Genomic DNA, 111,855 nt, shown 5'->3' on the forward strand with positions numbered 1-111,855 from the left:
CGTCGTCCTCCTCGACCTGGCCATGCCCGACGGACCGGACGGCGCCGAGACCGCCCGGCTGCTGCGCCAGGAGCACCCCGGCCTCGGGATCCTCATCCTGACGACGATCGCTGACGAGGAGCAGGTGGCCAGGGTCTGGCGGGCCGGCGCGGACGGCTACCTGCTGAAGACCGCCTCGGGCGCGGAGATGCGCGAGGCCGTGCACAGTGCGGCCGGACACCGCGCCGTCCTCAGCCCCGACGTGATCTCCACCGTCATGAGCCGGTTCGCCACCCACCACCATCCGGCTCCGACGCCCGAGGTCCTGGCGAGCGTCCGCAGCCTCTCCCAGGGCGAACTGCGCTGCGTGGTCGCGCTGGCCGACGGACTCGGCAACCGGGAGATCGCCGAGCGGCTCGGTCTCGCGGAGGGCACGGTCAAGACCCATCTCTCCCGCGCCCTCCACAAGTGCGGCCTGGACAACCGCACGCAGCTCGCCCTCCTCGCCAACGACCAGCGCGAGCTCCTGACGGGCCTCCTGGCCTGACGGGCTTCCCGGAGGGGGGTGACGGGTTTCCCGCGGGCTGACGGGCTTTCCCCGTCCTGCCGCTAAAGGAGTCGACAGCGCGCCCCGGTGCCCGGCAAAGTGGCCGCTCGTGACGAGCAGTGAGCTGTGGACCCGTGCGACCGCCGACCGCTACGACGCCGAGGAGACCGGGATGTCCTCGGCCGCCGTCCTCGGACCGACCCTCGACTTCCTCGCCGAGCTCGCCGGAGACGGCCGGGCCCTGGAGTTCGCCATCGGGACCGGACGCGTGGGCGTCCCGCTCCGGGAACGCGGCGTGCCGGTCGTGGGCATCGAACTGTCCGCGCACATGGCGGCGGTGCTGCGGAACAAGATCGACGAGGAGACCCTCCCGGTGGTCATCGGGGACATGGCCACCACCGTCGTTCCCGGCGAGTTCGCCCTCGTCTATCTCGTCTACAACACCATCACGAACCTGCTCACCCAGGACGAGCAGGTCGAGTGCTTCCGCAACGCCGCACGCCATCTGGCGCCCGGCGGCCGGTTCGTCATCGAGCTGGGCGTGCCGCCGCTGCGGTTCCTGCCGCCCGGCCAGGTCGCGGTGCCGTTCGACGTCTCCGAGCAGCACCTCGGCTTCGACACCTTCGACCTCGTCGAGCAGGTCCTCGTCTCGCACCACCTCACCCGCCACGGCGACGACGGCCGCTACCGCCGCGACAGCTCCCGGCACCGCTACGCCTGGCCGGCCGAGCTCGACCTGATGGCACGGATCGCCGGGCTCGAGCGGGAGCGCCGCGTCGGGGGCTGGGACGGGGCGCCGTTCACCGGGGACTCCGCGAAGCACGTCTCCGTGTGGCGCAAGCCGGCCTGAGGCCGGCCGCCCGGTGACCGCCGGGCGGCCGCCGCGGGGATCCCCTCCCTTTCGGGAGGGGATCGCCGGTCACTTCAGGTAGGGGCCGGCGGCGCCCACCTTGCCGGGGGCCGCGTTGCCGCCGCCCAGGTCGAGGACGTAGACCCGCAGGTTGCCCTTTCCGGGGGCCGGGACGGACAGGGTGCCGCCGGTGACGGTCTTCACGTCGCCGGTGACCGCGTCCTTGTACGTGCCGTTGGGTATGCCCGTGTACGTGGCGGCCCCGGTGACGGCCACCAGGGCGAAGCTGTCCACGCCGGCGGCGGTGTCGGTGTAGCGGCGCTTGAAGGCCATGCCGCCCGAGACGCCCTCGGTGGAGTACTGGCCCATCTGGAGCGCGGGCACGGCGCGGCGGATCTCGTTCAGCCGTTGGAGGTGCTTGACGAGCGGGGATTCCAGGGTGGCCGCCACGGGGCCGGAGGCGGAGGCCACCTTCGAGAAGCCGGAGGCGGTGACCGTTCCCGCGATCTTGTCCCCGTAGTAGGCGCGGCCGGTGCCGGCGAGCGGGCAGGTCGGGCCGCAGTCGATCTGCTTGCCGGCCTGGAACTCGGTCTCGGAGCCGTAGTACAGGGTCGGGATGCCGCGGAAGGTCCACATCAGGGCCATGTTCTCGGCCCAGGCGTCGGTGCCGCCGGCGTAGCGGGTGGAGGACTTTCCGGGGCCGAAGTCGTGGCTGTCGACGTAGACGACGTTGTAGGTGGCGTCGTTGTAGCTGTCGTCGGAGTCCTTGCCGTTCTGGAAGGCGTTGTTCGCGTCCCCGAAGTTCATGTGCATGCGCATGTCGATGACGTTCATGCCGGAAAACTTGCTGTGGTCGGGGGCGTGGTAGAGGTTTCCGTTGAGGAAGGCGTTGCCGCTGGTCGGCTGTTTGGCCGGGTCGTTGTCGGTCGTGTACTGCTGGACGGCAGCGGTGGCGTCGTCCGCGCTGTACGTCGCGGACTCCTTCCAGGTGTAGTACTGGGCGGACTGGTTGGCCGAGCCGCGGTTCCACTTGTCGTTGACGAAGGAGCCGACCTCGCCGAACACGTAGAAGTCCTGGGCCTTCTGGGCGCCGAACTGCTGGGCCACGCGCTGCTGGATGGCGGGCAGGAAGCGCCGGTTCCAGGTGACGCGGGGGATGTGCACGGCCGTGTCCACGCGGAAGCCGTCGACGCCCATGTCGATGTACTTGTTGTAGGCGCCGATGAGGTAGTTCTGCACGGTCGCGTTCTCGGTGTTGAAGTCCGCCAGGTCCTCGTGGATCCAGCAGGAACGGGCGTCCTCACCCTCCCAGTTGCCGATCCAGCACTGGTGGAACAGGGCCTTGGGGAACATCCCCGAGGTCGGGTTCGGCCACTGGCAGTTGTAGATCGTGTATCCCTCGGCGCTCTTGTACTGCGTGGCCGTGCCCCAGTTGACGCAGGTGTTCCCGGTCGGCTCGGCCGTGGACCACAGGTCGCCGTTGTAGTAGGACTTTCCGCTCTTGGGGTCCACGGTGAGACCGTCGTACTCGAAGCCGGCCTGCTTCTCGTCGTAGTACCAGGACCACTGCGCGTCGCGCACGCCGTAGACGGTCGGGGTGAACAGGCCCTTGGCACCCCAGCGGGAACTGTGGTTGTAGACCACGTCCTGGTAGATCTTGACGCCCTTGGCGTGGGCGGCGTTGATGAGGTCCTGATAGGAGGCGCCAGCCGATTCCAGGCGGGGGTCGACCTTGTAGAAGTCGTAGCCGTGATAGCCGTGGTAGTCGTAGTCGGAGCGGTTCAGGACGACCGGGGTGATCCAGATCGCGGAGAAGCCGAGGGCTTTGACGTAGTCCAGTTTCTCGACCAGCCCCTTGAAGTCCCCCCGGAACATGGGGTCGTCGTTGGCCGCGTTCCCGGACTTCACGTGCTGGCTGCCGCCCCGGTTGTTGGCACTGTCGCCGTCGTTGAAGCGGGCGGTGAGCACGAAGTAGATCGGGTCCTTGCGCGGGTCTCCGCCCAGCGGGGCCGATCCGGCCGGGGCCGGCGGCCGGGTACCCGTGGTGGCGACCGCCGCGGCGGAGGAGGCGGAGAGGTTCCCCGCGGCGTCCACCGCCCGGACGGTGTAGGTGTAGGCGGTGCGCTCCTCCAGAGCCGATTCGGTCAGGACCGTGGAGGTGACGGAGGTGACGGAGGTCCCCTTGGTGCCCCCGGAGCGGGTGACCTGGTAGCCGGTCACTCCCCGGTCGTCCGTGGCGGCGTCCCAGGTCACGACGGTGGACACGTCGGTGGCGGCGGCCCGCAGGCCGGTGGGCACCGTGGGCGCGGTGGTGTCGGGGACCACGGCGGCGCACGGGTCGGCGGCGTTCGCGGTGACCTTGGCGTCCTTCACCGTGGACAGGCCCGTGCCGAGGGCGTAGTTCCTGCCGCTGTTGTTGTCCCAGGTGCCGTTGCCGTTGTTGAAGGTGGCGGCGAGTCCGGCGGCCGAGCCGAGCGGGACCGTCTTCTTCACCCAGCCCGTGCACGCCGGGTCCATGCCGGTGCCGGGGACCGTGGTCCAGGAGCCGCCGGTCGGGGCCCAGTGCAGGTTGACGGTCGACCAGCCGACCGTGGTCGTCGCGTAGTAGACGGTGGCGCTCGCGCCGGTTCCCGTTCCGGTGCCGGGGTCCGCCGCGCAGGGGTCGCTGTGGGCCACGACCCCGTCCTTGACGGTGATGACCCCGGTGCCGAGGGCGTAGTTCTTGCCCCCGTTGTTGTCCCAGGTCCCCTGGCCGTTGTTGAAGGTCGCCTGGAGGCCGGCCGCCGCGCCGAGGCTGACGGTCTTCTTCACCCAGTCGGTACAGGCGGCTTCCATCCCGGTGCCGGGCACGGTCGTCCAACTGCCGCCGTCGGGTGCCCAATGCAGGTTGTAGGCAGCCCAGTTGCGGGTCTTGGTGTAGTAGAAGACCGTCGCCGTGTTGTCGCCCGAGGCCGTCACGGCGGCAGGGGCCGCTTCGGCGAGGGAGGCTCCGGCGGCCGGCAGCGCGGCCGCCAGACATCCCGCGGCGGCCAGGGCCAGGGCCGTGGACCGTCTTCCGGGAAGTGATCGCGTACGTGATCTCAAGGTCTGCTCCTCGACGCGGGGCCCAACAGCCCTGCAGCTCCGCGGCATTGAAAACTTGCCGCAAGGTTTTGCGGGGAGGTTATCCATGTGTCACCAGCGCGTGAACCCCCCGCGAAGGAGAAATCTCGCCACGGGACCCACCGCTTCGACCCTCATGAACCCTTTGTGGGGACAAGCACCGCAATCACTTGCAGCAATTTTCCGCCGCCCCGGCGCGGAGCACGAAGGGATGGGAGAGGACGGTGACGGCCACGGAGCACGCCGCCACGGCCGTGATGGCCGTGGCGGAGCCGACGTACTGGGCGAGGCCGCCGGAGATCGCGGCCCCGAGGCCCTGCCACGTCATCCGGCCGGCCGACTCCACCCCCTGGACCTGGCCACGGACCGGTTCGGGCGTCAGCTCCAACAGCCGCTCCTGCAACGGCAGCGTGGCCGCGAACCCCACGCCGGCGATGAACACCGCGGCCGCCGCCAGCGGCACGGGCGGGTGGACTGCGAACAGCATGAAGGGGACGGCGAGCAGCAGTCGCAGGGCGAAGGCAGAGCGTTCCCGCTGCCGGGCGGTGAGCAGGCGCCCGACGATCAGGTCACCGAGGAGCATGCCGGCCGAGCCGGCGGCCAGGAAGAAGCCGGCGTGCCGGGGCGCGTAGGAGATGAACAGGGCTTCGCAGCCGACGACCAGTCCGTTGGGGACCCACAGGTTCAGGAGCAGCGCACGCCGGCCCGGGTGGGAGAAGAGCACGGTGTTCGTGGCCCAGGTCCGGCGCAGTCCGGGGCGGCGGGTCAGCCGGACCGAGTGCTCGCGGACGGTCGCCGCCACGATGACCAGTCCGGCTCCGGTGAGGGCCGTCGCGGTGGCGAAGACCTCGTACGGGGTCAGGTGGCGCAGGAGTACCGCGCCGAGGGCGAAGCCGAGGACGGCCGTGCCGCCCGCGGTGATGTTCATCAGCGAACGCGCCAGTGCGTACGCGGAGTTCGGCACCACCTCGGCGAGCAGCCCCATCCGGGTGCCGGTTCCCAGGGACTGGAAGAAGCCCGGCACGAGGAGCAGGCCGAACCGGGCGGCGAGCGGCAGCCCCGGAACCGCCTGCGCGGCCACGCCCGCGAGCGCGAGGCACTGGAGCACGACGAGGGTGCGGCGCGGACGGTTCCCGTCCGCGACCGACATCAGCGTCAGCGCACCGAGCACCGTCGCGAACGTGGCCCCGTACATGCTCACGGCGGTCAGGAACGGGGACCCGGTCTGCCGGCCGACCAGCGTCCCGAGCGCGAATCCCGACAGGGTGCTCGCGGCGGCCGTCAGCGCGAAGCCGGCGTACAGGCCGGCGAACTCGCGGTTGCGGAGCAGGTCACGGTAGCCGGAGGGGCGGGAGGCACGGGGGTTGGAGGTGCCGGAGGGGATGAAGGTGTCGGAAGGCATGAAAAAAGCCTCCGCCCGCTCCCGGTTGGGGCGGCGAAGGCCAGCGGATGCATTCTAACGGCTCCGGGCCGCCGAACACGTCGGACGGCTCCGGAGCCCGGCGCGCGGCGGAGCGAGGGGGCGGCCCCGCAGGGGCCCGCCCTCCCCGTTCGCCGGCACCGGCCCCTACCGGCCGCCGCGAAGGGTTTCGATCTCGCGGCGGTCGCGCTTGGTCGGGCGGCCCGTGCCGCGGTCGCGGATGCCTACGACCGCCGCCTCCACCGGGGTCGGCGGCGGCGGGCTGTTGTCGGTCAGGCATTCCGCGGCGGCCGGAGCGCCGACCCGCTTGGACACCGGGCGGCGGACCACCACGATGCGCTCGCGCCCCGCATGGAACAGGCGCACCTCGTCCCCGGCCCGCACCGCCTGCGCCGGCTTCGCGCGCTCCCCGTTGACCCGCACGTGTCCCGCCCGGCACGCCGTGGCGGCGATCGCCCGCGTCTTCGTCAGCCGGACCGACCAGATCCACACGTCGACCCGCGCCGACCCCGAGCCCACCGTTTCCACTTCAGCCATGCCCCGACTCTAGCGAGCCGGACCGAACCGACCGAGCCGTGGAAGCGGAATCGTTTTTGGCGGTTTCGACAAGTGCACTGGTATCTGCCATGGATATCATCCCAATGGAATTGCAAATGCCGCACACGTGCCCCTACCTTGAGGCACATGCAGTCCTACACCATCGGTCAGGCGGCCCGTCTCCTGGGCGTCAGCCCGGATACCGCGCGCCGCTGGGCCGACGCCGGCCGCGTCGCGACCCACCGCGACGAGGGCGGTCGCCGGCTGATCGACGGCCGCGCCCTGGCCGCCTTCTCCATCGAGGTGGCGCAGGGGGCACACACCGAGGACGGCGAGACCTACACCTCGGCGCGCAACGCATTCCCGGGCATCGTCACCGCCGTCAAACTCGGCGACGTGGCCGCCCAGGTCGAGATCCAGGCCGGTCCCCACCGCCTGGTCTCCCTCCTCACCCGGGAGGCCGTCGACGAGCTCGGGCTGCAGGTCGGCATGCGGGCCACCGCCCGCGTGAAGTCGACCAGCGTGCACATCGACCGCGCCTGACCCCGCCCGGCGACGCCCTGCACCGCCAGTCCAGCACCGCTCAGCATCGCCCAGTACCGCTCAGTAACGCCCAGTACAAGGCGTACCCACCCGCTCCGCCCGTCACCGGCGCGGGTCACCACCGCGCGCATCCGGCACCAGGCCGGCCGCCGACCCGACCGAGGAGCACCAGCTCATGTCCCCGATCCTGCCCCTGAACCGCCGCACCGCCGCGCTCGCCCTCTCCGCCGCCCTGCTCGTCCCGGCGCTCGCCGCCTGCGGCAGCAGCGACGACAAGAAGGACTCGGCCACCTCCCCGAGCGCCTCCGCGTCCGCCGAGCCCAAGGCCGCGAACCTGACGGTCCTGGCCGCCTCTTCCCTCACCGACGTCTTCAAGACCGCCGGTGCGGCGTACGAGAAGGCGCACCCGGGCACCAAGGTGACCTTCTCCTTCGCCGGTTCGCAGGAGCTCGCCGCCCAGGTCAAGCAGGGCGCCCCGGCCGACGCGCTGGTCACCGCCGACACCAAGACCATGACGGGTCTGCTGGCCGAGACCAACGACCCGGCGATCATCGCCAAGAACCGTCTGGTCATCGCCACCGGCAAGGGCAACCCGTTCAAGGTCGCCGCCCTGAAGGACCTCGCCGACACCAAGATCAAGGTCGTACTGGCCGCGCCCGAGGTTCCGGTCGGCCGCTACAGCAAGCAGATCCTCGACGCGCAGAAGATCGAGGTGAAGCCGGTCTCCCAGGAGCCCAACGTCCGCGCCGTGCTGAGCAAGGTCGAGCTGGGCGAGGCCGACGCCGGTCTCGTCTACAAGACCGACACCCTCAAGTCGGGTGACAAGGTCGCCGTCGTGGACATCCCGGACGCCGAGAACGCCGTGGCCTCCTACCCGGCCGCCTCGCTCAAGGGCTCCAAGAACGCCGAGGCCGCGGCCGCGTTCGTGGCGTGGCTGACCAGCCCGGAGGCCCAGAAGATCCTCCAGGACGCGGGCTTCCAGAAGCCGTAACGGCCTGGCGGGTCCGATGACGGAGGGGGACCGCCCGGTCCGGGGGGACGGGCGGTCCCTCTCCGTTTGCCGCCCCCGCACTACGCTGCACACGCCGCCCGGGCGTCCCGACGTCCCCGGCGGCTTCCCGACGTCCCCGGCCAGGAACCCACATGAGCAGACTCCGTACCCGCCGCGCCCGGCCCCCCGTGGCCCTGGCGCTCCCCGCGCTGCTCGCCGTGGCGTTCCTGCTGATGCCGCTCCTGGGCATCCTCACCCGCACCCACTGGAGCGATCTCGGCGCGCACCTCACCAGCCCCGGTGTGGTCGAAGCGCTGCGGCTCTCGCTGGTCGTGTCCCTGTGGTCGCTCGGCTTCTCCCTCCTGCTCGGGGTGCCGCTCGCCTGGATGCTGGCCCGCGTCGAGTTCAAGGGCAAGGCGCTGGTGCGCTCGCTGGTCCTGCTGCCCATGGTGCTGCCGCCCACGGTCGGCGGTGTGGCCCTGCTGCTCGGTTTCGGCCGGCGCGGGCTGCTCGGCCCCTGGCTGGAGGGCACCTTCGGCGTCACGCTGCCCTTCCACACCTCCGGTGCGGTCGTCGCGGCCACCTTCGTCGCGATGCCCTTCCTCGTGATCAGCCTGGAGGGCGCCCTCGCCGGGCTCAAGCCGAGCTACGAGGAGACCGCGGCCTCCCTGGGTTCCACGCCGCTGCGCGTGTTCTTCACCGTGACGCTGCCGATGGTGGCCCCGGGCCTGATCGCCGGGGCCGCGCTGACCTGGGCGCGGGCGCTCGGCGAGTTCGGCGCCACGATCACCTTCGCGGGCAACCTCCCGGGCACCACCCAGACCCTGCCGCTCCAGGTCTACCTGCTGCTCCAGGACCAGCCCGAGGCCGCCACCTCGGTGTCCCTGCTGCTGCTCGTGATCGCCATGGCCGTACTCATCGCCCTGCGCGGGCGGTGGACGGGCACCCCCGTCGCCCGCAAGGACCCCGGTGCGCCGGTGGTCGCCGAGGAGGCCGCCGGTACGGAGCCCCTGGGCCCCGTACCGCCCGGGGCCGCGGCCGACGGCGGGCACTGGCCGCTGCACGCCACCGTGACCGGCTTCAACGAGCTCACCCTCGACGCCGAACCCGGCACCACCATCGCCGTCGTCGGCGAGAACGGCGCGGGCAAGACCACCCTGCTGCGCGCCCTGCTCGGCCTGACCCCCCGCGCCCACGCCGAGCTCCGGCTCGGCGACGCCGAGGTGACCGACCTGCCCCCGCACCGGCGCCAGGTCGCCTGGGTCCCCCAGGACGGGGCGCTGTTCCCGCACCTGAGCGCGCTCGCCAACACCTCCTACGGGCTGCGCGCCCGCCGGGTGCCCCGGGCCGCGGCCCGGGCCGAGGCGCAGGCCTGGCTGGACCGGCTCGGCGTCGGGCACCTCGCCCACCGCAAGCCCGCCCAGTTGTCCGGCGGGCAGGCCCAGCGGGTGGCGCTGGCCCGCGCGCTGGCCGCCCGGCCCCGGCTGCTGCTGCTCGACGAGCCGCTCGCCGCCCTGGACCAGACGACCCGCGCCCACGTCCGGCACACCCTGCGCACCCACCTGGCCGGCTTCGGCGGGGTCTGCCTCATCGTCACGCACGACCCCGTCGAGGCGGTCTCCCTGGCCGACCGGGTCCTCGTACTCTCCGACGGGCGGACCCTGCAGGACGCTCCGCCCTCCGAGGTGACCCGGCACCCGCGCTCCCCGTGGGTGGCCCGGATGCTGGGGCGCAACGCCTGGCCCGGCACGGCCTCGGCCGACGGGCTGGAACTCGCGGCCGGGGGCCGCCTGGTGGTGGCCGAGGCGCTGCCCGCGGGGGCGCGGGCCCTGGCCATCATCGGTCCCGAGGCGGTGTCGGTGCACCGGGACCGCCCGGGCGGCAGCCCTCGTAACGTATGGCCCGGCACCGTACGGGAGATCACCTCGGTCGGCAGCCGCCTGCGCGTGCTCGTCGGCTCGGAGCAGGCGCCCGACCTGGTCGCGGAGATCACCCCCGAGGCCGCCGCCGAACTGGGACTCGTCGACGGCGTCTCGGTGTGGACCAGCGTGAAGGCGACCGAGGTCACCCTCGTACAGCTCTAGGGCAGCACCCGGCCCAGGCCCTCTCAGGCGCCCACGTAGGTGGCGAGGTGTTCGCCGGTGAGGGTGGTGCGGCCTTCGACCAGGGCGGTGGGGGTGCCCTCGAAGACGATCCGGCCGCCGTCGTGGCCGGCTCCGGGGCCGAGGTCGATGATCCAGTCGGCGTGCGCCATGACCGCCTGGTGGTGTTCGACCACGATCACCGACTTGCCCGAGTCGACGAGCCGGTCGAGGAGGCCGAGGAGCTGCTCCACGTCGGCGAGGTGCAGGCCCGCGGTCGGCTCGTCGAGTACGTAGACCCCGCCCTTGTCCGCCATGTGTGTGGCCAGCTTGAGCCGCTGGCGCTCGCCCCCGGAGAGCGTGGTGAGCGGCTGTCCGAGGCTGAGGTAGCCCAGACCGACGTCCGCCATCCGCTCCAGGATGCGGTGCGCGGCCGGGGTGCGCGCCTCGCCGGCGCCGAAGAACTCGGCGGCTTCGGTGACGGGCATCGCGAGGACCTCGCTGATGTCGCGGCCGCCGAGGTGGTGTTCCAGGACCGAGGCGTGGAAGCGCTTGCCCTCGCACTCCTCGCAGACGGTGGAGACGCCGGCCATCATCGCCAGGTCGGTGTAGACGACGCCCGCGCCGTTGCAGCCGGGGCAGGCGCCCTCGGAGTTGGCGCTGAACAGGGCCGGCTTGACGCCGTTGGCCTTGGCGAAGGCCTTGCGGATCGGGTCGAGCAGGCCGGTGTACGTCGCCGGGTTGCTCCGCCGGGAACCGCGGATCGCCCCCTGGTCCACCGAGATGACGCCCTCGGTCGCCGGGATCGAGCCGTGGACGAGCGAGCTCTTGCCGGAGCCGGCGACGCCTGTGACCACGACGAGCACCCCGAGCGGTACGTCGACGTCGACGCCCTGCAGGTTGTGCGTCTTCGCTCCGCGGATCTCCAGCTTTCCGTTCGGCTCGCGGACCGTCTTCTTGAGGCTCGCGCGGTCGCCAAAGTGCCGGCCCGTGATGGTGTCGCCCGCCCGCAGCCCCTCGACGGTGCCCTCGAAGCAGATGGTGCCGCCGCCCTGGCCCGCGCCGGGGCCGAGGTCGACGACGTGGTCGGCGATGGCGATCGTCTCCGGCTTGTGCTCCACGACGAGCACCGTGTTGCCCTTGTCCCTCAGCCGCAGCAGGAGAGCGTTCATCTGCTGGATGTCGTGGGGGTGCAGGCCCACGGTGGGCTCGTCGAAGACGTAGGTGACGTCGGTGAGCGAGGAGCCGAGGTGGCGGATCATCTTGACGCGCTGGGACTCCCCGCCCGACAGCGTGCCCGAGGGCCGGTCCAGGGAGAGGTAGCCCAGGCCGATCTCGACGAACGAGTCGAGGGTCTGGCGCAGGGAGGCCAGGAGCGGGGCCACCGAGGGCTCGTCGAGGTCGCGGACCCACTTCGCCAGGTCGCTGATCTGCATCGCGCAGGCGTCGGCGATGCTGATCTTCTTGATCTTCGAGGACCGGGCGCCCTCGTTGAGCCGGGTGCCCGCGCAGTCGGGGCAGACGCTGAAGGTCACCGCGCGCTTCACGAACGCCCGGATGTGCGGCTGCAGCGCCTCGACGTCCTTCGACAGCATCGACTTCTGGAGCTTGGGGATGATGCCCTCGTAGGTGAGGTTGATCCCCTCGACCTTGATCTTGGTCGGCTCCTTGTGGAGCAGGTCGCTCAGCTCGCGCTTGGTGTACTTGCGGATCGGCTTGTCCATGTCGAAGAAGCCGGAGCCGCTGAAGATGCGGCCGTACCAGCCCTCCATCGTGTAGCCGGGGATGGTGAGGGCGCCCTCGCTCAGCGACTTGGTGTCGTCGTACAGCGCGGTGAGGTCGATGTCGTTGACCGAGCCCCGGCCTTCGCAGCGCGGGCACATGCCGCCGGTGATGCTGAAGCTGCGCTTCTCCTTCACGGTCTCGCCGCCGCGTTCGATGGTGACCGCGCCGGCCCCGCTGATCGAGGCCACGTTGAAGGAGAAGGCCTTGGCCGAGCCGATGTGCGGTGTGCCGAGACGGCTGAAGAGGATGCGCAGCATCGCGTTCGCGTCGGTGGCGGTGCCCACCGTCGAGCGGGGGTCGGCTCCCATCCGCTGCTGGTCGACGGTGATGACGGTGGTCAGTCCGTCGAGGACGTCCGCCTCGGGCCGGGCCTGGGTGGGCATGAAGCCCTGGACGAAGGTGCTGTAGGTCTCGTTGATCAGCCGCTGCGACTCGGCGGCGATCGTGTCGAACACCAGGGAGCTCTTGCCCGAGCCGGACACGCCGGTGAAGACCGTGAGCCGCCGCTTGGGGATCTCGACGCTGACGTCCTTGAGGTTGTTCACCCGCGCACCGTGTACGCGGATCAGGTCGTGGACGTCGGCGGCGTGCGGCTCGGGTGACTGCGCGCCCGTCCTCGTGACCTTGCTCATCGTGTCTCCATACTGTTGGGCCGGCGCCGTTCCGTCGGGCCGGCGCCGCCTGCGCGGTCGCGGCAACGCTCCCCTGTCTACCCGATCGGCGGTGTCGTCCGGGGGCGGCGCCAGGTATCGGGGGCGGTGGATCTCAGCGCTTGCGCGGCTGGTGGAACCGGAGCATGTTGCCGGCCGGGTCGCGGAAGGCGCAGTCGCGGACGCCGTACGGCTGGTCGATCGGCTCCTGGAGCACCTCGCCTCCGGCGGCCCGGATGCGTTCGAAGGTGGCGTCGCAGTCGTCGGTGCTGAAGATGACGCCGCGCAGCAGGCCCTTGGCCAGCAGTTCCGTCATGGCCTCGCGGTCGGCGGACGAGGCGTTCGGGTTCGCGACGGGCGGTTCGAGGACGATGTCCACGTCGGGCTGCGCGGGGGACCCGAGGGTCACCCAGCGCATGCCCTCGTAGCCGACGTCGCCCCGGACCTCGAGACCGAGGACGTCCCGGTAGAAGGGGATCGCCGTGTCGTGGTCGTCGACGGCGATGAAGCACTGCGAGAGGTTGATGTCCATGGGTTTCACGCTACGGGCGGGTGGGCGGCCGGGGCTTCTCCGTTCCTGACCGGTTGGCGGCTTCGCGGGTTCGCGGCTTTGCGGGTTCATGGGTTCGTGGGTTCACCTGCCCGCGGGCGGCAGTACGGAGAGCCAGTCCCCTGCGGCGAAGGCGTCGGCGCCGATCACGGTGCGGCCGGTGTGCGGGGCCGCCACGGTGAGCACGCCCTCGGTGCGGCCGGCCGCGAAGCGGGGGGCGCCGACGGTGAGGACCACGGCCCGCTTGCCGGTGGCCCGGCGGAACTCGGCCAGGAGGCGCAGGCGCAGGGCGGCCTCCTTGCGGTCGACGGCCTGCGGTGCGTACGGCTCTACGACGGCCAGCGCACCCGTGCCCGGCTCCCGGGCGGCCGTCGCGAGGGCCGCACGCAGGGCCGTGGTCCGCTCCAGCCCGCCGCCGGCCAGGGTGGGGCGCGTGGAGCCGAGCGGCAGGAACCGTACGCCCCGGTGCACGAAGGCCGGGCGGCCGGCGCCGGTCAGGGCGAAGTCGACGGCCGCGGTCCGGGCGGAGGCCGCGGCCGGCCGGGCACCGGCGGGGGCGACCGCGAACCGCCAGGGCCGGGCGTCCACCCGGGCCGCCGTGGCCACGATCGGATCGGGGCCGTCGGCCGCACGGACCACTCCGGTCGGCGGCGTCCGTGCCGCCAGGGTGTCCAGCAGCAGCCGCGGGGCGGCGGGCGTGGCCGGAGCCTTGGCCGGGGCTCCGGTACGGGCCTTGCCGCGGGCGGCCGCGGGGGCGGCTGCGGTGGCCGCGAGCCGGGTCACGGAGAACGGGCGCTCCGCCATCGCCGGGAGCGGCAGGTCGATCTGCCGCCAGCCGGTCCAGTCCACGGCGGGCCCGCGCAGGGTGACGGCGGCCCCCTCGCCGTCGGCGAGTTCCACCGCGGGCCGGGCCCCGGAACCGTCGCCGTGCACCCAGAGGGACAGCGAGCGTGCCAGTTCGGGGACCCGGAGGGGGTGGGGCGGGGTCGCGGCGGCGGTCCCCCCGGCGGGCGGTGCGAGGGCGAGTCCCCGGCCGGGCCGGCCCTCCCCGGGCGCGGCGCCGGAACCGGTCCAGCGGGCGGCGTCCTCCAGGTCCGCGAGGCGCACGTCCGACAGGCCCACCCCGAGGGCCAGCCGGGCCTGCATCCCGCGCACCGTGGCGCGCAACTCGCCCGTCGCCTTCGGGACCCGGGCGGTCACCGTGAAACCGCCGTGCCCGTCGTCGGCCACCTGCCACCGGGACCGGTCGAAGTCGAGCTCCGCGTCCCGGGGTTCGACCACCGCGGCGGCGCCCTGCGCGTCGTACCCGGTCAGGACGAAGCGCGCGGTCTCCCCTTCCTCCGCGAACCCGATCCGCTCCGGCACGGCCCGGACCCGCGTCGGCTCCCCGAGCACGTCGAGGCGGAGCGCCCCGCTCGCCGCGCCGAGGCCGGCCCGCACCTCGACCGGGCCGGGGCCCGACGCACGCAGGGCGCCGCCCGCATCGATCCGGCCCCGGCCCGCCGGGAGGGACCATCCCGGAGACGCCGACTGCGCGGCCACTGGGCCGAGTTGGGCGTCGTAGGGGGTGGCCCGGAGGGTCCGGGTCAGGCCGGGGAAGGCGCGCGCCGCGCCGCCGACGGGCTCGATCCGGTAGCCGGTGGCGCGCCCGGGGCCGGCCGGGGCGGTCAGGACCAGGCCGTTGGGGACCGGGCGGCGGCGGCCGTCGGACGGGGAGTTCTCCACGGTCAGGGCCGACTCCCCGGTCAGCGCCGCGAGCAGGGTCGAGGAGCCGCCGCCGTCCAGGTTGAGGGCCTCGTGGGCGCCGAGTCGGTGCATCAGCCGGCCGAGCGCCGTCAGGGTCAGGCCTCCGCTGTCGCGCTGGCGGCCGTCGACGGTGACCAGGCGGGCCCGGCGGCCGTCGCGGGAGAAGCCGACGGCGGTGCGCGGCGCGGCCGCGTTGTTCGGCTCGCCGTCGTGGTTCTGCGGGACCCCGGCCACCACGAGCGCCTCCCGGCCGCCGACCGCGCTGGCCGGGAGCGGCCCGCCCCCGACCGGCACGGGCCGGGCCGCCACGGTGACGGCGTCCCCGCGGCGCAGGGCGGCGAGTTCCGGCGCCGCCGTGCCGGCCGCGACGAGCAGGGTGGTTCCGGGTGCGGGGCGCTCCCGGCGCGCGGGACGGCGTACCGCCGCGCGCACGGCCGCGACCCGGCCGTCCCGCAGCTCCACCGCCGGTCCGGACGCGGGGAGTGCGTCCCCCGGCCAGTCGGCGGTGTAGGCGGCGAAACCCTCGGCGGGCGGCCGCGCGGTGTTGAAACCGGCGAGCGGGCGGACCGCGCCCCCGGGCAGGGTGACGCTCCCGTCGAGGACCAGGCGGAGCACCCGGCCCGGCCCGCCGACGCCGAATCCGACGGCCTGTCCTGCGCCGGGCGAAGCGGCGTGCAGCAGCCGTCCGGCGCCGATGCCGGGGCCGAGCGGGGCGCCCGTACCCCGGATGTCGAAGAAGTCGCCGTTCACCGCGGCGACCACGCGGCGGCCCGGCCCGGCGGGGTGGCGGGCGGCGGAGTCCGGGACGGTGGCGAGCCCGCGGCCGCCGAGGTACTCCACGCGCACACCCGAACCCGCGCCGCCCGTGCCTGTACCCGTACCCGCCAACTGCACGTCGAGTTCGTCGATGCGCAGCCACCGGTCGGCTTCGAGCCGGTCGTACGACTCCAGCCGCACCCCGGGGGCGATCTGCCGGGCGGTACGGGCCGTCTCGATCCCCTCGCCCTCACCGTGCCCGGAAGCCCGGGCCGGCGAGGGCGCCGGGGCCACGAGCAGCACGGCGAGCAGGGCCGGGAGCACGACGGGGAACAGCGGGCGCAGGGGGGACATCCAGGCAGGATCGGCCAGCCCCATGCATATGAGCACACGAACACAGCGCGAGTCCGGTGACGATCAGCCATTCGCCCGCACCCGGCACCGGCCTCGCCCCCGGTCCTGGCCCCGGCCCCGGCCCCGGGAAGGTCCCGGCGATCCAAGTCATCCAAAGGTGCGGTCTGAAAGCTTGGCCCCGCCACATCTTCGACCGTGACCACATGGCGGCGGGCCGGCGGGCCTTCTCCGCATGTCACCTGTTCCCGGGGGTACGACCTCATGTCTTTCAGCGCGACCGGCTCACCGCAGCCCGTCGACGAGCCGGTGCCGGACTTCGCCCCGGAGCCCCTCGCCCTGCGCCCGCCCGGGGGCCTCGCGAAGGCGACGACCGCCCTGCTCGCACTCTGCGGCCTGTACGCCCTGCTCCTGACCGGAACCGGCCTGTACCTCGGCTCCGCCCTGCGCGACGGGAGCTACCCGGATGCGGGAACCGAGGACGGCGGCACCCTGCCGGACACCCTGATGACCCTGGCGGGCCTCCTGGAGATTCCCCTGCTGATCGTCACCGCGGCCCTGTTCGTCACCTGGTTCCACCGCGTCCACCACAACGCCCTGCTCCTCGGCCGGGACGCGGTCACCAAGTCCGCGGCCTGGGCCGTCGGCGGCTGGTTCGTGCCCTTCGCCTTCCTCCGCATCCCGTACAAGACGGCCAAGGAGATCTGGGCCGCCAGCCGCCCGCACGGGCCGGACGGGCGGGACGTGCCGGACGGACATGACGGGCCGGATGCAGCCCACCCGTCCGTCTCGACGGCCCCCATCACCCGGTGGTGGCTGGTGTGGATCACCGCGCTGTTCGCCAACCGCGTCTTCGGTTTCCTCCACGGCCGCGCCGACGACGCGGCCGGGCTCGCGACGGCGGCCACGGCCGCCGCCGGGTACGGTGTGCTGCTGCTCGCGGCTTCCGTCCTCGCGATCCGCTTCGTGCGCGGGCTGACGGCGATGCAGATCGCCAAGGCCGCGCAGGGCCCGGGCCGCCCTCACCCGGCCCCGTAACCCGCCGACCCCTTACGCTGCGCCGGGCTTCCTGGACGGGAGAAGGGGATCCGTACCGTCCCCGGGAGCCGGAGGCTGGACGGCGAACTCGCACCACACGCACTTCCCGGTGCCCCGGGGCTCCACGCCCCAGGCATCCGCGAGCCGGTCCACCAGCATCAGGCCGCGCCCCGACACCGCCCAGTCGTCGGCTTCCCGGCGCCGGGGCAGCGCGCTGCTGGTGTCCTCCACCTCGATCCGGATCCGGCCCTCCGGAGTCAGCCGCATGCTGATCCTGCCGACCCCGTCCGTGTGGACCAGCGCGTTGGTCATCAGCTCGTCCGCCGCGAGCTCGATCTCGTCGGCCTGCTCCCACGCACCCCACGCCGCGGCGGCGGCCCGGATCAGGTGGCGGGCCATCGCCGGGGCGTCCGGGTCCCCGGGGGCGAGGCGGTGGCGCAGCGGGCCGCCGCCGCGCGGGAGCGGGGTGCCGCGCCGGCGCAGCAGGAGCAGGGCCATGTCGTCCCCGCCGCCCGAGTCCCCGACCAGGTCGCACAGCAGGTCGGCGAGTTCCTCCACGTCCGCCGGCCCGTCCCGGACCGCCTCCATGAGCTCGCGCACACCCGTGTCGGGGTCGCTGCCGGGCCGTTCGGTCAGGCCGTCCGTGCACAGCAGCAGGGTGTCCCCGGGGTGCAGTTCGAGGCTGGTGACGGGGTATCCCGTACCTGCGGCGCCGGAAGCACCGGGGTCGCCGTCGGACGCACCCGGACCGCATCCGGAGGTACCCGCGAGGGGCGCCCCCGGCTCGCGCACCGGCAGGCCCAGCGGAAGGCCGCCCGCCACCTGCACCCGGTGGCAGCTGCCGTCGCCGCGCCGCACCACGGGGTCGAGGTGCCCGGCACGGACCAGCCGGGCCATGCCGCTGGTGAGGTCGATGTCGGCGTACGTGCACGTGGCGAAGCGTTCCGTCTCCAGGTCCCTCAGGAAGGCCGCGGCCCGCGCCATGGCCGCGCCGGGCGTGTGGCCCTCGGCGATGTAGGCGCGCAGCGCGATGCGCAGCTGGCCCATGACGGCGGCCGCATCCGTGTCGTGGCCCTCCACGTCGCCGATCATCACGCCGACCCGGCCCTCGCCGAGCGGGACCACGTCGTACCAGTCGCCGCCGATGTCCCGCCCCATCCGGGCGGCCCGGTACCGCACCGCTATCTGCGCGCCCGCCACCTCCGGGATCCGGCGCGGCAGCATGGCCGTCTGGAGGCCCTCGGCGAGGTCGTGCTCCTGCTCGAAGAGGATGGCCCGCTGGAGGCCCTGCGCGATGCCGCTGCCGAGGGCCATCAGCACGTTGCGCTCCTCGGTGTCGAAGCCGCCCTCCCGCGTGTAGAGCAGTCCGAGCGCGCCGACGGGCCGGCCCTGGGCGATCAGCGGCAGGTAGACCCCGCTGCGGACGGCCAGCGGCTCGATGTACGGCCACAGGTCCGGGTAGCGGCGCTGGAACTCCTCGCGGGAGGCCAGGTAGACCGGGAGCAGGGTCCGTACCGCCTCGCTCAGCGGCAGGGGCGCGTCGATCCGCGTGTACTCGGTCTCCGGTACGTACGCCCCGAGCTGCCCCTCGGCGACCAGGTGGATGCGGCCGCCGTCGACCACGCCGAGCATGACGCTGACCGCGCCGAGGTGGCCGAGGGCCTCGGGGTCCTTGAGGACGTCGGTGACGTCGTTGACGGTGCGGGCGTGCGCCAGGATCGCCGTGGTCCGCTCGATGACCCCGGTCATGCGGCGCCGGCCCTCGTCGCGCTCACCGGCCGCGCCGGGCTCGCCGGGGTCGTGGACGGCATCGCGGAGGATCCCGATGATCCTGTACGGGCGCCCGTACGGGTCCCGCAGGATGCGGCCCTGGACATGGATCCAGCCCGGGGCGCCTTTCCGGTCGCGACTGCGCACGTAGGCCCCGTAGTGGCTGTGGCCGGCCTTCAGCGCCTGGGCGACCCGCGCGTCGAGCCGGGCCTCTTCGCCGGGCGCGAGGCGGGCCCGCAGTCCGGCGGGGGTGCCCGTGAACTCCTCGGGGCGCAGGTCGAGGACCTCGAGGGCGGTGGTGTCCAGGAACATCTGCCCGCTGTCGAGGTCCCAGTCGAAGGTGCCCATGTGGTTGAGCGCGAGGCTCGTGTCCGTCCGGGCAGGCCATTCGACCTGGGGGGTCACTCCCCTTTCGGCCACACCTTCAGGGTCTCACTCTTCGCCAGTCCGTGCCGGTGCGCGCGACCCTGCCGGGAAAAAGGACGAAAGTCCCGGCCTGTCGTGACTTTCACCGAATAGACGACTTGTACGATTTCGCGAAGATCGATCCGTTCATGATCATCTTTGCTGGCGTCAGGAACCCCGAGGAAAGGGGTCGTTGACGCCCACGGCTGTGTGGGGTGTGGCTTGTCGCAAGCGCCGAGGACGACCGGAGAACCGGCCGGAACACCGAGGGGAGGGGCCGGAAGGGCGGGGGACGGGTCCCGGACCCACGGGCACATATCCACCCCTCTGACCGATGCCTGTCCCGGCTCTGACTCCGGTCCCGGCTCTGACTCCGGTCCCGGCTCCGGTCCGGCCTCCGGGCGCGGGAGCCTGGTGGTGCGTCCGTACCGGGATCCGCTCGTCCTCGGGCCGCTCTTCCGTGACGAGGGACCGAGCGGCTCCCGCGGCCCGAACACCGCGGGCCCCGACGGCCCGGCCGCCCCGGGCGAACCCCGTCGGTCCGGCTCCGCGCCGACGGACCCGGACACCCTTCGGCAGACCCCCGCCCGAGCGGCGATACCCCGGCCCGCCCCACCGTCCGCGACGGCTCCGGACCGCCGCCGGACCCTGCCCGCCGCGCTCGACCCCGAGCTCACCGAACACCCCGCGCGGGCCTGTTCCGGCTGGTGGGCCCTGTTCGCCGCCGCGCTCGCCGCGGGCGGCGCCGCCGTCCTCGCACGGTTCGAGGAGCTCCGCCCCTCCTCCTCCCCCGCCGAGGCCTGGCCCCTGGCCGTCGTCGGGTGCTGCGCACTCCTCGCACTCGCCGTGCTCTGCGGACTGCGGCGCGGCCGCACCGGCCAGGCCTGGTCGCTGACCCTGTTCGGCCGCTACCGCGGCACGATCCGGCGTACCGGCCTCCTCTGGTCCAACCCGTTGCCCCGCCACACCCGCGTCGACGTCCGGCTGCGCCACTGGCGCAGCGAGCCGCTGTGCGTCGTCGACTCCGAGGGCACCGCGCTGCGGTCCGTCGTCCTCGTCGTATGGCGGGTCGCGGACACCGCCCGCGCGTTGCTGGCGGTCGACGACCACACCACCTACCTGCGCGGACAGGTGGAGTCCACGACCGCCCGGGTGCTCTCCCGGATGCCCGCCGACTCCTTCGGACCGGAGCCGGACGGACGGGAAACCCTGCGGGACACCGAGGCCGTCGGCGACGAGCTGACCCGGCTGCTCGCCGCCGAGTGCAAGGCCGTCGGCGTCGAGGTCTTCTCCGCACGGCCGCTGCACGTCGAGTACGCCCCCGAGGTCGCCGCCGCGATGCAGCGCCGCCGGGTCGCCTCGATCGACGCCCGGCACCGGGACTCCGTCCTCACCTCCGTGCTCGACGCCGTCGACGACACCGTTCAGCGGATGTCGGACCGCGGGCTCGTGAGCCTGGACGACTACGAACGCAAGGCCCTGGTCAAGGACTTGACCGTGGCCTTCTACACGGCGCGCGGCCCTGCCGCCGACGCGCGTTGACCACACCCCCGATGGAAAAGGAATCATGCATGCGCACGCCCGAGTTCACCGAAGAGATACCCGACAGTTGTGACTGCAACGGCTGCGCGCGCGGCACGACGGCCGCGACGACCCGCCGTCGCTGCACCGTGCGCGGCGCCGTGGTCGCGGCCGTCGGCGCCACGCTGCTCGTGGGCACCGGGGTGGGCACCGCGTCCGCCGAGCCGGCGCCGGCGCACGCCGGCTGGGACGGTTCGAAGTACTGGTACAAGGACGCGACCGGCTGGTGGCGCTGGACCCAGCACAAGGACAAGTACCAGCGCTTCGCCGGCGGCTCAGGCTCCGGCTCGTCCGGTTCCTCGGGCTCCTCCGGAACGCCCATCCGCCAGGGCACGGAGGGCGCCGTCTCCTTCGCCAACAGCCACCTCGGCGACCCGTACGTCTGGGGTGGCAACGGCCCCCGCGGCTGGGACTGCTCGGGCCTGGTCCAGGCCGCGTACCGCTCCGCGGGCATCACCCTCCCCCGCGTGGCCTCCGACCAGTACCGGGCCACCACCCCGATCTCCCGCTCCGAGCTGCGCCGCGGAGACCTGGTCTTCTGGACCTCGAACGGCGGCGCCTCGGGCATCCACCACGTCGCCGTCTACCTCGGCGACGGCAAGTACGTCGAGGCACCCCGCCCGGGCAAGCAGGTCCGCGTCTCCAGCTTCGGCGCGTACAACCCGAACATGTACGGCCGCGTCCGCTAGCAGCGTCCGCAGGGCCTGGGACACGGCGTGCACCAGACCTCCCCGGGGGCCATCGGCCCTCGGGGAGGTCTTCGTGCCGGGCGGGACTACTGGTTGCCGTTACCGGCCGGGCCTCCGTCCGAACCCTGGTCGGTGTCGTCTCCGGGCCCCACGGGCGGGGGCTGGACCAGTGAGGTGGCCGGAGCGGGCGGCGGGGGCGGCGGCGGGGGCGCCTGGGTCGGCGGCGGCGGGGGCGGGGGTGCCTGGGTCGGCGGCGGGGGCGGCGGCGGGAGTTCGGGCTCCTGCGAGATCAGCGGCGGGGGCGTCGCCTTCGGCGGCTCGATCCGCGTCGAGGCCGCGGGGGGCTCCGGCGCCACCACGCTCTTCGAAGGCGTCGGCACCACCGCGCTCTTCGAGGGCGCCGGGGTCGGCGACGGCGCCGTCCGGCTCGCGGACGGAGAGGTGGAGGCCGACTTGGACGGCGAGACGGAGGGCGAGACGGACGGCGACTCGGAGGGGGACTCCGAAGGCGATTCCGACCCCGTCACCGACGCCGACACGGACTCCGAAGGCGACTCGGAGGGTGACGGCGACGGCGATTCCGAAGGCGACTCGGACGCAGACTCCGAAGGCGAGACCGACGGGGACTCCGACGGGGACTCGGACGGGGACTGCGACGGAGACTCGGACGGCGACACCGTCGGGGACGGGGAGGTGACCGTCGGGGACGGCGACGTGAACGTCGGGGACGGGGAAGTGACCGTCGGGGACGGCGACGTGAAGGTCGGGGACGGCGACGTGAAGGTCGGGGACGGCGACGTGAACGTCGGCGACGGCGGCGGGGTGGTGAAGATCGGCGTCGGGATCACCGGCGGCGGGATCGGCCGGTCGTGTCGGCCCTGGTGGTGGCCCCGGTCACGCTCGTACCAGCGGCTGTCGCGGTAGTCGTAGATCACGAACTTGTTCACGATGGTCACGGACGGCGCGATGACCACGACCTGCGAGGGCTGGTACGAGGTCCAGGGCTGTCCGAACCGCTTCGGGTTGGCCTTCAGCGCCACCGGCGGACCCAGCGGGTTCCCGCAGGCGCACCGCACCCGCGGCACGCCCCGGTCGTCCACGAGCACGGCGGTCCCTGCCTGGAGCACGGACTGGTAGCTGGTGGAACGGCCGTCCACGTAGCCGTGGTTGGTGACCCGGGTGTCCACCCGGAGCTGGACCGGGGTGAGCGAGCGCAGGTACGACGGCACGGCCGTCGGCTGGATGCCGAGCGACGAGGCGAAGGCGGCGTTCTTGGAGGGCTGCGCCGACAGCACCCGGATCTGCTTCTCGACGTCACAGGCGGGCACGTTCGGCGTGCCCCCGTACAGCTCGGGCGAGGCGCCGCTGACGCTGCGGGTGGTCGTGGGCGCCGCGGACGACGTCGGTTTCGCCGGTGGCTTCGATTCGGGCTTCCCCGGCGTGGAGGGCGGCGGGGACTCGGGCGGCGCGGTGGCCTGCTTGGCGGCGGTGGACTCGGTGAAGGGGTCGGGCCCGGAGGCCGCCGCGGGCTGCAGGAAGACCTCGTTGCCCGCGGAGGTGGTGGTACCCCCGCTCCCGCTGGGCCTGGTCAGGACGACGGCCAGGGTCACGGCGGCGGCGAGGGCGACGATCGTGGTGGCGAGCCGGGGTACGGAGCGCCACCAGGGCTTGTGCGGGGGCTCGGGGGGCCCGGGGGGCACCCCGCTCCCGGATCCTCCGGGAGGGGCCGGCGGCGGAGGTGGCGGGGGCCCTTCCCGGCCCCCGGAGAGGGGACCGGACGGCGGGCCCGTGGGGCGCCCGGACGACGACGACGGCGGCTGCGAGGGCGGCTGTGACGGCTGTGTCGGCCACGGCGGCTGCTGGCCGGAGGGTTGAGTGGTCACGGGCTCTTCTTCCCAGGCGGAGGGGTTCCGGTCCCCTGTGGACGTTCCGCTGCGGACCCTTCGGTCGTTGCTCCGCGGCTGCTCGTCGCTGCTCGTAGGTGCTCCGCGGACGTTCCGTTATGGAACTTCTGCGGAGCATCAGCGGAAATCTCCGGATTTCGTGCACTCCTGGCGACCATTGTGTGCGCCGTCCGGGTGGTGGCCGCAAGCGGAGCTGCCTACGGTGACAAGGTGAGCCCTCCAACGGCACCGGCCGCGCGAGCCTGGCGCGACGCCCTCGTCGCGGTCCTCGCAGGCTTCGCGGTGATGGCCGTCGTCGCCGCCGCGGGGCTCGCGCTCGCCGGCGCCGGGGACCTGCCCGGCGGCGCGTTCCCGCACGTCGTGGCCGCCGTCGTCCTGATGGCCGCGGGCGGGTCGGTCGACGTGACGGGCGGGGCCGGCTTCCTGGCGGGGGCCGACACGAGCCTGTCCGTACTCCCCCTCTCCGTCAGTCTGGCCGGCGCACTGACCACCGGCTGGCTCTTCCTGCGCCCCCTGCACAACCGCGCCGTGGCGGGCGTGCGCGAACTCCTCGCCCGCGCCGCGCCCTTGGTGCTCCTCTGGCTGGCGGTGCTGACCGGCGTCGCCCTGCTGTCCCGCCAGAACTTCGCCGTCTCCACCGGCGATTCGGTCCTCGGCGACATCGGCGAAGTCCTCGACGCCGGCCCGAAGGTGGGCTTCGAGGCGGCGATCCCCGCCAGCATCGGCTACGGACTGCTGTGGATCCTGGGCCTGTTGCTGGTCTCCCTGCTGGTGTCCCGGCGCGCACCGCTCCCGACCGGGCTGGTCCGCTTCCACGCGGCGGTACGGCCCGCGGCCTTCGCCGTCGTCGCGCTGCTCCTCGCGTACGTCGTCGTCGGGATCGGCGTCGGCCTGGCCGTGGCGGGCACCCAGGGGCATGCGGACCGCACCCTGGCGGTGGTCCTGCTGGGCCTGCCCAACCTGGTCTGGCCCGCCCTGACGCTCGGCTTCGGCGGGGCGTGGGAGGGCAAGGCCGAGGGACCGTTCGGGCTGCCCGTACCGCAGGTCCTGGACGAGGTGCTGCGCACCACCGGCGGGGCCTCCGGGGCGGCCCCGGACCTGTCCACCATCGACGTGGCCTCGCTCGCCGAGCGGGACTCCCGGGCCTGGTGGCTCGTCGCCCTGGCCGTCGTCCTCCTGCTCGCCGCCGGCGCCCTGGCCGCCGCCCGTTCGCCCGCACACGTCCGTCCCTGGCAGCACGCCCTCCACCTGGCCGTCGCCCTGGCCCTGGCCACCCTGGTGGTCTGCCTGCTGGCCCGGATCCAGGCCCAGTTCGGCCTCACCCTGCTGGGCCTCGGCGACGTCGACGACCTCAGCGGCAACGTGGAGCTGCGCCCGCTGCTCTGGCGCACGGTCGGGCTCGCCTTCCTCGCGGGTGCCGTGGCGGGCTTCCTGGGCGCCCTGCTCCCGCGCCGCCGCCGGGGCGAACCCGGCCGCCCACCCCCGACCGCCGGTTGAGCCGTTCGGGTGAACAGGCGCAAATCGGCTCATCGGGGGATCGTTTCCGCATGACACGCTCGTCTCCGTGAACATGACCAAAGGCCTGTTCCGGCCGCTTCACGCCGCTGGCCTGATCGCCCTCTCCGCACTGGCCCTGACCCTCTCCACCGCCCTGCCCACGCAGGCGACCGGCCCCGGCCCCCGCCTCCTCTCCGGCGCCACCGGCCGCAAGGACTCCTCCGCGCAGGCGGTGTCCGTCAGCAGGGTGTTCTGCCCCCGCGGTACGGCCGTGCAGTCCGGCGGGTACTCCACCACGCACTGGGACCACGGCCGCGACGGCACCCTCCGGCACACCGTCCTGGCCTCCCACCCCGTGGTCGACGCCGACGGACGCAAGGGCTGGTACGCCTCGGCCGCCCACGCCGAGGTCACCGCCCACGTCGTGTGCGGCCCCTCCCGGGACCAGGACTAGGGCCAGGGCCAGGGCCGATCACTCACCGGCCGACCGGGGCTAGAACACCGGCAGCGCCCACCTGGGCGGCGGTGGCGGCGGCCCGTCGGAGGCTGCCCGGGCCGGCGCGCGGTCGGGCGCGCGGACGAAGGCCGCCATCCCGGCACCCGCGGCCTCCCCCGCACCCGCCTGCCGCAGCGCCCCCGTGAACTCCAGGCAGCTCCCCCACCGGTCCTCGGGCGCCTTCGCGAGGGCCCGGGCCAGTACCTCGTCCACCCCCGGCGGAAGGCCGTCCCGCCGTGAGGACACCGCCGGCGGCGGATCGTACTGGTGGGCCCAGAGCAGCGCCATGTCGTCGTCGCGCTCGAAGGGCGGGCCGCCGGCCAGGGTCTCGTAGACCACGCACCCCAGGCTGTAGACGTCGCACCGGCCGTCGACCGGTTTCCCGGCGATCTGCTCGGGCGCCACGTAGTCCAGGGTGCCGACGAACTGGCCGACCCTCGTGAACCCGGTCAGCGACAGCGATTTCTTCGTCAGCCCGAAGTCGGTCAGGTAGACGTGCTCGGGGTGTTCGCTGTCGGTGCCGCCCGCGACCAGGATGTTGCCGGGCTTCACGTCCCGGTGCACCAGGTCGTGGGCGTGCGCCGCGTCCAGGGCCGAGGCGACCTGGCCGGCGATCCGGGCCGCCGCCTCCACGGGCAGCGGGCCCGTCCGGTCCAGCATGGCCCGCAGGTCCTGGCCGGGCACGTACCGCATGGCGATGTACAGCATGCCGTCGGTCTCCCCCGCCTCGAAGACGGGCACGATGTGCGGGTGGTCGATGGCCGCCGCCACCTTCGACTCGTGCGCGAACCGCTTCCGGAAGACGTCGTTGCGCGCCAGTTCGGGCGCGAGGAGCTTCAGGGCGACCGTCCGGTCCAGCCGTACGTCGTGCGCGCGGTAGACGACCGCCATCCCCCCGCGTCCGATCTCGGCCTCCACCACGTACCCGGCGATCCGCCGCCCCCGCAGGTCGGACTCCCGCCCGCGGAACGGCTCCGCGGCCGGATCGGAGCCCATCAGCCCGCCTCCGGCCGGGGCAGGTCCACGATCCTCGTGGGCTCGTGCGGAGCGTCTCGTGCGTCCCGTACGTCCCGTGCGTCTTGTACGTCGCCACTGCCCTCGGTGTCGGCTTCCTGCGGCGGCGTCTGCGGCGCGGGCGGGGCACCTGGTCCCGCGACGACCGCGTAGGTGGCCAGGCGGCTCCCGTCCCCGTACATCCACCGTCCCGCCGTCTCGTCGTAGAGCCACACGGACTCCCCGTCGACGACGACGCCGACGCGCAGTCCCCGCAGGGACCGCCGGAAGGACTCGGGGTCGAGCCGCCCGGAGGCGAGGTCGGTGACGGCCCGCCGGTAGCGTTCCAGTTCCTCCGCGCACCGCGTGAGCAGCGGCTGCGGGTCCTCGACCCGGGTCAGCGGGCGCCCGCCGGTCGGCGGGGGCTGCGGCACCGCGAGGAGCAGGCGCCCGTCCACCCAGGCGGACCATCCGTTGGCGCACAGGATCTCCCCCCATTCCCCGCGCCGGGAGAGCAGCCGCACGGGGAGGAAGGCGTCGAGCGCCACCGTCGGGCGGGCCAGGTCCGGGGTCTCCCACGCGGGGAGTCCGTCCTGGGGAACGATGTGGGTGGGCCGGAAGTCCGCGGCTTGGCCGGGGCTGGTCATCGCGGCTACTTCCGCATGATGGCGGGCTCGTGGCGACGCAGCACCCGGCCCACGAGCACGGCGAACAGCACCGCCAGTCCGACGAGCATCGCCACCTCCGTGATCCACAGGCCGGGCTTGTGGTCGAACATCGGGTCCTGGGTGATCTTGCCGGGCACGATGGCGCCGAGGTCGATGGTGGCCGCCATCGCTCCCATGGCCCAGCGGGCCGGCACGAACCAGGCGAACTGTTCGATGACGGGGACCCCGGTGAGTTTCAGCAGGGAGCCGCAGAACACGACCTGCACGATGGTGAGCAGGACCAGCAGCGGCATGGTGACCTCTTCCTTGCTCACCAGGGCGGAGATCAGCAGGCCGAGCACCATGGCGGTGACGGACAGCAGGGCGACGACGAGGGTGATCTCGATCAGCGGGGGCAGGAAGAGGCCCTTGCCGCCGGGGGCGTTGGTCTTGACCCCGGCGAGGCCGACGAGGGTGAGGACCACCGCCTGGCCGATGGTGATGGCGCCGAGGACCACCACCTTGGACATCAGATAGGCCGACCGGGAGAGCCCCACGGCGCGTTCGCGCTGGTAGATGACGCGTTCCTTGACCAGTTCGCGCACCGCGTTGGCGGCTCCGGTCAGGACCCCGCCCACGCACAGGATGAACAGGGCGTTGAGCGCCGTCTCCGGGCTGAGTTCGCTGCCGGCCAGGGCCCGGGCCATGGCTCCCATGACGAACGGCAGGGCGACCATGATGATCAGGAAGGTGCGGTCGGCGCTGAGCACGGCGGCGTACCGGCGGATCAGCGTGGAGAGCTGCGAACCCCAGCTCTGCGCCTTGGGCGGCGGCTTGGGCGCGGTGCCCGCGGCCCTGTCGCCGGTCCCCGCGAGCGGGGCCCGGCCGGCGACGTCGACGTAGCGTCGGTACAGCGGCGAGGTGCGGTGTTCTCCTGCCCAGTCGCGTTCGCGTTCGTTCTCGAAGGCTTCGAAGGCCTCGGGCCACTGCTCGAAGCCGAAGAAGCCGAGCGCCTCGTCCGGGGGCCCGTAGTAGGCGATGCGGCCGCCGGGCGCGAGGACCAGGAGGCGGTCGCAAACGCTCAGGTTGAGCACGCTGTGGGTGACGACGATGACCGTGCGGCCGTCGTCGGCGAGGCCGCGCAGCATGTTCATCACCGAGCGGTCCATGCCCGGGTCGAGCCCGGAGGTGGGCTCGTCCAGGAAGAGCAGGGAAGGCTTCGTCAGCAGTTCCAGGGCCACGGAGACGCGTTTGCGCTGGCCGCCGGAGAGGCTGTGGATGGGCTGGTCGGCGCGTTGCTGGAGGCCGAGTTCGCCGATCACCTCGTCGACCCGGGCCTCCCGTTCGGCCTTGGCGGTGTCCTGGGGGAAGCGCAGCTCGGCGGCGTAGGCGAGGGCGCGGCGCACGGTGAGCTGGGCGTGCAGGATGTCGTCCTGCGGGACGAGGCCGATGCGGCTGCGGAGCTCGGCGTAGTCCCGGTAGAGGTCGCGGCCGTCGTAGAGGACGGTGCCGTGGTCGGCCGGGCGCAGCCCGGTGAGCGCGCCGAGCAGGGTGGACTTGCCGGCGCCGCTGGGGCCGACCACCGCGAGCAGGGTGGTGGCGCCGACGGGGAAGGAGACGCCGTCGAGGAGGGTCTTGCGGCCGTTGTCGACGGCCACGCGCAGGTCCTGGACGTCGAGGGAGACCTCGCCGGTGTCCACGTACTCCTGGAGCTGGTCGCCGACCAGGCAGAAGGCGGAGTGGCCGATGCCGACGATGTCGCCCTCGCCGATGGCGGCGGCCCCGGTGAGGCGTGCGCCGTTGAGGTAGGTGCCGTTGTGGCTGCCGAGGTCCGCGATCTCGTACCCGCCGTCGGGGCGGGCGTGCAGTTCGGCGTGGTGGCGGGAGACGACGAGGTCGTCGATGACGAAGTCGTTGTCGGGGGCGCGGCCGATGCGGACGGCGGCCCGGGGGGCCAGCGCGCGGACCGAGGTCGGCCGCCGGAAGGTGCTGGTCATGTCCGGGCGGGAGACCGAGGAGGGCCGGACGGCGGCGGGTTCGGCGAAGCGGACCCGCGGTCCGTCGGCGGCGCTGCCGAAGCGCAGTTCGCTGCCGACGCCGACCGCCCACTCGCGGACGCGGTGTCCGTCGACCCACGTCCCGTTGGTGCTGTCCTCGTCCTCCAGCGTCCAGTGGTCTCCGTCCGGACGCAGGATCGCGTGGTGCCAGGAGACGCGGGCGTCGTCGAGGCAGATCTCGCAGAGGGGGTCCCGGCCGACGTGGTACGTCCGGCGGGGGCTCATCGCGGTGGAACCCCTGTCCGTTTCCAGCAGGAGCTCGGGCGCGGTCGGCACACCGGGGCGCTGGGCCATGGGGCGATTTTCCCACGATCCCGGGCGACCGGCATAACCGCAGGTCAGGAAGGCGTTATGGGTAATGACAACGGTCCCCGTTGCAGCCTTTGCCCATCCTCCCGAGGTGCGCTTCACTTCAGGCGAAGCGGAACGCGCGAGCGATTCGCCACGACCGCCACGACCCACGGGGGACACCATGAGCGCGCACGACCACGCGCCCCACGACCACGACACCGTCGGTCACGAAGGCCACGCGGGCCACGGCCACGCGGGGCACAGCCACGGGGTCGCCGCCGACGCGGACCGGCGCTGGCTCGGCATCGCCCTCGGCCTGATCACGGGCTTCATGGCCATCGAGGTGGTCATCGGCGTCCTGGCGCACTCCCTGGCCCTGATCTCCGACGCCGCGCACATGCTGACGGACGCCGTCTCGATCGTCCTCGCGCTGATCGCGATGCGGCTGGCGGCCAGGCCGGCGCGCGGTGGTTTCACGTACGGCCTCAAGCGCGCGGAGATACTCTCCGCGCAGGCCAACGGCCTCACGCTGCTGCTGCTGGCGGTCTGGCTGGCGTACGAGGCCGTACGGCGGCTGCTGGATCCGCCGCCCGTGGAGGGCGGGCTGGTGCTGGTGACGGCGCTGGCGGGCATCGTCGTCAACATCGCGGCGGCCTGGTGCATTTCGAAGGCGAACCGCACCTCCCTGGCCGTCGAGGGCGCCTACCAGCACATCCTCAACGACCTGTTCGCCTTCATCGGCACCGCCGTCGCCGGTCTCATCGTGCTCACCACCGGCTTCCGGCAGGCCGACTCGATCGCCTCGCTCGTCGTGGTCGTCCTGATGGTCAAGGCGGGCTACGGGCTGGTCCGCGAGTCCGGCCGGATCCTGCTGGAGGCCGCCCCGGCCCACGTGGACCCGGACACGGTCGGCGACCGGCTGGTCGGGCAGCCGCCGGTCACGGAGGTCCACGACCTGCACATCTGGACCATCACCTCCGGTCAGGCCGCGCTGTCCGCGCACGTGCTGGTGGCCCCGGAGGGCGACTGCCACGCCGTGCGCCGGGACCTGGAGGCCCTGCTCGCGAAGGAGTACGGGATCACGCACACCACCCTCCAGGTGGACCACGCCCAGGACGCCCTCCTCACGGTCGGCCGCCCCGGTGAGGAGCAGGCCGACACGCACTGCGCGGACGCCCACGGCCCGGTCCACCGCCAGGGCCCGCACGACCACTGAGCCCCCGGCCCGGGCCGGGGGCTCCGATTCCCGGCCCCGGGGCTGTACTGCCTGAGCCGCGCCGGGACGGGGTAGGGATGGGCCATGACCGCGAAGCGCAGCGCCGGACTGCTCCTGTTCCGCCGGCACCCCGGAGCCGGGGTGGAGATCCTGCTCGGCCACATGGGCGGCCCGCTCTGGGAGCGCCGTGACGCGGGTGCCTGGTCGATCCCGAAGGGCGAGTACGGACCCGAGGAGACCCCGCGCGACGCCGCCCGCCGGGAGTTCACCGAGGAGGTCGGCCTGCCCCCGCCGGAGGGTCCGTACCTGCCGCTGGGCGAAGTGCGGATGATCGGCGGGAAGCTCGTGACCATCTGGGCGGTGCGCGCGGAGCTGGATCCGGCCCTCGCGGTGCCCGGCACCTTCACCATGGAGTGGCCGCCGAAGTCGGGTCGGACGCAGGAGTTCCCCGAGCTGGACCGGGTTGAGTGGTTCGCTCCCGAGGTGGCCAGAACCAAGCTGGTGGTGTCTCAGATCCCGTTCCTGGAAAGGCTGTTGGACCTCCTGGCGAACGAGGGTTGACCCGACCTTTACTTGCCAACAAACCCCACCTGCGTGGACATTGCACGTATGACGAACGTCGTGCTGGTGGGAACCCTGGACACCAAGGGTGTGGAGTACGGCTGGTTGCGCGAGAGGCTGCTGCGCACCGGCGTCGAAGTGATCACGGTCGACACAGGAATCATGAACGAGCCCCGGGTGCCCGCCGACGTACCGCGTGAAGCGGTGGCGCGGGCCGCGGGAACGGAACTGTCCGAACTGCGCGCGGCCGCCGACCGGGGTGCGGCCGTGACCACGATGGCCCGGGGCGCGGAAGCGACCCTCTTACGCCTGCACGCCGAGGGCCGGCTGCACGGAGTCCTCGCGATCGGGGGCAGCGGCGGGACCTCCATCGCCACTCGGGCGATGCGCGCCCTGCCGCTCGGCGTTCCGAAGGTGATGGTCTCCTCCATGGCGTCCGGGGACGTGGCCCCGTACGTCGGATCGGCGGACATCACGATGATGTACAGCGTGGTGGACATCGCGGGGATCAACAGCATCTCGGCGCCGGTCCTGGCCAATGCCGTCGCGGCGGTGACGGGGATGGCCGAGTCCTTCGCGCGCTCGGCCACGCAGTCGCGCCGGCCGGCCCTGCTTGGCTCGGGGCCCCGGCCGCTGATCGCGGCGAGCATGGCGGGGGTGACCACGACCGGCGTGGACGCCGCCCGGGAACGGCTGACCGAGCTGGGCTACGAGGTCCTGGTCTTCCACGTCAGCGGCACCGGCGGCCGGACCCTGGAGACCCTGGCCGGCCAGGGCATCTTCGCGGGTGTCCTCGACCTCACCCTCAGCGAGCTCGCCGACGACCTGTGCGGGGGCATCCTCACCGCCGGGCCCGACCGTCTCAGCGCCGCCGGGCGGGCCGGGATCCCGCAGGTGGTGAGCCTGGGGGCGCTGGACATGGTGAAGTTCGGCCCGATGGAGAGCCTGCCCGAACGGGTCAGGTACCGCCGGGTCCGCATCCACAACCCCTCGATCACGGTGATCCGTACGACGGCGGCCGAGTGCGCCGAACTCGGCCGCCGGGTCGCTGCCAAACTCCGTGCGGCCACCGGCCCCACGGCCGTCTGCGTACCCCTGCGCGGACTGTCCACGCTCGGCGCCCCCGGCGGGCCCTACCACGACCCCGAAGCCGACGGGGCGCTGTTCTCGGCACTGCGCGACGGGCTGCGGGGCAGCGCCGCCCGGATCCACGACTACGACACGCACATCAACGATCCGGAGTTCGGACGGGCGGCGGCCGACCGGCTGCACTCCATGATCGGGGCGCGGGCCGCGGCCGCCTGACGCCCGGCCCCTGGACAGGGAACCGGCCGTGGCGGAAATGTGTCCCAGGTGATGGCCGGTCCATGGAACGACCGGCTCCGGGGCGCGGTCACGCCACGGCAAGGGGGAAGGCATGAACGGCGTGTGGTCGGTTCCCGGTTACTCGGAGGTCCGCGAGCTCGGTTCGGGTGCCAGCGGCCGCGTGGTCCTCGCGGTCCACGAGGGCACCGGCACGGCCGTCGCGGTGAAGTACCTGAACGACCGGATGCTCGAGAACCCGGTCTTCGTCCGGGAGTTCCGGGCCGAGGCCCAGCTGCTCGGCGCCCTGCGCTCCCCCTACGTGGTCGGGCTGTACGAGTACGTCGAGGCGCCCGGCGGCGCCGCGATCGTCATGGAGCTCGTCGACGGCATCCCGCTGAACGCCCTGCTGAAGCAGTGCGGACGGACCGGACCGGAAGCGGCGCTGGTGCTGCTCAAGGGCTCCCTGCTGGGGCTGGCCGACGCCCACCGGGCCGGTGTGGTCCACCGGGACTACAAGCCGGCGAACGTCCTGGTCGCGGCCAACGGGACCTCCAAGCTGGTGGACTTCGGGATCGCGACCCCCCTGGGCACGACGCCCGGGGCGGCGGGCACCCCCGCGTACATGGCCCCGGAGCAGTGGCAGGGCCGGCCGGCGTCGCCCGAGGCCGACGTGTACGCGGCGACGGCGACCTTCTTCGAGTGCCTGACCGGCCGCAAGCCCTACGACGGGCAGAACTTCGCGGAGCTCGCGGTCCAGCACATCGAGGCTCCGGTCCCGGAGACCGAGGCGCCCGAGCCGGTGCGCCCGCTGATCCGGCGGGGACTGGCGAAGGCCCCCGAGCAACGGCCCGGGGACGCCGATGCGTTCGTCGCGGAACTGGAGGCGGTGGCCCTGGCGGCGTACGGGCCCCAGTGGGAGGAACGCGGACAGCGCAAGCTGGCCGCGCTGGCGGCCCTGCTGCCGCTGCTGTTCCCCTCGGCGGGCGCCCCGGCGCAGGGCGCCACCGCTCTGGCCACCACGGTCCTGCCGCCGCCTCCCCCGGGCTGGTCCCCGGGCGGGCGCGGGCTGCTCGCGGCGGGAGCGGCGCTCGCGCTCGGGCTGGTGGCCGTGCTCGGCTACCAGGCCGTGGGCTCCGAGCCGGGCGGCGCGCTGGCGCTCAACGCCTTCGCGACGTCGAGCGCCTCGGCGCCGGGCCCGGCCACGAAGACGCCCGGCCCGAGCCCGTCCGTCCGGGCGACGGCGACCCCGACGGCCACGCCCACGCCGTCCGCATCGCCGTCGGCGACGCCGAGCTACATGATGCCCACGCCCACTCCCACGCCGACACCGAAGCCGAGCTGGACGGTGACCAGGCCGCCGACCCCGTCCGCGACCCCCACACCGACGCCCTCCCCGTCCCCGAAGGTCAAGATCTCCGCGGTGAACGTCACCTCCTTCCGGCAGACGGCCCCGGGCACCACCGAGGCGTCCTTCTCCGTCGACAGCGACGGCGCGGGCCCGTACACCCTGGTCGTCGAGTGGTTCACCGGCGACGACAAGGGCGCCCTGACCGTCCCCGACGGGAGCCAGAGCTTCGAGTTCGCGGCCGGGAGCCCCGGGACGAAGACCGTCACGCACACCTTCGGCCAGGGCGGCGGCTGCTACTGGAGCGTCCGCGCCACCACCAAGCCGGCCGCCGCCAACCAGAGTTCCGTCCAGAGCGTCTACATCCGGGGGTGCAAGCCGGCATGAGCGATCCCCACGCCCCGCAGGGCGACGACGACTACAGCGCCACCGTGCTCGGCAGCCACTGGATCACGGGACCGCCCGAGAGGACGGAGCGGACCGCGCGGCTCGGTCCCGTCGGCGGCACCGACGGGACCGGCCCGACCGCCCGGTTCGACGTACCGGTCGGGGCCGTGCCGGACCGGGTCGAGGGTTCGGTCCTGCGCTTCGGGCCCGGGGTGACGGCCGCACTGCCCGCGCCGTTCCCGCTGTTCCCCGTCGCCGCTCCCCGCCGGCGCGGCGAGTGGCGGCGCTACACCCTGGCCGCCGTGGTCCTGATCGGGGTCCTGTGCTACCTGGGCTGGCAGCGCTACGGTCCGGCCCTGGAGGTCCGGGACCTGACGGTGTCCACGGACGCGGCCGGCGCCGGGGGGCCCGGCTGCGACGGGACCGCCGACGTGGTGGCCGTCGTAGGGACCAACGGGCGGCCGGGGGTCCTGACGTACCGCTGGCTGCGCAGTGACGGCACGCGCTCGGAGCAGCTCAGCGAGCGGGTGCCGAGCGGCCGCAAGGAGGCCCGGCTGCACCTGCTGTGGACCTTCCAGGGCGCGGGCACCTATCCCGCGAAGGCCGAACTGGAGCTCGTCTCCCCCGTACGCCGGACGGCCACGGCGGAGTTCACCTACCGCTGCCGCCCGTAGATCCCCTCAGCGGCCGGCAGCCGGATCACCGCGAGCCCGCCGTCGAGGTCCACGCGGGAGCGGGGCGGGGCGCCGTCCTCCTCGTCGTCGCGCAGGACCAGCGCGCTCTGCCGCTCCTTGAGCTCGTTCTGCTTGCCGGGCGAGAAGCTCGCGTGCAGCTGCTCGAAGCCCGTCGAGGACACCTGCCCCTTGCGGCCGTTCCGGCGCCAGGGCAGCAGTCCGGCGCGGCCCGCACGCTCCAGCGCGAGGTCGAGGAAGGCGATGGCCGTGAGCAGCAGCGCCAGCCCCGGGAGGGTCATGAAGACGACGAAGGCCATGACCCGACCCTAGCCCCGGTCCTCCTTTCGGCCAACGGCCCCGTCCCGCCGAACGGTCCTTCCGGCCGGGGCGATCGGGGCCGTGCGGCCGAGGCGCCGCCACCCCCGCCCCTGGTTGACTCGAATGTGTTGGCGAGGGCATCAGGGATGCGGCCCTCACCGCACCGATGCAGCCACGTTCCAGCCGGCGATACACCCCAAAGGAACGTGGCCGTCCCGCACGGATGCCAAGTCCGCGCGGGAGGCCCGCAGCCGCTTTGGGGAGTGGCTGCGGGCCAATTCGCCTTCCCGTCCGTGGCGGGCAGGCGGCTCGTGCCGCTCCTGTGTCAGAAGCGGGCGTGCGCGGTGATGTCCGCGGCGAACTCTCCCGTCATCGCCGGGGTCACGGTCGGCCGGCACTGCGCCACCGCCGCCAGGTAGTCCTCCGTGCTCGCGCCCAGCTGGGCCGCCGCCGCGCCGCGCGCGCCCACCGCCTCCAGGTCCCGCTCGAAGGACACCTGCGCCGCGATCCGCGCCGCGTGCTCGATGTCGGCAGGGGTGAACAGCTCGCTCGCCGCCACCAGCGCCGCCACGTCCACATCGGGGCGGCCCGCCGTGTACCGGGCCCAGATCGCGGCGCGGGCGCCCTGGTCCGGGGTGCCGATCGGGATCAGGTAGTCGAAGCGGCCGGGGCGCAGGAAGGCCGGGTCGAGGGAGCGGATGGAGTTGGTCGCGCAGACCAGCAGCCGTTCGTCGCCCTCGCGGAAGCCGGGTATCAGCTTGAGCAGCTCGTTGGTCACGCCGTGGATCCCGCCGGGCTGGGCGGGCTCGGTGCGTACGGGCGCGATCTCCTCGACCTCGTCGATGAAGACGAGCACCCGTTCCAGTTCGGCGATCCGGGCGAACGCGTCGCGCAGCGCGGTCGCGAGGTTGCCCTCGTCGGCGAGGCGGGAGGGCAGCAGTTCCACGAAGGGCCAGCCGAGCCGGGAGGCGATGGCCCGGGCGAAGGTGGTCTTCCCGGTGCCGGGCGGGCCGAAGAGGGTGATGGCGCGCGGCGGCCGCACCCCGTGTGCGGCGGCCCGCTCGGGCTCGGCGAGCGGCAGCACCACGCGCCGCTCGATGAGGTCCTTCTCGGTCTCCATGCCGGCGACCTTGGCCCACAGGTCGCTCGGCAGGAAGCGGCCGCCGAGGTCGTCCAGGAGACCGGCGGCGGGACCGTGCAGCGGCTCGGTCTTCTCGAAGTAGGCGACGGCGGGCTGGCGGGTGTAGCCGGCGTTGAGCAGTCCCTCTCCGAGCAGGTCCTCCTCGGGCAGGACGTAGGCGATGCGCCCGACGTGGGCGGCGATCAGCCGTCGCTCCAGCTCCACGAGCAGTGCGCTGGCCAGGCCGCGGCCGCGCCAGCCGGCGGCGATGGCGATGCGCATGACCCAGGCGCGTTCGCCGGTGACGCTGGCGAGGGCGGCGCCGATGGGGACGCCCTGGTGGACGGCGACCACGCAGGGCTGCCGGTCGGTGAGGGCGCCGATGCATTCGGCGAGTGAGAAGACCGACTCCTGGCCGAGTTCGGCCGTGGTGTCGATCAGATGGACAACGGCCGCGAGATCGCTCTCGCGGTAGTCGTGGATCAGCCAGTTCACCGGGTACCGCCCCTCGTTCGTGCTCCTGCGTGCCTGCCGGGTGCCTGTGGCGCACCGTGCTGCCGCGAGGCTAGGGGCGAGCGGCCCGCTTGATCACGCTCCGTCGTGCACAACAGCCGGTCCGGGAACCCTCCGTATCGTCCATAGACTGGTGCCTTCCGCCCGAACAGCCGCCCGAGGATTCGCACGCTTTCATGAGTTCCCACATATCCACCGGTATCCGACGGCCGTACCTCGTGTGGCTGGTGCCGGTCCTCTGGACCCTGTCGTTCGGGTTGTGGGGGCTCTCCCGGCAGCACAGCGTGTGGCGGGACGAGGCCGCGACCTGGCAGGTGGCGGAGCGCTCCCCCGGTGAGATCTGGCACCTGCTCGGCAACGTGGACGCCGTCCACGGCCTGTACTACCTGCTGATGCACCTGCTCTTCGAGGTGTTCGGGGCGAGCACGACCACCCTGCGCCTGCCCTCGGTGCTGGGCGTTGCGGTCGCCGCCGGATGTGTGGCGCTGATCGGGCGCCGGCTGGCGGGCCCGTGGGCGGGGCTGGGCGGCGGGCTGGCCCTCGGGCTGCTGCCGGCCGTGCAGTTCCAGCTCCAGGAGGGCCGGTCGTACGCGCTGATCGCGGGCGGGGCCGGACTGTCGACCGTGCTGCTCGTCTCGCTGATCGCGGGCACCGGGACTCCCGGGCGGCGGGCCGGGCCGCGCTGGACGGCGTACGGGGCTCTCGTGCTGGTCTGCGCCCTGCTGAACTGGTTCTCCCTGCTGATCCTGCCCGCCCATGCGGTGACCCTGGGGTGGGCGCGCGCCCGGCGCGGTGTCGTGGTGCCCTGGCTGTTCGCCTCGGCGGCGGCCGTGGCGGGGGCGCTGCCGTTGATCCTGTTCAGCCGGACCCAGTCCGGGCAGGTCTCCTGGATACCGCCGCTGACCTGGCACATGCTGATCGGCCCGGGCGTCCTGCTGGCGGTGGGCGCGCTGGGTGCGTGGGCGGACCGCGCGGGCGGTCTGCGCACCGGCCTGCCGGCCCGGCTGACGGCGGCCTCGGTCGGACTGCCGCTGCTGGCGGTGCCCCTGCTGGGGCTGGCCGCCGCCTCCCTGGTCCAGCCGCTGTTCCTGGACCGGTACGTGCTGTTCTCCATGCTGGGGCTCGCCCTGCTGATCGGCGCGGCGCTGGGCGCGGCCGTACGGGCCCTCGCGCCCCGGTACCCGAGGGCGTCGGGGGCACTCGTGCCCGTGGTGGTCGCGGCCTCGGCGGTGGCCCTGCTGCCCGTGGCCCTGGCCGACAGGTCTCCGGCCAGCCGGGTGGACGACGTCCTGGCGGTGGCCGGCGAGGTGGCCGCGCTGAAGCGGGACGGCGACGCGGTGCTGTTCGTCCCGGCGGCCCGGCGGGACACGGCCCTGGTCTCGCCCGGGGCGTTCGCCGGCCTGAAGGACATCGCGCTCTCCCGGGGCCCCGCGGAGTCGGGGACCTTGAAGGGCGAGGAGGCCGACCCGGCACGGATCTCGGCGGCCCTGCGCCGGCAGCGGCGGGTCCTCCTGGTGTCGGACTCGGGGAAGGGGGCCAAGGCCCCGAGCTCCGCGGCGGACCGGGCCAAAGCGGCGGTCCTGCGGGCGGAGTTCACCGTGGTGGAGGACCGGCAGGTCCGCGGCCGCCGGGTGACGGTGTACGAGCGGCGCGGCTGAGCCGGACGGCCCGCCCGGCCCCGGCTATCCGTCCGCCGGCTTGCGGTCCACCGGGGTGGGGACCTCGACGGGGCCGCCGCCCCGGCGGCGGGGTCCGGACCACGGTGCGGGCACCGCGTCGATGCGGTAGGCGAGGGCGTAGGCCACGGCCTCGTAGTTGACGCGCCAGCCGCGGAAGTGCGGCCAGGCCTGCTCCGGGTCGCGCGCCATGACCACCCCGCGCTCGCGCATCCGTACGACGCCCTCGAGGAACTCCTCGTAGGTCAGCTCGATGGGGTCCTCGGGCAGCGGATCGGGGTCGTAGGCGATGCCCTCCTCGTGGGCGAGGTCGCGCAGGCAGTTGAAGCCCGCGCGCAGGGTCACGCGCATCTGGGTCTGCGGCGCGCCGGGGTTGAAGGCCAGGTGGAGCGCGGCGGCGTCCAGCACGGCGAGGAGGCTGACCAGCCAGTTCCGCTCCCAGCTCGGTGAGCGGAAGTGGATCAGCCCGGGGTGGTTGGTGTGGCTCTCGCTGACTTCCGCGGACCAGCGCTCCCAGTCCCGGAACAGGTCGGGCAGGGTGTCCACCAGGTCGACCTGGGCGTGGCGGGCCAGCAGCTGCGGCCCCCAGGACGGTACGCCGCCGCGGATGCGCAGCAGGCTGACCTCGGCTTCGCGGCGGGCGTAGGCGGCGTAGAGGGTCGGGAGGTAGCCGATCTGGAGGCCGATGACGATGGGGCCGGTGGCCGCGGCACAGAAGTCCACGGCGGTCAGCTGGCCGCGGTCGACGCTGGCGAAGCCGAGGGTGAGGACGGAGGAGCCGGCCTCGCGCAGGGCGACGGTGAGCGGCATGCCGGAGACGCCGTGTTCCAGGAGCCCGTAGCCGAGGAGGAACAGCAGCAGCCAGATCACCAGCAGGAACAGCATCGCGACCGGTGCGGCGGGGGCCAGGACGCGGTCCTTGAGCCGTTCGGTGGGCATCCGGTCGGCGACGAGCTGGTACGGGGCGCGGATCAGGACGCGCACGATCCGCGGCAGCTTGGAGCGCATGGCCCGCGGCGTCACCAGGGCTTGGGTGACCGACACGAAGGTGCCGAGGACCACGAGGAACCCGACGGCCGAGCTGAGTACCCGCACGCTGCGCCCTCCGCCTCGGGGGGCCTGCTTCCGCCGGCTGCCCCATGTCCCCGACTACCTCACATCCCTGCGCCCGCGGCCAACCGGCGGGGGCCATCCGGTCGGCGGGCCCGCCTCCTTGCATGCCTCCCCGCCCTTCGCTGCGCCTTCCGCCCCGGCGTCCTCGGCTCGCCGATTCACAGCGGATTCATACGGATTCCCCGGCTCCGGCCACAGGTTCGCGCGTGAGGCTCGGAACATGATCCAGTGCCTCCCCTCCCGACCGGACCGCCGCTCCCGCGCCCGTGCCCGTGGCCGGCGCGCTGCACGGATCCTGCTCGCCCTGGCCGCCATGACGGCCCTGCTCAGCGTCGACGTCCCCGACGCCTCGGCCGAACCGCCGCTCGGCGTCACGGTCACGGCCCCGGCCGACGCCACGGCAGGCCGGGTCGGTGCGCTCTTCGCGGACGGCCTCGACGGCGGCCACTTCTGCACGGCGTCCGTGGTGCGCAGCCAGGACCGGGACGTGATCGTCACCGCCGCGCACTGCCTGGGCAGCCCGGACACCACGTACTTCGCCCCGGGCTACCGCGACGGCGAGGCCCCGTACGGTCTGTGGAAGCTGACCGGCACGTACGTGGCTCCGGGCTGGACGGACGGCGAGGACCCCGACGAGGACATCGCCTTCGCGACGGTGACCCCGGCGGACGGCGGGCAGGCGGCCAGCGGGGAGGCGGCCGACCGGCGGATCGAGGACGTGGTCGGGGGCTTCCCCGTGGCCGCCCAGCAGCCCGCCGACGCCACGGTCTCCGTCGTGGGCTACCCGAGCGGCGACGAGTCCCCGCTGTACTGCGCCAACGCGACGACCCTGTTCTCCGAGACCCAGCGCCGCATCGAGTGCCCGGACCTCAGCGGCGGCACCAGCGGCAGCCCCTGGCTCGTCGGCGGCGCCCTGGCGGGCGTCCTCGGGGGTTACGAGGGCGGCGGGACCGTGCCGGAGGTCTCGTACAGTGCGGTCATGGGCGACCAGGCGGTGGAGCTCTACCGCGAGGCGTCCGACAACGGCTGAGCGAACCAGGTCGGCTCGTCCTTGAGCGCCTGGTGGATCCGGTCCACCGCGAAGGACTCCAGCGGCTCCGGCAGCGCGTCCGGTTCGAACCAGGCCACCTCCAGCGACTCGTTGTCGTTGACCCGCGCCCGCCCGCCCGTGGCCCGGCAGCGGAAGGTGATGTCCTGGAACTGGCAGACGTCCCCGTTCGGGTAGGTGATCGGCGGGAGCATCTGCACCAGCACCACCCGCTCGGGTACGCACTGCACCCCCGTCTCCTCGTACACCTCGCGCACCGCCGTGTCGGCCGGCTGCTCCCCGGGCTCCGCGATCCCGCCGACCACCGACCAGCGGCCGGTGTCGGCGCGCCGGCCCAGCAGGACCCGCCCCAGGTCGTCGACGACGACGGCGGTCACCCCGGGCAGCAGCAGCAACTGGTGCCCGGCGGTGGCGCGCAGGGTGCGGATGAAGTCAGGTGTGGTCATGCCCCGACCCTACGAGGCCCTGCGCATCCGGCGTGCGAACGACCAGCCGAGTCCGGCCGCGGCCACGGCCACGGCCAGCAGGAGGTACTCGGCGAGCGGGCCGAAGCGGGTGGCCGGGGTCTGCGTGGAGCGCAGCGGGATCTCCGCGACCAGGGCGTCGGCCGTGAACATCTTCGTCTGCTGCACGATCCTGCCGTCGGGACGGATCACGGCGCTGACCCCGCTGGTGACCGGCACCAGGACCGTCCGGCTGTGCTCCACGGCCCGCACCCGGTCCATGGCGAGCTGCTGGTAGGTCATCTCGGTGCGGCCGAAGGTGGCGTTGTTGCTGGGCACGGCGATGACCTGGGCTCCGGCCCGGACGGTGGAGCGGACCGCGTCGTCGAAGGCGGCCTCGTAGCAGGTGACCATGCCGACCCCGCTGCCCGCCATGTCGAAGACCCCGGGCTCCTTGCCGGGGCCGAAGTCGCGCCGCACCCGGTCCACGTCGGAGGAGAAGAGCCGGACGAAGGAGCGCATCGGGATGCGCTCGCCGAAGGGCTGGATCTTGCGCTTGTCGTAGGTGTCGACGGGGCCCTTGACCGGGTCCCACAGGATCATCGTGTTGCGCAGCGGGCCGGTCTCCGGTGCCAGCACGGAGCCGATGGCGACGGGCACCCCGATGGTCTTCACCGCGTTGTCGATGACGGCGTACGCGTCGGGCTCGGCGTACGGGTCGATGTCGGAGGAGTTCTCCGGCCAGACGACGAAGTCCGGTTTCGCGACCTTGCCGAGCTTGATGTCCTCGGCGAGCTGGATGGTGCGGTTGGCGTGGTTGTCCAGGACCTGGCGGCGCTGGGCGTTGAAGTCGAATCCGGCGCGCGGGACGTTGCCCTGGATGACGGCGGCCGTCACCGTGCCGTCCTCGGCGGCGTCCGAGACGAGCGGCCGGGCGGCCAGCGCCCCGGCGAGCGGGGCGGCGACGGCGGTGGCGGCGAGCAGGGCGGCGGTGGCCCGGCGGGTGTCGGCGCCGACGCGCACCACCTCGTACAGCCCGAATCCGCACAGGGCCACGGCGAAGGAGAGCAGCGGGGTGCCGCCGAGGGCGGCCAGCGGCAGGAAGACCCCGTCGGGCTGGCCGAAGGCGAGCTTGCCCCAGGAGAAACCGCCGAAGGGGGCCCGGGCGCGCAGCGCCTCGCCGGAGATCCAGACGGCGGCGCCCCACAGCGGCCAGCCGGGGAGCCGGCTGACGAGGGCGATGCCGAGGGTGGTGAGGCCGATCAGCAGGGATTCGAGGGTGACGAGCGCCAGCCACGGGACCGGGCCGACGCCCTCGCCGGTCCAGACGAGCAGCGGCAGCAGGAAGCCGAGGCCGTGGAGCACGCCGAGGCCGAAGCCGGCCCGCGCGCGGCGCCCGTACAGGCACCAGCCGAGCAGGGCGAGGGCGAAGGGGGCCAGCCACCACAGGGGGCGGGGCGGGAAGCTGAGGTAGAGGAGCAGTCCGGAGAGGACGGCGCAGGCGGGCCGTGCGAGCCGGCCGGTCCACCGCCGCACGGGCGACCCCGCCACGGGCTCCGGCACCGGCACCTGCCCTTGGTCGTTCCCGGCATCTTTCCCGGCCGCGCGGGTCGCACTGCTGCTCATCTGGCGGAGTGTACGTCCCCACGCTGTGCAGGTGGCGGAGTCAGTGGGCCAGGGCACGCAGATGGGTGCGGATCACACGGACCGCGTTCTCCGCGTCGTCGACCGTGACGGTGAACAGCTTGCCGTCGCCGAGCCGGAGCTCCAGGCCCTCGCCGCGGCGGACGATGACGGCGGTCCCGCGCTCGGGCCGCCAGCGGTAGCCCCAGCCGCCCCACTGCTGCGGGGTGATCCGGGGCACGTACTCGGCGGCCTCCACCTCCGTGAGCCGGATCCTGCGGCGCGGCAGCCCGATGTGCCCGCAGCGGACCTCGACGGCCTCGGCGTCGACGGTGACGGCGGCGTGCACGAAGGCGAGGGTGCCGAAGAGGATGAGCAGGCCCGCGGCGAGACAGCCGACCACCGCCATGAGCAGCGCGACGATACCGGCGTCCCAGGCGTAGTCGACGGCGATCTCGATCCCGAGCGCCAGGAAGGCCGCACCGGCACCGGCGAGCAGCCACTGCACACGGTTGGAGGCCCGGCCCGTCCAGAGCGGCCCCGGTGGGTGACCCGTCATGTGTAGCAGCGTACTCACGTTCCGCAGGGCTGCCACCGACCTCGTGACGCGAAGGGCGCGTGCCGGGACCGCCCGGCCGGGGCGGGCTCACCGGGGTGGGCTAACGGGGGTGGGCTAAGCGGGCAGCAGGCCGACGAGTGCGTCGCGCAGGCCCGGTCGGCGGACGGTCATGAAGCGGTGCAGGGTTCGGGAGCCGAAGGCCATCCGCTGGGCACTGCGGCGGCGCTCGCCGTCGTACGCGCGCAGGGCGGCGGGCAGGCCACCGGGGCCGTGGGCGGCGACGGCCCGGGTGAGGGCCTCCGCGTCGAGCAGCGCGGTGCAGGCGCCCTGGCCGAGGTTCGGGGTCATAGCGTGGGCCGCGTCACCGACGAGCGCGACCGGTCCGGGCCCGCCCGTGCGGGTGAAGGAGGGCAGCGCCGGGTGGAGGTGGCGCATCCGGTAGCGGATCCAGGTCTGCGGGTCGGTGTCGGCGAGCACCCGCGGGATCGGGTCGTGCCAGTCGGCGAAGGCGGCCCGCAGTTCCTCGGCCGTGGTGGCCTCGGGAACGGTGGCGTACCAGTTGGTGCGCCCGGGTTCGACCGGGGTCATCCCGAAAAAGCGCCCCCGGCCCCAGGTCTCGCCGTAGACGCCGGTCTCGAAACCGGCGGTGCCGATCCACGCCGTGGTGCCGAGCTCCCGCGGCCGGCTCCCGCCCACGAAGCGGGCGGCGCGGACGGCGCTGTTGATCCCGTCGGCGCCGACGAGGAGGTCGGCGCCGGTGAAGGGGTCGGCGCCGGTGAGGAGGTCGGCGCCCGTGGGCCGGTCCGTGCCGGTGAGGCGCCCGGCGCCCGTGAGGCGGTCCGTGCCCGTGAGGCGGTCCGTGCCCCGCGCGGCCGCGGGCCCGTAGGCCCGGCCGTACGCGATCTCCGTGCCGCCGAGCCGGATCAGCTCGGCGTGCAGCGCGTCCATCAAGTAGGGCCGTGAGATGAGGAGTTCGGGGCGACCCGCCTTGCGTTCGATCCGCTCCAGCGGGAGCGCGGCCAACACCCGGCCGTCGGGGCGCCGGATCTGCGCGGAGCGGTACGGGACCGCGCTCGCCCGGAGCGCGTCACCCAGGCCGAGCCGGTCGAGGGCCGTCTGGGCCGTGGGGTGGATGCCGAAGGCGGTTCCGTACCGGTCCGGCTCGGCCCGGCGCTCCAGGACGGCCACCTCCCACCCGGCCCGCCGCAGGCCGATGGCGGTGGCCAGACCGCCGACCCCGGCACCGACGACCACGGCGGAGCCCTTCTCCGCGACCTTGCCCCTGCCCCTGCGCTCCGCGCGCACGCCCATGGCGCACCCCCCGTTCGAACCGCTCCCACCGAACCACCACATCTGTGGTGCCCCAGTTGTGGTACCACGGTTGTGGTTAAGCTGACAAGGTGAACCAGGACCGAAGGGACCGGCTGCGCGACGCGGCCATCGCGGTGCTCTCCGAGGCGGGCGGGCGGGGCCTGACGCACCGGGCCGTCGACGCGGCGGCCGCCGTGCCGCTCGGCACCACCAAGAACTACTTCCCGACCCGCGAGGAACTGCTGCGCGCGGTCGCCGAGCGCTGCCTGGAGCAGTACCGGGAACTCGCCGCCCGACTCGCCGGGCCCGGGCCCGGTCCCCGCGACCGGGCCGGAGCGGCCGCGCTGCTCGCCGGACTGCTCCGCGATACGGCCGGAGCCGGCCGGCCGCGCGTCGTGGCGTACATGGAGCTCCAGGCGGAGGCCACCCGTCGGCCGTGGCTGGCCGCACTGCTGGACCCGATCGCGGCGGCGGACTTCGCGGCGTTCGGACAGCTGCTGGCCGCCGCCGGACTGCCGGCCGGTCCGGAGCAGGCCCGCGCGCTGACCCTCGCCCTGCACGGAGCCGTACTCCACCTCCTGACGGGAGCCCCGGCCACCCTGGCCGCGGCCGGGCTGGACGACCTGGACGCCTTCGCACGCGGTCTGCTGGACCGCGCAGGCCCGGCAGCCGAGGAGGAGGGTCGGTGACCGACCGGATCGACCGTGCCGTCGGCGCCGTGCTCGGATCCGCGGCCGGGGACGCGCTCGGCGCTCCCTACGAGTTCGGGCCGTCCGGGCAACTGGGTGCCCGCGGCGAGGAGATGCGCGGGGGCGGGGGCTGGGATCCCGGCGAGGCCACCGACGACACGCAGATGGCACTGCTGGTCGGCGCATCCCTGCTGGAGTGCGACGGACTGGAACTCCCCGACGTCTTCGACCGGTTCCGGCGCTGGGCGGCCGCGGACCCCAAGGACATCGGACTCCAGACGGAGATCGTCCTGACCAGCGGCGACCCGTGGGACATGGCCGCCGCCCTGCACTTACAGGCCAACGCGCGTGCGGCGGGCAACGGTTCCCTGATGCGCGCCTCGACCTCCGCGGTGTACTTCGCCCCCGCCGGGCGGGACGCGACCATGGACGCCGCCCGGCGGATCGCGGCGCTCACCCACGGGGACCGCGCCGCCTGGGAAGGGACGGCCGTCCTGCACGAACTCGTACGCGTGGCCCTGGACGGCGGCGACCCGATCGGCGCGCTGCCCGCGACCCTGGAGCAGGTGCACCCCGACCACCGCGAGCGGTACGCCCGGGTCCTGGCTCCGGACTGGCATCCGGACCTGGCCACCGAGTTCAACGGGGCGGTGTGGCCCTGCCTGGGCTCGGCGGTGTGGGCGCTGCGCACCACGACGGGCTTCGCGCAGGCCGTACGGGCCGCCGTCGACCTGGGCGGCGACACCGACACGGTGGCGGCGGTGACCGGCACCCTGGCCGGGGCCCGGTACGGGGCGGCGGCGGTCCCGGAGTCCTGGACGGCTCCGCTGCACGTACCCCTGCCGGGCTTCGGAGACCAGGTGCTGGACGCCGCCGGGCTACGGGAACTGGCCCGGCGCCTCGCGACGGCCGGGGCGGCCTCCGCCGCCCGGGGGGCGTAGGTACCGCACGGCGGGCGCGGAACCGTCGGGCTCCCGTGCCGCGCGACCGGCCCAGGCCGTCCCTTTCGGACCTTGCCGGGCCCGCGGCGCCCGGCACCGCGCCCTCGGGGCGGGTCAGCCCTGGAGGGATCCCCCGACCGTTTCCCCCACACCGGCGCTCCGCCCGGCCAGCAGGCGGCCTTCGGTGTACCCGAGGGCGGCCGCGGGGAGCGTGCCGGGGCGGCCGCTGAGCAGGACGGTCAGACCGCCGGTGTAGGGCAGGCCGGGCTCCGGGCGGGCGCCGAGGCGGCGCAGGGCCTGGACGGCGACGGGCTCGGCGGAGCCGTGGAAGACGTACGCGCCACCGCCGGTGCGCCGGTCGAGCGCGGCCCGGATGGCGGTCTCGACCAGCTCGTAGTGGGTGCAGCCGAGCACCACGTCGGTGACGTCGGCCGGGGTCAGCGCGGCGGCCGCCGCGACGGTCCGTACGACGGCGGCCTCGTCGCCGGATTCGACGGCGTCGGCCAGCCCCGGGCAGGGCACCTCGGTGACGCGCGCCCCGTCGGCGAAGTCGCGGATCAGGCCGCGCTGGTAGGGGCTGCCGGTGGTGGCGGGGGTGGCCCAGATGGCCACGCGCCCTCCGGCGGCCGCGGCGGGCTTGATCGCCGGTACGGTCCCGATGACCGGGATCGACGGCTCCAGCTCGGCGCGCAGGGCGGGCAGGGCGTGCACGGAAGCGGTGTTGCAGGCGACGATCAGCGCGTCCGGCCGGTGCTCGGCGGCGGCCCGCGCCACGGTGAGGGCCCGCCCGGTGAGGTCCTCCGGAGTCCTCGGCCCCCAGGGCATCCCGTCGGGGTCGCTGGACAGCACCAGCTCCGCGTCCGGCCGCAGCCGCCGCAGCGCGGCGGCTGCGGCGAGGAGGCCGATACCGGAGTCCATGAGGGCGATCTTCACTTGGTCACCTTAATCGATCCCCCCACCTCACCCGGGGCAACGCCCCCGGCCGACCCCCCACCCGACGTCGCCCGCACCCCGGGCGCCCGCACTCCCTGCCGGGGGCCCAGTGCCCCCACACCCGCGCCCCGATCCAGCACGCGGAACCCGTAACCCTGTCCGGATCCGGCGCACCGCACCCACGCACCGCCCCGATCCGGACCGAGCGACCCGTGCCCCCCGTCCCCACCCCGGACCACCGAGCCCGTATCCCCGTCCCGATCCGGACCGCCGAACCCCGGTGTCCCGGCACCTCCCGCGGTGCCGCTCCCGGCAGACTGCCGGGATGGGTTACCTCCTCGTCGCCGCGTGCGCCTCGCTCGCCGTCTGGCTCTGGCTCACCCTCGGCCAAGGCATGTTCTGGCGGACCGATGCGCGCCTGCCCTCCCGGCACGCCCCCGCCCGCTGGCCGTCCGTCGCGATCGTGGTCCCGGCCAGGGACGAGGCCGAGGTGCTGCCGCACAGCCTGCCCTCGCTCCTCGGGCAGGACTATCCCGGCGAGGCCGAGGTCATCCTGGTCGACGACGGCAGTTCGGACGGCACGGCCGGCCTCGCCCGGCGGCTCGCCGACGCGCACCCCGGCGGGCTGCCCCTGACGGTCCTCTCCCCCGGCGAGCCCGGCGCGGGCTGGACCGGCAAGCTCTGGGCGCTGCGCCACGGCATCGCCCACGCCCGCTCCGGCACGGGCGCCACCCCGAACTCCGGTCCGGATGCCGGTCCGGACTCGGGTCCAGGTGCCGGTCCGAACTCCGGTCCGGATGCCCGCCCGGGTTCCGGCCCGGGCCCCGCCCCCGACTACCTCCTCCTCACCGACGCCGACATCGCCCACGCACCCGACAGCCTGCGCGAGCTGGTCTGCGCCGCGACGACGGCCGACCTCGACCTGGTCTCCCAGATGGCCCGGCTGCGTGCCGTCAGCGTCTGGGAGCGGCTGATCGTTCCGGCCTTCGTGTACTTCTTCGCGCAGCTCTACCCCTTCCGCTGGATCAACCGCCCCGCCGCCCGCACCGCGGCCGCCGCAGGCGGGTGCGTCCTGCTGCGCACCGAGGCGGCCGTGCGGGCCGGGGTCCCGGAGTCGATCCGGCAGGCCGTCATCGACGACGTCTCCCTCGCCCGTGCCGTCCAGCGCACCGGCGGCCGGATCTGGCTCGGCCTCGCGGAGCGGGTGGACAGCGTGCGCCCGTACAGCTCCCTCGCGGACCTGTGGCGGATGGTCTCGCGCAGCGCCTACGCGCAATTGCGCCATCACCCCGCCCTGCTGGCCGGGACGGTGGCCGGGCTGGTCCTGGTGTACCTCGTGCCGCCGGCCGCGCTCCTCGCGGGCCTCGCCGCCGGTCGGCCGGCCGTCGCCTGGGCGGGTGGCCTGGCCTGGCTGTTGATGGCCGGCACGTACCTGCCGATGCTGCGCTACTACCGCCAGCCGGCGGCCCTCGCACCGCTGCTCCCGCTGACCGCGCTGCTCTACCTCCTGATGACCGTCGACTCGGCCGTGCAGCACTACCGCGGGCGCGGAGCGGCATGGAAGGGCCGTACCTATGCCCGCCCCGGCGACGCCTGAAACCGGACTCCGCCCTTCACCTTCACGTCGTCCGAGGTCACGGGGTTGTGACTCCTCGTCAGCGCGAGGCCGGCGCCACATTCGTGCAACACCCAACCGGTGAGTACGAGTAGGAGCAAGACGGGGCGGAAGTGGCCAAAACGTGCACGTGAACGTCAAGTGAAAGCTGTGGCCCTGACCTGCGAATATGCAGGTCAGGGCGGTGTTGACGGAACCTCGCTCTGGACCCGGTGAAGTCGTGGGCTTAACTTAGGTCCATGACCTCCCCCCGCTCCACTTATGGCGGCGGTTACTACTCCGCGCCCTCCTTCCCGGACACCCCTATCTACGACTCCCTCGTCGCCGAACGCGGCACCCCGCAGATCGCTCCGATCCGCGTCCCCGCCGCGTACGACTCGCCGAGCGCCGGCTACTCGAGCGGTGGGTACCTCCCGGCCCTCGCGTCCGCGCTGCCCGCCCTGCCGGCAGCTCTGCCGCCCGCCCGCCCGCAACAACAACCGGCCCCGGCGTACGGGTACCCGTACCAGCAGCAGGCCGCGCCCCAGCAGGCGCCGCACATGCAGCAGATGCAGCAGATGGCCCCGATGCCGCAGCCCGCGTCGATGCCGATGCCGCTCCAACAGGCGCCGGTGCCGTACGTTCCGCAGCAGCCGCAGGCGTTCGCGGCCCGCACGGGCTACGTTCCGCAGCCCCAGCCGCAGCAGCCCCGCCCGGTCGCCGCGGGCACCGGGTACGAGGCGATGCGTCCGGCGGCGCCGCGTCCGATGCAGGCGCAGCCCGCGCCCGTCCCGGCCGCCTCGTTCGAGGACCCGTACGGACGTCCGTACCAGCCGCAGGGACGCGGTTACTGACCGCCGCCGCCGGCCGGCCCTCTTCCACGAGGTCGCCGCGGAGTCCGTGAGGACGGCTGGCAGTATTTCCCCATGGTGAATCTGCGTGTCCAGGCGCTCCACGTCCATCCCGTCAAATCGGTGGCGGGGACGGCACCCGACGAGGTGGCCGTGGAGCCCTGGGGTCTGTCCGGCGACCGCAGGTGGGCGGTGGTGGACGGGGAGGGCACGGTCATCACCCAACGCCAGCAGCCGAGGCTGGCCTTGGCACGGGCCCGTCCGCTGGGGGGCGGCGGGTTCGAGGTCTCGGCGCCGGGCATGCCGGATCTGACGGTGGAGGTCCCCGAGCGGGGTCCGCTGGAGCCGGTGATGCTCTTCGGCAAGAAGATCGAGACCGCGCCGGCGGCACACACCGCGGCCGACTGGTTCACCGCGTACCTGGGCGTACCGGCACACCTGGTGCACCTGGACGACCCGGCCGTACGCCGCCCGGTCGATCCCGCGTACGCGCTGCCCGGTGAGACAGTGAGCCTCGCGGACGGCTATCCGCTGCTGATCACCACCCTCGCCTCGCTGGACGCGCTCAACGCGCTGATCGCCCGGGGATCCCATCCCGGCGAGGGCCCCCTCCCGATGAACCGGTTCCGCCCGAACGTGGTGGTGTCCGGAGCGGAGGCGTGGGCCGAGGACGGCTGGGAGCGCGTCGCGATCGGCGACGCCGTCTTCCGCGGGGCGCGCGAGTGCGGACGCTGTGTCGTGACGACCACCGACCAGACGACGGCGATCCGCGGCAAGGAGCCGCTCCAGACCCTGGCCAGACACCGGCGGATCGGGAAGTCGCTGGCCTTCGGCCGGCTGCTGGTACCGGTGCGGCTGGGGACGCTGCGGATCGGCGACGAGGTGCGCGTCCTGGCGTGAGGACGCCCACGCGCGCCGGTGAGACCCCGTCCACCCGCCCGTGAGACCACGTCCACCCGCCGGTGAGACCACCCGGAATGACACCTTCGGGCGGCTCTCGCGTCCCCCTGGAACCAACCGCCACCGCCAGCCCGTTGGAACATTCGGGACGTGAGCACCGGATCGGGTGACACACGTCTCGCGCGTCCCGGAATGCGGGTGGCCGGGGCATGCGGGAGGCTGGGACGGCAGGCAGGCGCAGACTGGCACAAGTAGGGGGAGCCGGACCGTGCGGACAGCAATGGGAGTGTGGCGTTGGCGGCGCAATCCGCTGCGCCGCCAGACGGATCTATTCGAGGCCTGGGTGGCCTTCGCGGCGCTGCTGTGCGTCCTGTTGGTGGCTCCGGCCATCGGCTGGGCCGCCGGCGTGCGGGTGGACGGCACGCTGCAGCGGGCCGCGCGCGAACAGCGGGAGGAGCGCCATCTCGTACCGGCGGTGGTGGTCCGGCCGACCCCGGATCCGCTCCCCGGTGCGGCCACCGATCCGGCGGCGCAGCGCCAGACCCCGCAGCGTACGCAGATCGTCGCGTCGTGGACGGCGCCCGACGGCAGCAGCCACCAGGGGACGGTGCCGGCCGCGGAGGAACCGCCTCATCCGGGCGACCGGTTCCGGATATGGACCGATGTGCACGGCCGGCTCGTCGGACAGCCCCTCGATCCCTCCTCCGCCAGTTTCCACGCGGGCGTGGCGGGGCTCGCGGCGGCCCTGGGCATGGCCGCGCTCGTCGAGACGCTTCGCCGACTGGTCGTACGAAGGCTCATGCATCGGCGGTACATCAGGCTGGACCGTGCGTGGGCCGCGGCGGGACCGGACTGGGGCCGGGCGGGCGCGGGCAGCTGACCTGGCAACTCACCGGCCCCGCGCGCGCTACGGTGGAGCGCCGGGGCCACGGCTCCGGCCGGCAGGTGGACTTACGGAACACGAGGGTGGGGGTACGACAGCACCATGGCTCAGGGCACGGTCCAGGTGACGCACGACGGTTCCTCGCGGTGGCGTCGCCGCTCCGGTGATTACCCGACGCTGACCGCCGCGCTGGCCGTGGCGGGCGACGGCGACGTCCTGTCCATCGCGCCGGGCACGTACCGGGAGAACCTGGTGCTGCACCACGCCGTGACCCTGCGCGGTCCGGAGGGCTCGCTGGGGTCGGTGCGGATCGCACCGCTCGACGGGATCGCACTGACCGTGCGCGCCTCGGCCGTCCTCCAGGACCTCCACCTGGAGGGCCAGGACCCCACGGCGCCCGCGCTCCTCGTCGAGGACGGCTCCCCCGAGCTCACCGACCTGCGCGTGAGCACCCGGTCGGCGGCCGGCATCGAGGTCCGCGGCAGCGGTGCGCGGCCGCTGGTGCGGCGCTGCACGGTGGAGAATCCGGCCGGGATCGGGATCGCCGTACTGGACGGCGGCGGCGGGGTGTTCGCCGACTGCGAGGTGGTGGCCGCCGGCCAGACCGGGGTTTCCGTGCGCGGCGGTGGCCGCCCCCGGCTGGAGCGCTGCCGGATCCACCACGCCACGGGCGCCGGGATCGCCGTGACCGGGGACGGCTCGGGCCTGGAGGCGCTGGGCTGCGAGGTCTACGAGATCAAGGGCGCCGGCGTGCAGATCGCCGCCCGGGCCACGGCCGTGCTCACCGACTGCGCGGTCCACCGCACCTCGGCCGACGGGGTCACCCTCGACACGGACGCCGTGCTCACGCTCGCCGGCTGCGACATCCACGACATCCCCGAGAACGCGGTGGACCTGCGCTCCCGCTCGGTGCTCACGCTCAGCCGCACCACCGTCCGCCGTTTCGGCCGCAACGGCCTGTCCGTGTGGGATCCGGGCACCCGCGTCGTCGCCGACTCCTGCGAGATCCACGACAGCACCGGCGACTATCCGGCCGTCTGGATCAGCGACGGAGCCGGGGTCTCGCTGGACTCCTGCCGGGTGCACGACGTGCCGGACGCGCTGTTCGTCCTGGACCGCGGTTCGCGCGTGGACGTCGTGGACAGCGACATCTCCCAGGTGCGCAACACCGCCGTCTCGGTGAGCGACGGGGCGACGGCCCAGCTGGACGACTGCCGGATCCGGGAGGCGGCGACGGGGGCCTGGTTCCGTGACCACGGCAGCGGCGGCACCCTGGCCAACTGTTCCATCGACTCCGTCCAGACCGGCGTGATCGTCACCAAGGGCGCGGATCCCACGCTGGAGCGGTGCACGGTCACCTCCCCCGCCGAAGCCGGGTTCTACGTGTCCGCCGGCGGGCGCGGCACCTTCACGGCGTGCCGGGTCACGGGCAGCGCGGGCTTCGGTTTCCACGTCATCGACGGCTGCCGCACCTCCTTGCACCGCTGCCACACCGAGCGCTGTGCGCGCGGGGGCTACGAGTTCGCGGAGGACGGCCCGCTCGCCGAGGACTGCACGAGCGACGAGTCGGGACCGCGCCTCGCCGCCCGGTCCGCCTCCGGCGCCGGCGCGGGGTCCGGCGTGGGCGCCGGGTCCGGTACGGGGAGCGCGGCGGCCGGGGAGCGTACGGGGATCCGTACGGCGTCGGCGGCGCCGGGCCCCGCGGCGGTGGGCACGGCCGAGCGGGTGCCGGCCCAGCGGCCGGCCGACGAACCGGACTCCGGCCCTGCCGGGCAGTCCGAGGCCCGTGGTTCGGCCGAGGTGCTGGGGCACCTCGACGCGCTCGTGGGACTGGACAGCGTCAAGCGCGAGGTCCGGGCGCTCACCGACATGATCGAGGTGGGCCGGCGCCGGCAGCGGGCGGGCCTCAAGGCCGCCTCGGTCCGCCGCCACCTGGTCTTCACCGGATCCCCCGGTACCGGCAAGACCACCGTGGCCCGGTTGTACGGGGAGATCCTGGCCTCCCTCGGGGTGCTGGAGCGCGGCCACCTCGTGGAGGTGTCCCGGGTCGACCTGGTCGGCGAGCACATCGGGTCCACCGCGATCCGTACCCAGGAGGCCTTCGACCGGGCGCGCGGCGGGGTGCTGTTCATCGACGAGGCGTACGCGCTGGCGCCCGAGGACTCGGGCCGCGACTTCGGGCGCGAGGCGATCGACACGCTGGTGAAGCTGATGGAGGACCACCGGGACGCGGTGGTGGTGATCGTCGCCGGGTACACGGCGGAGATGGACCGGTTCCTCACGGTGAACCCGGGGGTGGCCTCCCGCTTCTCCCGCACCATCACCTTCGGGGACTACGGGCCCGACGAGCTGCTGCGGATCGTGGAACAGCAGGCCGAGGAGCACGAGTACCTGCTCGGCGAGAAGACCTCCGACGCCCTGCTGGCCTATTTCACCGACCTGCCCAAGGGGCCCGCCTTCGGCAACGGCCGCACCGCGCGCCAGACCTTCGAGTCGATGGTCGAGCGGCACGCGGGGCGGGTCGCGCAGCTGTCGGAGCCGAGCAAGGACGATCTCACCCTGCTCTACCCGGCGGACCTGCCCGAACTCTGACCGGCCGCCCTCACACGTCCCGGCGCATGCACACCCGGGGCCAGCGGTCGAGCCCGTGCACGGCCTCGCGGTCGCGGATGTCGCGCAGGCCGGGCCCGAGGCCGCTCTCGTCCAGGGTCCGGAATCCGCACCGGGCGTAGTAGGGCGCGTTCCACGGCACGTCGGTGAAGGTTGTGAGGGTCAGTGCGGCGGCGCCCTCCGCCCGGGCCCGCTCCGCGAGGTGTTCCAGCAGGGACCGTCCGATGCGGCGGTGGGCGCAGTGCGGATGCACCGACACCTGCTCGACGTGGAGGTTCCCGTCGACCCGGTCGGCGAGGAGGTAGCCCACCGGGGTGCCCGCCCCGGCGCCTTCGGCCGCGACCCAGGCCAGACCGGCCTCCCGGTAGCCGAGGAGTTCCTCCAGCGGGAGCGGCTCGTCGTCGGCGATCTCCGGCATGCCGATGGCCCGGAAGCATTCACCGGAGGCCCGCTCGATGTCCTGCAGGAGGGACAGCTCGTCGGTGTGTGCTGCTCTGATAAGCATGTACGGCATTGTCCCCCGCCGGCCGGCCCCACGGCGGACAACTGACGGACCGACAGCTAAGGTGACAGCCCGCCGGATGCCACCGTCCGTCCGCCGAACCGAGGGAGTGCCGCCATGGCCCGCCGACTCCGCCCCGTAGGACTGGATTTCATCGAGGTCGCCCCCACCCGCCTGGTCTTCGCCGGCCGGGCCACGGCCGCTCCCGAGGACGTGTACCGGGCGCTGGCCGAGGAGGTCGAGGGCTGGCCGAGCTGGTTCCGGGCCGTCACCCTGGCCCGTCCCACGCACGGCGGCGCCGGGCGCGAGGTCAAACTGGCCGGCGGGATCCGCTTCCAGGAAACGATCATGGCCGCGGATCCGGAGCGGCGCTACGCGTACCGGGTCGACACGACCAACGCCCCCGGCATAGGGGCCCTGCTGGAGGAGTGGCTCCTCACCCCCTCCGGCTCCGGCACCCACGTCCAGTGGACCTTCGCCGCGGACGGCCCGCCCGCCGTACGCTTCGCCCTCACCGCGGCCCGGCCGGGACTCGGCCACTCGTTCCGCTCGGCGGTCCGCACACTGGACCGGCGCCTGGCCGAGCGGCGCGGCGGGGCGTCTCGGTAGGAGGCACCCGGCCGGAGGTCCGTTCAGCAGGTCCCGCCAACAGGTGCCGTCAGGAGGTCCCGTCAGGGCGGATGCCGACGATCTGGTCGACGCCCCGGTGCCGTTCGGCCAGGTCACCGTACGCCGGTCCGTGCCGACACCGGGCCCCTCGCGGACGTTGCGGTGCCCGCTTTCCGCCACGGCCCGTCAGCGTTCAGACCGCGGGGTGTCGCACCGCCAGGTCGCCGTAGCCGCCCGCCGACCAGACGCGGATCCGGAACTCCTGCAGGGTCAGGGCCCGTTCGCCGGCGAAGTGGACCGTGCCGCAGCGGCCGCAGTACCAGGCCTCCGCCCAGACCCGGTCGGCGGCCACCCGGCCCGGTTCGGTCCGGCGGCGCCAGGACCGTACGGCCCGGCCCGAAAGGGCCAGCAGGAGCGGGCCCGCGATCAGCGCGGCCGCCGAGATCCAGCCCAGGTAGGTAGTGGGGTCCTCGACGCCGAAGGGAAGTTCGCCGTCGCCGCCGTAGAACCGCGGGAATCCGTCGCCCTCGAACCAGTTCCCCGCGATCCCGCCCCAGACGAACGCGCCGATCGCCACCAGGACGGACAGCACGCCCAGGCAGCCCGCGGTGCTGTCGTCCGGCTCGTCCGGGGCGATCGCGAGGGCCTTGGCCAGTGCCGAGTTCTCCTCGCGGGTCGTGACGCCCTCCTCCCCGCCCCTGCTCTCGATGCTCAGCTTGGCCTTGGCCCGCAGGTACGCGGCGGACACGCCGAGCACCCGGTCCTCCCGGCCGCACCGGGGGCAGGTCAACGTCCCTGCGCCGCCCGCGTCTTCGCCGCTTCCCGCGTTCTCCGCCATCGCTCCCCGCCCCGCACTGCCCGCCCCTGGCCCGAATGCAGCACAGCGTAGTCAGCGGCCCCGGCCCCGGACAGGGAAACGTTTCAGCCGACGGGTTCGCTCCACACGCCGGTCGCGAGCATGGTGTCGAGCGTCCGCGCGTACGGGGTGATGTCGAGGCCCTGCTCCGCCAGCCACGCGTCGGAGTAGTACTTGTCGAGGTAGCGCTCGCCCCCGTCGCAGAACAGGGTCACGACACTGCCCGTGCGGCCCTCCGCCACCATCTCCGAGATGATCTTCAGTGCGCTCCACACCCCGGTACCGGTGGAGCCGCCGGCCTTGCGGCCGATCACCCGCTCCAGCGCACGGCACGCGGCGACGCTCGCGGCGTCCGGGACCCGCATCATCCGGTCGATGGCACCGGGGACGAAGCTCGGCTCCATCCGGGGCCGGCCGATGCCCTCGATGCGCGAGCCGCAATCGCTCGTCGCGTTCGGGTCGCCCTGGGTCCAGCCGTCGAAGAAGCAGGAGTTCTCCGGGTCCGGGACGCAGATGCGGGTGTCGTGCTGCATGTAGTGCACGTAGCGGGCGATCGTCGCGGAGGTGCCGCCGGTGCCGGCCGTGGCCACGATCCAGGTGGGCTCGGGGTAACGCTCCAACCGCAGCTGCTGGTACATCGATTCGGCGATGTTGTTGTTGCCGCGCCAGTCCGTGGCCCGCTCCGCGTACGTGAACTGGTCCATGTAGTGGCCGCCGGTGCGGGCGGCGAGTTCGGCCGACTCCTCGTACATCTTCATCGAGTCGTCCACGAAGTGACATGCGCCGCCGTGGAACTCGATGAGCCGGCACTTCTCGGGGCTCGTCGTGCGCGGCATGACGGCGATGAACGGGACGCCGATCAGCTTGGCGAAGTACGCCTCCGAGACGGCGGTGGAACCGGACGAGGCCTCGATGACGGGGCGGCCGGGGCGGATCCAGCCGTTACAGAGGGCGTAGAGAAACAGGGAGCGGGCGAGGCGGTGCTTGAGGGAGCCCGTCGGGTGGGTGGACTCGTCCTTGAGGTAGAGGTCGATGCCCCAGGCCTCGGGGAGCGGGAAGCGCAGCAGGTGGGTGTCGGCCGAGCGGTTCGCGTCCGCCTGCACCTTGCGGACGGCCTCCTTCAGCCACGCACGGTAGTCCGCGTCGCTGTGGTCGACGTCGATGGTCGTGGCGGTCGTCCCGGTGGTGCTCATGCGCCGTGCTCCTTCGTGTGCCCTGATGGTTCGCAGGTCCTGGTGCCCTGATGTCCCCGAGTCCTCGGCCGGCCCGGCGCCTCTTCGCATCGCTCCGCCCGCTTCGCAATGTACCCCCCTCACCTGCACAAACGGTCACTTTGGGTATCTATGCGAATGCCTTTCGGTCGCGTTCGGTTGCACACCGGCCCACAGTGGGTGACTCTGGGGAGGCGTCACCGAGGGTGCAGCACCCGTAACACTGATGTCGGGGAGTCGCAGCCGTGATCAGTCATTCCCGCAGGCACTGCGTCGTCGAACTGCAGGCCCTGCCCTTGCGGATCGGACAGATCCGCCGAATCGTTTCAGCGCAACTGCGCCACTGGCAGCTCGATCCGCTCGTGGACCGCGCCGCGCTCGGAGTGACGGAGTTGCTCAGCAACGTCCACCGCCATGCGCAGCCGGACAAGACGTGCACCGTCGAGATCGAGCTCCGCCTCGGCCGGCTGACCGTCTCCGTCTACGACAGCGACCCCCGGCTGCCGCTCCTGCGGAACCCCTGGGTCGCCGGGGACCCGGACGGCTTCGCGGCCACCGGGGGCACCCGGCTCGTGGACATCTCCCCGGTCGACGCGCTGGAGACCTCCGGCCGCGGGCTCGCGCTCGTGGAGGCCCTCAGCGAGGCGTGGGGGGCCCGGCAGCAGGACGACTCTCCGGGAAAGGTGGTGTGGTTCTCCCTGCGCGCCGCCCCCGGCCGGGCCGCGGCGGAGCACCGGCCGGTGCTCCTGACCGAGCGGCCGGCGCTCCTGACCGGGAAGAAGACCGTACGGGACCCCGCGCCGGCCCCGTCCGTCGCCGCACCCCCCGAGCCGGTCTCCGCCGGCCTGTCGGTGACCGCCTCGGTCGGCGCCCTGCCCGGGTAGCCTCCGGCCGCCGCGGCCGCCGGCAGGGGGCCGCGCGCGGTCAGGCCGCCGTGCCCAGGGTCCCGAGGGGATCGTCCAGCACCGGCTGCCACGCCAGTTCGGCGGCGCCGACCAGGCTGTTGTGGTCGAGCGTGCACGGCAGGATCGGCACGCCGCCGCTGCGGCCCCACAGGCTGCGGTCCGCGACCACCGCGCGCAGCCGCTCGGGGTCGGCGTAGAGCAGCTCGCGGTGGAGTCCGCCCAGGATGATCCGGTCCGGGTTCAGGATGTTGACCAGGCCGGCGAGGCCCAGACCGAGCCGGTCGATGAGCTCCTCGGTGGCGGCCCGCACCCCCGGGTCCGCCGACTCCTCGCGGAGCAGGTCACGGGCCTGCTGGAGCAGGGACACCTCGGGGCCCGGCGTGCGCCCGGCGGCGGTGAGGAAGGCCAGCGGGTCGGCCTCCACGTCGAGGCAGCCGCGGCTCCCGCAGTGGCAGGCGCGCCCCTCGGGGTTGACCGTGAGGTGGCCGACCTCCAGGGCCAGGCCCGAACTCCCGCTGTGCAGGCGGCCGTCCAGGACGAGCGCCCCGCCGACCCCGCGGTGCCCGGTGGCCACGCACAGCAGGTGCTGCGCGCTGCGGCCGGCGCCGTGCCGGTGCTCGGCGAGCGCGGCGAGGTTCACGTCGTTGCCGGTCAGCGCCGGGCCGTCGATGCCGGCCTCCTTCACGCAGTCGGCGAAGATGGCCCGGACCGGGGAACCTGCGGGCCAGGCCAGGTGCAGCGGGTTCAGCGCCGTGCCCTCCGGCTCCGCGACCGCCGAGGGCACCGCGAGGCCGGCGCCGATGCAGCGACGGCCGGTCTGCGCGAGCAGCGCGGCCCCGGCTTCGACGACCGCGCCGAGGACCTGCGCCGGGTCCGCCGACACCGGGACCCGGCCGGGAGCCGTGGCGACGATCCGGCCGCCGAGCCCGACCAGGGCGGCCCGGAACCCGTCCGAGTGCACCTGCGCGGCCAGCGCCACCGGGCCGTTCTCGTCCACGGAGAGCCGGTGCGAGGGGCGGCCCTGGGTTCCGCCGGCCCCGCCGGGGCGGGAGTCCACGCGGATCAGGCCGAGTGCCTCCAGCTCGGCGGCGACGGCTCCGGCGGTGGCGCGGGTGACACCGAGCTCGGCCGTCAGGACAGCCCTGGTCGGGGCCCGGCCGGTGTGGACCAGCTCCAGCGCCGGCCCGAGCGCGCCACGGCCCCGCTCCAGCTTGGTCCGAGCGGATCCGGCTGCCGGGGAGGCGGGGGCCGAAGCGGGGGCTGACGCGGAAGCGGGGGCTGACGCGGAAGCCGGGGCCGAGGCGGGGGCCGGCGTCGAAGCCGGGGTCGAGGTGCTGTCCGAGCCCTCGGCCGTACCGGCCGCTTCGACCCCGCCCGTCCCTTCCACTCCGTCCGTCTTATCCGTCCCGTCCGTCCCGTCCGTCCCAGCGGACACCGTGGTCACATCCCCCACCCGCCGCGGGGCCCCGTTGCCGTTCATGACAGCGATCCTCGCATGATCGGAGGGTCACGGACGCCGTCTGCCGGCCGAGCCCGCCGACCCGGAGCGTGATGTTCAGCCGCCCGGTCAGCCCGAGGCCCGGAGGAGCGGTGCCGGGCAGGACTTTCGGCACCCCGTGAAAGGCCCGTCGGACGGGCCCGCCGAAGACGAACAGATCCCCGCTGCGCAGCTCAACGTCCCGATACGGACGCCCGCGCGAGGCGGTGTTGCCGAAGCGGAAGAGGCAGGAATCACCCAGGCTCAGCGAGACCACCGGGGCTTCCGAGCGCTCCTCGGCGTCCCGGTGCATGCCCATGCGGGAGTCGCCCTCGTAGAAGTTGACCAAGGCGATGTCGTACGCGACGTCCGGATCCGGAGCCTGCCCGTACGCGGCGGCCACGGCACCGCGTCCCAGCCGTGCGAGCCAGTCGGGCATCGCCTTGACCGGCGCGCCGTCCCCGTCGACGGCCCGGGGCGCGTATCCGTACGGGTACCAGTGCAGCCCCAGGCACACCTGCCGGGCGCTCATCGTCCCCCCGCCCGGCGTGCGCACCGTACGCAGCCCGGCGGGCGGCCGGGCCCATTCCCGGCAGGCCTCCACCAACTCCCGCTGCCGCCCGGGCGCCAGCCAGTCGGGCACGTGCACGGCCCCGGGCACGATCTCGGCCCGCTCGCGCGGGAAGAGCTCGCCGTCCGCGTGCTCCACCGGCTCCATCTCCGCCTCCACCACGATCTCCGTCACAACCTCCCTGACCTCCATCATCCTTCGTTGTACGTCCCCGCGGGCGGCTGCGAGACTCCCGGCATGGAGATCTCCAGCTATGTGAAGACCGTGGCCCGTGAGGGCGAGCAGCTCGCCGACATCGCCGAACGGGCCGGTACGGACGCCCTGGTGCCCACCTGTCCGCAGTGGCGGGTCGCCGATCTGCTGCGCCACACGGGCTCCGTGCACCGCTGGGCCACCGGGTACGTGGCGCAGGGGCTGACCGAGCGGGCGCCGTTCCCGGAGGCGCCGGAGCTGGCGGGCGCGGAACTGCTGGCCTGGTTCCGCGAGGGCCACGCGACGCTGGTGCATGCTCTTTCCGGAGCACCGGCCGACCTGCACTGCTGGACCTTCCTGCCGACCGCGCCGCCTTCGCCGCAGGCCTTCTGGGCGCGGCGCCAGGCGCACGAGACCACCGTGCACCGGATGGACGCGGAGGCCGCGCTGGGCGTGCCCTTCGGGGAGGTGGACCCCGGCTTCGCGGAGGACGGGGTGGACGAGCTGCTGACCGGGTTCCACGCGCGGCCGCAGAGCCGGGTCCGGACGGCGGAGCCGCGGGTGATGCGGGTACGGGCCTCCGACACCGGCGCGGTGTGGACCGTACACCTGTCCCGGGAGCCTGCGCGCACGGTGCGCGGGGACGCCTACGGCACGGACGGCGCGGAGGCGGACTGCACGCTGACGGGCGAGGCTTCCTGGCTCTACTCGGCCCTGTGGAACCGGAAGCCCCTCACCGGACCGGGCGTGACGGGCGACGCGGAACTGGCCCGGCTCTGGGTGGACACGGCCGGAATCTGACCCCCGGGTCCAGGAACGCCGGGGCGGCCTTGTCGGGACGCGGCCCGGGCGGCGAGACTGCGCCCATGGGACGACGGAGTCAGGCCGACAGGGACGCGATCACGATCGAGATCGCGTACGCCTTCTTCAGCGGCTCCTTCGCGGCCGGACTGGTCTTCGCGGCGCTGTACGCCCCCGCCCTGGCCTTCGATCTCTCCCCCACGACCGGCCGGATCCTGGCGACGGTGGGCGGCGCCCTGGCCGCGACGGTGTTCCTCCTCCGGATCACCCACGTCCTGTGGCGCTTCGCCCGCCGCCCGGAGAACGACGGCCGCTAGGCCGTCTCTTGCTCTTGCGCAGGCTTTCGCATCCTGCCGGGAGCGGCCGCTTCTAGACTCGGCCCCATGGATTCCCCTGCCGTACCGACCGGCCCGCCGACGGAGAGCGTCGCCGCCGCCGGCGGTGAAGGCCGGGCGTCCACCGCCCGGGTCTCGCTCCTGGTGCTGTACACGCCGCGGTTGGAGGACTGCCGCCGGTTCTACGCGGGCCTCGGCCTGGCGTTCACCGCCGAACGCCACGGCCGCGGGCCGGACCACTACGCGGCCGTCCTGGCCGACGGCATGGTCCTCGAGCTCTATCCCGCCGGTGACGACCGCCTCACGGGCGTCCTGCGGCTGGGGCTGGCCGTGGACGCGTCCGCGGCGCGTCCGCCGCTCGCCCCGGGGCGCCACCGGCTCGTGGACCCCGACGGCCGGACCGTCGAGATCACCGCCGCCGGGCCGGCGGAGCGCGGCTCAGCCCAGGGTTGAGGCGTACGAGGTCTGGGCGCGGTACTTCCAACCGGGCTGGGCGTCCCAGGGGTTCGGCATCTGCGCGCTCGTGGCGTAGGCGTAGCCCGCGCCGCGTTCGAAGGCCGTGCGGAGCGTCGCGCGCATCGCGGAGGCGTCCGGGACGTCGTGTACGAGGTGCCAGAACGCGGTGCCGCTCGGGTCGAGTTCGGCGCCGGAGCGGTATCCGGTGAGAGCGTTGAAGACGTTGCCGCCGAGCCAGCCGGCGCCCGCGTGGGCCGCGTACGTGTCCTCGAAGGTGACGAAGACGTCGGCGGTGCGGTGGCCGGGCTCCAGGTAGCAGTCGGCAATGGCCGTACCGGGGTTGTTGACGACCAGGTCCGGCGTGCCGGGGGCCAGGGCCTCCATGGTGTCCTGGACGTAGCGGCGGAGCTCCTCGTAGTGGTCGCGGGTGGCGTTGTCCGGGCCGCAGTCGCGGCTGACCACGTCGAAGAAGATGCCGTCCACGTGGAGGCGGCCGCCACCCCCGTCGGCAGGCTTCAGGTAGTTGTCCACGGAGGCCTTCACCGCGGCGATGTCCCGGTTGCCGTGGTCGGTGTGGACGTAGCCGAGCACCTTGGTCTTCTCGCCGGTGGCGGTGGTGCCGGTGCGCAGGACGTCGGCGCGGGCCTGCCAGGGGGCGTCGAACGGGGAGTCGCCGTTGCCCGGATTGAGGACCACGACCGAGGCGGCCGGGCTGGTGGCGGTGAGATCGGCGAGCATCGGGTCGTTCGCCCAGACGTAGGCCGGAACGGCTATCTCGAGGCCCCGTACGCCTGCTGCCCGGGGGGTCGGTCTCACCGCGGGGGTCGGGGCCGGGGCGAGAGCCGGTGCGCGGTCCCGGGACTGGGCCTTGGACCGGGCCTGGGCGCGGCTCGGCTCCGAGCTCGCCGACGCGGTGACGGCCGGCGCCGGCGCGGCCAGTAAGAGGGTGGCCAGGACGGCGTAGACGGCCTTCGCGGCGCGGGTCATGACGGCTCCTCGGGGCGGCGGGGCTACGGGGCCACGGCAGGACGGCGCCGGGGCGATGGCCGGGCGCCGGGAACGGCAACCGGGACAGGACCAGACCCGACCCCGGCCCGAGGAACACTAGACGGGCCGCCGGGCGCAACAGGGCCGAATCCCCTGCTTCCGTACGAGGAACAGACAAGCGAACTATCCCCGGCCCCCCGCCGGGCCCGACCCTGCACGGCCTGGCATGGGCCCTGCACGACCTCCGCACGGCCCCTATACGGCGGGTAGCCCGACCCCGTGCGCCAGCTGTCCGGCGGCGTGCGCGAAGAAGGCGTCGCGGTCCTCGACGACCCGGTTGAACTGGCCGAACAGCTCGAAGGAGATCAGCCCGACGAGCTGCGCCCAGGCGGCGACCAAGGCCGCCGCGGCCTCGGGGGGCAGTCCTTCGGCGAAGTCCGCGGCCATGCGCGCGGCCTCGGGGCGCAGCTCGGCGGGGAGCGGCGGGAGGGCGATGCCACGGCCCTCGTAGGCGGCGCGCACGATGCCGATGAGGGCGTTGCCCACGCGGGAGGCGGGGCCGACGGTGTCGAGCGGGGCGGTGTAGCCGGGGACGGGCGAGCCGTAGATGAGGGCGTACTCGTGCGGGTGCTCCAGCGCCCAGGCGCGGACGGACGCGCAGACCTCGGTCCAGCGGGCGCGGGGGGTGCCGCCCGCGGCGAGCGAGCGGGAATCGGCGGCCTCGGCGGCGGCGCCGACGCTGTTGTAGGCGTCGACGATGAGAGCGGTGAGGAGCTCGTCGCGGCTGGGGAAGTAGCGGTAGAGGGCGGAGGAGACCATGCCCAGCTCGCGGGCGACGGCGCGCAGCGAGAGCTTGGCGGCGCCCTCCGCGGCGAGTGCGCGGCGCGCCTCGTCCTTGATGGCGGCGGTGACTTCGATGCGGGCTCGTTCCCTCGCCCCTCGCACGGTGCTCATGGGGGTCAGTCTGCCACGCGACCGGAGCACTGCCCACTAACAAGAGCATCGCTCCGTTCAGAGAGCACTGCTCTTGTTTTGGATCGGCGATCCGTGCACACTGTTCTCAAGCGAGAGCAGTGCTCTCCCAAACGCCTCGGAGGCCACCATGAACGCGCCCGCGCCGTACTACGTCCAGGCCGGCCCGCTCGGGATCCGCTTCAACGCCCTCATCGGCAAGCTCGCCCGCCTGGGCATGAGCCTGGCCGGAACGGCAGAGCTGTCGGTGCGCGGCCGCACCTCCGGCACGATGCAGCGGATCCCGGTGAACCCGTACCACCAGGACGGCGCCCAGTACCTGGTCTCCGCCCGCGGTCACTCCCAGTGGGTCCGCAACATGCGCGCCGCGGGCGGCGGCGAGCTCCGCCTGGGCCGCTCGGTGCAGACCTTCACCGTCACCGAGATCACCGATCCCGCCGAGCAGGCCGTCGTGCTGCGCGGCTACCTCAAGAAGTGGGGCTGGGAGGTCAACCGCTTCTTCAACGGGATCACCGCAAAGTCCTCGGAGCCCGAACTCCGGGCCGCAGCCCCCGACCACCCGGTCTTCCGCATCACCCTCACCCCCTGACCGCCCGCCCACCGGCCCACCGGCCCAGACACCCCGGCACCCCGACGCCCCGCCCCCGAAAAACGCGGCGGCGGCCTCACCGGCATACCGGCAAGACCGCCACAGCCCGGGAACAGCCCCGGGATCAGCCCTTGACCCCTCCCTGGGCTCCGCCCTGCTCCTCGGAGCCGGACCCGGAAGCAGAGCCGGACCCGGAGCCGGAGACAGACCCGGACTCCGCCCCGGCCGCACCGCCGCCCCCGCCCGGCCCCGCACCCCGGCTCCGCGCCTGTCGCGCGTCCAGCACGTGCAGCGCCTTGCGCGCCAGCGGGTACGTACGCACCATCTCGGCCAGCGTCAGCGACCCCCGCGCGATCCGCGCGAAGGCCAGCCAGGCCGGCCGGAAGCCGGTGATCGCCGCGTGCAGCAGGCCCGGCTTGGCCTCGAAGAGTTCCAGCATCCGCTTGCCGACGCCCATCTCCACACCCAGCCCCGCCTTGACGGCGAAGGCGTAGTTGAGGGCCTGGCGGCGCGCGTCCACGGCGTCCTGCGCCTCGGAGATCTTCACGGCCCACTCCCCGGCGAGCCGCCCCGAGCGCAGCGCGAAGGAGATGCCCTCACGGGTCCACGGTTCCAGAAGTCCGGCCGCGTCACCCGCGACCAGGACCCGCCCGCGCGAAAGCGGCGAATCCGGCTTCCGGCAGCGGGTCAAGTGTCCGGAGGAGACCGCCGGTTCGAAGCCGGACAGGCCCAGCCGGGCGATGAAGTCGTCCAGGTACCGCTTGGTCGCGGCGCCTTCGCCCTTCGCCGAGATGACGCCGACGGTGAGGGTGTCGTCCTTGGGGAAGACCCAGCCGTAGCTGCCGGGCAGCGGCCCCCAGTCGATGAGGACCCGGCCCTTCCAGTCCGCGGCGACCGTCTCCGGGACGGGGATCTCCGCTTCCAGGCCGAGGTCGACCTGGTCCATCTCGACGCCGACGTGCGCGCCGATCCGGCTCGCGCTGCCGTCCGCGCCGACCACGGCCCGGGCCAGCACGGTCTCGCCGTCGGCGAGGACCACCGCGACGGTGCGCCGGTCGGGCACGGACGCCCCGTGCTGCTCCACCCGCGCGACGGCCGTGCCCGTACGGACCGTGGCGCCGGCCTTCTCCGCCTCGGCGACCAGGGCCGCGTCGAACTCGGGCCGGTTGATCAGCCCGAACAACATCTGCTTGGAGCGCCTGGTCCGGGGATACTTCCCGTCCAGGGAAAAGGTGACCGCGTAGACGCGGTCCTTGAAGGGGAGCACGAAACCGGGCGGCAGCGCATCGCGCGAGGGGCCGATGATGCCTCCGCCACAGGTCTTGTACCGGGGCAGTTCCGCCTTCTCCAACAGCAGAACGCGCCGTCCGGCCGCGGCCGCCGCGTGCGCGGCCGAGGATCCGGCCGGCCCGGCCCCGACCACGACCACGTCCCACACCTCGCCGGTCTCCCCGGCCGTCTGCGCGTCCGCCCCCTGAGCGGTCTGTCCTGCCGCCGCGTCGCGTACGTCGCCGCTGTCGCTCTCGTCGCTGCTCACGATGTGCTGCTGCTCCTGATCATGCGGTTCATGCCGTTGCTCCGATGCCGGGGAAATCCTACGGCGCGAGATCGACTGCCCCGTTGTGCGAGGATCGGAAGAGTCTTTTGCCGTAGCCCGCATACGCACACCCCGCGCATGCGGGAGGCGTATACGTAACCCGTACACGTACACCAACGTCGCACCCAAGAGGAGCGTGCCCATGCCGTCTCATCCGATCGCCGAGACCGTCGCCTCGCTGATGCCCCGCGCCAAGCAGGAGCTGTCCGAGCTGGTGGCTTTCCAGTCGGTGGCGGACTGGGCACAGTTCCCGCAGAGCGAGAGCCAGGCCGCCGCGAAGTGGGTGGCCGACGCGCTGCGCACCGAGGGCTTCCAGGACGTGGCGCTGCTCGACACCCCCGACGGAACCCAGTCGGTGTACGGGTTCCTGCCCGGCCCGGCGGACGCGCCGACCGTCCTGCTGTACGCGCACTACGACGTGCAGCCCCCGCTGGACGACGCGGCCTGGATCTCCCCCGCCTTCGAGCTGACCGAGCGGAACGGCCGCTGGTACGGCCGCGGTACCGCCGACTGCAAGGGCGGGTTCATCCTGCACCTGCTCGCGCTGCGCGCCCTGAAGGCCAACGGCGGCGTCCCGGTGAACGTGAAGGTGATCGTCGAGGGCTCGGAGGAGCAGGGCACCGGCGGTCTGCAGCAGTACGCGACGGCCCACCCCGAACTGCTGGCCGCCGACGCCGTCGTGATCGGTGACGCGGGCAACTTCCGTACGGGCCTGCCGACGGTCACCGCGACCCTGCGCGGCATGTGCCTGCTGAAGGTCAAGATCGACACCCTGGGCGGCAACCTGCACTCCGGCATGTTCGGCGGGGCCGCCCCCGACGCGATGGCCGCCCTGATCCAGCTGCTGGCCTCGCTGCGGGCGCCGGACGGTTCGACCACGGTGGACGGGCTGGCCTCGGACGCGGTGTGGGAGGGGCTCCAGTACCCGGAGGCCGACTTCCGTTCCGACGCGAAGGTGCTCGACGGGGTCGAGCTGATCGGCGAGGGCACGATCGCGGACCGGCTGTGGTCCCGGCCGGCCGTCACCGTGCTGGCCATCGACTCCCCGCCGCTGGTCGGTGCCACCCCCTCGGTGCACGCGAGCGCGGGCGCGCTGGTGAGCCTGCGGGTGCCGCCGGGCGTGGACACGGCGGAGGCGATCAAGCTGCTGGAGGCCCACCTGGTGGCGCACACCCCGTGGAAGGCGCGCCTGGAGGTCGAAGTCGTCGGCCAGGGGCAGCCGTTCCAGGCGGACACGGCCAGTCCGGCGTACGCCTCGATGGCGCAGGCCATGAAGGCGGCCTACCCGGGCCAGGAGATGCAGATCAGCGGCATGGGCGGCTCCATCCCCCTGTGCAACACGCTGACCGAGCTGTACCCGGACGCGGAGATGCTGCTCATCGGCCTGAGCGAGCCGGAGGCGCAGATCCACGCGGTGAACGAGAGCGTCTCCCCGGAGGAGCTGGAGCGCCTGTCGGTCACGGAGGCGCTGTTCCTCCTCAACTACGCGGAGTCCAAGCGCGCCTGACGGTGTAGCGGGCGGTTCCCCGAACGTTCGGCTGCGGGCGAACCACGCTACCGGCGCAACTTCCGCCGGCGGCGCGGTTCGCCCCCGTACGTTCGGGTGATGGATCTCTCAGAAGCCGTTGAGGCCGTTGAGGCCGTTGAGGCCGTTGAGGCCGTTGAGGCCGTTGAGGCCGTTGAGGCCGTTGAGGCCGTTGAAGGCATTGAAGTCGTTGAAGTCCTTCCCGACCGCCTCCACATGCTCCGCTTCCCCATCGGCCAGGCCTACCTCTGGCGCGACGGTGAGGCCCTGACCCTGATCGACGCGGGCCACGCCGGTTCGGCGGACGCGATCGAAGGGGCGATACGTTCCCTCGGGCTGCTGCCGGAGCGGCTGGAGCGGATCGTCCTGACCCACTGCCACCGCGATCACGTCGGAGCGGCGGGCGAACTCGCCGCGCGCCGGGGCGCGGAGGTACTGGCCCACGCGCTCGACGCGCCGGTGATCCGCGGCGAGCAGCCGGTCCCGGAGCCCGTGCTCCTGGACTGGGAACTCCCGCTGTACGCCCACGGCCTGACGGTTGCCGAGGCCCCGCCGACCCGGGTGGACCGGGAGGTGAAGGACGGCGAGGTACTCCCCTTCGGCGACGGCGCGGTCGTCGTCCACGCTCCGGGTCACACCCCGGGCAGCATCGGCGTCCATCTCCCGCGGCACGGCGTGCTGTTCACGGGCGACTGCGTCGCCGGTGTCGGTCAGGTGATGCTCGGCGTCTTCAACGTGGACCGCGCCCTGGCCGTCGAGTCGATGCTCCGCCTCGCCGCACTGGCCCCCTCGGTGGCCTGCTTCGGCCACGGCGACCCGGTGACCTCGGACACCGCGGCCGCCCTGCAGGCGGCCGCGACCGCGTCCGCCGGAGGAAGTCCCGCTGCCTGAACCCGACCGCTGCGCCGCGCGGGGGTCCGACCCGCGCGGCGCAGCACGTGGGTGCCGGTGCCGGCTCGGGCGGCTACCGCGTCGTTTCGGGGACGGCCCGCCCTGCCTCCAGGTACGCGGCCCGGCCGCGTGCGCGGGCCCGCAGGGCGCCGCGGAGCCTCTCGTAGCGCACCGGTGGCAGCAGGTCCGCCGCCTCGTCCTCCGTCACGAACCGCCAGGCCCGCAGCTCCGGTCCGGGGAGCCGCAGCCGCCCGGTCTGCGCCGCCGACAGCCGGCCGCCGTCGAACAGCAGCCGCAGGCCGCCGTAGCCCGCCGGGGGGCCCGGCGGCTCCCAGTCGACGACCAGGAGCTCCGGGAGGCGTTCCAGTACGAGCCCGAGTTCCTCCTCGACCTCCCGCACCCCCGCGCACGCCGGGGCTTCGCCGGCCTCGACGACCCCGCCGGGGAACTCCCACCCCGGCTTGTACGTGGGGTCCACCAGCAGCACCCGGTCCGCGTCGTCGAAGAGCAGCACTCCGGCCGCGACCGTCTCGCGCGTCGGCTGCGGGGTCTGCACGATGTCGCAGACCCGGGCCGTGTCGGTGCGTACGGCCTCGGCGATCCGCTCGGCCGTCTCCCGTACGGTCAGGGTCCCGTTGTCGATGACGTGCGCGTCGGCCGTCAGCCAGCCCAGCGCGTTCTGGTAGGCGGGGATGTGGTCGTAGGCCCACTGCCGCACGCGCAGGTCCACGTCCGCCGCCGCGCCCGGTTCCTCCCGGGTCGCGATCCGCTCGCGAAGGATCGTTTCCTCCGGGGCGAGCAGGACGTGCCTCACCGGAATCCTGCGGGCCGCGAGCCCCCCGAAGATCTCGTCCCGGTACTCCTGGCGCAGCAGTGTCATCGGGACCACCAGCACCCCGCCCAGCTCCGCCAGCATCGCCGCCGCGGTGTCCACGACGAGCTGCCGCCAGCTCGGCAGGTCCTGGTAGTCGGAGACCTCCGCGAGCCGTTTGCGCGGCAGGAGCACGCGGAGCGCGTCGCCGACGAACTCCGGGTCGAACAAGGTGCTGTCCGGCAGGAGCCCGGTCAGTTCGCGTGCCGTACTGCTCTTTCCGGCGCTGAAGGTGCCGTTGATCCAGACAATCACGTCTGCCCCTCTCCCGATGCCCCCAGTGGCTTGCCCGCACCACCCTGCCACGGAAACCCCGGCACTCCGCGGAGTGCTTATCCTCAAGGTCAGGGGCATGGACGCAGCACCGGCCGCCCCCGTCCCCGCACCCGCCCTCCGGAGGTTCGCACCCGTGCCGCACACCCGCCGCTCGTCCGAGCCCCGCTACGGCAACCGGCCGACCATGAAGGACGTGGCGGCCCAGGCCGGCGTGGGCCTCAAAACGGTGTCACGCGTGGTCAACGGGGAGCCGGGGGTCACCCCGGACACCGAGAGGCGGGTCCAGGAGGCCATCGACATGCTCGGCTTCCGCCGCAACGACAGCGCACGGGTGCTGCGCAAGGGGCGCACCGCCACCGTCGGCCTGGTCCTGGAGGATCTCTCCGACCCCTTCTACGGGCCGCTCAACCGGGCCGTGGAAGAGGTGGCCCGCGCCCACGGCGCCCTGCTCATCAACGGCTCCAGCGACGAGGACCCGGAGCGCGAGCGGGAGTTGGCGCTCGCCCTGTGTGCCCGCCGGGTGGACGGGCTGGTGGTGATCCCGGCCGGCGACGACCACCGCTACCTGGAGCCGGAGATCCGGGCCGGGGTGGCGACGGTCTTCGTGGACCGCCCCGCGGGCCGGATCGACGCGGACGTCGTCCTGTCCGACAGCTTCGGGGGCGCCGTGGACGGGGTGGCGCACCTGATCGCGGGCGGCCACCGCCGGATCGGCTTCATCGGCGACCAGCCGCACATCCACACGGCGACCGAGCGCCTGCGGGGCTACCGCGCGGCCATGGCGGACGCCGGCCTGCCAGTGGCCGAATCCTGGGTCTCGCTGGGCACGACGGCGCCGGAGCGCGTCTCGGCGGCCGCCCGGTCCATGCTGTCCGGCCCGGACCCCGTCACGGCCCTGTTCGCCGGGAACAACCGCGTGACGGTCACGGCCGTACGGGTCCTCGCGGCCCTCCCGCACCCGGTGGCCCTGGTCGGCTTCGACGACTTCGAACTCGCGGACCTCCTGAATCCCGGGATCACGGTCATCGCCCAGGACGCCGCGGCTCTGGGCCGCGTGGCCACCGACCGTCTCTTCCAGCGCTTGGCGGGCGCCGAGCTCCCCCCGGCCCGCATCGAACTCCCCACCCGCCTGATCCCCCGCGGCTCGGGCGAGCTCCCCCCTCCGGTCACCGGATGAGGCCGTGGATCACGGGGACGGCACCGCCCCCGGCCCCCAGACCCGCGAGGACCGACAGTGCGCCGGACACCCCGCCGAGGTGACTCAGCCCGCCGACGGTGAACCCCGCGAGGGCGGCGACGATCAGCACGACGGCGGCGTGCAGGGTCAGGAGCGGCGGATCGGGTTGCCGGGACCCGGTGTTGCGGGGGTCGTGTGGCTCAGGTGTGGTCATGCACCGATTGCAGCGCGCGACGGACCGCCGCACGGCACGGGCCGAACGAAGTCGGCACACCGCCGGACGAACCCCCGGGTGCCGCCGGACAGCGCCGGACACCGTCGGGCGGCCGAACGGCTCCCCGCTGTTCGGGATTGTCCGGCGAACCCGTGCCGAACACCCCTAACCTGGGCCCTGATGGAGAACAGCGCCGCATTCGAGGATGAACTCGCCGCCTTCGCAGCGGACTTGCGCCAGCTGCGGATCGACCGGGGCAGACCCGCGTACCGCGGGATCGACGCCCGCGCCCAGAGGTCGACGACGGGGATCCGACTCCCGAAGGCCACCCTCAGCGATGCGTTCCGCGGCCAGCGGCTGCCCGGACTGGACACCCTCATGGGCCTGGTGCGGATCCTCCACGCGTTCGACGCCTTCGGCCACGACCAACCCGTACCCCCGCACCATGCGCCCGAACTGGAGGCATGGCGCCGACGCTGGCGCGATCTGGCCGCCCTCGACGACCGCGTGCAGCGCCGCCGGGACCCCGGTGGCCCCTCGCTTCCCCTGGATCCCGCCCCGGCGCACGCGCCGTCCACGGTGGCCACGCCGTCCACGGCGCAAGGCCCCGCAACGGCACCGGACACGGACGACCTGCCCGGCCCCGCCGACCCGACAGGTCGGACGGATCCGACCGCCTCGGGGGAGTTCCGGATCGCGTACCGGCTCGTCGGACACGTGCGCACCGTCTGGCAGCTCGCCTTCTCGCCCGACGGCCGGACCGTGGCGTCGGCGGGCAACGACGGCACGGTCCGGCTGTGGAGCGTCTCGGAGGGCCGCTCGGAAGGTGTGTGGGCCAAGCGCACCGTCACGGGCGGCTACACCGTCACTCCCGCCCTCCACGTCGCCTTCTCCCCCACCGGCGACCGTGCCCTCGCCGTCTTCGACGACGGCGACGTGGAGGTGTGGGACCCGGTGTCGATGACCTTCCTGTCCTCGCACGGTTCTTGGCCCCACACCGTCCGGGACCTCGACGGAGTGGCGTTCACCTCCGACGGGAGCCTGTTCGGCGTCGTCCTCACGGGCGAAGAGGTCCGCGTACGGGACCTGGACGCCGGCAGCCCGGTGGGGGCGGCCCTGGCGGACTGCGGCGGACTTCCGGAGGTCCTCGCCCTCTCCGCGGACGGCCGACGACTGGCGGCCGTCGACGCGTTCTCCTCCGTACAGCAGTGGGACACCGCCACCGGGCAGCCGCTCGGGGCGGTCATGGCCGGGCACTCGGACAACGTGGAGGCGCTCTCCTACTCCCCGGACGGGCGGCTCCTGGCCACCGGCAGCCACGACGGCACGGCGCGGGTCTGGGACACCGCCACCGGCCGCCCGTGCTGCCCCGCACTCGTCGGACACGCGGGCGCCGTCAACGCCGTGGCCTTCTCCCCCGACGGGCGGATGCTCGCCACCGCCGGGGGCGACCGGACCGTACGGCTGTGGGACACGGGGACGGGCGCGCCCGTCGGGCGGCCGCTCGGCGGTCACACCCTCGCGGTCAATGCCGTGGCCTTCTCCCCGGACGGACGCACGCTCGCCACCGCGGGCGACGACCAGGTCGTGCTGCTGCACGGCACCGGCCCCGCCCCGTTGTCCCCGTCGTTCCTGGCGTCCGGCGGTGTCGCGGCGCTGACGGCCGTCCTGCGCAGGAAGGTCGCCGTACCGCTGCCTTCGCTGTCGCCCCCGGTCGACGGCAAGACCTTCGACCGGCTGCGGTTCTCGCCCGACGGCTCCCTGGTCCTCGCGGTGAGCGACACGGGTCGGCTGCTCGTGTGGGACCCGGCCCTCCCGGGCGAGCGCGTCGAGCGGTTCGTACCGACCGGGGTGCCCGCCTGGGGAGTTGAGTTCACCCCGGACGGCGGCCTGGCGGGCATCTGGACCTCCCGCGGGCTGACTCCACCGACCGGACCGGCGGACCGCGTCCGGGTGTCCATGGTCGAGCACATGGCGTACTCGCCGGGCGGCCACCTGGTCGCCCTCACCCGTACCGACGGCGCGGTGACCGTGCACGACACCGCCACCTTCACGCAGCGGGGCGGCCCCTTCGATCCGGGCGAGCCGGACCACGGCAGCGAGGTGCGCTTCTCCCTGTACGGCGGGCTGCTGGCCGTCGTCGGGGAGCAGGTGCACGTGTGGGACGCGGCGACCGGCGCCCTCGCCTGCCGGCCGTTCCCCGAGCGTCCGGGCTCGGTGCGTCCGCCGGCCGCCTTCGCGCCCGACGGGGTGCGGCTGGCCCTCGTCGACCGGGACGGGGCGGGCATCTCGCTGTGGAACCCGCGGTCCGGCGAGGCACTGGGACCGCTCCTGACGGGATACCGGCCGGGCATCACGGCGCTGGAGTTCGCTCCCGACGGCGGTCTGCTGGCCACCACGGGCGACGACGGCTCCCTGCGGCTCTGGGACGCCGCGAGCGGGCGGTTCGTCGCCGACCCGCTGAACGGCCGGGGGGCCCGCGCGACCTCGGCGGCCTTCTCCCCCGACGGGAGCCTGCTGGCCGCCGCCTGCGACGACGGTGTCCTTCGGCTCTGGCTGGTCCGCGGTCCCTGAGGCGCCGAAAGGCCCGGCCGGGGGCAGACCGGCCGGGCCTCGTACGGGGGCTACTCGCCTCAGGCGGTCGCCGTCAGGGTCGCCGAGCGGCGCGGGATGGCGAAGGCGTCCAGTTCCGCGCGGGTCAGGCCGGTGAGGGCGGTGACCTCTTCGGCGCCGACGGCGCCGCAGTCCAGGCCGCGGACCAGGTAGCCGGCCAGGGCCTTCGCGGTGGCGGGCTCGTCCATGACGTCGCCCTCGATCTTGGCGACGTACGCCTTCAGTCGCGCGGCGGCCGCTTCGAGGCCCTCGCGGTAGAAGACGAAGACGGCCGCGTAGCGGGTCGGGAGGTGCGCCGGGTGCATGTCCCAGCCCTGGTAGTAGGCACGGGCCAGGGCGCGGCGGGTGAGGCCGTAGTGCAGCTTCCAGGCCTCGTGGACCTGCTCGGTGGTGCCGACGGGCTTGACGTTGGTCGAGCCGTCGGAGACGCGCACGCCGGTGCCGGCAGCCGCGACCTGCATGATCGCCTTGGCGTGGTCGGCGGCCGGGTGGTCGCTCGACTGGTACGCGGCGGAGACGCCGACGCAGGCGCTGTAGTCGAAGGTGCCGTAGTGCAGGCCGGTGGCGCGGCCCTTGGAGGCCTCGATCATCTTGGCGACCGCGGCGGTGCCGTCGGAGGCGAGGATGGACTGGCTGGTCTCGATCTGGATCTCGAAGCCGATCCGGCCCGGGCGCAGGCCGCGGGCGGTCTCGAAGGCCTCCAGCAGCTGCACGAAGGCCGTGACCTGCTCGGGGTAGGTGACCTTGGGCAGGGTCAGGACGAGGCCCTCGGGCAGGCCGCCGTGGGCGAGCAGGCCGGAGAGGAAGATGTCGGTGGTCCGGATGCCGCGGTCGCGGACGTTGGACTCCATGCACTTCATCCGGATGCCCATGTACGGGGCGTTCGTGCCGTTGGAGAAGGCTTCGGCGACGAGGCGGGCGGCGCGGGCCGCGGCCTGGTCCTCCTCCTCGTCGGAGCGGACGCCGAAGCCGTCCTCGAAGTCGACGCGCAGGTCCTCGATGGGCTCGGAGGCGAGCTTGGCGCGGACGCGGTCGTAGACCGGCACGGCCAGTTCGTCGGAGATTCCGAGTACCTTGGCGAAGGTGGCCGCGTCCGGGGCGTGCTCGTCGAGGGCCGCGAGGGCCTGGTCGCCCCAGGAGCGGATGGTGTCCGCGTCGAAGACGTCACCGGGCACGTAGACCGTGTGGATGGGCTGGCGGGTGCCGGGGTCGCCCGGGTAGTGGCGCGCGAGTTCCGCGTCCACCGGCTTGAGGGAAGCGCTGATGCCCTCGCTGACCGCGCCTGCGAGGCTCGTCGCCACCTTCTCCTGCTGACCCATCGTGCACTCTCCTCTTTTCCGCTTCACGGAATCTTAGATCCGCATTACAGAATTTAGTCACGGGGTTCCGCTCAGTCAATGGTCGCTGCGCCGTCCTGGACAAACGACTCGGGGCCGTGCGGTGAGAAACACCACACGACCCCGGAGACCACTTACCCGCAGGTCAGCGCCTGCGGCAGGGTTTTAGCCCTTGCGCGCCTTGATCTCGTCGGTCAGCTGGGGGACGACCGCGAAGAGGTCGCCGACCACGCCGTAGTCGACGAGGTCGAAGATCGGAGCCTCGGCGTCCTTGTTGATCGCGACGATCGTCTTCGACGTCTGCATGCCGGCGCGGTGCTGGATCGCGCCCGAGATGCCGGAGGCGATGTACAGCTGCGGGGAGACCGACTTGCCGGTCTGGCCGACCTGGTTGGAGTGCGGGTACCAGCCGGCGTCCACGGCGGCGCGCGAGGCGCCGACGGCCGCACCGAGGGAGTCCGCGAGGGCCTCGATGATGTGGAAGTTCTCGGCGCCGTTGACGCCGCGGCCGCCGGAGACCACGATCGCGGCCTCGGTCAGCTCGGGGCGGCCGGTCGACTCGCGCGGGGTGCGGGAGGTGACCTTGGTGCCGGTGGCCAGGGCGCCGAAGGTGACGGCGAGCGCCTCGACGGCGCCGGCGGCCGGAGCGGCCTCGACCGGGGCCGAGTTCGGCTTCACGGTGATGACCGGGGTGCCCTTGGAGACGCGGGACTTGGTGCTGAAGGACGCGGCGAACGCGGCCTGCGTCGCGACCGGGCCCTCGTCACCTGCCTCCAGGTCGGTGGCGTCGGTGATGATGCCGGAGCCGATGCGGACCGCCAGGCGGGCGGCGATCTCCTTGCCCTCGGCGGAGGAGGGGACCAGGACCGCCGCGGGGGAAACCGCGTCGTACGCGGCCTGGAGCGCGTCCACCTTCGGTACGACGAGGTAGTCGGAGAACTCCGGGGCTTCGGCGGTGAGGACCTTGACGGCACCGTGCTCGGCGAGCACGGCGGCGGTGGCCTCGGCACCGGCGCCGAGGGCGACGGCGACGGGCTCGCCGATGCGGCGGGCCAGCGTCAGCAGTTCGAGGGTGGGCTTGCGGACGGCGCCGTCGACGTGGTCGACGTAGACGAGGACTTCAGCCATGGGGATGCTCCTGCGAATGCGAAGTAGTCAGGGGTGATCGAGAGGGGCCGAAGCTCTTAGATGAACTTCTGGCCGGCCAGGAACTCGGCCAGCGACTTGCCGCCCTCGCCCTCGTCCTTGACGATCGTGCCGGCGGTGCGGGCCGGACGCTGGGTCGCGGAGTCGACCGCGGTCCAGGAGCCTTCGAGGCCGACCTCGTCGGACTCGATCTCCAGGTCCTCCAGGTCCCAGGACTCCACCGGCTTCTTCTTGGCGGCCATGATGCCCTTGAAGGACGGGTAGCGGGCCTCGCCCGACTGGTCCGTCACCGAGACGAGCGCCGGGAGGGAAGCCTCCAGCTGCTCGCTCGCCGAGTCGCCGTCGCGGCGGCCGGTGACGACCCCGTCCTCGACCTTGACCTCGGAGAGCAGGGTGACCTGCGGGACGCCCAGGCGCTCGGCCAGGATCGCCGGGAGGACACCCATGGTGCCGTCGGTCGATGCCATGCCCGTGATGACCAGGTCGTAACCGGCCTTCTCGACCGCCTTGGCGAGCACCAGCGAGGTCGCCATGACGTCACTGCCGTGCAGGTCGTCGTCCTCGACGTGGATGGCCTTGTCGGCACCCATGGACAGCGCCTTGCGCAGCGCGTCCTTCGCGTCCTCGGGTCCCACCGTCAGGACGGTGATCTCCGCGTCGTCGGCCTCGTCGGCGATCTGCAGCGCCTGCTCGACGGCGTACTCGTCGAGCTCCGACAGCAGGCCGTCGACGTCGTCACGGTTGACGGTCAGGTCTTCGGTGAACTGCCGGTCGCCAGTGGCGTCGGGCACGTACTTCACACAGACAACGATCCTCAGGCTCACGCCGGCTCTCCTACCGCATCGACATTTCTGGTACCGCCTTGTGCAGGCAGCATAGGCGCCATCTCGGGCCGTTCCCGCCGGGGCGGCCCGCGCCCCGTCAGGAATGTTACTCGTCAGTACACAGCGGGTTCCGCCAGGTTGCAAGGCCGGTGAACTGTGATCTGGCCAACGCCGGCGGAACCGGCCCCAGCAGGGACGATTCAGTCCCGCAACGCGTTGAAGCGCCCCTGGTGGTACAGCAGCGGACGGCCCTCGCCGGCCGGATCGCCCGCGGGGTCCCCCGCCGGGTCCCCGGCGACCGCCTCCGCGATGATCACCCGGTGCTCGCCGGCCGGAACCCGCGCCACGACCCGGCACACCAGCCAGGCCAGGACGCCGCCCAGGACCGGAACCCCGTGCGGGCCGGGCGCCCAGTCGGTCGCCGACCCGAAGCGGTCGGCCCCGTTGCGGGCGAACAGGCCCGCCAACTCCCCCTGCTGCTCACCGAGTATGTGGACCCCGAGGTGCTCGGAGTCCCGTATCCCCGGCCAGCTGGAAGAGCCGGTGCCGATGGTGAACGACAGGAGCGGGGGGTCCGCCGAGACGGAGTTGAGCGAGGTCGCGGTGAATCCCACCGGCCGGCCACCGCTCTCGGCAGTGATCACGGCGACGCCCGCGGCGTGTCGGCGGAACACCGAGCGCAGCAGCGCGGGCGAGCCGGGCAGGCCTGCGCCGGCCCGGGGGGAGGGAGCCGTCGGAGCCGTCATCAGGAGGTGCCCCGTCCGTAAAACAGGAGTTCATACCGCATATCGCAAGCCTGGCGATCTCTCGTGTACACAGTCAAGCCTTAACAATCAGATGTAGGGCGCGTCACGCTGCGTGCGGACGCGTGCACCGGCTCACCGGACGCCCCCGGCGCCCGCCGGGAGCCCGGTTCCGCGCCCCGCGTCACACGGCGGCGCCCAGGGCGGCGATCACGTCCGCCTTGCGCGGCATCCCGGCGGCCCGCCGCACGATCCGGCCGGCCGCGTCCAGGACCAGTACGGTCGGGGTCTTCACGATGCCCAGGGCCCGCACGAGGTCCAGGTTCTTCTCGGCGTCGATCTCGATGTGCCGGACGCCCCCGACCATGGCCGCCACCTCGTCCAGGATCCGCCGGGTGGCCCGGCAGGGCTGGCAGAAGGCACTGGAGAACTGCACGAGCGTGGCCCGCTCCCCCGGCTCGGCACCCAGTTCGGCGAGGCCGAGCCGACCGTCGCCCCGGCCCGCGCCCGCGGCCTCGCCGGCGGTTGCGTCCGTGGTTCGATCCGCGGTTCCGGCCGTGGTTCGGTCCACCGTCCCGTCCGCGCCCTCGTCCCGCTCGCCTGCGCGCACCCGCGCCCCCGTCTCAGCCGTCGCCTGGCCCGTACGGGCTTTCGTCCATCATCCCGGTACGGTCATACGGTGATCGGAGCGCCCCGCGGACCCTCCGCATTCCCGGCGTGACGAGAATCTCGCCGGGCACGGGCGTCTGGGCTGGCCTGCGGCTCGCGTTTGGGGCACGATCCCCATGGCCGCGTACCTACGCAGCCGTAACTTCCGGCCGGGAGCACCTCCAGGCAGAAAGCGGGGTCTCCCCACCATGGCTGAGCTCGTCTACCCCCCGGTCATCGGCGCCGCGCACGGCCTGTTCCGCGCGCTCGACATCCGCATCGACATGAAGGGCACCGAGAACATCCCGCGCAAGGGCGGGGCCGTTCTGGTGTCGAACCACATCGGCTACCTCGACTTCATCTTCGCCGGGCTGACCGCCCGCCCGCAGAAGCGCCTCGTCCGCTTCATGGCGAAGGAGTCGGTGTTCCGGCACAAGGTGTCCGGCCCGCTGATGCGCGCGATGAAGCACATCCCCGTGGACCGCGCGCAGGGTGAGACCGCCTACCAGCACGCACTGGACTCGCTGCGCTCCGGCGAGATCATCGGCGTGTTCCCGGAGGCGACGATCTCCCAGTCCTTCACGCTCAAGAGCTTCAAGTCGGGCGCGGCGCGGATGGCCCAGGAGGCCGGCGTCCCGCTGATCCCGGTGGCCCTGTGGGGCACGCAGCGGCTGTGGACCAAGGGCCGCCCCAAGGACCTCAAGCGCAGCCACATCCCGGTGACGATGCGGGTGGGCGAGCCGATGGAGGCGCCGGCCGACCAGTTCGCGGGGGCCATCACCCGCCGGGTGCGCGAGCGGGTGCAGGAGCTGCTGGACGCCGCCCAGGCCGCCTACCCGGCCAAGCCCAAGGGCACCGAGGACTCCTGGTGGCTGCCGGCCCACCTCGGCGGCACCGCGCCGACCCCGGCCCAGGTCAAGGAAGCCGGCTGAGGCCTGCCGGGACGTACCGAGCCGTGCGGCAGACCGCGGCCCCGCCCATCGGGCGGGGCCGCGGTCCTGCGTCCGGGGTCCGGTCCTGCCTCCGGGGCCCGGTCCTGCGTCGGGCGTGCCTGCGTCAGTTCGGGTTCTCCGCGTGGGTCAGCGTCTCCCACGCCTCGAAGTGGTTCTCGGTACCGGCCGGGCGGCGGCCCTCGGTGAGCCGGCGGGTGTTCTCCATCGTGACGCCGAGCCGGGTGTGCAGGGCGTTGTAGCCGACCTCGGTGGCCGGACCCAGCCCCTTGGCGAGGCTTCCGCCGCACAGCCAGGAGGGCACGGCCTCACCGAGTTCGTACTTCGCGTGGAAGCCCAGCGCGTGGCGGAACCGGTCCTTGAACTCCGGGTACAGGTCGCGCCCTTGGATGCGCGAGGTCTCGGCCACGTGCAGGGCCGCCGCAATGCCCATGCCGGTGTGGCCGAAGTCCCGGCAGGTCTCCTGCGCCAGACCGTCCACGAAGGTGCTCTGGCCGTGCCAGTAGTCGATCAGCTCGCTCCTGGTGTCGACGGTGGAGCGCGGCGGGTACTTAGGCTGCGGCCCGTCGGAAGCCAGGTAGAAGTAGGCGGGCACCCTGCCGAGGTAGATCGCCAGCGCCTTGTCGTAGCTCGCGCGGTCGTCGAGGTGGACGGAGATCCCGACGGCGGCGTCCATCATGATCAGTTCCCAGTTGCCGTTGCTGTTCGGCTTCCCGCCGATCACCTCGGGCAGGTAGACGTCACGCAGCATCGTGGCGAAGCGCCCCTGGTTCGGCCAGCCGCCGGTGTAGGTGTGCTTGACGATCTCGGCGGCGCGCGGCCAGGTGGAGCCCGCCCAGCCGCTCTGCAGCGGGGCGTTGCTGTTGGTGTGGTCCTTGATCCGCGCGGACCAGGCGTCCATCAGCTCGATCGACTTCTTCGCGTACCGGGTGTCGCGGGTGATGTACCAGGCGAGCGCGTCGGTGTACGCGGCTATCGCGTCCTCCCGCTCGTCGGTGCAGCCGAGGTCGGGATTGGAGTAGGAGCCGCATTCGACGATCTCGCGCGGCTTGGGCGTCCGGGACAGCGACCCGTAGCGGCTCGCGAGCATGTCGTCGAAGGCCGCCTTCCACGGCTGCTGCCCGGCCTGCACCTTGGCCCGTACGAAGTCCAGTTGGGCGCGGCTGTTCAGGACTCCGGGGTGCGCGAAGGCCGTGGGGGCGGCCGCGAGCACGGCAGGGGCGCCGGGGTCGACGGGGGTGACGGCGGCGGAGGCGGGGGCGAGGGTCAGCGCCGCGACCAGGCCGAGGGCCGCGGCGAGCAGCCCGGCGGGGACTCCGTAACGCATGAAGCGCCTTCCGGTCGGAGGTGGGGGGGTCCGTGGGCGTCCGGTCACGTTGGGGGTGGTCCGGGGGGGGCTGTGGGGTCCATGGGGTCCGTGGGGGGATCCTGCGGCCGAAGATACTCATGCGCATGCCAAGCTGACAACGATGTCAGGCAGGAAGGTTTCCTATTGACCGAAAATCGCGATCCTTTCGTGCTACACCCGTATGGCGTAACCTCGCACCCCTCTGCCACGTCACCTGGCGAAAGGGACCGGAATGCCGGGGCTCGGACGGTACTTGGCCGCCGCACTGGCGGCGCGCTTCGCCTCCGAGGGCATGGGCATGGCCGTCGTGCTGCTCGCCCTCCAGCGGACCGGGAGCGCCGCCCACGGCGCGTTCGTCCTGACCGCCTGGCTGGCCCCGCACGTGCTCGCGGCTCCCCTCGCGGGGGCCGCCGCGGCCAGGTCGCGCCGGCCCCGCCTCTTCCACGTGGGCGCCCTGGCGGGATTCACCACGGCCGTGGCGGCCCTGGCGTTCCTGCTCGGGCGGGCTCCGACGCCGGTGGTGCTCGTGGTGGCGGTGCTCGGCGGCTCCTGCGGTCCGATGGTGACGGGCGGGCTGTCGAGCCTGGTGGCGGGGCTGGTTCCGCCCGGCCCCGCGCGGGACCGGGCGTACGGCTGGGACGCGTCGACCTACAACGGCGCCGCGGTCACCGCTCCGGCTGCCGTCAGCCTGGTCGCGGCCTTCGGCTCGGCAGGGCCGGCGATGTTCCTCCTCGCGGCTTCCGGCGCCCTGGCCGCGGCCCTGGCGGCCACCCTCCCCTACGAGAGCCCCGGCCGGGGGTCGGTCCCGGGCGCGCCCCGGGCCGGGCTGGGTTCCGGACTGGCCGTCCTGTGGCGGGTCCGGGAGCTGCGGGCCGTCACCTCGGCCACGACCCTGGCCTTCGTGGGCATCGGGGCGCTCACCACGACCGCGGTGCTCCTGGCCACCACGCTCGGCAGTCCGGGAGCCGGCGGGGTGCTCATGACCGCCTTCGCCCTGGGCGCCCTGACCGGCTCCCTGACCCTGGGCCGGATCACGTCCGTGCCGCCCGGCCGGCTGGCCCGCTGGGCCATGGCGGCGACCGGGGTGGCGCTGACGGCTGCCGCGTTCACGCCGTCCGTCACCCTCACGGCGGTGGCGTTCGCGGCCGCCGGGCTGTGCGACGGCCCGCTGCTGACGGCCACCCTGCGCATCCGCTCGGAGTTCGCGCCCGAGGAGGCGCGGACCCAGGTGTTCACCCTCGGCGCCGGACTGAAGGTGACGGCCGCGTCGACGGGCGCCGCGCTGGTGGGGCTCGCGGCCGCCGCACCGCCCTGGATCCTGGTGCTCGCGATCGCCGCCCTGCAACTGGCCGCGGCCCTGCTGCACACCGCGGTGGCGGGGCGCGGCCGGGTGCGTGAACCGGCCGAGGCCGCCGCCCCGGCGGGGAGACGGCCTACAGGGCCGTCGGCAGGTTCCGCCACAACTGCGCCCGGTCCGCGGACTCCTGGAGCGCCTTGAGCGGGGCCGGGTGCGCGGCCGCGTACAGGCCTGGATAGTCGATCTCGCCGAGCTCCGGGCGGACGGGGAAGGCGAGTTGTTCGTGGTCCAGGGTGAACTGGGCGTCCACGCCGGGTTTGTTGCCCCGGGGGTCCACCCGGGACCAGTCCTCGCTGCCGGGCAGGCGCAGCGCGACGAGGCCGTGGACGACGTGGTGCGTTCCGTCGTCGTCACCCAGGAGCTGGTAGCAGAGGCCGGCCGGGATGCCGCGGTTGCGCAGCAGGGCGGTCAGCGCGTGGGATTTGGCGTAGCAGATGCCGTTGCGCGTCGCCAGGACGTCGGAGGCGCGCCAGGAGACGCGGTCGTCCCCGGAGTCGGCGGAGTGCGGGATGGTGTCGCGGACGAACTCGAAGGCCGCTTTGGCGTATGAATATGCGTCGCCCGTGGCCGTCCACAGCGCGTCGGCGGTCTCGTCGACGAGTGGATGGTCGTGGTCGACCACGTCATCGGCCGCAAGATAGGCGGCAACGTCGGAATGCTCCTGGATCAGTTCCATGATCCAGGAGCATACTCATGCATCCGACTGCATGCCTATAGATTTATGCGGCTAGCGTGCGAGCTCTTCCTTCAACGCCTGGAGGAAGCCGTCCACGTCCTCTTCCTGGGTGTCGTAGCTGCACATCCACCGGACGTCGCCCGCGATCTCGTCCCAGAAGTAGAAGCGGTAGCGCTCCTGCAGCCGTCGCGTGACCTCGTGCGGGAGCCGCGCGAACACGGCGTTCGCCTGCACCGGGTAGAGGATCTCCACGCCGTCGGTCTCGCGCACCCCGGCCGCCAGCCGCTGCGCCATCGCGTTGGCGTGGCGGGCGTTGCGCAGCCACAGGTCCTTCGCCAGGAGCGCTTCGAGCTGCACCGACACGAAGCGCATCTTGGAGGCGAGCTGCATCGACATCTTGCGGATGTGCTTCATCTGCCGGACGGAGTCCGGGTTCAGCACGACGACGGCCTCGCCGGCCATCATCCCGTTCTTGGTGCCGCCGTAGGACAGCACGTCCACGCCGACGGCGTTGGTGAAGCTGCGCATCGGCACGTCGAGGGCGGCCGCGGCGTTGGCGATCCGGGCGCCGTCGAGGTGGACCTTCATCCCCTTGGCGTGCGCGTGCTCGCAGATGGCACGGACCTCGTCCACGGTGTAGACCGTGCCGAGCTCGGTGTTCTGGGTGATCGAGACGACCTGCGGCATCGCCCGGTGCTCGTCCTCCCAGCCCCAGGCCTGCCGGTCGATGAGCTCGGGGGTGAGCTTGCCGTCCGGGGTGGGGACGGTGAGCAGCTTGAGGCCCGCCATCCGCTCGGGCGCACCGCCCTCGTCGACGTTGATGTGCGCCGACTCGGCGCAGATCACGGCGCCCCAGCGGTCGGTGAGCGCCTGCAGGGCGGTCACGTTGGCGCCGGTGCCGTTGAAGACCGGGTAGGCCTCGGCGTGCGGGCCGAAGTGGCCGCGGAAGACCTGCTGCAGGTGCTCGGTGTACTCGTCGTCGCCGTAGGAGACCTGGTGGCCGCCGTTGGCGAGCGCGATGGCCGCGAGGATCTCCGGGTGCACCCCGGCGTAGTTGTCGCTCGCGAAACCGCGCACCGCCGGGTCGTGGTGCCGGCGGGCGTCGGTCTTCGCAGCGGACTTGCGTATCGCGGTCTTCACGGCACCGGTCTTCAGGGTTGGGGGGTGAGCCACAGGCGCTGTCCGTTCACATCGGTGGCGGGCCGCTCCCAGACGCCGGCGATGGCCTCGGCCAGCTCCTTGACGTCGGTGAAGCCCGCGAACTTCGCAGTGGGACGCTCGGCGCGCATCGCGTCGTGCACCAATGCCTTGATCACCAGGATCGCAGCCGCGGCGCCCGGACCGTCCTCGCCACCCGCCTTGCGGAAGGAATCCGCCATCGCGAGCGTCCAGGCCTCGGCCGCCGCCTTGCCGGCGTTGTACGCGGCGTTGTTGGCGACCGGCTTGTGCGCGCCCGACTGGCTGACCAGGACGTACCGGCCGCGGTCGCTGCGCAGCAGTCCGTCGTGGAAGGCGAGGGAGGTGGTCTGGACGGTGCGGATGAGGAGCTTCTCCAGGAAGGCCCAGTCCGCGAGGTCCGCGTCGGTGAAGGTGGTGCTGCCGCGCCAGCCGCCGACGAGGTGGACCAGGCCGTCGATGCGGCCGAACTCCTTCTCGGTCTGCTCGGCCCAGGCCTTGGTGGCGTCCAGGTCGAGCAGGTCGACGGTGTCGCCGGTGATGGTGGCGCCGCCGTGGGCGTAGCGGGCGGCGTCCACCGCTTCCGCGAGGCGGGCCGGGTCGGCGTCGGAGGCGACGACCACGGCTCCCGCCTCGGCGAGGCGGAGCAGGGTGGCGCGGCCGGCGGGCCCGCCGGCCCCCGCCACCGCCACTACCGCCCCGTGGAGCTTCCCGTTCCCGTTACCGGAGCCGTTCATCTGTGCAGCCTCCTGTGGGCGAGCGCTCACGCGGCGACCCGCGCGGCGGTCTCGCGGTCCGCGGCGTTCCCTGCCGTGATGCCCTTGGTCGAGGCGATCACGCCCTTGAGCTTCTTGGCCAGGGCCTCATAGAACATGCTCAGCGGAAACTCGTCCGGAAGCACGTCGTCCACGAGCTTGCGCGGCGGCTGCGTCAGGTCCAGGGCGTCGGGGCCCTTGGCCCACTTGGATCCCGGGTGGGGGGCGAGGTACTCGGCGACCAGGTCGTAGGCCTTGAACCAGTGGACCAGCTTCGGGCGGTCGATGCCGGCCCGGTAGAGGTCCTCGATCTCGGCGCACAGCTGGTTGGTGACCTGCGGGGCGCGCATCCAGTCGATCTTCAGCTTGTTGTCCGTCCAGCGCACGACGTCGTGCTTGTGGAGGTACGCGAAGAGGAGCTGGCCGCCGAGGCCGTCGTAGTTGCGGGTGCGGTCGCCGGACACCGGGAAGCGGAACATCCGGTCGAAGAGGACGGCGTACTGCACGTCACGGCCGTGCTCGTTGCCCTCGGACTCCAGCTTCACGGCCTCCTTGAAGGCGGTGAGGTCGCAGCGCAGCTCCTCCAGGCCGTACATCCAGAACGGCTGGCGCTGCTTGATCATGAAGGGGTCGAACGGCAGGTCGCCGTGGCTGTGGGTGCGGTCGTGGACCATGTCCCACAGGACGAAGGCCTTCTCGCAGCGCTCCTGGTCCTCGACCATCCGGGCGATGTCCTCGGGCAGCTCGATGCCCAGGATGTCGACGGCGGCCGCGGTGACCTTGCGGTAGCGGGCGGCCTCGCGGTCGCAGAAGATGCCGCCCCAGGTGAAGCGCTCGGGGGCCTCGCGCACCGCGATGGTCTCCGGGAAGAGCACGGCGGAGTGCGTGTCGTAGCCCGGGGTGAAGTCCTCGAAGGTGATGCCGAGGAAGAGCGGGTTGTCGTACCGGGTGCGCTCCAGCTCGGAGAGCCACTCGGGCCACACCATCTTCAGCACGACGGCTTCGAGGTTGCGGTCCGGGTTGCCGTTCTGCGTGTACATCGGGAAGACCACGAGGTGCTGGAGCCCGTCGGCGCGCTCGGCGGCCGGGGCGAAGGCCAGCAGGGAGTCGAGGAAGTCGGGCACGCCGAAGCCGCCGTCGGCCCACTTGCGCAGGTCGCCGATGAGGGCGCGGTGGTACGCGGCGCCGTGCGGCAGCAGCGGCGACAGCGCCTCGATGCCTTCGATCACGCGCTCGACCGCGATCGGGGCGGCTTCGCGGATGTGCGACCCCTCGACCTCGAAGTCGATGGACCCGTCGGCCGACTGCCAGGGCCGGATCTCCTCCACGGCGGCCTTGAGCTCGGGCCACGCCGGGTGGTCGACCACCCGTACACCAGCGGTTATCACGGCACCGCCGATACCCGGCACAAGAGTTTCCGTCATGTCACTTCCTCCACAGGAGAACCTCACGTCGGCACAGCGTAAGCGGGTGAGGCTCTTCCACTCAAGAGGAGATCCGGGAAATTATCCTGCGTCACCCCCGGTTTCACCGAAAGTCTTCCCGTTCTTATGCATGGAGCCGATGACTTCCCCCAGACGCGCCAACGCCCGACCGACCTCGGGGGGCACTGCGGCCGGCGCGAGGAACCCGTGGAACATTCCGGGGCGCCCGTCAAGGGCCGAACGGACCCCGGCCCCGAGCAGCCGGTGGCGGTACGCCGCCCCCTCGCCCCGCAGCGGATCGCAGCCGGCGACCACCGCGTGCGCGGGCGGCAGCCCCTACGCCCGCTGCTTCGCGAAGTGCGGGATGACCTTCTCGCCCCACTGCCGCAGGGTCTCCAGGCAGGCCTCCTGCGGCACGGTGCCCATCTGGATCAGGCACATGATCTCGTCGGCCCCCGCGTCCCGCAGCCGCTCCACGTACGCGATCGCCTCGTCGGCGCTCCCGTAGGCGTGGTCCGCGTTGAAGGTGGCCGTGGCGGTGGGCCGGACCGGGATGTCCTGCTCGTGCAGCCGGGCCACCACCTGCTCGGCCGCCCGGCGCATCTCCGCGCCCTCGTCGGCGCCCGCGACCACCGCCTCGTCCGGCACCCCCGCCCCGCCGTACCAGTGGCCGATGGACTGCGCGAAGAACCGCTGCCCCCGGATCCCGATCCGGCGGGCCTCCTCCGGGTCGTCGAGCACGATCGTCGGGCAGAGCACCGAGAAGTGGTCGTTGACGGCCGTCGACACGAAGCGGCCCCCGTCCCGGCCGGCGATCGCGGCGTCGTAGACCGAGCGCATCCCCGCGATGGACGCGGGCCCGGCGAAGCCCATCACCAGCGCCCCCACGCCCAGCTCCGCGGCCTGCACCAGGGTCTCGGCCCGACTGCACGCGAGGAACAGCGGCGGATGGGGCCGCTGGCTCGGCCGCGGCAGGATGGGGTGCGGATCGATGTCGATGAGCTCCCCGTGGTACTCCAGCTCCTCCTCCTGCCAGGCCTTCCCGATGATCCGCAGCGCCTCCTCCACCTCCGCCGCGGTGCGGTCCCTGTCCACCCCGCACAGCGAGGTCTCCTGCACGGTGCCGCCCCGCCCGGCTCCGAGGTCGACCCGCCCGCCGGACAGCAGGTCGAGCATCGCGGCCCGCTCGGCGACCCGGACCGGGTGGTTGAAGGCGAAGGGCATGCACACGACGCCGTGCCCGATGCGTATGGTGTTGGTCCGGGCCGCCACCCAGGTCAGGAAGATCTCGGGAGCGGACATATGGGCGTACCACTTCAAGGAGTGGTGCTCCACGGCCCAGATCCGGTCGAACCCCATCTGCTCGGCGAGCACGGCCTGCTCGACGCAGTCCCGGATGACCTGGTGCTCCCGTTCCACGGTCGGGTCGGCGAGCTGAGCTTCGAAGATCACGGAGAATTTCACGGTGCCTCCAGGGTTGCGTCCCGTACCCGGTCTCACTTCAATTCGGAATATGACTAGTAGTCAGAAGCCGAAGAAGCAAGAGCTTCCACCGACCGCGTGGGCGGTACTCGGTCTGCTGTCCTTCCCCGGGGAGCGGACCGGCTACGAGCTGAAGAAGTGGGCAGACTCCTCGCTGCGCTTCTTCTACTGGTCCCCGGCCATCAGCCAGATCTACGCCGAACTGCGCCGCCTGGAGGAGCTCGGCTACGCGGCCTCCGTGCGCTCGGGGCCCGAAGAGGCACGGGCCAAGCGCCGCTACGGCATCACCCCCGCCGGGCGCGAGGCGCTGGCCGGCTGGGCCTGCGACGTCTCCGAGGTGGGGCCCCCGGTGCTCAAGCACGGCCTGCTGCTGCGGGTCTGGCTCGGGCACCTGGCCGAGCCGGAGCGGCTGCACGGGATGGTGACGGAGCATCTGGAGCGCACCACCGAGGAGTTGGCCTCCGTACGGGAGGCCATGGCGCACGCGGCCACCGAGTCGGACTGGGCGTTCCCGGTCCTCGCACTGCGCTGGAGCGAGCGCCAGCACCTGGCCGAACTGGAGCTGACCCGGGCGCTGCTGGCGGATCTGGAAGGGCCGGCCGTGCAGGAGCGTCAAGCCGGTGGGGACGCGCCCACCACCGGGTGACCGCGCACGCCGTGCCGGGGGCCGCCCGGCCCCCGGCACGCCCGTCGGGAGGCGGCCGGACGCCGTTGCGGAGCCCCCGCAAAGGCGGTTTCATCGCATGCGGGGCGCACTAGCATGCGCCTCTACAGCGCGCGCGGCCGGTCGGGACACCGCGACCGCGCGGGGAGCCGCCGTCGACGGAAGCGAGAGAACCTTGACTTTCCTCACCATCGGGCACCGCGGGGTCATGGGTGTCGAACCGGAGAACACCTTGCGCTCGTTCGTCCGCGCGGAACGTTCCGGCATGGACGTCGTCGCGCTGGACGTGCGGCTCAGCAAGGACGGCGCCCTCGTCGTCCTGCACGACGCCGAGGTGGACCGGACCACCGACGGTTCGGGAGCCGTGGCCGATCTGACCCTGGCCGAACTGCGCGGGCTGGACGCCGGACAGGGCGAGCACGTGCCGGTCCTGGACGAGGTCGTCGACGCGGTCCGCGCCCCGCTCCGGATCCAGGTGCACGACCTCGCCGCCGTCGGGACCTTCGCGGAGCTCCTGCTGCGCCGCGATCTGACCGGCCGGGTGGAGGTGGCGTCCTTCCGCGACGAGGTGCTCGTGGAGGCGGCCCGCCTGGTGCCGGGCGTACGGACCGTGCTCTACGCGAACCAGACCCCGGCCGACGCCGGGGAGGTCGTCGCCCGGGCCGCCCTGGCGGGTGCGGAGACGGTGGCGCTCAACATCGGCAACCTGACCCTGCACACCGTGGAGGCGGCGCACGAGGCAGGGCTGCGCGTGACGGGCTGGACGGTCAACACCCTGGAGCGGCTGCGGCTGGCGCGGGCCCTCGAACTCGACGGCGTGCTCACCGACTTCCCCGAGATCCGCTCCACGGGCCGCTTCACCGCCTGAGGCACCGCCGCCTCCGCCTCCGCGACTACAGCGTCTTGACGAGCAGCTCGAAAGCCAGGTCGTCGCGGAGCGGAACGCCGAACCGCTCGTCCCCGTAGGGGAAGGGGCTCAGCTCGCCGGTGCGCTCGTAGCCGCGGCGCACGTAGAAGGCGATGAGCTCCTCCCGTACGGTGATCACGGTCATCCGCATCTCCTTGGCCGCCCACTGCTCGCGGGCGCGGCGCTCCGCCTCCAGCATGACCGCCTTGCCCAGCCCGTCGCCCTGCCGGCCGGGGCGGACCGCGAAGAGGCCGAAGTAGACGTGATCGCCGCGGTGCTCGAGGTGGCAGCAGGAGACGATCTCGCCGTCCCGCTCGGCCACGAGGAGCAGGCCCGCGGGCTGTGCGGCGATCCGGGCCGCCACGTCCTCGGCGTCGGTCCGCTGTCCGTCCAGGAAGTCCGCTTCGGTGGTCCAGCCCCCGCGGCTCGCGTCTCCCCGGTACGCCGATTCCACGAGCGCCACGAGCGCCGGGACGTCCGCCTCCACGGCGCTGCGGTAGGTCAGGGCGTGGGGGGCTGCGCTCGGCATCGAGGGCTCCGTTCTGCGCGAGGTCTGCGCCGTGCTTCCTGGGGTGTCCCACAGAGCCTAACCGCGTCCGGCGTGATGGCCGTGTGAAGGGGGCATCTCTTCCGGTGAAGCCGACGAACCGGGAGGTTCCGCCGTGCACGGTCCCGCCACGTCCCTCTCCACCTCCGTCTCCGCCTGGCTCCTCGTCCTGCTCTGCGCGGTGAGCGGGGCGTACTGCCTGCGGCGCGCGGGGAGAACCGGCGGCGGCCCGGCGGCCGGGGAGGCGGCGATGGGGTTCGGCATGGCCCTGATGGCGGTGCCGCTGCGGCTGGGCGGCGGCTGGCAGGCACCCGTGCTGGGCGCGGTCTTCTGCGCGGCGGCGCTGCACGCGGTGTGGCTGCTGCGCAGCGGTCCGCACCACGCGCACCATCTGGTGGGCTCGCTCACCATGGTCTACATGGTGCTGGCCGCCGGGACCGGCGCCGCACCGGGATCCGCGGGCCACGCCCACGGACCGGGCGGCGGGCTGCCGCTGGTGACCGGCCTGCTGCTCCTCTACTACGCCGGGTACGTGGTGCTGGGCGGCTCCCGGCTGGTCACCGCGGGGGCCGCCGGTGCGGGGGCCCCCGGCACCGGAGCCGCGCCCGCCGGACCGGCGGAGGTGATCCGGGCCTGCCGACTGGCCATGGGAATCGGGATGTTGGCGATGCTGCTCACGATGTGAGGACGCCGGCGGGGCAAACGTGTCCTCCATCACCCTTGGCCCGGACCATACCCGCAGGTAGCCGCACGCTCCTAGGCTGAGGCCCATGATGGTCCCCGCCGTTCTCCTGCTGCTCGGCGCCCTGACCGCGGTGCTCGCACCCCGCCTGCTGGCCCGGGCCGACTGGCCCGAGCACGAACCCGTCGTGGCCCTGTGGGTGTGGCAGTGCGTGGTCGGCGCCGTCCTGCTGTGCTTCGCACTGTCGATGCTGCTCAGCGCGGCCGCCGCCTGGCAGGCCGTACGGGGCAGGCTGTTCGCCCCGGCTCCGCACGGCGTGGTCGACGCCTACGCGCTGGACGCCGCGGGCGGGCTCTGGGCCGCGGGCACCGCCGTCGCGCTGGCGGGCGGCGGGCTGTGGACCGGAGCGATGCTGGCCCGGGAGATCCTGCGGGCCCGCTCGCGACGGCGGGCGCAGGGCGCCGAACTGCTGCTGCGGGCCCCGCTGTTGCCCGGGGAGCAGGCCACCGGGGCGCGGCTCGTGGTGTTGGAGGGGCGGCGGCCCGACAGCTGGTGGCTGCCCGGTCCGGTCCCGCAGCTGGTGGTCACGACGGCGGCGCTGGGCCGGCTCAAGGGGAGCCAGCTGGACGCCGTACTGGCGCACGAGCAGGGGCACGCGGCGGCCCGGCACGACTGGCTGCTGCACTGCTCGCGGGCACTGTCCGGGGGGTTCCCGCAGGTCCCGGTCTTCGCCGCGTTCGAGGCGGAGATGCACCGGCTGGTGGAGCTGGCGGCCGACGACGTGGCCTCGCGCCGGTACGGGCGCCTGACCACGGCCCTGGCCCTGATCGGCCTGAACGAGGACCGCGGGGTCTTCGGCCCGTCCCCCGCACCGCACGCGCACGTCCCGGAACGGGTCCGGCGGCTGCTGGCGGCGGCCCCGCGCCTGTCGGCCGTGCGCCGGATGCGGCTGACGGCCCTGGCGATGCTGGCTCCGGCGATTCCGGTGCTGGTGGCCTTCGGCCCGGGACTCAGCGCCCTGAGCTAGGCCCGGACGGGTCCGGACGGGCATCGAAGGGAATCGACGGGCCGCGACAGGCCGCGATGTCCGGTCGCCCTTACGGGGCTTCGGCGCCGCCGGATGCGAGGATCTCCGGATGCGGAACGCCCACGTACGGTTGCCGGCCCCACGGGCGTGCGCGCCGTACGCCGTGGCGCTCGCCGCCCTGGCCGCTGTCGCCGCGCTCGTGCTGACGGTCCTGGTGGCCGCCGGCTGGGCTCCGCTGCTGTCCTTCGACGGCCGGATCGCGCGGGATCTGCACGCCTACGCCGTCTCCCACCCCGGGGTCACCGGGCCGGTGCGGGTGCTCAGCGACTGGGTCTGGGACCCGTGGACCATGCGGGCCCTGGCGGGCGCGGCCTGCCTGTGGCTGTGGTGGCGGGGCAACGGCCGGTGCGCGCTGCGGATCGCCCTGGCCACCCTCGCCGCCTCGGCGGTGAGTCAGGGGCTCAAGGTCTGGGTGGGACGGGAGCGGCCGGTTTGGCCGGATCCCGTCGTCTCCGCGGACTTCGCCGCCTATCCGTCGGGGCACGCCATGACGGCGACGGTGGTCTGCGGCCTGCTCGTGTGGCTGGTCGTGCACGGACCGAAGCGGCCGCTGCGCGACCGGAATTCCCGCCCGCTCCCCCACCCGTCCTCCCGCCCGCCCGGGCGGTCACGCGTGGCCGTGGCGCTGATCCTGGCCGCGGTCTCGGTCCTCGGGGTCGGCTTCACCCGGATCTACCTGGGCGTCCACTGGTTCTCGGACGTCCTGGGGGGCTGGTTGCTCGGTGCGGTGATCGTGGCGCTCGCGGTCTCGGACGGTGCCTGCTCTGGGCGATCCCCCGTGTCGCCCAGAGCAGGCGGTCCGGCGCGCTGAGTATACTGGCCGCGAGCCAGTCAACGCAGGAGCAAGCATGTCCCCGCGCAGCGCATCGGTCAATGAAGAATTGCGCAGGCGTTCCCGGGAGCGGCTGCTGCAAGCCACGGTCGAGCTCGTCGGGGAGCGCGGCTTCGAGGCCACCACCCTCGGCGACATCGCCGACCGGGCGGGAGCGGCCCGCGGTCTGGTGTCCTATTACTTCCCCGGCAAGCGCCAGTTGCTGCAGTCCGCCGTGCACCGGCTGATGCACCTCACGCTGGAGGCGGCGCTGGAGCGGGAGCCCCGGCCGGCCGGACCCGACGCGGGCAGCGAGCGCCTGGCCCGGGCGATCGACGCGATCCTCGGGCTGGCGGTGGAGCGGCCCCGGCTGATGCGGACCCACATGGCGGGGATCCTGCAGGCGGAGGGTTTCGTCCAGTGCACCGAGCAGCAGCGGCTCGCGGAGCTGCTGCGGGACACCGTGGGCCGGTACGGATCCGAGGACCTGGACACCGACTATCCCCTGCTGCGGGCGCTGCTGATGGGCGCGGTGGTGGCGGTGCTGCTGCCGGGCGCTCCGATGCCGGCCGCCCGGCTGCGGGCCGAGCTGTTCCAGCGCTACGGGCTGGACTGGGACCTGGGTGTCCCGCCGGACGGCGGACCGCCCGGCGGAACGTTTCCTTCTCCGCGTCAGCGGTAGTCGGGCTGGGTCTGCGCGTTGAGCCGGTCCAGCCACACCCACTTGGCGCTGTCGGTGCGCCAGTCGTCGAGCCGCAGCACGTCGAGGCCCTTGACGATGTCGTTCGAGTAGATGTGCCCGTTGTAGTAGTACGCGGACCAGGAGCCGCCGAGGCCGAGCTTGTCGGTGGTCAGCGGGCCCCGCTCGAAGTAGGCGATCTCCTTCGGCTTGGTGGAGTCGGTGAACTCCCAGACGGAGATGCCGCCCTGGTACCAGGCCTGGACCATGATGTCGCGGCCGCCGCCGACCGGGATCAGCGAGCCGTTGTGGGCCACGCAGTTCTCGGTGTCGGCCTGCATCCGCGGGATCTTGAAGTAGCTCTTGAAGACGAGCCTGCGCTGGTCGCCGCGGCCGGTGATCTCGTAGATGCCGTCCGCTCCCCGGGTCGGTCCGGTGGCCTCGTTGCAGGTCGCGCCGCCACCGCCGCCCAGCTCATCGGTGAACACCACCTTGTTCGCCCGCTCGTTGAAGGTGGCCGAGTGCCAGAACGCGAAGTTGACGTTGTCCTGGACCCGGTCGATGACGCGCGGCTCCTCGGGCTTGCTGATGTCGAAGAGGATGCCGTCGCCCATGCAGGCGCCCGCGGCGAGGTCCTTGGAGGGCAGCACCGTGATGTCGTGGCAGCCCGTGGTCTTGGAGACCCCCGGGTTGGTGGGCGCACCCGGGTTGCCGCCGTCCGGGAAGAGGACCGGGAAGGCCACGACCGCGGCCCGCGTCGGGTTCTTCTTGGGCACCTTCACGACCGAGATGCCGTCGTGCGGCGGCTGGCAGTCGGGGAAGGCCTCGCTCGGGTTGTACGAGGAGACGTAGAGGTAGGCGTCCCGGCCGCCCGGCACCAGCGTGTGGGTGTGGGAACCGCACGGGGTCTCGACGGACTTGACGTACTTCGGGTTCCTCTTGTCCTTGATGTCGAAGATCTTGATGCCCTCCCACGAGGACTTCTCCGTGGCGGGCTGCGAAACGCTGTTGCAGGAGTCGTCGCTGCGCGAGGAGTCGGTGGACAGGAAGAGCAGGTCACCGTCGACCGAGATGTCGTTCTGGCCGCCGGGGCAGAGCACTTCGGTGACCTTCTTCGGCGCCTTGGGGTTGCCGATGTCGTAGATCACGAAGCCGTTGTAGTTGCCCGCGTAGGCGTACCTGCCCTGGAACACCAGGTCGGAGTTGATCTGGTTCGGGTCCGTGCTGGGGATGTTGGCCAGGGGTTTGATGTTCCGGCTGTGGACGATCTCGTCCTGGCCCGGTATCTCGCCGGGCGCCAGCTCCCGTCCTGCGCCGGCCGCGGTGGCGGCGCTCTGCGGCGCGCCCACGCCCGGGAGCAGGTCTCCCGGGTCGGGGGTGGCGGCCGCGGGTCCGGCCGCCCATAACGTGGTGAGGAGTCCGGCCGCGGCCGCGGCCACTCCCAGGGATCTGCGCCGCGCTCTGCTGGTGTGCATCGAGGTCACTGTGCCCTCCCATGGGTCCGATCGGTTCCGCCCGTGGTGGGAACGGAACGCGGACCCCGGCAGTATGGTCCTTTGCATGGACATGGCGAAAGTCTCACTCGGGCGAATCGTCGGAGCGGCCCTGACCCTCGGGCTCCTGCTCCCCCTCACCGGATGCACGGACGGCGGCGGTGCGGAGGGCCGCGCGGCGGACGGCAAGCCGGCGGTGATCGCCCCCGGCAGACCCGGCGAGAAGGCGCGCACCCTCTCCCCCGAACAGGCGGCGAAGGAGCTGCCCGACGACAGCCCCAACGCGGCGGACCGCGCGTACGTGCGGAACATGATCGAACACCACGGGCAGGCCCTGACCCTGAGTGCGCTGGCCCCCGACCGGGCCTCCTCCGACGGGGTCAAACGGCTCGCCGAGCGCATCGCGTCCGCGCAGAAGCCGGAGATCGGCGCGATGGAGGGATGGGTGGCCCGCAACCCGGCACCCGCCCCCGCCCCCGCCCCTGGAGGCCACGACCACGCGGCGATGCCCGGCATGGCCACCGAGCAGCAGCTCGAAGAGCTGACCGCGGCGAGGGGGCCGGAGTTCGACCGGCTCTTCCTCTCCCTGATGACCGCCCACCACGAGGGCGCCCTGAAGATGACCGGCGAGGTCCTGGCCGCCGGCAACAACGCCGCCGTGGAGGAGATGGCCAACGAGGTGGCGGCCACGCAGAGCGCCGAGATCCACCGGATGCGCGCGATGGGCTGACGGCCCCGGCAGCCGGTGTCATGCTGGGAACACCTGCGGGAGGAGCTCCGCCGTGCTTCGTATCGCCGTCGTCGGATCGGGCCCCAGCGGGGTCTACGCCGCACAGACACTCGTACAGCAGCGTGAGGTGCCGGGGATCCGGGTCGACGTGCTCGACCGGCTACCGGCTCCGTACGGGCTCGTGCGGTACGGGGTGGCCCCCGACCACGAGAAGATCAAGTCCTTGCAGGGCAGCCTGCGCACGGTGCTGGAGGACGAACGGATCCGCTTCCTCGGAAACGTCGAGGTCGGCGGGGACGCCCTGCCCACCGCCCGGCTGCTGGAGCTGTACCACGCGGTGGTCTACTGCGTCGGCGCGGCCCGGGACCGGCTGCTCGGCATCCCCGGCGAGGACCTCGTGGGGGTGCATTCCGCCACGGCCTTCGTCTCCTGGTACAGCGGCCATCCGGACGCCGCGGCCGAGGCCTTCGGGCTGCCCGGGGCGGATGCGGCGATCGTGGTCGGCGCCGGGAACGTGGCGGTCGACGTCACGCGGATCCTGGCCCGGGGCGTCCCGGAGCTGGCCCCCACCGACATGCCGCACCCGGCCCTGGGGGCGCTCGGCGCCAGCGGGGTGCGCACGGTCCACATGGTGGCCCGACGCGGGCCCTCCCAGGGCAAGTTCACCACCAAGGAGCTGCGCGAACTGAGCACCCTGCCGGGCGTCGACGCACTGGCCGACCCCGCGGAACTGGCCCTCGACCCGGCGTACGCGGACCCGGGCGCGGCCCTGCCCGCCGTGAACCGGCGCAACGTGGAGGTGCTGCGGGGCTGGGCGGCGGACCCGGCGAGCGGCGGGGACCGGCGGATCTCGCTGCGGTTCTTCCTGCGCCCGGTGGAGGTGCTCGGCGGGGCCGACGGCCGGGTCACCGGGATGCGGTTCGAGCGGACGGCCCCCGACGGCCTGGGCGGGGTCACCGGCACGGGGGTCTACGAGGACGTCCCGGCCCGGCTGGTGCTCCGCTCGGTGGGGTACCAGGGCGTCCCGCTGGACGGGCTGCCCTTCGACGAGCGGCGCGGTACGGTCCCGCACGCGGCGGGCCGGGTGCTCCGGGAGGGCCGCGCCTCCGTCGGCGAGTACGTGGCGGGCTGGATCAAGCGCGGCCCGACCGGGGTCATCGGCACCAACCGGCCCTGCGCGAAGGAGACGGCCTCCTCCCTGCTCCAGGACGCGGGGGCGCTGGCCCGGCGCGACCGGGAGCGGGACCCGCTGGAGGCCCTGCGCGCGGCCGGGCTGCGACCCGTCCGGTGGCCGGGGTGGCTGGCCATCGAGACGGCGGAGGCGGAACTGGGCCGCTCCCTGGGCCGGCGCTCCGTCAAGATCCCGGACTGGGAGGGCCTGCTGGCGGCGGCGGGCGACACCGACTGACACGTCGGGGCGCGCACGCCTCAGCCGTCGTCGCGCGCCTGCTCGGCGGCGGCCGCCGCGAGGACTCCGTCGAGGAGCCCGGGGAACAGCGCCGCCAGCTCGGCGCGGCGCAGCCCGTTCATCTTGGCCGTACCGCGGTAGCACTGGCGCACGACCCCGCTCTCGCGCAGGACCCGGAAGTGGTGCGTGGTGGTCGACTTGGTGACCGGGAGCTCGAAGTACGAGCAGGCCAACTCGGCTTCCGTGGCCGCGAGATCACGCACGATGGACAGCCGGACCGGGTCCGAGAGGGCGTGCAGGACGCCTTCGAGCCGGATCTCGGCGGCCTCGGGGTGGGCCAGGACACGGGCCGCGTCACGTTCCGTCATGTCCGTACTCCACTCGCTGGGTGATGCCGCGCCGCCAGATGCCGTATGCGCCTCCATGGTACGAGAACCATCGTAGGAGCGGAGCCGAACGGCGGGTGCGGCGCGGGCCCCCCGTCCCCGCGCCGCACCGGTTCACCAGGAGCGGTGGTACTGCTCGGGCGTACGGATCTGCGCACCGAGCTCGGCGGCCGCGCGGCGGGCCCAGAACGGGTCGCGCAGCAGCTCCCGGCCCAGCAGGACGGCGTCCGCCTCGCCGTTGGCCAGGATCTTCTCGGCCTGCTCCGGCTCGGTGATCAGACCGACGGTGGCGACCGGGAGGTTGGTCTCGGTCTTGACCCGGGCCGCGAAGGGCACCTGGTAGCCGGGGCCGACCGGGATCGTCACCCCGGGGGCGAGGCCGCCGGTGGAGACGTCGAGGAGGTCCACGCCGTGCTGTTCGAGCAGCACGGCCAGCCGGACGGTCTCGTCCGCGGTCCAGCCGTCCTCCTCCAGCCAGTCGGTGGCGGAGATACGGAAGAACAGGGGCAGCTCCTCGGGCCACACCGCCCGTACGGCGTCGACGACTTCGAGGGCGAGGCGGGTGCGGTTCTCGAAGGAGCCGCCGTACTCGTCGGTGCGCTTGTTGCTGTGCGGGGAGAGGAACTGGCCGATCAGGTATCCGTGGGCGCCGTGGATCTCGACGACCTGGTAGCCGGCGGCGAGCGAGCGCCGGGCGGCGGCCGCGAACTGCTCGACGACGTCCCGGATCTCCCGGACCGTCAGCTCGTGCGGGACCTGGTGGTCCGCGGAGAACGGCACGGGGCTCGGCGCGCTGGGCAGCCAGCCGTGCGCCTCGGGGCCGACGGGCTGTCCGCCCTTCCAGGTGCGGTCGGTGGAGGCCTTGCGGCCGGCGTGGGCGAGCTGGATGCCGGGGACGGCGCCCTGGCTCCTGACGAAGGAGACGATCCGGCGCAGCGCCTCGGCCTGGGTGTCGTTCCAGATGCCGAGGTCGTACGGGGAGATCCGCCCCTCGGGGGCGACGGCCGTGGCCTCCTGGATGATCAGGCCGGTGCCGCCGGTGGCGCGGGCCGCGTAGTGCGCGAAGTGCCAGTCGTTGGCCACGCCGGCGTCCGGGCCGAAGGCCTCGGCGCTGTACTGGCACATCGCGGCCATCCACACCCGGTTCGGCACGGTGACCGAGCGGATGGTCCACGGCTGGAACAGCGCGGCGAAGGATACGGGGGCAGCACTCATGTGGGTCTCCAGAGGCGACTGGAAGCGCACCGGGGAACCGGTCGCTAAGTACGAGATTTACCGTACTACGAAATCTCTCGTAGTACGAGACCCTTCGTATGACGGGCGGGCTCGCGCGCGGCACCCTGCCGCTGTCAGTGGCCGGGTGCAGACTGGCCGGGAAGCTGCCGTGCAGGACAAAGACGTCCGGAGGTGTCGGCCATGACCGACGTGGTACTGCTCGCGGGGACCCGCAAGGGACTGTTCATCGGCCGCCGGGACTCCGGCGGCACCTGGGAGTTCGGAGAGCCGCACTTCAACGCCCAGGCGGTCTCCGCCGTCGCCATCGACCGGCGCGGCGGCGCGACCCGGCTCCTGGTCGCCGGGGACAGCACGCACTGGGGGCCGTCCGTCTTCAGCTCCGACGACCTGGGCGCGACCTGGCGGGAGCCCGCCGCGGCCGCCGTGAAGTTCCCCGAGGACACCGGGGCCTCCCTGGAGCGGGTCTGGCAGCTCCATCCGGCCGGCCCCGAGGCCCCCGGCGTGGTCTACGCCGGGACCGAGCCGGCCGCGCTGTTCCGCTCCGCCGACCGGGGCGAGTCCTTCGAGCTGGTCCGCCCCCTGTGGGAGCACCCGACCCGGGACAAGTGGGTCCCGGGCGGCGGCGGCGAGGGCCTGCACACGGTGATCACCGACCCGGGCGACCCGGACCTGGTCACGGTGGCCGTCTCCACGGCCGGGGTGTTCCGGACCAGGGACGGCGGGGCGAGCTGGGCCCCGTCCAACCACGGGGTCTCGGCGGTGTTCCTGCCCGATCCGGACCCCGAGTTCGGCCAGTGCGTGCACAAGATCGCCCAGGACGCCGGGGACACCGACCGGCTGTACCTCCAGAACCATTGGGGCGTCTACCGCAGCGACGACGCCGGGACCCGCTGGACGGACATCGGCGCCGGCCTCCCCTCCGACTTCGGCTTCGCGGTCGCCGCCCACCCGCACCGGCCCGGCACCGCCTACGTCTTCCCGCTCAACGCCGACATCGACCGCGTCCCCGCGGAGCACCGCTGCCGGGTCTTCCGGACCCGGGACGCCGGATCGACCTGGGAGCCCCTGACCAAGGGCCTCCCGGCCGGGGACCACTACGGCACGGTGCTGCGCGACGCGCTCTGCACGGACGACGCGGACCCGGCCGGAATCTACTTCGGCAACCGCAACGGCGAGCTGTACGCCAGCCACGACGACGGGGACAGCTGGCAGATGCTGGCCGAGCACCTCCCCGACGTCCTGTGCGTACGGGCCGCCGCGCTCCAGGGCTAGGCCGCCCGCATCCGGGTGCGGGGCCCTCAGCCGGTGAGTCCGCGGGCCTGGCGCACGGCCTGCGCCAGCTGGCGCACGGCCGGGTCCTCGGTGCTCCCGGCCAGCCGGTCCGCGTGCCCCGCCAGGCTCCCCAGCGGGACGGCGCCCGGCACCCGCTCCCAGCCGCCGTCGCGCTCGCGCAGGGCGGAGGCGAAGTAGGCGGCCACCGCGGTGACCTGGAAGCGCGGGGACGCCGCGGTCCACACGTCGCCGGACAGGGCCGCCGCCTCGATCTTGCCGGACTCCTCGTGCGGAGCGCGGGTGCGCGGGTCCAGCCAGCGCACCGTCGCCGTCGCCAGGTGTCCCGCGGCTCCCGGGCGCAGCCGTACCGCGTACAGGGCGGTCACGGAGTGGCCCGAGCCGACCTCTCCCCCGTCCACGGTGTCGTTCCTGAAGTCCCCGTCGGCGACGCGGCGGTCGTCGTAGCCGATCAGCCGGAACCGTTCGACGGTCTGCGGATCGAAGGCCACCTGCGCCTTCGCGTCGCGGGCCCGCAGCTGCACCTGCGCCGGGAGGTCCTCGCAGAACACCTTGCGGGCGCCCTCCTGGTCCGAGACATAGGTGGTGTGCCCGTCTCCCCGGTCGGCGAGCTGTTCCATGAAGGCGTCGTTGTACTCGCTGCCCACGCCCACGCCGAACAGGGTGATCCCGTGCTTGGTCCGGGCCTCGCCGATCCGCTTCAGGATGGTGTCGGCCGAGGTGGCGCCGGTGTTGGCCAGGGCGTCGGAGAGCAGGACGACGCGGTTGGTGGCCCCGGGCCGCACCGCATCGACCGCGACCTCGTACCCGCGGGTGACGCCGGCCTCCACGTTCGTCGAGTCGGCGGTGCGCAGCGCGCCGACCACCTCCCGGATCCGTTCGCGGTTGCCCTCGACGCGGGTCATGGGCAGGCGGGTCTCGGCCTTGCCGCTGAAGGTGACGACGGCCACCGAGTCGTCCTCGCGGAGCTCCTCGGTCATCAGCTTCATGGACGTGCGGACGAGGTCGAGGCGGCCGGGCTCGGCCATGGAGCCGGAGACGTCCACGACGAAGGTGAGCGCCGCGGGCGGCCGGGCCTCGGCGCCGTCCGCCCCGCCGTTGCCGACCCGGGTGGCGAGGCCGACACGGACCAGGGACCAGTTCGCCTCGGCGGTGCGGGCTCCGTCCACGGTGACGGAGAAGCCGTCGCCGTCGGGTTCCTGGTAGTCCTGCCGGAAGCTGTTGACGAACTCTTCCGGGCGCACGGTGGCGGGGTCGGGCAGCTTGCCGTCCGCGAGGGTGCGGCGGGCGTACCCGTAACTGGCGGTGTCCACGTCGAGCGCGAAGGTGGAGAGGTAGTCGGCGGGCGGTCCGGTGGGGCGCCGGCCGTCGCTCTCCCCTTCCATGCCCTCTCCCCCGGGGCGGGTGACGGACGGCCGCGGCTGGGAATCGCCGCCCTTCCACTCCCCGTCGGCCGTGCGGCCCGAGCCGCCGCTTCCGCAGGCGGTCAGCAGGAGGCCGCCGGCGAGCAGGGCTGCGGCCAGTCTGCCGCGGGTTCTCCGCCGGCCCGGACGGGCCCTGCGGGATGCGCCGGAGGCGCTGGGCGTGCGGTCCTCGTGGGTCTCCATACCGTCTCTCCCTCGTACGTGATCGGTGATGAATGTGACGCCGGGGAAGGGGAGTTGGAGCAATCGAACCAGTTGCGAACAGATATCGAAGCGACAACGGAGGACCAGGGGGGCGCCGCGGGACCCGGGCGGCCGCCCGAGGTGTGGCAGCGGGTGGCGGACTGGGCCAGTAGAGTGATCGACCGTGGCAGCACGACCGTTGAACGAGATCGTCGAGCCGGGCTGGGCCCGGGCTCTGGAGCCGGTGGTGGCGCAGATCGCCGCGATGGGCGACTTCCTGCGCGCGGAGATCGCGGCGGGCAGGACCTACGTCCCCGCGGGCGCGAACGTGCTGCGCGCGTTCCAGCAGCCCTTCGACGAGGTGAAGGTCCTGATCGTCGGCCAGGACCCGTACCCGACGCCCGGGCACGCGATCGGCCTCTCCTTCTCCGTGGCCCCCGACGTCAGCCCGTGGCCCCCGAGCCTGGACAACATCTTCCGCGAACTGCACGCCGATCTCGGCACCGGACGGCCCCGGAACGGGGATCTGACCCCGTGGACCCGGCAGGGCGTCCTGCTGCTGAACCGGTCGCTCACCACGGCCCCGCGCAAGCCCAACGCCCATCGCGGCAAGGGGTGGGAGGCGGTGACCGAGCAGGCCATCCGCGCGCTCGCGGCCCGCGGCAAGCCCCTGGTGTCGGTGTTGTGGGGGCGCGAGGCGCGCAACCTCCGGCCGCTGCTGGGCGATCTGCCGGCCGTGGAGTCGGTGCACCCGTCCCCGATGTCCGCGGACAACGGATTCTTCGGCTCCAGGCCGTTCAGCAGGACCAACGACCTGCTGGTCCGCCAGGGCGCGCAGCCCGTGGACTGGCGGCTTCCCGCCGCGGGGTGACGCCGGGCGCCACTTCGGGGTGACCGAAGAGCCGAACGGTATCTGACATTCCATGGATAAATACGGACAGATGCCGCCAGAGAAGGCCCTGCCCGAACACCCGGTTTCGATAAACCAGTAGCATGCGGCGCCATGAGCTCCCCCACTGGGCCCGCAAATGGCCTGCCCGTACGAATGCCGCGACCCCGCCAGACCGGACGGCACCGCCGGCCCGAGCCCGCGGTGGCGCCCGAGGGCGCGCCCGCGCTGGTGCTCGCCGTGCCCGGTGCCCCCTCGACCGCCTCGCGGGGGATCGCGGAAGAGATCATCAGCATCGGCCGCTCCGAGCTGCCCGGCCTGGACGCCCGGGTCGGTTTCCTCGACGGTGACGACGACACCGAGTTCCCGTCCCTGTCCGGCGTGCTGACCGCCGTCGCCCGTGACCGCGCCGCGCGTGCGGAGGCCGCCCGCGCCGCCGGGCAGGAGGTGCCCGCACCCACCGGCCCGGACGCCGTGGTCGTCCCCCTGCTGGCCGGCCCCGACGGGGATCTGCTGCGCCGCATGCGCCAGGCCCTGATGGACTCCTCGGCCGCCGCCGAACTCGCCGACCCGCTCGGTCCGCACCCGCTGCTCGCCGAGGGGCTGCACGTGAGGCTGTCCGAGGCCGGTCTCGCCCGCGCCGACCGGGCCAGGCTCTTCAGCGTGACCACGGCCGCCGACGGCATCGTCCTGGCCACCACCGGCGGCGAGGAGGCCGTGCAGGCCGCGGGCATCACCGGCATGCTGCTGGCCGCCCGCCTCGCGGTGCCGGTGATGGCCGCCGCGCTGGACGAGGAGGGCTCGGTGGCCGCGATCGCCGACCAGCTCCGCCGCGAGGGTTCGACCCAGCTCGCGCTGGCCCCGTACCTGGTCGGGCCGGAGGCCGCCGAGGGACTCCTCGACACCGCCTGCAAGGAGGCCGACTGCAGCGCCGCCGACGTGCTCGGCGCGTACCCCGCGCTCGGCAAGCTGGCCGTCGCGCAGTACTCCGCCGCCCTCGGCATCAGCCTGGGCGCCGCCGCCCACTGACCTTCCCGTCACGGCCGTACGTACGAGGGCCCGCGCCCTGCACCGTTCCGAATCGAACGGTGCAGGGCGCGGGCCCTCTTGCGTACGGTGCTACGGCCCCGGTCTAGCCGAAGACGACACAGGTGGCGGCGGGCACGGCCACCGAGCCGGCCCGGCGCGGCTCGCCCGTCTCCCGGTCCACGTCGAACCAGGTGACGTCGCCGGAGCGCTCGTTGGCCGCGTACAGCCGGCGCCCCGAGGGGTCGGCGGCGAGATCGCGCGGCCACGTGCCCCCGCACGGCACGGTGCTGGTGAGCAGCGGCTTCTCCGCGCCGCCGGCGAGGGAGAAGGTGGCTATGGTGTCGGTTCCGCGGACGGCCGCCCAGACGAACCGGCCGTCCGGTGAGGTCACGACGGCCGAGGGGTAGGCCGCCGCGGCCCCTGGAGCGCCCGTGGAGGCGACCGGAACCTCGTCGACCGGTTGGAGCTCGCCCGAGTCCCCGTTCCAGCGGCAGACGGTCAGCTGCGGCTCCAGCTCGTGCAGTACGTAGACCACCTCGCCGGAGGGGTGGAAGGCGAGGTGCCGGGGGCCGGTCCCGGCGCGCAGCACGGTCTCGGCGTGGAGCACCGGGGCTCCGGTGGCGGGGTCGAGCGAGCAGATCCGCACCGAGTCGGTGCCGAGGTCGGTGCTGAGCACCCAGCGGCCGCCGGGGGCGGGCAGCACCTGGTGGGCGTGCGGGCCCTTCTGCCGGCCGGCGTCGGGGCCGGAGCCCTCGTGGACGAGTACGGCGGCGGGCTCGCCGATCGAGCCGTCGGCGGCGAGCGGGAGGCTGCTGACGCTGCCCGAGGTGTAGTTGGCGGTCAGCAGCCGGCGCCCGGCCAGGCCGAGGTGGGTGGGGCCGGAGCCGCCGACGGGGACGACGGCCCCGAGGGGGACGAGCCCGGCGGCGGCGGTCCGGAAGGCGCCCACGGCGCCCTGTGCGGTCTCGCTCACGGCGTACAGCACGCCGGTGGCGGGGTCGTGGACCAGGTACGAGGGGTCCGGGACCGCATCCGTGGCCGAGAGCGGGGTCAGCGCTCCGGTGGCCGGATCCACGGCCGCGGTGGTGACACCGCGGCCGCCCCCCGAGGTGAACGAGCCGATCCAGGCCCGGTGTCCGCCGCCGTGGGCCGTACGGTCCGTACCGCCCACACCACTGTCCGCGTCGCCCACGGGAGGCCCCTCTCCGCCGTTCCGGATCCGTTCGTGAGCGACGGTACCAGGAGGTCTAGACCAAGTCCCGCCCTTGGGCCCGTTCCTGGGCGCCGGGATGGTGGACGTAGGCGGTCGAGCTCGGCCGGTCCTCGTAGGTGCGGTGGAAGACCGGGGTCGCGGACCCGGAGATGGGCGGCACGATCCAGGACCAGTCCGCGCCCACGTCACGGCCCTTGCGCTCCTCCTTCTCCAGGTGCGTCAGGAAGCGCCGGGACTCCGTGTGGTGGTCGGCGATGGTGACCTTGGCCCGGTCGAAGGAGTGCAGCACCGCCCGGTTGAGCTCGACGAGGGCGCGGTCCTTCCAGAGGGAACGGTCGCTGGCGGTGTCGAGGCCCATGCGGCGGGCGACCGCGGGGAGCAGGTTGTAGCGGTCGGTGTCGGCGAGGTTGCGGGCGCCGATCTCGGTGCCCATGTACCAGCCGTTGAAGGGCGCCGCCGGGTAGTGGATGCCGCCGATCTCCAGGCACATGTTCGAGATCGCGGGTACGGCGTGCCAGCGCAGGCCCCAGTCCGACCAGCCGTCACCGCCGGCCGCTCCGTCGGGGTGCTCGATGGGCACCTCCAGGACGGCGTCCTGCGGGACGTCGAACCAGCGGGGTTTGTCGTCGACCCCCTGCACGACCAGCGGGAGGAGGTCGAAGGGGGTGCCGGGGCCGCGGGACCAGCCGAGGGCGAGCAGGGCGCTCGTGAGCTCGGCGTTGCGGGCGTCGCCGACGGTTATCGAGGGGTGGTCTCCGTAGCCGGCGTACCGGACCAGCTGTTCGCTCCAGATGAGCGGGCCGGGGCGGTCCGGGGTGCCGGGGGCGAAGACCGTGATGGTGGGCCGGACCCGGCCGCCGTTGGTCGCCTCGCGCAGGTGCTCGAAGCACTCTTCGGCGATCCCGTCGGCGTCGGTGATCCCGCGGCGGTCGCGGACGCGCAGCGAGTTCCAGTACAGCCTGCCTATGCAGCGGTTGCTGTTGCGCCACGCGACGCGGGCGCCGTGCTCCAGCTCCTCGGGAGTGTGCCGGTACGTACCGGTCTCGGCGAGCTCGGCCCGTACGGCGGCGAGCCGCTCGCGCGGATCACCCGTGCCCGCACTGCCTGCCTGCTCCCTGTGGAACAGTCGGATGAACTCCTCGGCCGCTTCCCACACCTGAGCGGTGCTGGAGCACTCTTGAAGTATTTCCATTCCGGGCGGTTCCCCCCTGTCCGACCAGGTCCACCCCGCGCGCCGTGGAGAGGCGCCAGACCGGATGAATGTGCAATGAACAATCACCCGTTGTACACGCCGCAGGTCAGCGCCGTACGGAAGGCGCGCTCGGAACACTCCTCCGTGTGATCTTCATCGATCGGCCTGCGGACGGGACCGCGACGGACGTACCATCCGCGCATCGCCGGGCGTTCGGACCGGAGGGTCAGAGGCGGGCCTCGTCGTGGACCACGCGGACCGCCGCGGTGGCGGCGACCACCGCGGACCGGGCGGAGCCCAGCGCCTCGCGGGCCGCGTCCAGGCCGCCTTCGCGGGAGAGCAGGGCCGAGGCATCGGCGGCGCAGTCGATCAAGTGCAAGGCCACCCGGGCGAGTTGCTCGTCGGATCCGTACGCGTCGTCCACGGCCTTGCGGGCCCGGGCGAGCAGGTCCAGCGCCTCGGACGGACCCGCCGGCGGAATCCTGCGTTCGGAACGAATGCTTCGCTTCACCGTCGCCACTCCCGCCACCGGTCATGTGGGTCATTTCGCGATCACCAGGCAGGAAGGATCCTGCCGTTCCCCTCCCCCGAGGCCAACGGGCCGGGGCATCCTGATCTTGCATTGCCGGAACAAGAAGGGGGCCCAGATGAACACCAACACCGCACAACCCGACATCGACGGCTGCACGTCGGTCTGCGGCGACTGCGCGGCCGCCTACCGGACAGCGTTACGCGAGGGAGGCTTGTCGGGGACCGTTCCGGGCTGCCTGACCGCCTTCGGTCTGCTGCGGAAGCTGGAGGGCTCCCCCGAACACCTCCCGGTACCGCCCTCGGTCGCCGCGATCACCCTCGCACGGCCGATCAGACGGGCCATCCTGGACCAGCGGGCCGCCCTCGACGCCCTGATCGCCTCCCTCTCCCCGCTGGACGCCGTCTACCGGCACGAACGCCAGCGCCACAAGGCCCACGCACAGCCGCTCATCGGCCGCGAGGTCATCGACACCGCCGTCCAGGGAGCCCTGGAGACCTGCACCGAGGAACTGCTCAGTGCACACCCCGAGGGCGGCCGGCCCTCCGGGGCGCTGACCGATGCGCTGCCCCGCGATCTCTCCCTGACCGGCCGGGGAGTCCGCCAGCGCACGGTCTACGGGCACACCGTCCGCGCGCACGGCCCGACGCTCGCCCACATCGAACGGGTCACACGGGAGGGCGCCGAAGTACGGACGGTGGGCGAGCGGTTCGAGCGGCTGATCGTGTGCGACCGGTCGGCCGCCTTCATCGCGGTCCTCGCCGAGAGCGGAAAGGAGGCGTACGCCCTGGAGATCCGCGAACCCGGCCTGATCCAGTACCTCACGAAAACCTTCGAGGCCGTGTGGGAGCGGGCCGTCCCCGTCGAGTTCGACACGACGGGGCAACGCCCTCCCCGGCTCACCGACGAGATCCAGCGCACGATTCTCGAACTCATGGTGAAGGGGCATACGGACGAGGCCATTTCCAAACGGCTCGGCCTGAGCACCCGCACCATCGGCGCGCACATCAAACGCGCTTCGACCCGCTTCGGAAGCCGCAGCAGGGCCGAACTCGGTTTCAGCCTCGCGAAGGCCGGAGTCCTCGACCCCGGCCGGTACGCGCCCGGCGCCCCTGGATCAGGCGCCGGGACGCCGGACGAACCGGGGTCAGGCGCCCACCAGCGGGGAGCGTGACTCACTGCGCAGGGGTCCGTCGAGCTGGGCGAGGAGCCGCTCCAGACCGTGCAGGTGCTCCAGTGCGGGCCCGGCGGCGGGCCGTGCGGGCATCGCGGCCGCTCCGGCCGGACGGAGCTCCGCCCCGGCCGCGCGTTCCGCCTCCGGCGTCAGCAGGGCTTCCACCGCGGCCTCCACGCGCCAGCACGCCGCCGCGAGCCGGGCGTCGTGGCTCGCGTCCGGGTCCGCCGCCACCGAGACCAGTCCGCGGACTTCCACGGCGCACTCGTCGAGCAGCGCCAGCACCCGGCGGGCCCTGGCCTTGCGGCCGCGGTAGGGGCTCAGCGGGTGGACGAGCGGGGCAAGGGAGAGCCGTACCCGGCCCAGGAAGAGTTCCAGTTCCGCGGCGTGCGGCGCGGGGTCGGCCACCGGGGAGCCGGCGAGCCGGGCCGCGGCCTCGGCCGTGCAGGTGCGCACGCAGCGCAGGGCGCGCTGGATCCACATGTCGTTGGTCGCGTGGGTGGTCACCGGGAGCACCAGGATCACGGCCAGCCCGGCACACACCGCGCCGACGGCCGTCTGCTCCAGGCGCAGCACGAGCAGACCGGGATCGAGTACGCCCAGGAGGCCGTAGAGGAGCCCGGCCATCACCGTGACGGCCAGCATCATCCAGCTGTACGAGACGGCGGCGGTGTAGAAGATCCCGAAGACGCAGAGCGCCACCAGGGCGGCCGTGGGCGCCGGCGCCCCGTTCAGCGGGATGGCGATCAGCAGGCCCGCCACGATCCCGAACACCGTGCCCACGACCCGGCGGAAGCCGCGGACCAGGGTCTCGCCGCGCGAGGTGGTGTTGACGAAGATCCACCAGGTGGTGCCGACGGCCCAGTACCAGCGGTCCTCCGACAGGGCCTGGCCGATGCCCAGGGCGACGGCGCAGGCGGCGGTGGCCTGGAAGGCCTGGCGGGTGGTCGGCCGGGCCAGCCCGGTCCCGGGCGGCGCGGGCGGTACGGCGGCGGGCGGTACGCGGCGCTCGATCGGCCACAGCACGAACCGCACGGCGCCGGCCGACAGGAGGGCCAGCGCGACGGCCGCGTAGAGCTCGGGCAGCTGACCGGGCCGGGCGTGCAGGAACTGCGTGATGAAGAAGTTCATGAACGCGAAGATCCCGAGGGCGTGGCCGCGCGCCCCCCACCTGCGGGCGTAGACCCCGGCGAACACCACGGCGACGAACACCGCGTCGCGGGCCAGGGGTACGCCGTGCAGGGTGGTGGCCAGGGCCAGCACGGGGAATCCGGCGGCCGGCAGCAGGGCGGTGGTCACCCGCTGGGCGCGCACGGTCGAGTCGGTCACGGTGAAGAGGGCGAGCAGCGCGGCCAGTCCCCCGGTGATCGACGCGACGAGCGAGAGCCCGCACAGTTCGGCCACGGCCACGGCGAGAGCGACGCCGATGACGGCGCGGGACGCGTTCCTGAGTCTTGCGCGCCCCGGATCCGGAGCCACGAACATCCTCTTCACGGCGGTGTGCCGCCCCCCTTGCGATGGAGCACGCCGGGCCCGCGTCCGCCCGGGGGTGGTGGGCGGTGGACGGGCACGGCGAAGGCGCCACGGTCCGGAGCGGCTTCGTTGCCGTCCGGCGCTGCGTGGCGCCGTAGATACATGGATACGGCACAGATAAGCATTCGCGGGGGCAATGGCTCAACTCGGTCCGCACCCACTGGGCCATTGGCACAGGAAATGCCGGTGATCTTCGGCCACGGGCAGACCAACGGACCCGCCCGGCGGCGCACCGCGGTTCGGGTCCCGGGAGCGGAGCGGCGGGTCAGTCCCCGGCAGCGTGCTCGGTCGGGACGCACAGGACCGGGACCGGGGAGAGGTGCAGGAGCTTGTGCGGGGTGGATCCGAGCAGGGCGCCGCGGATCGGGCTGTCGCCCCAGCTCCCCACGATGATCACCCGGGCGTCGTGCCGTTCGGCGGCGTCGAGCAGTGCCTGGGCGGGCTTCGCGTCGGCGACCTCGACCGTGGACGGCACTCCGGCCTCGTCGGCGGCCTCCACCGCCCGGGCGAGCGCGCTGCGTCCGGCCTCCCGGACGGCCTCCTGGTGTGCGCGGTACTCCTCACCGGTGAGGCCCGGGGCGGCGGCCCCGTAGACGAGGACGAGCGGCTCGCCGAAGGCAGTGGCCACCTCCAGGGCCACGCGCAGGGCGCGCTCGGCTCCGGGCGACTCGTCGTACCCGAGGACGACGGACATCGGGGCTCCTCTCCGGCTTCCGCCCGGTGCTGCGGGGTGCTGCGGGACTACGGGGGCCTGCGGGACTACGGGGCTACGGGGCTGCGGCGCTCAGGGCTTCGGGGCTTGCGGGGTCCGGGGCTTCTTCGGGGCGTGGACCAGGGCCGGGTCGGCGACGCCGCGCCGCTCCTGCCAGAAGCGGCCGTCCCTGATCCGCCAGAAGCACATGACGAGGACGCCGACGACGGCGATGCCGATCCCGATGACCAGCGGCGGGCCGAGCCCGAACCAGGAGACGCCGCTCGCGGAGTTCTCCGGGTCGGACATGTCGTCGACCGACTGCACGAGCAGCCAGATCAGCAGTCCGGCGCCGACCACCGGGCCGAGGCCGATCAGCAGGAAGTTGTGCATGCTCTCCAGCAGGTGGCGGCGGTAGTAGACGGCGCAGGCCAGGCCGGTGAGCGCGTAGTAGAAGGAGATCAGCAGGGAGAGCGCGGTCAGCGAGTCCAGGAGGGCGTTCTCGCTGATCTGGTTGACGGCGAGGTACCAGGCGATGGCGATGCCGGCCACCCACCAGGTGCTCACGTCCGGGGTCCGGAACCGGGGGTGGATGTGCGTGAGCTTCGGCGGCAGCGCGTGCCGGCGGGCCATGGACAGGGCGGTGCGGGAGGCGGGGATGATCGTGGTCTGGGTGGAGGCGAGGGCGGAGGTGCAGACGGCGAGCAGGACCATCCAGTCCCAGCCGCCCATGACCTCGTGCGCGAGGACCGCGAAGACGGCCTCCTCCTCGCCGGCGTTCTCGGCGAGGAACTTCGTCCCGGCGTAGCCGACGACCGCGAAGCCGACGGAGAGGTACGTCACCAGCAGGACGACGGTGGACCAGATGCCGGCCTTGCCGGGTGCGGTGGCCGAGTTCTCGACCTCCTCGGTGAGGTTGACCGCCGACTCCCAGCCCCAGTAGATGAACACGCCGAGCAGCAGCCCGCCGGTGAGGGCGGCGCCGCCCGCACCGAAGGGGTTGAGCCATTCGAGCGCTGGTCTGGTGCCGTCGAGGCTGCTGGTGTCGGCGTAGACGCGGTAGAGGGCGACCACGGCGAAGACCAGCAGGAAGAAGACCTGGGCGAGGATCAGGACGTCCTGGAGCCGGGCCGACATCTCGGTGCCGATGACGCAGACCGCGGTCATGGCCAGGATCACGAGAACGGTCAGGGTCTGGCGCAGTGCCTCGTTCGCGGCCCAGCCGTCGAGTCCGGCGGCGAGCAGGCCGAAGTGGACGGCCACGTCGGCCAGCGAGCCGATGACCAGGACGCCGGTCATCGCGATGGCCCAGCCGCCGAGCCAGCCCGCCCAGGGGCCCATGGCGCGCGTCACCCACGAGAAGGTCGTCCCGCAGTCCTGGTCGACCTTGTTGAGGTAGTAGAAGGCGGCGGCGATCAGCAGCATCGGGACGAAGGAGGCCAGCATGACGCCGGGTGCGTAGATGCCGGCGAGCGCGACGATCGGTCCGATGACCGCGGCCAGGGAGTAGGCGGGCGAGGTCGAGTTCAGGCCGATGACGAGCGCGTCGAGGAAGCCGATCGCGTTGGCCTTGAGCCCCGGTTCCGCGGCGCCGGAGTCCCCGGCGGCGGGGTCCGTGACGGCCCTCGCTCCCGGTTCCGGCGCCGGTTCCGGGGGCTCAGGGGGCACGCCGTCCGAGCCATGGTGGGCCATGTACGCATCGTCACGCAGACGCGGCCCGCGCGCGAGGCGGGGGGCGTCAGGGGCGGGTGTTCCAGCCCGCGATCACGGGCAGGCCGTGCTCCGTGGACAGCACGCTGAAGGTGCCCGTACGGAGCAGGAAGAGGCGTCCCGCCTCGGGCGGCAGGCCGAGATAGCGGGCGGTCAGCACCCGCAGCAGGTGCGCGTGGGCCACCAGGACGACGTTGCCCCGGTCGGCGTGCAGCACCTCGGCCGCCCGGGCGAGCACCCGGTCCGCGCGGGCGCCGACCTGGGCGGCGTTCTCGCCGGGGTGGTCCTCGTCGCCGGGCGGCACCCCGTCGGTCCACAGGGACCAGTCGGGGCGCTCGCGCAGGATCTCGGGGGTGGTGACGCCCTCGTAGCCGCCGTAGTCCCACTCGTAGAGGTCAGGATCGGCGACCGCGCCGGTCAGCCCGGCGAGCTGTGCGGTGGCGGCGGCCCTGCGCAGCGGGCTGGTCAGGACCAGGGCGGGCTCGCGGTCGCGGAAGTACGGGAAGAGCGAGATCGCCTCCTCGACCCCGCGCGGGGCCAGCGGGACGTCCGTCCGCCCGGTGTGCCGTCCGGTCGCACTCCAGGCGGTCTCGCCGTGCCTCACCAGCAGAAGATCGCTCACCCTTCGGACCCTAGTCCCTGCGGCATGTCGGCGCCGGACGAGCGCGCCGGACCTGCCACTGTCGGGGCTCATGAGCCCGGGTTCCCGTGTGACGCGACCTCCGCTGACCCTCCTGCTGCTGGTGCTGACCGCGGCGACCGGGCTGACCGAGGCGGTCAGCCTGCTGGCGCTCGGGCCCGTCTTCACGGCCATGCAGACGGGCAACGTGCTGTTCCTGGCCTTCGGCGTGGCCCACGCCGGCCCGGTGCCCGCGCTGGCGCCCGCCGTCTCGCTGTGCGCGTTCGCCCTGGGGGCGGCGGGCGGGGCCCGGCTGGAGGCCTTCGTGGAGGACCGGGGCCGGCGCTGGTTCGTGGCCGGCCTGTCGGCCGAAGCGGTGCTGGTCCT

The 111,855-nt window shown here is 73.4% G+C and carries 101 protein-coding genes and 2 pseudogenes (2 of these 103 only partly in view); 49 read left to right on the forward strand and 54 right to left on the reverse strand.

Translation table 11 applies throughout. The features are described 5' to 3' along the window. On the forward strand, positions 1-526 hold the 3' portion of the coding sequence (locus ACZ60J_RS04710; RefSeq protein ID WP_469678941.1) for a response regulator transcription factor. 146 nt of this gene lie to the left of the window's left edge; the window shows 526 of its 672 coding nt (coding positions 147-672); its start codon lies beyond the left edge, outside the window; the stop codon is at positions 524-526. A gap of 109 nt (positions 527-635) precedes the next feature. Further along, positions 636-1,376, forward strand: a complete 741-nt coding sequence (locus ACZ60J_RS04715) for a class I SAM-dependent DNA methyltransferase (RefSeq protein ID WP_469678942.1) — start codon at positions 636-638, stop codon at positions 1,374-1,376. Positions 1,377-1,445: 69 nt separating this feature from the next. Here ACZ60J_RS04715 and ACZ60J_RS04720 read toward each other — a convergent pair whose 3' ends face one another. The 3 genes from ACZ60J_RS04720 to ACZ60J_RS04730 form a co-directional block, all read right to left on the reverse strand. Then, the gene (locus ACZ60J_RS04720; RefSeq protein ID WP_469678943.1) at positions 1,446-4,460 is read right to left on the reverse strand and encodes a carbohydrate binding domain-containing protein; all 3,015 of its coding nucleotides are present in this window, start codon (positions 4,458-4,460) and stop codon (positions 1,446-1,448) included. A gap of 184 nt (positions 4,461-4,644) precedes the next feature. Further along, complete coding sequence (locus tag ACZ60J_RS04725) at positions 4,645-5,880, reverse strand: MFS transporter (RefSeq protein ID WP_469678944.1); 1,236 nt, start codon at positions 5,878-5,880, stop codon at positions 4,645-4,647. A gap of 165 nt (positions 5,881-6,045) precedes the next feature. Then, complete coding sequence (locus tag ACZ60J_RS04730; protein WP_469678945.1) at positions 6,046-6,435, reverse strand: RNA-binding S4 domain-containing protein; 390 nt, start codon at positions 6,433-6,435, stop codon at positions 6,046-6,048. Positions 6,436-6,582: 147 nt separating this feature from the next. Here ACZ60J_RS04730 and ACZ60J_RS04735 point away from each other — a divergent pair, with 147 nt between their 5' ends. The 3 genes from ACZ60J_RS04735 to ACZ60J_RS04745 all read left to right on the forward strand — a co-directional run bounded on the left by ACZ60J_RS04735 (position 6,583) and on the right by ACZ60J_RS04745 (position 10,053). Next, positions 6,583-6,978, forward strand: a complete 396-nt coding sequence (locus ACZ60J_RS04735; protein ID WP_274547382.1) for a TOBE domain-containing protein — start codon at positions 6,583-6,585, stop codon at positions 6,976-6,978. Between the two features lie 175 nt (positions 6,979-7,153). Beyond that, positions 7,154-7,969, forward strand: a complete 816-nt coding sequence (modA, locus tag ACZ60J_RS04740) for a molybdate ABC transporter substrate-binding protein (RefSeq protein ID WP_469678946.1) — start codon at positions 7,154-7,156, stop codon at positions 7,967-7,969. A gap of 152 nt (positions 7,970-8,121) precedes the next feature. Then, positions 8,122-10,053, forward strand: a complete 1,932-nt coding sequence (locus tag ACZ60J_RS04745) for an ABC transporter permease (protein WP_469678947.1) — start codon at positions 8,122-8,124, stop codon at positions 10,051-10,053. A gap of 23 nt (positions 10,054-10,076) precedes the next feature. Here ACZ60J_RS04745 and ACZ60J_RS04750 read toward each other — a convergent pair whose 3' ends face one another. The 3 genes from ACZ60J_RS04750 to ACZ60J_RS04760 form a co-directional block, all read right to left on the reverse strand. Further along, a complete protein-coding gene (locus tag ACZ60J_RS04750) occupies positions 10,077-12,467 on the reverse strand; it encodes an ATP-binding cassette domain-containing protein (protein WP_469678948.1) in 2,391 nt (796 codons plus the stop codon). Positions 12,468-12,600: 133 nt separating this feature from the next. Continuing rightward, complete coding sequence (locus ACZ60J_RS04755; protein ID WP_469678949.1) at positions 12,601-13,017, reverse strand: VOC family protein; 417 nt, start codon at positions 13,015-13,017, stop codon at positions 12,601-12,603. A 102-nt stretch (positions 13,018-13,119) separates the two neighbouring features. Then, the gene (locus ACZ60J_RS04760) at positions 13,120-15,891 is read right to left on the reverse strand and encodes a phosphodiester glycosidase family protein (RefSeq protein WP_469678950.1); all 2,772 of its coding nucleotides are present in this window, start codon (positions 15,889-15,891) and stop codon (positions 13,120-13,122) included. A gap of 261 nt (positions 15,892-16,152) precedes the next feature. On the opposite strand from ACZ60J_RS04760, the gene ACZ60J_RS04765 reads away from it, so the two are divergent. Further along, positions 16,153-16,926 carry a DUF4328 domain-containing protein gene (locus ACZ60J_RS04765; RefSeq protein ID WP_469678951.1) on the forward strand — a complete coding sequence of 258 codons (774 nt, stop codon included), beginning with the start codon at positions 16,153-16,155 and terminating at the stop codon, positions 16,924-16,926. Between the two features lie 12 nt (positions 16,927-16,938). On the opposite strand, the gene ACZ60J_RS04770 is transcribed toward ACZ60J_RS04765, so the two are convergent. Continuing rightward, positions 16,939-19,116 (reverse strand): SpoIIE family protein phosphatase, encoded by a 2,178-nt coding sequence (locus tag ACZ60J_RS04770; RefSeq protein ID WP_469678952.1) that lies wholly within the window; start codon positions 19,114-19,116, stop codon positions 16,939-16,941. A 402-nt stretch (positions 19,117-19,518) separates the two neighbouring features. On the opposite strand from ACZ60J_RS04770, the gene ACZ60J_RS04775 reads away from it, so the two are divergent. Continuing rightward, positions 19,519-20,643 (forward strand): SPFH domain-containing protein, encoded by a 1,125-nt coding sequence (locus ACZ60J_RS04775; RefSeq protein ID WP_469678953.1) that lies wholly within the window; start codon positions 19,519-19,521, stop codon positions 20,641-20,643. Between the two features lie 29 nt (positions 20,644-20,672). Next, the gene (locus tag ACZ60J_RS04780; protein ID WP_469678954.1) at positions 20,673-21,371 is read left to right on the forward strand and encodes a C40 family peptidase; all 699 of its coding nucleotides are present in this window, start codon (positions 20,673-20,675) and stop codon (positions 21,369-21,371) included. A 548-nt stretch (positions 21,372-21,919) separates the two neighbouring features. Here ACZ60J_RS04780 and ACZ60J_RS04785 read toward each other — a convergent pair. After that, positions 21,920-23,254: pseudogene (locus ACZ60J_RS04785) on the reverse strand (DUF6777 domain-containing protein); the annotation flags it as partial. Positions 23,255-23,485: 231 nt separating this feature from the next. Here ACZ60J_RS04785 and ACZ60J_RS04790 point away from each other — a divergent pair. Then, positions 23,486-24,772, forward strand: coding sequence for a streptophobe family protein (locus ACZ60J_RS04790; protein WP_469678955.1), 1,287 nt, complete (start codon positions 23,486-23,488; stop codon positions 24,770-24,772). Between the two features lie 67 nt (positions 24,773-24,839). Beyond that, positions 24,840-25,226 carry a hypothetical protein gene (locus tag ACZ60J_RS04795; protein WP_469678956.1) on the forward strand — a complete coding sequence of 129 codons (387 nt, stop codon included), beginning with the start codon at positions 24,840-24,842 and terminating at the stop codon, positions 25,224-25,226. 39 nt (positions 25,227-25,265) lie between these two features. Here the strand turns inward: ACZ60J_RS04795 and ACZ60J_RS04800 are convergent, their stop codons facing one another. The 3 genes from ACZ60J_RS04800 to ACZ60J_RS04810 are packed head-to-tail and all read right to left on the reverse strand — an operon-like array spanning position 25,266 to position 29,259. Beyond that, positions 25,266-26,264, reverse strand: coding sequence for a serine/threonine-protein kinase (locus ACZ60J_RS04800; protein WP_469678957.1), 999 nt, complete (start codon positions 26,262-26,264; stop codon positions 25,266-25,268). Further along, entirely contained in the window at positions 26,264-26,908 is a 645-nt protein-coding gene (locus ACZ60J_RS04805) for a hypothetical protein (protein WP_469678958.1), read from the reverse strand. Before ACZ60J_RS04805 ends, ACZ60J_RS04800 begins: the two co-directional genes overlap by 1 nt. Positions 26,909-26,913: 5 nt before the next feature. Beyond that, entirely contained in the window at positions 26,914-29,259 is a 2,346-nt protein-coding gene (locus tag ACZ60J_RS04810) for an ABC transporter ATP-binding protein/permease (protein ID WP_469678959.1), read from the reverse strand. Between the two features lie 178 nt (positions 29,260-29,437). On the opposite strand from ACZ60J_RS04810, the gene ACZ60J_RS04815 reads away from it, so the two are divergent. The 5 genes from ACZ60J_RS04815 (at position 29,438) to ACZ60J_RS04835 (ending at position 34,744) form a co-directional block, all read left to right on the forward strand. After that, a complete protein-coding gene (locus tag ACZ60J_RS04815; protein WP_469678960.1) occupies positions 29,438-30,472 on the forward strand; it encodes a cation diffusion facilitator family transporter in 1,035 nt (344 codons plus the stop codon). A gap of 84 nt (positions 30,473-30,556) precedes the next feature. Then, a complete protein-coding gene (locus ACZ60J_RS04820; RefSeq protein WP_469678961.1) occupies positions 30,557-31,033 on the forward strand; it encodes an NUDIX hydrolase in 477 nt (158 codons plus the stop codon). A gap of 48 nt (positions 31,034-31,081) precedes the next feature. Next, positions 31,082-32,338, forward strand: a complete 1,257-nt coding sequence (locus tag ACZ60J_RS04825; protein WP_469678962.1) for a Tm-1-like ATP-binding domain-containing protein — start codon at positions 31,082-31,084, stop codon at positions 32,336-32,338. Between the two features lie 112 nt (positions 32,339-32,450). After that, the gene (locus ACZ60J_RS04830; RefSeq protein ID WP_469678963.1) at positions 32,451-34,070 is read left to right on the forward strand and encodes a serine/threonine-protein kinase; all 1,620 of its coding nucleotides are present in this window, start codon (positions 32,451-32,453) and stop codon (positions 34,068-34,070) included. Continuing rightward, entirely contained in the window at positions 34,067-34,744 is a 678-nt protein-coding gene (locus tag ACZ60J_RS04835; protein ID WP_469678964.1) for a hypothetical protein, read from the forward strand. Before ACZ60J_RS04830 ends, ACZ60J_RS04835 begins: the two co-directional genes overlap by 4 nt. On the opposite strand, the gene ACZ60J_RS04840 is transcribed toward ACZ60J_RS04835, so the two are convergent. Both ACZ60J_RS04840 and ACZ60J_RS04845 read right to left on the reverse strand, forming a co-directional pair. After that, positions 34,726-35,061 (reverse strand): DUF6191 domain-containing protein, encoded by a 336-nt coding sequence (locus ACZ60J_RS04840; protein WP_469678965.1) that lies wholly within the window; start codon positions 35,059-35,061, stop codon positions 34,726-34,728. The two genes, ACZ60J_RS04835 and ACZ60J_RS04840, sit on opposite strands and share 19 nt — an antisense overlap. Before the next feature lie 326 nt (positions 35,062-35,387). Then, entirely contained in the window at positions 35,388-36,677 is a 1,290-nt protein-coding gene (locus ACZ60J_RS04845; protein WP_469678966.1) for an ATP-binding protein, read from the reverse strand. Positions 36,678-36,871: 194 nt separating this feature from the next. Here ACZ60J_RS04845 and ACZ60J_RS04850 point away from each other — a divergent pair, with 194 nt between their 5' ends. Continuing rightward, the gene (locus tag ACZ60J_RS04850; RefSeq protein WP_469678967.1) at positions 36,872-38,353 is read left to right on the forward strand and encodes a glycosyltransferase family 39 protein; all 1,482 of its coding nucleotides are present in this window, start codon (positions 36,872-36,874) and stop codon (positions 38,351-38,353) included. Between the two features lie 24 nt (positions 38,354-38,377). Here ACZ60J_RS04850 and ACZ60J_RS04855 read toward each other — a convergent pair whose 3' ends face one another. Beyond that, entirely contained in the window at positions 38,378-39,466 is a 1,089-nt protein-coding gene (locus ACZ60J_RS04855) for a hypothetical protein (RefSeq protein WP_469678968.1), read from the reverse strand. Positions 39,467-39,704: 238 nt separating this feature from the next. On the opposite strand from ACZ60J_RS04855, the gene ACZ60J_RS04860 reads away from it, so the two are divergent. Further along, a complete protein-coding gene (locus tag ACZ60J_RS04860) occupies positions 39,705-40,514 on the forward strand; it encodes a trypsin-like serine peptidase (protein WP_469678969.1) in 810 nt (269 codons plus the stop codon). On the opposite strand, the gene ACZ60J_RS04865 is transcribed toward ACZ60J_RS04860, so the two are convergent. The 4 genes from ACZ60J_RS04865 to ACZ60J_RS04880 form a co-directional block, all read right to left on the reverse strand. Then, complete coding sequence (locus tag ACZ60J_RS04865; RefSeq protein WP_469678970.1) at positions 40,487-40,978, reverse strand: NUDIX hydrolase; 492 nt, start codon at positions 40,976-40,978, stop codon at positions 40,487-40,489. The two genes, ACZ60J_RS04860 and ACZ60J_RS04865, sit on opposite strands and share 28 nt — an antisense overlap. A 9-nt stretch (positions 40,979-40,987) precedes the next feature. Then, entirely contained in the window at positions 40,988-42,601 is a 1,614-nt protein-coding gene (gene lnt, locus ACZ60J_RS04870; protein ID WP_469678971.1) for an apolipoprotein N-acyltransferase, read from the reverse strand. A gap of 40 nt (positions 42,602-42,641) precedes the next feature. Beyond that, positions 42,642-43,157, reverse strand: a complete 516-nt coding sequence (locus ACZ60J_RS04875; protein WP_469678972.1) for a hypothetical protein — start codon at positions 43,155-43,157, stop codon at positions 42,642-42,644. A 114-nt stretch (positions 43,158-43,271) separates the two neighbouring features. Further along, the gene (locus ACZ60J_RS04880; RefSeq protein WP_469678973.1) at positions 43,272-44,468 is read right to left on the reverse strand and encodes an FAD-dependent oxidoreductase; all 1,197 of its coding nucleotides are present in this window, start codon (positions 44,466-44,468) and stop codon (positions 43,272-43,274) included. Positions 44,469-44,557: 89 nt separating this feature from the next. On the opposite strand from ACZ60J_RS04880, the gene ACZ60J_RS04885 reads away from it, so the two are divergent. Beyond that, positions 44,558-45,157, forward strand: a complete 600-nt coding sequence (locus tag ACZ60J_RS04885; RefSeq protein WP_469678974.1) for a TetR/AcrR family transcriptional regulator — start codon at positions 44,558-44,560, stop codon at positions 45,155-45,157. After that, positions 45,154-46,098: an ADP-ribosylglycohydrolase family protein gene (locus ACZ60J_RS04890; protein WP_469678975.1), complete on the forward strand. Its 945-nt coding sequence runs from the start codon at positions 45,154-45,156 to the stop codon at positions 46,096-46,098. The genes ACZ60J_RS04885 and ACZ60J_RS04890 overlap by 4 nt, the downstream gene beginning before the upstream one ends. A gap of 114 nt (positions 46,099-46,212) precedes the next feature. Here the strand turns inward: ACZ60J_RS04890 and ACZ60J_RS04895 are convergent, their stop codons facing one another. Then, entirely contained in the window at positions 46,213-47,031 is an 819-nt protein-coding gene (locus tag ACZ60J_RS04895; protein ID WP_469678976.1) for a glutamate racemase, read from the reverse strand. Positions 47,032-47,356: 325 nt separating this feature from the next. On the opposite strand from ACZ60J_RS04895, the gene ACZ60J_RS04900 reads away from it, so the two are divergent. The 5 genes from ACZ60J_RS04900 to ACZ60J_RS04920 all read left to right on the forward strand — a co-directional run bounded on the left by ACZ60J_RS04900 (position 47,357) and on the right by ACZ60J_RS04920 (position 53,851). After that, positions 47,357-48,628 (forward strand): glycosyltransferase, encoded by a 1,272-nt coding sequence (locus ACZ60J_RS04900; protein ID WP_469678977.1) that lies wholly within the window; start codon positions 47,357-47,359, stop codon positions 48,626-48,628. Between the two features lie 257 nt (positions 48,629-48,885). Continuing rightward, entirely contained in the window at positions 48,886-49,479 is a 594-nt protein-coding gene (locus ACZ60J_RS04905) for a DUF6643 family protein (RefSeq protein WP_469678978.1), read from the forward strand. Between the two features lie 72 nt (positions 49,480-49,551). Beyond that, positions 49,552-50,376 (forward strand): MOSC domain-containing protein, encoded by an 825-nt coding sequence (locus ACZ60J_RS04910; protein WP_469678979.1) that lies wholly within the window; start codon positions 49,552-49,554, stop codon positions 50,374-50,376. A 268-nt stretch (positions 50,377-50,644) separates the two neighbouring features. Further along, positions 50,645-51,256 (forward strand): Rv1733c family protein, encoded by a 612-nt coding sequence (locus tag ACZ60J_RS04915; RefSeq protein WP_469678980.1) that lies wholly within the window; start codon positions 50,645-50,647, stop codon positions 51,254-51,256. Positions 51,257-51,361: 105 nt separating this feature from the next. Further along, positions 51,362-53,851, forward strand: a complete 2,490-nt coding sequence (locus tag ACZ60J_RS04920) for a right-handed parallel beta-helix repeat-containing protein (RefSeq protein WP_469678981.1) — start codon at positions 51,362-51,364, stop codon at positions 53,849-53,851. A gap of 10 nt (positions 53,852-53,861) precedes the next feature. Here the strand turns inward: ACZ60J_RS04920 and ACZ60J_RS04925 are convergent, their stop codons facing one another. Beyond that, positions 53,862-54,374, reverse strand: a complete 513-nt coding sequence (locus tag ACZ60J_RS04925) for a GNAT family N-acetyltransferase (RefSeq protein ID WP_469678982.1) — start codon at positions 54,372-54,374, stop codon at positions 53,862-53,864. A 114-nt stretch (positions 54,375-54,488) separates the two neighbouring features. Between ACZ60J_RS04925 and ACZ60J_RS04930 the strand changes: the two genes are divergently transcribed. Beyond that, complete coding sequence (locus tag ACZ60J_RS04930; RefSeq protein WP_469678983.1) at positions 54,489-54,980, forward strand: SRPBCC family protein; 492 nt, start codon at positions 54,489-54,491, stop codon at positions 54,978-54,980. Between the two features lie 193 nt (positions 54,981-55,173). On the opposite strand, the gene ACZ60J_RS04935 is transcribed toward ACZ60J_RS04930, so the two are convergent. Together ACZ60J_RS04935 and cds1 are read right to left on the reverse strand one after the other, a co-directional pair. Further along, positions 55,174-55,818: a hypothetical protein gene (locus tag ACZ60J_RS04935; protein WP_469678984.1), complete on the reverse strand. Its 645-nt coding sequence runs from the start codon at positions 55,816-55,818 to the stop codon at positions 55,174-55,176. An 83-nt stretch (positions 55,819-55,901) separates the two neighbouring features. Then, on the reverse strand, positions 55,902-57,029 hold the full coding sequence (gene cds1, locus ACZ60J_RS04940; protein ID WP_469678985.1) for an L-cysteine desulfhydrase Cds1: 1,128 nt from the start codon (positions 57,027-57,029) through the stop codon (positions 55,902-55,904). 263 nt (positions 57,030-57,292) lie between these two features. Between cds1 and ACZ60J_RS04945 the strand changes: the two genes are divergently transcribed. After that, positions 57,293-57,931, forward strand: a complete 639-nt coding sequence (locus ACZ60J_RS04945; RefSeq protein ID WP_469678986.1) for an ATP-binding protein — start codon at positions 57,293-57,295, stop codon at positions 57,929-57,931. 40 nt (positions 57,932-57,971) lie between these two features. Here ACZ60J_RS04945 and ACZ60J_RS04950 read toward each other — a convergent pair whose 3' ends face one another. Together ACZ60J_RS04950 and ACZ60J_RS04955 are read right to left on the reverse strand one after the other, a co-directional pair. After that, on the reverse strand, positions 57,972-59,432 hold the full coding sequence (locus ACZ60J_RS04950; RefSeq protein WP_469678987.1) for an ROK family transcriptional regulator: 1,461 nt from the start codon (positions 59,430-59,432) through the stop codon (positions 57,972-57,974). A 49-nt stretch (positions 59,433-59,481) separates the two neighbouring features. Further along, positions 59,482-60,147: pseudogene (locus ACZ60J_RS04955) on the reverse strand (alpha-ketoglutarate-dependent dioxygenase AlkB family protein); the annotation flags it as partial. 90 nt (positions 60,148-60,237) lie between these two features. Between ACZ60J_RS04955 and ACZ60J_RS04960 the strand changes: the two are divergent. The 3 genes from ACZ60J_RS04960 to ACZ60J_RS04970 all read left to right on the forward strand — a co-directional run bounded on the left by ACZ60J_RS04960 (position 60,238) and on the right by ACZ60J_RS04970 (position 61,781). After that, positions 60,238-60,993 (forward strand): maleylpyruvate isomerase family mycothiol-dependent enzyme, encoded by a 756-nt coding sequence (locus ACZ60J_RS04960; protein WP_469678988.1) that lies wholly within the window; start codon positions 60,238-60,240, stop codon positions 60,991-60,993. Between the two features lie 65 nt (positions 60,994-61,058). Continuing rightward, positions 61,059-61,310, forward strand: coding sequence for a DUF6332 family protein (locus ACZ60J_RS04965; protein WP_469678989.1), 252 nt, complete (start codon positions 61,059-61,061; stop codon positions 61,308-61,310). A 66-nt stretch (positions 61,311-61,376) separates the two neighbouring features. Then, positions 61,377-61,781, forward strand: coding sequence for a VOC family protein (locus tag ACZ60J_RS04970; RefSeq protein WP_469678990.1), 405 nt, complete (start codon positions 61,377-61,379; stop codon positions 61,779-61,781). Here the strand turns inward: ACZ60J_RS04970 and ACZ60J_RS04975 are convergent. Next, the gene (locus tag ACZ60J_RS04975) at positions 61,767-62,771 is read right to left on the reverse strand and encodes a spherulation-specific family 4 protein (protein ID WP_469678991.1); all 1,005 of its coding nucleotides are present in this window, start codon (positions 62,769-62,771) and stop codon (positions 61,767-61,769) included. The two genes, ACZ60J_RS04970 and ACZ60J_RS04975, sit on opposite strands and share 15 nt — an antisense overlap. A 255-nt stretch (positions 62,772-63,026) precedes the next feature. Next, a complete protein-coding gene (locus ACZ60J_RS04980; protein WP_469678992.1) occupies positions 63,027-63,725 on the reverse strand; it encodes a TetR/AcrR family transcriptional regulator in 699 nt (232 codons plus the stop codon). A gap of 148 nt (positions 63,726-63,873) precedes the next feature. Here ACZ60J_RS04980 and ACZ60J_RS04985 point away from each other — a divergent pair, with 148 nt between their 5' ends. Next, the gene (locus ACZ60J_RS04985) at positions 63,874-64,332 is read left to right on the forward strand and encodes a nitroreductase/quinone reductase family protein (protein ID WP_469678993.1); all 459 of its coding nucleotides are present in this window, start codon (positions 63,874-63,876) and stop codon (positions 64,330-64,332) included. 124 nt (positions 64,333-64,456) lie between these two features. Here the strand turns inward: ACZ60J_RS04985 and ACZ60J_RS04990 are convergent, their stop codons facing one another. After that, on the reverse strand, positions 64,457-65,770 hold the full coding sequence (locus tag ACZ60J_RS04990; protein WP_469679112.1) for a geranylgeranyl reductase family protein: 1,314 nt from the start codon (positions 65,768-65,770) through the stop codon (positions 64,457-64,459). Between the two features lie 301 nt (positions 65,771-66,071). On the opposite strand from ACZ60J_RS04990, the gene ACZ60J_RS04995 reads away from it, so the two are divergent. Continuing rightward, complete coding sequence (locus ACZ60J_RS04995) at positions 66,072-67,436, forward strand: M20/M25/M40 family metallo-hydrolase (RefSeq protein WP_469678994.1); 1,365 nt, start codon at positions 66,072-66,074, stop codon at positions 67,434-67,436. 108 nt (positions 67,437-67,544) lie between these two features. Here the strand turns inward: ACZ60J_RS04995 and ACZ60J_RS05000 are convergent, their stop codons facing one another. Continuing rightward, positions 67,545-67,670: a hypothetical protein gene (locus ACZ60J_RS05000; RefSeq protein ID WP_469679121.1), complete on the reverse strand. Its 126-nt coding sequence runs from the start codon at positions 67,668-67,670 to the stop codon at positions 67,545-67,547. Between ACZ60J_RS05000 and ACZ60J_RS05005 the strand changes: the two genes are divergently transcribed. Further along, positions 67,635-68,345 carry an MBL fold metallo-hydrolase gene (locus ACZ60J_RS05005; RefSeq protein ID WP_469679113.1) on the forward strand — a complete coding sequence of 237 codons (711 nt, stop codon included), beginning with the start codon at positions 67,635-67,637 and terminating at the stop codon, positions 68,343-68,345. The two genes, ACZ60J_RS05000 and ACZ60J_RS05005, sit on opposite strands and share 36 nt — an antisense overlap. 73 nt (positions 68,346-68,418) lie before the next feature. On the opposite strand, the gene ACZ60J_RS05010 is transcribed toward ACZ60J_RS05005, so the two are convergent. Further along, positions 68,419-69,471: an NUDIX hydrolase gene (locus ACZ60J_RS05010; protein ID WP_469678995.1), complete on the reverse strand. Its 1,053-nt coding sequence runs from the start codon at positions 69,469-69,471 to the stop codon at positions 68,419-68,421. A 205-nt stretch (positions 69,472-69,676) separates the two neighbouring features. Between ACZ60J_RS05010 and ACZ60J_RS05015 the strand changes: the two genes are divergently transcribed. Continuing rightward, positions 69,677-70,669 carry a LacI family DNA-binding transcriptional regulator gene (locus ACZ60J_RS05015; RefSeq protein ID WP_469679114.1) on the forward strand — a complete coding sequence of 331 codons (993 nt, stop codon included), beginning with the start codon at positions 69,677-69,679 and terminating at the stop codon, positions 70,667-70,669. Here the strand turns inward: ACZ60J_RS05015 and ACZ60J_RS05020 are convergent. After that, positions 70,659-70,883, reverse strand: a complete 225-nt coding sequence (locus ACZ60J_RS05020; protein WP_469678996.1) for a hypothetical protein — start codon at positions 70,881-70,883, stop codon at positions 70,659-70,661. The two genes, ACZ60J_RS05015 and ACZ60J_RS05020, sit on opposite strands and share 11 nt — an antisense overlap. A 180-nt stretch (positions 70,884-71,063) precedes the next feature. On the opposite strand from ACZ60J_RS05020, the gene ACZ60J_RS05025 reads away from it, so the two are divergent. After that, entirely contained in the window at positions 71,064-73,457 is a 2,394-nt protein-coding gene (locus tag ACZ60J_RS05025) for a WD40 repeat domain-containing protein (RefSeq protein WP_469678997.1), read from the forward strand. Between the two features lie 59 nt (positions 73,458-73,516). Here ACZ60J_RS05025 and ACZ60J_RS05030 read toward each other — a convergent pair whose 3' ends face one another. The 5 genes from ACZ60J_RS05030 to ACZ60J_RS05050 all read right to left on the reverse strand — a co-directional run bounded on the left by ACZ60J_RS05030 (position 73,517) and on the right by ACZ60J_RS05050 (position 78,015). Next, positions 73,517-74,815, reverse strand: a complete 1,299-nt coding sequence (locus tag ACZ60J_RS05030) for a DUF6986 family protein (protein WP_469678998.1) — start codon at positions 74,813-74,815, stop codon at positions 73,517-73,519. Positions 74,816-74,998: 183 nt separating this feature from the next. After that, entirely contained in the window at positions 74,999-75,961 is a 963-nt protein-coding gene (locus tag ACZ60J_RS05035; RefSeq protein ID WP_469678999.1) for an electron transfer flavoprotein subunit alpha/FixB family protein, read from the reverse strand. 56 nt (positions 75,962-76,017) lie between these two features. Next, a complete protein-coding gene (locus ACZ60J_RS05040; protein ID WP_469679000.1) occupies positions 76,018-76,803 on the reverse strand; it encodes an electron transfer flavoprotein subunit beta/FixA family protein in 786 nt (261 codons plus the stop codon). Positions 76,804-77,003: 200 nt separating this feature from the next. Then, positions 77,004-77,549 (reverse strand): flavin reductase family protein, encoded by a 546-nt coding sequence (locus tag ACZ60J_RS05045; protein WP_469679001.1) that lies wholly within the window; start codon positions 77,547-77,549, stop codon positions 77,004-77,006. Positions 77,550-77,730: 181 nt separating this feature from the next. After that, complete coding sequence (locus tag ACZ60J_RS05050; protein ID WP_469679115.1) at positions 77,731-78,015, reverse strand: TlpA family protein disulfide reductase; 285 nt, start codon at positions 78,013-78,015, stop codon at positions 77,731-77,733. 388 nt (positions 78,016-78,403) lie between these two features. Here ACZ60J_RS05050 and ACZ60J_RS05055 point away from each other — a divergent pair, with 388 nt between their 5' ends. Continuing rightward, the gene (locus ACZ60J_RS05055; RefSeq protein ID WP_469679002.1) at positions 78,404-79,126 is read left to right on the forward strand and encodes a lysophospholipid acyltransferase family protein; all 723 of its coding nucleotides are present in this window, start codon (positions 78,404-78,406) and stop codon (positions 79,124-79,126) included. A gap of 124 nt (positions 79,127-79,250) precedes the next feature. Here the strand turns inward: ACZ60J_RS05055 and ACZ60J_RS05060 are convergent, their stop codons facing one another. Beyond that, positions 79,251-80,471 carry an alginate lyase family protein gene (locus ACZ60J_RS05060; protein WP_469679003.1) on the reverse strand — a complete coding sequence of 407 codons (1,221 nt, stop codon included), beginning with the start codon at positions 80,469-80,471 and terminating at the stop codon, positions 79,251-79,253. Positions 80,472-80,724: 253 nt separating this feature from the next. Here ACZ60J_RS05060 and ACZ60J_RS05065 point away from each other — a divergent pair, with 253 nt between their 5' ends. Further along, positions 80,725-81,990, forward strand: coding sequence for an MFS transporter (locus ACZ60J_RS05065; protein ID WP_469679004.1), 1,266 nt, complete (start codon positions 80,725-80,727; stop codon positions 81,988-81,990). Here ACZ60J_RS05065 and ACZ60J_RS05070 read toward each other — a convergent pair. From ACZ60J_RS05070 to ACZ60J_RS05095, 6 genes are all read right to left on the reverse strand, one after another. Continuing rightward, positions 81,926-82,525 (reverse strand): transglutaminase-like domain-containing protein, encoded by a 600-nt coding sequence (locus ACZ60J_RS05070; protein ID WP_469679005.1) that lies wholly within the window; start codon positions 82,523-82,525, stop codon positions 81,926-81,928. The two genes, ACZ60J_RS05065 and ACZ60J_RS05070, sit on opposite strands and share 65 nt — an antisense overlap. A 51-nt stretch (positions 82,526-82,576) precedes the next feature. Then, positions 82,577-83,665 carry a threonine aldolase family protein gene (locus ACZ60J_RS05075; RefSeq protein ID WP_469679006.1) on the reverse strand — a complete coding sequence of 363 codons (1,089 nt, stop codon included), beginning with the start codon at positions 83,663-83,665 and terminating at the stop codon, positions 82,577-82,579. 11 nt (positions 83,666-83,676) lie between these two features. Then, entirely contained in the window at positions 83,677-84,438 is a 762-nt protein-coding gene (locus tag ACZ60J_RS05080) for an SDR family NAD(P)-dependent oxidoreductase (RefSeq protein ID WP_469679007.1), read from the reverse strand. Between the two features lie 26 nt (positions 84,439-84,464). After that, entirely contained in the window at positions 84,465-85,880 is a 1,416-nt protein-coding gene (locus ACZ60J_RS05085; protein ID WP_469679008.1) for a DUF6421 family protein, read from the reverse strand. Positions 85,881-85,961: 81 nt separating this feature from the next. Next, positions 85,962-86,213 carry an alpha/beta hydrolase fold domain-containing protein gene (locus ACZ60J_RS05090; protein WP_469679116.1) on the reverse strand — a complete coding sequence of 84 codons (252 nt, stop codon included), beginning with the start codon at positions 86,211-86,213 and terminating at the stop codon, positions 85,962-85,964. Between the two features lie 3 nt (positions 86,214-86,216). Next, positions 86,217-87,344, reverse strand: a complete 1,128-nt coding sequence (locus ACZ60J_RS05095; protein ID WP_469679009.1) for an LLM class flavin-dependent oxidoreductase — start codon at positions 87,342-87,344, stop codon at positions 86,217-86,219. A gap of 49 nt (positions 87,345-87,393) precedes the next feature. Between ACZ60J_RS05095 and ACZ60J_RS05100 the strand changes: the two genes are divergently transcribed. After that, the gene (locus tag ACZ60J_RS05100) at positions 87,394-88,008 is read left to right on the forward strand and encodes a PadR family transcriptional regulator (RefSeq protein ID WP_469679010.1); all 615 of its coding nucleotides are present in this window, start codon (positions 87,394-87,396) and stop codon (positions 88,006-88,008) included. 193 nt (positions 88,009-88,201) lie between these two features. Beyond that, complete coding sequence (locus tag ACZ60J_RS05105) at positions 88,202-88,894, forward strand: glycerophosphodiester phosphodiesterase (RefSeq protein ID WP_469679011.1); 693 nt, start codon at positions 88,202-88,204, stop codon at positions 88,892-88,894. 25 nt (positions 88,895-88,919) lie between these two features. On the opposite strand, the gene ACZ60J_RS05110 is transcribed toward ACZ60J_RS05105, so the two are convergent. Next, a complete protein-coding gene (locus ACZ60J_RS05110) occupies positions 88,920-89,462 on the reverse strand; it encodes a GNAT family N-acetyltransferase (RefSeq protein ID WP_469679012.1) in 543 nt (180 codons plus the stop codon). A gap of 133 nt (positions 89,463-89,595) precedes the next feature. On the opposite strand from ACZ60J_RS05110, the gene ACZ60J_RS05115 reads away from it, so the two are divergent. The 4 genes from ACZ60J_RS05115 (at position 89,596) to ACZ60J_RS05130 (ending at position 92,742) form a co-directional block, all read left to right on the forward strand. Next, positions 89,596-90,165: a DUF5134 domain-containing protein gene (locus tag ACZ60J_RS05115; protein WP_469679013.1), complete on the forward strand. Its 570-nt coding sequence runs from the start codon at positions 89,596-89,598 to the stop codon at positions 90,163-90,165. 85 nt (positions 90,166-90,250) lie between these two features. Continuing rightward, a complete protein-coding gene (locus ACZ60J_RS05120) occupies positions 90,251-91,189 on the forward strand; it encodes a M56 family metallopeptidase (protein WP_469679014.1) in 939 nt (312 codons plus the stop codon). A gap of 109 nt (positions 91,190-91,298) precedes the next feature. Then, a complete protein-coding gene (locus tag ACZ60J_RS05125) occupies positions 91,299-92,060 on the forward strand; it encodes a phosphatase PAP2 family protein (protein WP_469679015.1) in 762 nt (253 codons plus the stop codon). A gap of 37 nt (positions 92,061-92,097) precedes the next feature. Further along, a complete protein-coding gene (locus tag ACZ60J_RS05130) occupies positions 92,098-92,742 on the forward strand; it encodes a TetR/AcrR family transcriptional regulator (protein ID WP_469679016.1) in 645 nt (214 codons plus the stop codon). On the opposite strand, the gene ACZ60J_RS05135 is transcribed toward ACZ60J_RS05130, so the two are convergent. Then, complete coding sequence (locus ACZ60J_RS05135; protein ID WP_469679017.1) at positions 92,733-94,214, reverse strand: LVIVD repeat-containing protein; 1,482 nt, start codon at positions 94,212-94,214, stop codon at positions 92,733-92,735. The two genes, ACZ60J_RS05130 and ACZ60J_RS05135, sit on opposite strands and share 10 nt — an antisense overlap. Before the next feature lie 85 nt (positions 94,215-94,299). On the opposite strand from ACZ60J_RS05135, the gene ACZ60J_RS05140 reads away from it, so the two are divergent. Then, positions 94,300-94,962, forward strand: a complete 663-nt coding sequence (locus ACZ60J_RS05140) for a DUF305 domain-containing protein (protein ID WP_469679018.1) — start codon at positions 94,300-94,302, stop codon at positions 94,960-94,962. Positions 94,963-95,014: 52 nt separating this feature from the next. Then, positions 95,015-96,370: an FAD-dependent oxidoreductase gene (locus ACZ60J_RS05145; RefSeq protein ID WP_469679019.1), complete on the forward strand. Its 1,356-nt coding sequence runs from the start codon at positions 95,015-95,017 to the stop codon at positions 96,368-96,370. Positions 96,371-96,390: 20 nt separating this feature from the next. On the opposite strand, the gene ACZ60J_RS05150 is transcribed toward ACZ60J_RS05145, so the two are convergent. Together ACZ60J_RS05150 and ACZ60J_RS05155 are read right to left on the reverse strand one after the other, a co-directional pair. Next, complete coding sequence (locus ACZ60J_RS05150) at positions 96,391-96,738, reverse strand: ArsR/SmtB family transcription factor (protein WP_469679020.1); 348 nt, start codon at positions 96,736-96,738, stop codon at positions 96,391-96,393. Between the two features lie 132 nt (positions 96,739-96,870). Beyond that, positions 96,871-97,971 (reverse strand): NADH:flavin oxidoreductase/NADH oxidase, encoded by a 1,101-nt coding sequence (locus tag ACZ60J_RS05155; RefSeq protein WP_469679021.1) that lies wholly within the window; start codon positions 97,969-97,971, stop codon positions 96,871-96,873. Positions 97,972-98,172: 201 nt separating this feature from the next. Here ACZ60J_RS05155 and ACZ60J_RS05160 point away from each other — a divergent pair, with 201 nt between their 5' ends. After that, positions 98,173-99,264: a WD40/YVTN/BNR-like repeat-containing protein gene (locus tag ACZ60J_RS05160; protein ID WP_469679022.1), complete on the forward strand. Its 1,092-nt coding sequence runs from the start codon at positions 98,173-98,175 to the stop codon at positions 99,262-99,264. Positions 99,265-99,290: 26 nt separating this feature from the next. On the opposite strand, the gene ACZ60J_RS05165 is transcribed toward ACZ60J_RS05160, so the two are convergent. Beyond that, positions 99,291-100,889, reverse strand: a complete 1,599-nt coding sequence (locus tag ACZ60J_RS05165) for a vWA domain-containing protein (protein WP_469679023.1) — start codon at positions 100,887-100,889, stop codon at positions 99,291-99,293. Between the two features lie 184 nt (positions 100,890-101,073). Here ACZ60J_RS05165 and ACZ60J_RS05170 point away from each other — a divergent pair, with 184 nt between their 5' ends. Continuing rightward, entirely contained in the window at positions 101,074-101,760 is a 687-nt protein-coding gene (locus ACZ60J_RS05170; RefSeq protein ID WP_469679024.1) for a uracil-DNA glycosylase, read from the forward strand. 132 nt (positions 101,761-101,892) lie between these two features. After that, positions 101,893-102,807, forward strand: a complete 915-nt coding sequence (locus tag ACZ60J_RS05175) for a sirohydrochlorin chelatase (protein ID WP_469679025.1) — start codon at positions 101,893-101,895, stop codon at positions 102,805-102,807. A gap of 103 nt (positions 102,808-102,910) precedes the next feature. On the opposite strand, the gene ACZ60J_RS05180 is transcribed toward ACZ60J_RS05175, so the two are convergent. The 3 genes from ACZ60J_RS05180 to ACZ60J_RS05190 all read right to left on the reverse strand — a co-directional run bounded on the left by ACZ60J_RS05180 (position 102,911) and on the right by ACZ60J_RS05190 (position 105,723). Further along, positions 102,911-103,999, reverse strand: a complete 1,089-nt coding sequence (locus ACZ60J_RS05180; RefSeq protein WP_469679026.1) for a lactonase family protein — start codon at positions 103,997-103,999, stop codon at positions 102,911-102,913. Positions 104,000-104,054: 55 nt separating this feature from the next. Then, complete coding sequence (locus tag ACZ60J_RS05185; RefSeq protein ID WP_469679027.1) at positions 104,055-105,212, reverse strand: nitric oxide synthase oxygenase; 1,158 nt, start codon at positions 105,210-105,212, stop codon at positions 104,055-104,057. A 226-nt stretch (positions 105,213-105,438) separates the two neighbouring features. Continuing rightward, positions 105,439-105,723: a hypothetical protein gene (locus tag ACZ60J_RS05190; protein WP_469679028.1), complete on the reverse strand. Its 285-nt coding sequence runs from the start codon at positions 105,721-105,723 to the stop codon at positions 105,439-105,441. A gap of 136 nt (positions 105,724-105,859) precedes the next feature. Between ACZ60J_RS05190 and ACZ60J_RS05195 the strand changes: the two genes are divergently transcribed. Beyond that, positions 105,860-106,915: a LuxR C-terminal-related transcriptional regulator gene (locus ACZ60J_RS05195; protein ID WP_469679029.1), complete on the forward strand. Its 1,056-nt coding sequence runs from the start codon at positions 105,860-105,862 to the stop codon at positions 106,913-106,915. Here ACZ60J_RS05195 and ACZ60J_RS05200 read toward each other — a convergent pair. The 4 genes from ACZ60J_RS05200 to ACZ60J_RS05215 all read right to left on the reverse strand — a co-directional run bounded on the left by ACZ60J_RS05200 (position 106,889) and on the right by ACZ60J_RS05215 (position 111,471). Then, positions 106,889-108,400 (reverse strand): FUSC family protein, encoded by a 1,512-nt coding sequence (locus tag ACZ60J_RS05200; RefSeq protein ID WP_469679117.1) that lies wholly within the window; start codon positions 108,398-108,400, stop codon positions 106,889-106,891. The genes ACZ60J_RS05195 and ACZ60J_RS05200 overlap by 27 nt on opposite strands. Before the next feature lie 313 nt (positions 108,401-108,713). Further along, the gene (locus tag ACZ60J_RS05205) at positions 108,714-109,142 is read right to left on the reverse strand and encodes a universal stress protein (protein WP_274547469.1); all 429 of its coding nucleotides are present in this window, start codon (positions 109,140-109,142) and stop codon (positions 108,714-108,716) included. 90 nt (positions 109,143-109,232) lie between these two features. Beyond that, entirely contained in the window at positions 109,233-110,831 is a 1,599-nt protein-coding gene (locus ACZ60J_RS05210; RefSeq protein ID WP_469679030.1) for an APC family permease, read from the reverse strand. Between the two features lie 46 nt (positions 110,832-110,877). Then, a complete protein-coding gene (locus ACZ60J_RS05215) occupies positions 110,878-111,471 on the reverse strand; it encodes a histidine phosphatase family protein (protein WP_469679031.1) in 594 nt (197 codons plus the stop codon). Between the two features lie 88 nt (positions 111,472-111,559). Here ACZ60J_RS05215 and ACZ60J_RS05220 point away from each other — a divergent pair, with 88 nt between their 5' ends. Next, positions 111,560-111,855: the 5' end (the start) of a YoaK family protein gene (locus tag ACZ60J_RS05220; RefSeq protein ID WP_469679032.1), read on the forward strand. It continues 412 nt past the right edge of the window; the window shows 296 of its 708 coding nt (coding positions 1-296); it begins with the start codon at positions 111,560-111,562; its stop codon lies off the right edge, out of view.

Source organism: Streptomyces sp. NPDC104226 (assembly GCF_055584085.1).

Excerpts from the sequence above, each read along its gene's own strand:
- ACZ60J_RS04725 (WP_469678944.1), bottom strand. The coding sequence starts at position 5,880 with ATGCCTTCCGACACCTTCATCCCCTCCGGCACCTCCAACCCCCGTGCC.
- ACZ60J_RS04730 (WP_469678945.1), bottom strand. The coding sequence starts at position 6,435 with ATGGCTGAAGTGGAAACGGTGGGCTCGGGGTCGGCGCGGGTCGACGTG.
- ACZ60J_RS04735 (WP_274547382.1), top strand. The coding sequence starts at position 6,583 with ATGCAGTCCTACACCATCGGTCAGGCGGCCCGTCTCCTGGGCGTCAGC.
- modA (WP_469678946.1), top strand. The coding sequence starts at position 7,154 with ATGTCCCCGATCCTGCCCCTGAACCGCCGCACCGCCGCGCTCGCCCTC.
- ACZ60J_RS04745 (WP_469678947.1), top strand. The coding sequence starts at position 8,122 with ATGAGCAGACTCCGTACCCGCCGCGCCCGGCCCCCCGTGGCCCTGGCG.
- ACZ60J_RS04750 (WP_469678948.1), bottom strand. The coding sequence starts at position 12,467 with ATGAGCAAGGTCACGAGGACGGGCGCGCAGTCACCCGAGCCGCACGCC.
- ACZ60J_RS04755 (WP_469678949.1), bottom strand. The coding sequence starts at position 13,017 with ATGGACATCAACCTCTCGCAGTGCTTCATCGCCGTCGACGACCACGAC.
- ACZ60J_RS04760 (WP_469678950.1), bottom strand. The coding sequence starts at position 15,891 with ATGTCCCCCCTGCGCCCGCTGTTCCCCGTCGTGCTCCCGGCCCTGCTC.
- ACZ60J_RS04765 (WP_469678951.1), top strand. The coding sequence starts at position 16,153 with ATGTCTTTCAGCGCGACCGGCTCACCGCAGCCCGTCGACGAGCCGGTG.
- ACZ60J_RS04780 (WP_469678954.1), top strand. The coding sequence starts at position 20,673 with ATGCGCACGCCCGAGTTCACCGAAGAGATACCCGACAGTTGTGACTGC.
- ACZ60J_RS04800 (WP_469678957.1), bottom strand. The coding sequence starts at position 26,264 with ATGGGCTCCGATCCGGCCGCGGAGCCGTTCCGCGGGCGGGAGTCCGAC.
- ACZ60J_RS04805 (WP_469678958.1), bottom strand. The coding sequence starts at position 26,908 with ATGACCAGCCCCGGCCAAGCCGCGGACTTCCGGCCCACCCACATCGTT.
- ACZ60J_RS04810 (WP_469678959.1), bottom strand. The coding sequence starts at position 29,259 with ATGGCCCAGCGCCCCGGTGTGCCGACCGCGCCCGAGCTCCTGCTGGAA.
- ACZ60J_RS04815 (WP_469678960.1), top strand. The coding sequence starts at position 29,438 with ATGAGCGCGCACGACCACGCGCCCCACGACCACGACACCGTCGGTCAC.
- ACZ60J_RS04820 (WP_469678961.1), top strand. The coding sequence starts at position 30,557 with ATGACCGCGAAGCGCAGCGCCGGACTGCTCCTGTTCCGCCGGCACCCC.
- ACZ60J_RS04825 (WP_469678962.1), top strand. The coding sequence starts at position 31,082 with ATGACGAACGTCGTGCTGGTGGGAACCCTGGACACCAAGGGTGTGGAG.
- ACZ60J_RS04830 (WP_469678963.1), top strand. The coding sequence starts at position 32,451 with ATGAACGGCGTGTGGTCGGTTCCCGGTTACTCGGAGGTCCGCGAGCTC.
- ACZ60J_RS04835 (WP_469678964.1), top strand. The coding sequence starts at position 34,067 with ATGAGCGATCCCCACGCCCCGCAGGGCGACGACGACTACAGCGCCACC.
- ACZ60J_RS04840 (WP_469678965.1), bottom strand. The coding sequence starts at position 35,061 with ATGGCCTTCGTCGTCTTCATGACCCTCCCGGGGCTGGCGCTGCTGCTC.
- ACZ60J_RS04850 (WP_469678967.1), top strand. The coding sequence starts at position 36,872 with ATGAGTTCCCACATATCCACCGGTATCCGACGGCCGTACCTCGTGTGG.
- ACZ60J_RS04860 (WP_469678969.1), top strand. The coding sequence starts at position 39,705 with ATGATCCAGTGCCTCCCCTCCCGACCGGACCGCCGCTCCCGCGCCCGT.
- ACZ60J_RS04865 (WP_469678970.1), bottom strand. The coding sequence starts at position 40,978 with ATGACCACACCTGACTTCATCCGCACCCTGCGCGCCACCGCCGGGCAC.
- lnt (WP_469678971.1), bottom strand. The coding sequence starts at position 42,601 with ATGAGCAGCAGTGCGACCCGCGCGGCCGGGAAAGATGCCGGGAACGAC.
- ACZ60J_RS04875 (WP_469678972.1), bottom strand. The coding sequence starts at position 43,157 with ATGACGGGTCACCCACCGGGGCCGCTCTGGACGGGCCGGGCCTCCAAC.
- ACZ60J_RS04880 (WP_469678973.1), bottom strand. The coding sequence starts at position 44,468 with ATGGGCGTGCGCGCGGAGCGCAGGGGCAGGGGCAAGGTCGCGGAGAAG.
- ACZ60J_RS04900 (WP_469678977.1), top strand. The coding sequence starts at position 47,357 with ATGGGTTACCTCCTCGTCGCCGCGTGCGCCTCGCTCGCCGTCTGGCTC.
- ACZ60J_RS04905 (WP_469678978.1), top strand. The coding sequence starts at position 48,886 with ATGACCTCCCCCCGCTCCACTTATGGCGGCGGTTACTACTCCGCGCCC.
- ACZ60J_RS04910 (WP_469678979.1), top strand. The coding sequence starts at position 49,552 with ATGGTGAATCTGCGTGTCCAGGCGCTCCACGTCCATCCCGTCAAATCG.
- ACZ60J_RS04920 (WP_469678981.1), top strand. The coding sequence starts at position 51,362 with ATGGCTCAGGGCACGGTCCAGGTGACGCACGACGGTTCCTCGCGGTGG.
- ACZ60J_RS04925 (WP_469678982.1), bottom strand. The coding sequence starts at position 54,374 with ATGCTTATCAGAGCAGCACACACCGACGAGCTGTCCCTCCTGCAGGAC.
- ACZ60J_RS04930 (WP_469678983.1), top strand. The coding sequence starts at position 54,489 with ATGGCCCGCCGACTCCGCCCCGTAGGACTGGATTTCATCGAGGTCGCC.
- ACZ60J_RS04935 (WP_469678984.1), bottom strand. The coding sequence starts at position 55,818 with ATGGCGGAGAACGCGGGAAGCGGCGAAGACGCGGGCGGCGCAGGGACG.
- cds1 (WP_469678985.1), bottom strand. The coding sequence starts at position 57,029 with ATGAGCACCACCGGGACGACCGCCACGACCATCGACGTCGACCACAGC.
- ACZ60J_RS04950 (WP_469678987.1), bottom strand. The coding sequence starts at position 59,432 with ATGAACGGCAACGGGGCCCCGCGGCGGGTGGGGGATGTGACCACGGTG.
- ACZ60J_RS04960 (WP_469678988.1), top strand. The coding sequence starts at position 60,238 with ATGGAGATCTCCAGCTATGTGAAGACCGTGGCCCGTGAGGGCGAGCAG.
- ACZ60J_RS04965 (WP_469678989.1), top strand. The coding sequence starts at position 61,059 with ATGGGACGACGGAGTCAGGCCGACAGGGACGCGATCACGATCGAGATC.
- ACZ60J_RS04970 (WP_469678990.1), top strand. The coding sequence starts at position 61,377 with ATGGATTCCCCTGCCGTACCGACCGGCCCGCCGACGGAGAGCGTCGCC.
- ACZ60J_RS04975 (WP_469678991.1), bottom strand. The coding sequence starts at position 62,771 with ATGACCCGCGCCGCGAAGGCCGTCTACGCCGTCCTGGCCACCCTCTTA.
- ACZ60J_RS04980 (WP_469678992.1), bottom strand. The coding sequence starts at position 63,725 with ATGAGCACCGTGCGAGGGGCGAGGGAACGAGCCCGCATCGAAGTCACC.
- ACZ60J_RS04985 (WP_469678993.1), top strand. The coding sequence starts at position 63,874 with ATGAACGCGCCCGCGCCGTACTACGTCCAGGCCGGCCCGCTCGGGATC.
- ACZ60J_RS04995 (WP_469678994.1), top strand. The coding sequence starts at position 66,072 with ATGCCGTCTCATCCGATCGCCGAGACCGTCGCCTCGCTGATGCCCCGC.
- ACZ60J_RS05015 (WP_469679114.1), top strand. The coding sequence starts at position 69,677 with ATGAAGGACGTGGCGGCCCAGGCCGGCGTGGGCCTCAAAACGGTGTCA.
- ACZ60J_RS05020 (WP_469678996.1), bottom strand. The coding sequence starts at position 70,883 with ATGACCACACCTGAGCCACACGACCCCCGCAACACCGGGTCCCGGCAA.
- ACZ60J_RS05025 (WP_469678997.1), top strand. The coding sequence starts at position 71,064 with ATGGAGAACAGCGCCGCATTCGAGGATGAACTCGCCGCCTTCGCAGCG.
- ACZ60J_RS05030 (WP_469678998.1), bottom strand. The coding sequence starts at position 74,815 with ATGGGTCAGCAGGAGAAGGTGGCGACGAGCCTCGCAGGCGCGGTCAGC.
- ACZ60J_RS05035 (WP_469678999.1), bottom strand. The coding sequence starts at position 75,961 with ATGGCTGAAGTCCTCGTCTACGTCGACCACGTCGACGGCGCCGTCCGC.
- ACZ60J_RS05045 (WP_469679001.1), bottom strand. The coding sequence starts at position 77,549 with ATGACGGCTCCGACGGCTCCCTCCCCCCGGGCCGGCGCAGGCCTGCCC.
- ACZ60J_RS05055 (WP_469679002.1), top strand. The coding sequence starts at position 78,404 with ATGGCTGAGCTCGTCTACCCCCCGGTCATCGGCGCCGCGCACGGCCTG.
- ACZ60J_RS05060 (WP_469679003.1), bottom strand. The coding sequence starts at position 80,471 with ATGCGTTACGGAGTCCCCGCCGGGCTGCTCGCCGCGGCCCTCGGCCTG.
- ACZ60J_RS05065 (WP_469679004.1), top strand. The coding sequence starts at position 80,725 with ATGCCGGGGCTCGGACGGTACTTGGCCGCCGCACTGGCGGCGCGCTTC.
- ACZ60J_RS05070 (WP_469679005.1), bottom strand. The coding sequence starts at position 82,525 with ATGGAACTGATCCAGGAGCATTCCGACGTTGCCGCCTATCTTGCGGCC.
- ACZ60J_RS05080 (WP_469679007.1), bottom strand. The coding sequence starts at position 84,438 with ATGAACGGCTCCGGTAACGGGAACGGGAAGCTCCACGGGGCGGTAGTG.
- ACZ60J_RS05085 (WP_469679008.1), bottom strand. The coding sequence starts at position 85,880 with ATGACGGAAACTCTTGTGCCGGGTATCGGCGGTGCCGTGATAACCGCT.
- ACZ60J_RS05100 (WP_469679010.1), top strand. The coding sequence starts at position 87,394 with ATGACTAGTAGTCAGAAGCCGAAGAAGCAAGAGCTTCCACCGACCGCG.
- ACZ60J_RS05110 (WP_469679012.1), bottom strand. The coding sequence starts at position 89,462 with ATGCCGAGCGCAGCCCCCCACGCCCTGACCTACCGCAGCGCCGTGGAG.
- ACZ60J_RS05120 (WP_469679014.1), top strand. The coding sequence starts at position 90,251 with ATGATGGTCCCCGCCGTTCTCCTGCTGCTCGGCGCCCTGACCGCGGTG.
- ACZ60J_RS05125 (WP_469679015.1), top strand. The coding sequence starts at position 91,299 with ATGCGGAACGCCCACGTACGGTTGCCGGCCCCACGGGCGTGCGCGCCG.
- ACZ60J_RS05130 (WP_469679016.1), top strand. The coding sequence starts at position 92,098 with ATGTCCCCGCGCAGCGCATCGGTCAATGAAGAATTGCGCAGGCGTTCC.
- ACZ60J_RS05135 (WP_469679017.1), bottom strand. The coding sequence starts at position 94,214 with ATGCACACCAGCAGAGCGCGGCGCAGATCCCTGGGAGTGGCCGCGGCC.
- ACZ60J_RS05140 (WP_469679018.1), top strand. The coding sequence starts at position 94,300 with ATGGACATGGCGAAAGTCTCACTCGGGCGAATCGTCGGAGCGGCCCTG.
- ACZ60J_RS05150 (WP_469679020.1), bottom strand. The coding sequence starts at position 96,738 with ATGACGGAACGTGACGCGGCCCGTGTCCTGGCCCACCCCGAGGCCGCC.
- ACZ60J_RS05155 (WP_469679021.1), bottom strand. The coding sequence starts at position 97,971 with ATGAGTGCTGCCCCCGTATCCTTCGCCGCGCTGTTCCAGCCGTGGACC.
- ACZ60J_RS05160 (WP_469679022.1), top strand. The coding sequence starts at position 98,173 with ATGACCGACGTGGTACTGCTCGCGGGGACCCGCAAGGGACTGTTCATC.
- ACZ60J_RS05165 (WP_469679023.1), bottom strand. The coding sequence starts at position 100,889 with ATGGAGACCCACGAGGACCGCACGCCCAGCGCCTCCGGCGCATCCCGC.
- ACZ60J_RS05175 (WP_469679025.1), top strand. The coding sequence starts at position 101,893 with ATGAGCTCCCCCACTGGGCCCGCAAATGGCCTGCCCGTACGAATGCCG.
- ACZ60J_RS05185 (WP_469679027.1), bottom strand. The coding sequence starts at position 105,212 with ATGGAAATACTTCAAGAGTGCTCCAGCACCGCTCAGGTGTGGGAAGCG.
- ACZ60J_RS05195 (WP_469679029.1), top strand. The coding sequence starts at position 105,860 with ATGAACACCAACACCGCACAACCCGACATCGACGGCTGCACGTCGGTC.
- ACZ60J_RS05200 (WP_469679117.1), bottom strand. The coding sequence starts at position 108,400 with ATGTTCGTGGCTCCGGATCCGGGGCGCGCAAGACTCAGGAACGCGTCC.
- ACZ60J_RS05205 (WP_274547469.1), bottom strand. The coding sequence starts at position 109,142 with ATGTCCGTCGTCCTCGGGTACGACGAGTCGCCCGGAGCCGAGCGCGCC.
- ACZ60J_RS05210 (WP_469679030.1), bottom strand. The coding sequence starts at position 110,831 with ATGGCCCACCATGGCTCGGACGGCGTGCCCCCTGAGCCCCCGGAACCG.